This window comes from Brevibacterium pigmentatum (assembly GCF_011617465.1).
Lineage (GTDB): Bacteria > Actinomycetota > Actinomycetes > Actinomycetales > Brevibacteriaceae > Brevibacterium > Brevibacterium pigmentatum.
In genome coordinates, this window is the sequence record NZ_CP050153.1 from 2,304,472 (window position 1) to 2,419,814 (window position 115,343).

Below are 115,343 nucleotides of genomic sequence, written 5' to 3' on the forward strand. Positions count from 1 at the left end.
AGCACGGTGTCGTCGCCGGCGAGCGTGCCGAAGATGCCGACCATCGACGACCGGTCGATCGCTGAGGCCAGGTACTGTGCGGCCCCGGGCGGGGTGCGCAGCACGACAGTATTGTCCTGGGAGACTGCGGAGACGAGCAGCTCTTCAAGAATGCGCGGCAGCTTCGCGTCGAGGCTCTCCCCCGTCGACTGCTGCAGGGAACGGTCCCCACCTTCACCGGGAACGGCGTACACGGATCCCGCTGTGGATCGAATCTTCACGGCCCCCACCTCGGCGAGGTCGCGCGACAGGGTTGCCTGGGTGACGGTGATGCCCTGCGTCGCGAGCGCCTCGGCGAGTTCGATCTGGGACCGCACGGACTGGCGGGTGATGAGATCGATGATCTTCTGCTGTCGGGCGGTCTTCGTCAGCGGTGCACTGTTATTCGCCTCGGCCATCATCGCTCCAGGAGGAAGGTCATGAGTGCCTTCTGCGCGTGGAGGCGGTTCTCGGCCTCGTCGAAGACCACCGAGGCGGGGCCGTCGATGACCTCGGCCGTGACCTCTTTGCCGCGGTAGGCGGGCAGGCAGTGGAGGAAGATCGCGTCGTTGCTCAAGCTCATGAGTTCCTGGTTGACCTGGAACTTCGTGAACGGAGAGGCCTCGTCATCGCGTCCGGCAGAGTCCTGACCCATGGACACCCAGGTGTCGGTGACGAGGACGTCGGCGCCGGTCGCGGCGGCAACGGGGTCGTCGGTGACGGTGAGCGACCCCCCGGTCTGGGCCGCGAGGGCTTCGGCTTCGGCGACGATCGCTGCGGCGGGCTGGTAGTCAGCGGGGGCGGCGATGCGCACGTGCATTCCGGCGGTGACTCCGCCGAGGGCGTAGGAGTTCGCCATGTTGTTCGCCCCGTCGCCGTAGTACGTCATGGTCTGGCCCTTCACGTCGCCGCGGTGTTCGCGGATGGTGAGCAGATCAGCCAGGATCTGGCAGGGGTGGAAGTCATCGGACAGGGAGTTGATGACGGGCACAGAGGAGTGCTCGGCCATCTCTTCGAGGCCAGCCTGGGCGTAGGTGCGCCAGATGATCGTCGAGACCATCCGGGACATCACCTGGGCGGTGTCGGCGATGGATTCCTTGTGCCCGAGCTGCGCTTCACCGGGGTTGATGATGAGCGGCTGTCCGCTGAGCGCGGCGATGCCGGCGGCGAACGAGACGCGGGTCCGAGTCGAGGTCTTGTCGAAGATGACCGCGGCGGTCTGCGGGCCGGCCAGCGGGGTCCGCGAGTAGGGGGCGGCCTTGAGTTCGACGGCGAGGTCGAGGACCTCGGCCTGCTCGGCCGGACTGAGGTCCGTGTCCTTGAGGAAGTGGCGTGTCATAGCGTGTCCTTCGAAAGTCTGGTTAGGTGATGCCGGCGCCGAGGCGGTCCCCCGTTCCGTGCGAACCCTGGCTTGTCATCGGCGCTGGGCTCGTCAGCGCTGAGTTTGCGGCTCAGCCGGCGATGAGGCCGGGTAGGGCCTCGATGAACGGGGTGAGCTCGTCGGTGGTGATGGTCAGCGGCGGGGCGAGGCGCAGGCGTCCCGGGGCGACAGGGTTGATGATGAACCCGGCCTCAAGTGCGCGGGCGGCCACGGCCTTCGAGTCCGGGACCTGGCCGTCAGCGGCTCCATCCGCACCGTCAGCTGCGGCGCCAGCACCGGCTGTCAGTTCGAGCCCGAGCAGCAGTCCCTTGCCGGTGATCTCTCCGATGCCGTCGACCTTTGCCAGCTGCCCCTTGAGCCAGTCGCTGGTCTCGGACACGTGGTCGAGGAGGTTGTCCTTCTCGATGGTCTCGAGCACGGCGAGTCCGGCAGCACACGACAGAGGGTTGCCGCCGAAGGTCGTGCCGTGCTGACCGGCTTCGAGCAGCTTCGTGTTCGCATCCCCGACGGTGATGGTCGCACCGATCGGCATTCCGCCGCCGAGTCCCTTCGCCGAGGTGATGATGTCTGGAGTGACGCCCTCACCGATCTCGGGATCCTGGTGAGCGAACCACGAGCCGGTGCGGCCGATGCCCGACTGCACCTCGTCGAGGACCATGAGCGCCCCGACCTTCTGCGTCAGTTCTCGCACCGCGGTGAGGTAGCCGGCCGGATGCGTTCGCACGCCGACCTCTCCTTGGACGGGTTCGATGAACACAGCCGCGGTGTTCTCATTGATGGCTGCTTCGAGCGCTTCGACATCCCCGTAGGGGACGTGGACGACTCCGGGAACGCCGGGAGCGAAGGGCTCACGGTAGGCGGCCTTCGCCGTCAGTGCGAGGGCGCCCATGGTGCGGCCGTGGAAGGCCCCTTCGACGGCGATGATGAAGGGCCGTCCCCCGCCGGCGGCGCGGCGGGCCATCTTGAAGGCCGCCTCGTTGGCTTCGGTTCCCGAGTTCGAGAAGAACACGGCGGACCCGGCGGGCAGGTCGAGGATCTCGTGGAGTTTCTCTGCCAGGCCGATCTGGGCCGGAGATGTGAAGAAGTTCGAGATGTGGCCGAGTGTCGAGGCCTGCTCGGTGATGGCGCTGACCCATGCGGGGTGACAGTGGCCGAGGGCGTTGACGGCGATGCCGGCGAGCAGGTCGAGGTACTTCTTGCCCGCCGAATCCCACACATAGGAGCCTTCACCGCGGACGATGTCGAGCTGCGGGGACCCGAACACCGGGGACAGGACACGGGAGAAATCGTCGCGCCACGTCTGGGCCTGGTCACAAGCCTGCGCAGCCGAATCCTGCGTACCCGTCTGATCACTCATGAACGTCCTCCGTTGCTGTCGTTGCTAGCGTTCAAACCATCCGTCGGGGCCGCCTCGGCGGGGTTCGCCTGGTGCCCGTCGCCCAGCGGTGCGGGTTCGACGATGGTGTCTTCGACCATGGTGCCGATACCCTCCGAGGTGAAGACCTCGAGGAGGAGGGAATGCGCCATCCGGCCGTCGATGATGTGGGCCTGCTTGACCCCATGCTCGATCGCCTCGAGTGCGGCGGTCATCTTAGGGATCATCCCCGAATCGAGCGACGGCAGGAGTTCGCGCAGCTTGTCCGGGTCGATGCGGGAGATGAGCGAGGACGTGTCCGGCCAGTTCGCGTAGAGGCCGGGCACATCGGTGAGCATGATGAGTTTGTGGGCCTTGAGTGCCTTCGCCACCGCCGAGGCGGCCAAGTCCGCATTGATGTTGAGCGGCTTTCCGGCTTCTCCCCCGATCTCCGAGGCGATGGAGCAGATGACGGGCACCCGTCCGGCGTCGAGGAGTTCGGTCAGCACGGTGGTGTTGACCTGGGCGATTTCGCCCACCCGGCCGAGGTCGATGACTTCGCCGTCCACCTCGGCGGTGGTTTTGTTGGCGAGAAGAAGGTCCGCGTCTTCACCGGACAGTCCGATCGCGGCGTCACCGTTCTGGTTGATCCGGGACACGATGTCGCGGTTGACCTGGCCGGACAGGACCATGCGGATGACTTCGGCGGCTTCCTCGGTGGTCACGCGCTGCCCGGCCTTGAACTCGGACTCGATGCCCAAGCGTTTCAGCATGGCCGAGATCTGGGGGCCGCCGCCGTGGACGACGACGGGGCGGATGCCGGCGAAGCGGAGGAACGCGATGTCATCGGCGAACGACTGCTGCAGCTCCGGGGAGACCATGGCGTTGCCACCGTATTTGATGACGATCGTGGCACCGGCGAAGGTCTTGATCCAGGGCAGCGCCTCGGTGAGCGCTTCGGCCTTGACCTGGGCGGCGGCGAGCCGTGCGGCCGTGGATTTCGTGGACATGTCGACGGGGCTGTTCATGAGGAGTAGGCGCTGTTCTCTTCGACGTAGTCGTGGGTGAGGTCCGAGGTCCACACGGTGGCGGTGTCGTCGCCTGCGTGGAGGTCGATGGTGACGTCGACGGTGCGGTCGAACGTCACGTTCGCGGGGTCTTCGTCGGGGCCGGAGGCCGTGCACACCTGGACGCCGTTGATGATGACGTCGATCTGGGTGGGATCGAATTCCGCCGAGGTGGTTCCCACCTGAGCGACGACGCGCCCCCAGTTCGGGTCCTCCCCGAAGATCGCGGCCTTGAACAGGGCCGACCTGGCCACGGAGCGGGAGACGTCGACGGCGTCTTGCTCGCTGGCGGCACCTTTGGTGGTGATGGCGATGTCGTGGTGGGCGCCTTCGGCGTCGACGTGGAGTTGGTGCATGAGGTCGAGGCAGAGTTCGCGCAGCAGGGCGGTGAACTCGTCGGCGTCGACGTCTGCATCGTGGGCGCCGGACGACATGAGGATGACGGTGTCATTCGTCGACATGCACCCGTCGGTGTCAAGGCGGTCGAAGGACTGGCTCGTCGAAGCACGCAAGGCCTGGTCGAGAGTCGCTTGGTCGAGTTTCGCGTCGGTGGTGATGACGACGAGCATCGTGGCCAGCCCCGGTGCGAGCATGCCGGCGCCTTTGCCCATGCCTCCGATCGTGTAGCCGCTGGCCCCGGTGCGGCTGGCGGTCTTCGCGACGGTGTCGGTGGTCATGATCGCTTCGGCGGCGGACTGTCCGGCTTCGACGCTGGTATCGGCGGCGGCGACGAGTGGTGCGAGGTTGTTCACGATGGAGTCGCGGAAGTCCTGGCCGCCGACGCCGATGAGTCCGGTCGAGCATACGAGCACGTCCTCGGCCACGGTGGAGGTGCCGGCGTCGGTGAGGAGTTCGGCAGTGGTCTGCGCGGTCAGGGTGGTGGTCTCGTAGCCGAAGTCGCCGGTGTAGCAGTTCGCTCCCCCGGAGTTGAGGACGACGGCGCGTGCCTGCCCGTTGGCCGAGGCCTTCTGAGACCACAGGACGGGGTTGGCCTTACAGCGGTTGGAGGTGTAGACGGCGGCGACGGCAGTGTCGGGTCCGTTGTTGACCACGAGTGAGAGGTCTTTGGTGCCGGAGGGTTTGAGCCCGGCGGTGAGTCCGGAGGCGGTGAAGCCGAGTGGGGCGGTGACGCTCATGGGGCGACTCCTTCGAGGGGAAGGGCGGTGGTCTCGTCGAGACCGAGGGCCAAGTGGATGGATTGGATGGCTTGTCCGGCCGTGCCGCGGACCAGGTTGTCGAGTGCCACGACAACGAGGATCTTCTCCGCGCGTTCGTCGACGGTGAACTGGATCTGCGCGATGTTCGACCCGGGCGTGGCTGCGGTCTGCGGCCACTGGCCGTCGGGAAGGACACGGACGAAGGGTTCGGCGGCGTAGGCCTGGTCGAAGGCAGAAGCGAGCTGCTCCTTGAGCACCGCTGTGTCGAGAAGTCCCTCGGCGGTGCGCGGTGCGGCTTCACCTGCGTCGGCAGTAATAGTCGCGAGGATCCCGCGGGCCATGGGCACGAGGGTCGGGGTGAAGGAGATGCGGGTGGGGCCGTCGGCGGCGTCGGCGCCGAGGACTCCGTTGAGGTTCTGTTCGATCTCGGGCACGTGCCGGTGGGTGCCGCCGGTTCCGTACGGCGAGGCGTTGCCGAGGATTTCGGCGGCGGTGAGGTGCGGTTTGAGCGCCTTGCCTGCTCCGGAGACGCCGTTAGCAAGAACAGCATTGAGCCCGGCGGGAGCGGCGAGGCCAGCCTGGATGAGTGGCGCGAGGCCAAGCGTCACGGCGGTCACATTGCAGCCGGGAACGGCAATACGAGTCGCGGCCTTGAGAGCTTCACGCTGCTTGGCGCCGTTGGCGGTGAGGAGTTCGGGCAACCCGTACGTCCAGGTGCCCTGGTGTGCGGAGCCGTAGAACTTCTCCCACGCCGCCGCGCTGATGAGGCGGTGGTCTGCGGCGAGGTCGACGATGAGGGTGTCCGGGCTCGTGGATTCGAGTTCGGCGGCGATCTGTCCGGACTGGCCGTGCGGGAGCGCGAGGATGACGACATCGTGGCCGGCGAGCACCTCGGCGGTGGACTCCTGGACCACGAGGTCAGAGAATCGGGGAAGATGGGGTTGATGTCGGCCGAGCTTCTCGCCCGCGGTGGAATGTCCGCACACCGTGGTGACGTTCAAGTGGGGGTGAGTGCTCAGCAGCCGGAGGACCTCTCCCCCGGCGTATCCGGTGGCACCGGAGACGGCAACCGTAAGATCGTTCATATGTATAACCATACCAGGCAATTAATTTATATGCAGGAGGCGTCATGACCCAGGCAGTTCGTGCAATGCAGGCCGGTGGACCCGAGGTCCTTGAGTTCGGCGAGATCGAAACTCCGAAGCCGGGCCCTGGTGAGGTGCTCGTCAACGTCGAGGCCGCAGGCGTGAATTTCATCGACACGTACCGCCGTTCGGGCGTCTACCCGATGGAGTACCCGCACGTCGTCGGCGTCGAGGGCACCGGATATATCGCCGAGGTGGGCGAAGGCATTGAGAGCTGGCAAGTCGGTGACCGTGTGGCCTGGCACGAGGGCCCGGGTTCGTATGCGACGCAGGTCGTCGTGAAGGGCGATTTCCTTCTGCGTGTGCCGGAGGGCGTGTCCGCCGAGGTGGCTGCGGCGATGCCGCTGCAGGGACTGACGGCGCAGTACCTGGCGACGAGCTCGCACGAGATCAAGCCGGGACAGACGGCACTTGTGCATGCTGGTGCCGGCGGCGTCGGTCTGCTGCTCACGCAGATCATCAAGCACCTGGGCGGCAATGTCATTTCAACGGTGAGCACCGAGGAGAAGGCGGAGCTGGCGCGAAAGGCCGGCGCCGATGACGTGTTCCTCTACGGTGAGGGCGTCGACATCACGGCGAAGGTCAAGGAGCTCACCGACGGCGAAGGTGTCGATGTCGCCTATGACGGTGTCGGAAAGACGACGTTTGATGCATCGCTGGCGTCGATCAAGCCGTTGGGATCGATGGTGCTCTTCGGCGGGGCCTCGGGTCAGGTGCCGCCGTTCGACATCCAGCGATTGAACTCTTCGGGGGGAATCTTCCTGTCCCGTCCGTCTCTGGCGTGGTTCGTGCGCAGCTCGGAGGAGCTGGCGAAACGTTCGGCGATGCTCTTCAACGGCATCGAACACGGCTGGCTCAACTTCCGCGTCGGCGCCACGTTTGCTCTGGCTGATGCCGCGGATGCACATCGGGCACTTGAGGGCCGCAAGACGACCGGCAAAGTTGTGCTGACGGCCTGAGTAACGAACCGGAAACAACAGTCTCAACACGCTTCAAACTACGGTAATCCCTTCAAAACTGGTTGTAATCTACTTACCGTGACAGATGAAATTTTGGAGTAGCGCTTCAGGCGCGAAGGAGTTCAGTCTGATGCACTACGAGATTGCGCATGCGCTTCCGGAGGAGAGCAAGCTAGATCAATTCGTCGACCGCAAGAGCCACGAGGAAGACCCTAAGTACCCGGCGCTAACCGACTATCAGTCGAAGTACTTTGCACATGAGTTGCAACGTAGCCATGCGAGCGACCATGTCGGCAAGCTTGCCGGTCTTCTGTTCGACGCACAGGTTGAGCCGAAGCCTCACCAGATCGACGCGGCGCTGTTCGCTTTGCAAACCCCGTTCCTACCAGGCGTGATCCTGGCAGATGAGGTCGGCCTCGGAAAGACAATCGAGGCCGGCATCGTCATCTCGCAATACTGGGCCGAGCGTAAGCGCCGCATCTTGATCATTGCGCCGTCGAGCCTGCGTCAGCAGTGGAAGCAGGAATTATACGAGAAGTTCCTTATCCCATCCACGATCCTAGACGCCAAGTCGAAGGGCTCGTTGCTCGCGAAGGCGGGCTCCCGTACCCCTGAAGCACTCATCTGCTCTTACGAGTTCGTCCTCCGCCACGAGACCTCACTGCTGAAGTCATGGGATCTGGTGGTGGCGGACGAGGCTCACCGCCTTCGCAGCTACTGGAACGGTAAGGCGAAAGTGGCCGAGTCTGTCTCACACGTGGCCCGGAGCGCTCACAAGACGGTGTTGCTCACAGCGACGCCACTGCAGAACAAACTCGAGGAACTATACGGGCTCGTCTCGATCTTCGACCCCGACTACTTCTACTCACTTGATGCGTTTCGTGAGCGATATATCAAGAATCGCGACCTGACGGGCGACGACGACCTGGTCGAGCGTGTGGCAGTGATCTCCAAGCGCACGCTCCGCAAGGACGCCAACAAGTACATCCAATTCACAAAGCGCATGCCTTTGACGGTGGAGTTCACACCGTCGCCCGCTGAAGCACGCCTGTACGACCTAGTCAACGACTATCTACAGCGCGACGAGCTGTTCGCGTTCGCAGGTTCACAGCGCCACCTCTCGGCGCTCATCATTCGCAAGCGGCTAGGTTCGTCGACGTATGCGGTTGCGAGCACGTTGGAGAATATTGCCAATCGCTTAGCGGACGAGGTGGCCGCCGGCAAGCTCCGTGATAACCGCGGCGGATTGTTCTTGGCCGACTTCGAAGCTGGCGATGAACTCGAGGCTGAGATTGCAGAGGAAGCCGAGGAGGTCTCGAACCAGACCTCAAGCGCGCAGCTCGATAGCGAAACGCTAAAACGCATGCGCGCCGAGGTAGATGAGCTCCGCGAATACGCGGAACTTGCTCGTTCGATCATCGTCAACCAGAAGGCGGTCAAGCTGAACGAGGCCCTCGATTTGGGCTTCGAGCGCCTCCGTGAGCTAGGTGCCGCCGAGAAGGCTATTATCTTCACCGACTCGACCAAGACGCAGGAGTACATCGCCCGCACCCTGGCCGACGCCGGCCGTGACGAGGGCGTCGTCTTGTTCAACGGTTCGAATACCTCTCCCGAGCAAACGGCAATCTATCAATCCTGGTTGGCGGCCAATAAGGACGGCGACCTAATTACCGGCATCCCCGCAGTCGACCGCCGCAAGGCCCTCGTTGAATACTTCCGCGACCAGGGCACGATCATGATCGCGACCGAGGCAGCGGCTGAGGGCATCAACCTTCAGTTCTGTTCGATGCTCGTCAACTACGATCTGCCGTGGAACCCGCAGCGTGTCGAGCAACGCATCGGCCGCGTCCACCGGTTCGGCCAAAAGCACAACGTTGTCGTTGTGAACTTCAGCAACAAGGGCAACGTTGCCGAGCAGCGCATCCTGGAGCTGTTGACGAACAAGTTCCAACTGTTTTCGAGCGTGTTCGGCGCCTCTGACGAGGTGCTCGGAGCGGTGGAGGACGGCCTAGACTTCGAGAAGCGAATCAGCGATATTCTCACCCACTGCAAGACAGCAGGCGAGATCGAAGCAGCGTTCAAACACCTCGAGGATCAGTTCGCGGGCGAGATCTCAAAGGAAATGGCCAGCGCTAAGGCCAAGGTCTTCGACCACCTCGATCCGCACGTGCAGGATCGTCTCAAGGCGTACGACGAACAGTCGGGCGAGGTTCTCAACAAGTTTGAGCGTCTCCTGCTTGCGATCACACAACACGAACTGCGAGATGTCGCAACGTTCGAGGGTGACGGTCGCACGTTCGTGCTAAACCAGACTCCGACCAAGGACGCGCCAATAGGCCACTACTTCTTCAAGTCAAAGCCGCTCCCGAACGCACACCAGTATCGCTACGCGAGTCCGCTAGCACAGCACGTAACAAAAACCGCAAAGGCACACGGGACGCCCGAGCGCGAGCTGACGTTCTCGCTCGCCCAGTCGAAGCGCGCAAGTAATGCGGTCAAGGCACTCGAAGGCATGAGCGGTGACCTCACGGTCAACCTGCTGACCTTTACGATGCAGGCCCGCGACGAAGACATTTCCGAATCATACATGCTCGCCGGTGGCATGACGGACGACGGCCAGTATCTGGATGAGGAATACGTCGCAGACATCCTTGACCTCGCCTGCCTCAAAATTAGTGAACAACCGGCCACGGTCGACGTCACCAAGATCGAACCGCGGCTCGAAGCGCGGCTCGATGAGCTGGAGAAAGAGGTCCAGGGACGCAACTCTCGCCACTACGACCAGCAGGAGGAGTTGCTGTACCGCCACCAGCAGGATCGCAAGGCTGAACACGAAGGCAAAATCCGCGAGTACCGCACCAAGGAGAAAGCAGCTCGCAAAGCAGCGAAACAGGCGGATGACCCGATGGAGCAGCTCAAACTCAAGCGCGAGGCACGCAAGTGGGAGCGCAGGGCAGACGAAGCCGACGACGGTTTCCGCGATGCACGCCGCAAATTGCGGGCCGAGATCGACGAGAAACTCGACATGATCGAACAGTCCCTAAAAGGTACGCAGAACCGCGAGCACCTGTTCGCGATCCGTTGGCGCATCGTCGCATAGCCTCCTACATTCACACAACGTTTTCGAATTGTTAAGCAAGGGAAGAGTGAAACTTATGAGCGAAGAAGTCCACCAAACACCATCTTCAACCCCGAACTTCCAGACTGAGCTCGCGGCCCAGCTCGCCGAGCTAATGCCCGAGGTCATTGCCGACGGCAAGGTGGACGTGGAAAAGCTCAAGGAGCTGCTGGACAGTAACGCAGCCGATACCAGTGAGCGGTTCGGGCTGTTCTGGCCCGGCAAGAAGCGCGCCCTGCGTGCGGCTCAAGAGCCGACGACAGCAACGTTGCGACCGGATTTCGAGAACTCGAAAGATTGGGATTTCACAAAGAACGTGTTCATCGAGGGGGATAACCTCGAGGTGCTAAAAATCCTGCAGAAACACTACCACGCCAAGATCAAGATGATCTACATCGATCCGCCATATAACACCGGCAAGGACTTCGTCTACCCGGACAATTACAAAGAGGGGCTTGATACTTATCTCGAGTGGACGCGTCAGGTCAACAAAGAGGGAAAAAGGCTCTCGACCAATGCTGACACCGAAGGACGCTACCATTCCAATTGGCTCAACATGATGTATCCACGGCTGAAGCTCGCACGCAACCTCCTGAGCCAAGACGGCGTAATATTCCTCTCCATTGATGACCACGAATATGACAACCTCAAGAAACTTTGTGATGAGATTTTTGGCGAATCCAATTTTCTGAACACTTTCGTCTGGGTTAGCAACCTGAAGGGCCGTCAGATCGCTGCCAGCGGTGCGGCGGGCACCAAGGAGTACGTCCTTTGTTATGCTCGCCGAGCTGATGACGCGGGCGAATTCATTGGCTCAGGCGCAAAACTCAAGACGCTGATGCCTTCCATATATAAAGGCTTTAAATACAAAGTTGAGCACGACGAGCATGGAGCCTATGTCCTCAAGAACGAACTCCACAACACCAACTCTGTATTTAATGAAGTGACTCGCCCTAACCTAGTTTTCGACATTTACTACAATTCATCAACGGGCGATGTCAAAACTGCCGATGTATCCAATGAACACGTTTACGACGGATACATCAAGATCGCCCCAAAAAAGAACAATAACGGCACGAACAAATTTCATGCCTTTCGCTGGAGTCGGCGCAAAGTCGAATCAGAATCACATGACCTCTCATTCACACAGGGGGCCTCAGGCTGGAAAGTCCATACGAAAGTCCGAGATGTCGATGGAGCGACGGTCAAAGACCTCATCATGGACATCACTACCAACGAGGGATCGGCAGATATAAAGGCAATAGGTCTCGATCCCAAGTGGTTCGAATACCCAAAGCCGGTGAACCTTGTGAAGCTTCTCATCGACATGGCTTCAGATGAAGAGTCAATCATTCTCGACTTTTTTGCCGGGTCAGGTACGACTGCACACGCTGTGATGTCACTCAACGCGGAGGACGGCGGCAATCGGACTTTCGTTCAAGTCCAGCTTCCGGAACCGCTTCTTGAAGGTCAGCCGGCTCGACGAGCGGGTCATCATTCGATTGCCGACATTTCGGTGTCTCGAATTCGGGCCGCTAGCGCCCATATCCAGAAAGCGTCAAGCAATCGCTTGCCCGATGACAACGACCCCGACTTTGGAGTACGCGCCTACCGACTCGCGAAAACCAACTTTGCGGCGTCGAAGCATTCTAGCGAGATTGATCCGAATCAACTGGAGCAACATCTTCTCAACTTGCGCGATAGCAGTATTGCGGACGATGCAACGGCGGACGATCTCCTTGTTGAGATTCTCCTCAAACAAGGCTACTCGCTGACTGAACGGATAGTTCCAATCAACGTGGCCGGCCTCAACCTTCGTTCGGTGGGTGACGGCATCGTGTTGGCCTATCTGAACAAGCAAGTCAAGCCAACGCTCGAACAGTTGCGCGCCCTCGTGCACGAAGACCCTGCTCGTCTGATCGTCCTTGAGGATACATTTCAGGGCGACGACCAGCTCAAGACCAACTTGGCTCAGCTCTGCAAGAGCTACGGCATCGAACTATGGACGGCCTGATCATGAGATCCAGCACAACGAAAAGCGAGTTCAAGTTCGACGCCAGCCAGCCCTACCAACTGGACGCGATCAACTCCGTCGTCGACCTGTTTGACGGTCAGCCAAAGGACGCCGAGAAACTTGAAACGACGCTTCGCGGCCAGGTAGCCGCTGTCGACTCAAACGACATCACGACGTTTGACCTCGATCTCACGCAGGAGGTCGGCGCAGTTGGCAACCGCCTTGTGCTCGACCGCGAAACGATACTCGCGAACCTGCGGCGGGTGCAGGACAAGAACGGCCTCGAGGTTGCTGCGAAGCTCTTTGATCAATCCGCGCTCAACTTCGACATCGAGATGGAAACGGGCACGGGCAAGACGTACGTATATCTCCGCACAATCTTCGAGCTGGCCACGCGGTATAGTTTCACCAAATTTGTCATTCTCGTCCCGAGTGTGGCGATCCGTGAGGGAGTGAACACTAGTATCCGGCTAATGCGTTCGCATTTTGAAGAGCTGTACAAGAAACGTGGCATTACGTTCGATTCGTCAGTTTACAGCGGTAAGGCTGCGGACGAGGTCCGCGGTTTCGCGACATCGACCAACGTACAGATCATGGTCATGACCATAGATTCCATCCGCGGCAACGCCAATACTCGAATCATGCACCAGGCACGTAACCAGCTAGGTGGTCTGCGGCCAGTGGACTATTTGAAAGCAACGCATCCCGTCGTCATCATGGACGAGCCGCAGAATATGGAGTCCCTCCTCTCTCAGTCCGCATTGAGTGAACTCGATCCGGTGTTCACGTTGCGTTACAGCGCGACGCACAAGAAGCTCCGCAACGTCGTCTATCGACTCGATCCCGTCGACGCGCACGACCTCGGGCTGGTGAAACAGATCGTGGTGGCCGATGTGCAGCAACAGGGTGCGGACGCGACACCGTACATCAAGCTGGTTGAGGTCAAAAATGACAAGGGGTGGGTTGCCCGGCTGGAACTATCCTGCCGCAAGGCGGACGGTACGCTTGAGCGCCGCGTGGTAAACGTCAAGCAGAACCAGGAGCTGTCAGATCCCCGTCTGTCCGACAACGCGAGTTACGACGGCTGGCGCGTCAACGAGATGAGCATAGAACCCGCTTACGTCGACCTCACACTCCATGGCTACATGTACCAGGGCGAGAGCATCGGCGGCTCCTCGGGGGCGGTCTACAAGGAGATGATCCGAGAGACAATCAAGGAGCACCTCCGAAAGGCGACGCAGCTACGCGCCAGGGGTATAAAGGTGCTCAGTCTGTTCTTCATCGATAAAGTCGAGAGCTTCCTCGGTGATGGCTCGAATAACAACGATGCGAATGGTCAGTTCGTGAAGTGGTTCGACGAGCTGTATTTAGAGGAGCGCTCCAAGTCGTCGCAGTGGCAGGAACTGCTGCCACAGGATCCGGCCGCGCTGCGCCGCGGCTATTTCTCTGTCCTCAAAGGCAAAAAAGGAGCAGCCGACAAGTTCCACGACACGTCCGGCACCACCAAGGCTGACGATGACGCCTATGAGCTGATTATGCAGGACAAGGAGCGTCTACTTGACGCGAACGAACCGACACAGTTCGTCTTCAGCCACTCTGCCTTACGAGAGGGCTGGGACAACCCGAACGTCTTCCAGATCTGTACCCTGCGCGAAATGGGCGCCGAGACAGAACGCCGCCAGACACTCGGTCGTGGCTTGCGCCTGCCAGTCGCGAGGAGCGAAGGCGGCTACGAGCGTGTAGCGGATCGTGGCATAGCTACGCTGACTGTGGTCGCGAACGAGTCGTACACGCAGTTCGCCGACGCGCTCCAGAAAGAGTACAAGGACGCAGGCGTCGAGATCGGCCGCGTACGCAAGGCGGAGTTCTCAAAGATCCCACTACAAAACCCCGATGGGTCGCTCACCGATGAGAGGCTCGGTTACACAACATCTGTGTCAATCTGGGAGCATCTGCTCGCTCAAAGATTCATCGACAAGGACGGCGTTGTGCAACCGAAGTTCCAACCGAACACGGTTGGCTTCAGCCTCAATATGCCCGCCGATTTCGTTTGGACAGAGCCCTTTGTAATCGAATTGATAAGTCGCGCCAACATCGGCAAGTACATCAAAAACAAAAGAAAACGCTACCCTAGGACGCTTAACAAGGAACTGTTCGCTAATCCGGAATTCGAGATTTTCTGGGAGACTATCAGCCGACGCACTACGTACCGCGTCGAGTTGGAACGCGACAAGATCATTGAGAACTCGGTTAAGGCGATCAAGGAAGCACCGAATATCGATCCACTGCGAATCCAGGTCACACGCGCGGGAGTGAAGGTGCTTCGCGGTGGCACGAAGGGCCAGGAGCTTGGCTCGCGCCAGCAGGAGCTTCGCGGTAGCTACGATCTTCCGGACATTATCCAAGAGCTGCAGGAAGCCACTTCCCTGACCCGAAAGACAATCGTCGACATCCTCGTCGGCAGTGGCCGACTGGACGAGTTCATTGCAAATCCCAACGACTTCATCAGCATGGCAAAGCGCCTCGTTCAGACCGAGCTCGCCAAACGCGTCGTTGACGGTGTGCAGTATGAGAGGATCGCAGGCTCTGTCTATGAGCTGCGTGAACTCCAAAAGGATGGTGCGGAAGAAAAGGAACGTTTTCTTGACCAGATGTACAAACTCGAAAACGCAGAGAAGTCGAACTTCGACTACATCGTGTACGACTCCGATCCCGAACGGCAGTTTGCCGAACTACTCGACGGCCGCGAGGACATCAAGTTCTTTATGAAGCTGCCTGACAAGTTTAAGATCGACACTCCGGTCGGGCCATATAACCCAGACTGGGCAATCGTAAAACACGAGAGCGGCGAAGAGCATGTCTACATGATCCGAGAGACAAAAAGTACCCTTGATGTTTCAAAACTCAGACCTACAGAACTAGCAAAGACGATCGCAGCCAAACGACACTTCAAAGCCATTGGAATCGACAACTATCAGTTATCTGCCCCTGACGATTGGAACCTGCAGTGAGAATACATAATGTCCAAATTCGAAACTTTCGCACCCTTGCCGATGTCTCAATAAATTTTGATTCGGTAACCACTTTCATAGGTCCTAACGGCAGCGGAAAGTCGACAGTCCTTCACGCTCTCGACTGGTTTTTCAATGGAAAGCCTGGCGACATGAGTGAAGAAGACTGTTCTTTCGGAGCGACAGACAGGGATATCGAGGTCCAAGTTACATTCTCTGACCTAACACAACTAGACCGCGCCGAACTCGGAAAGTACGCACCAGATTCAGTTGAGACCTTCACTGCATGGAAGAGACGAACGCCAACGGGAGACGAAACACTTTCGGCTAACGCAAAAGGATTCCCAGAATTCAATGAAATAAAGAAGGCCACTACGGCAAAATTAAAAAAGGAGCTTTACTCCCACCTCAGGAACGAGCGGAAAGACTTGGACTTGCCGCTAGCCAACACTGCCACCTCAATCGACCAGGCTATAACAACTTGGGAATCCGAACATAATGATCAACTTTCCAACTTGCCCGAAGAACTTCAGACAAACTTTTTTGGCTTCAACAGTGGCGGAAAAATGAGTGGGCTTTTCGACTTTGTCCTTGTCACCGCCGATCTTCGGGCTAGCGAAGAATCACTCGACGCGAAAGCCAGCATACTCGGACGCATTCTGGAACGTACAATCGATCGTTCTGCTGCCGATGATGAGATTGCACAAATCATAGATGAGAGCCGCAAAAAGCAACAAGCAGTTTATAACGCTAAGTTCAATTCAGAACTTCTGGAATTAACGCAGCATTTGAATGACACCGTCGCGAAATACTCGCCGGGCAGGGAGATAAACGTCAACCCTTCCGAAATCGAACTCAAATCACCCAAGACTACTTTTGACGTGACGGTGAAGGACGGCGATACGTCTACGGCTGTCGAACGTCAGGGACATGGGTTCCAACGAACAATGCTGATATCGGCCCTTCAAGTTCTTGCAGAATCTGGAACCGCATCAGAACAAGGTGTCATTTGCCTAGCAATTGAAGAGCCCGAATTGTACCAGCACCCCATTCAGGCGCAAGGATTTGCAAAAGTATTGCGTGCATTGGCTGAAGATTCTGAGAACAATATCCAGGTTACCTACGCGACTCACAGCCCTTACTTTGTTGAGGCTCGACACTTCGATCAGGTTCGCCGGCTAACGCGAACTGCAGAAGAACACCCACGCGTAACCATTCACCATTCTACCGTCGCGAATATCAGAAACACACTGGATGGTTTCATGAAGCCCGAGGCAGTGGATCGACAAATAGATTCCATCCTAGCCAACCAATTGTCCCTAGCGCTCTTTTCGCAACGCGTACTTCTCGTAGAAGGCACTACCGAACTTGCCGTCTTTTACGGCATCGGAGATCGTGAAGCCGTAGCTTTTCTCGAAGCAGCCGGAGTATCCATTGTGGCGACTGGCGGGAAGACGAACATTCCAGTCCTCCACTCGATACTCAGCGCACTGGGCATCCCAACCTACACGCTATTCGATGGCGACGGAGGCTTCGAAACACGCGCTCGCGCCAAAGGCAAGAGTGATGAGAAAATTGCCAGTGAACGAAATAACCACGTAGCCGCAAATAAAACGCTACTGAAATATTTCGATCTTCAAGTCACCGATTTTCCACCTGCTCAGATCCATGACCGCGTAGCAGTATTTGACGATCATCTAGAATCGTATATGGCCGCCTATTGGCCCGATTGGGTCACTTCTTGCGAAGCAGTCGAGGCCGAAATGGGTATATCACTCTCAAAAAATCAATCCGCTTACCGACTGGCCACGTTAAATGCCAAAGGCCCTATACCCGAGATGTTAAAAGCCATTATCGAGCACGCTAAATCGATCGAATTCATTAGATGAATAATTTCACCCGCGATCGCCATAGCAGACATTCGGCTTACGGATATTATACCGTGGCGCGCCCACCGAAGCCGTTATCATAGTATTACCTGAGTTGCTTCACTTTAGTGTCCCGGTCCTGGCCCGAAAGTCTCGACGTTTTCGATCAACTTCGCGGCCGATGGCGGAAGCTCGGGTGGGAACACGAGCTCGTGACCATCGATCTCGCCCACGAACTCACGCAGCGGCCGCAGCGTGGTCACGATCTTCTTCAAGGACATCCCCGTGGCTTCCTGCATGAACCTCGATACGGCCAACGCCGTGAACACAACCGTCAGGTGCGCCTCGATCGCGTCACGAGTGCGATGGAAGATCGGGCGGGCTCGAAGGTCGGTCTTCGACATCCGAAATGACTGCTCGACATGCCACAGGTCATGATAAGAACCAACGACGTCGTTGGCCGACATCACGTTCGCGGCGATGTTCGTGACGTAGCCTTTCCAGCCGGCCAACCCGACGGCCTTGTCATAACCAGCCTCATCGAAGACCTTAGTCGACCCCTTGGCTTTGACGAACCGTGCTGCTTTCGGTTTCGATTCCCCATCGATGATGCGCATCGCGCGGTTGCGTTGCAGATTCAGCGTCTCCCGGTCCCTCACGGCTCGTTTCCGCCTGTATTGCCACACTGCCCGCCAAGCGTGCGGATGATCGACAGGTGACCATACAGGTTCGGCACGAGTCAGCGTCCGGTTCTTGTTCAACGCCACATCGGCTCGTGGGGTCAGGGTATCGATGAGCTGCCCGTCGTCGGTGTTCGTGCCGTTCCAGGTGAAGAAGGTCGCCAGATCATTCGGTGCCTTCGTCTGCCGTGAGCCCACGATGAATCTCAGCCCTGCGTCATCGATGGCCTTCAGGTTCGCAGCTGAGAGCATTCCAGCATCAGCCACGATGACCATATCGGTAACCCCGTGACGGTCCTGGAATCCCTTGACGATCGGGATCATCGTGAACGTCTCTGCCAGGGGGCACCTCCCACTTGTGGGGGATTGCCTTCGAAACAGCCGATCTCTAACGGAAACCCGGTCCGATCGACGAGGAGGCCGACAACGATCTGCAGGTCGACTCGACGTTCTTTGGAATAGCCGACGTTGCGCAGTTCGTCTTCTTTCTCTGCCTCAAAATAGAGAGTCGTCACGTCGTAGAGAATCAAAGAGATCCCTGTCGTCGCGACCGAATAGTCGAAGCACTTCTGCGCGATGGTTTCTCGGTACGCATCAGCATTGACTCGCTGCAGGCACCGGGTGAACGTGCTGCGATGTTTGGTATCGGCCCCGAGCTCGTCAAGGACTCGAATGCTGTCGGACTTCGATGTGGGTTCGACGATGCGAGCGAGGACGAGCTGGAAGAAGGCTTCGTCATCAACGACGTGGAAGCCGAGCCTGTCGTAGGCAGTGCGGATCGTATCGATAAGCAGACGCGATGCCGATCCCTTCACACGTCGACGCGAACCAGCAGAGACCTTATTTCCGGTGTCGAGGTCCAAAGACAGTTGTCCGGTGGACTCGTTGATTTTCTCGCGGCCGGCTTCTTCGAGAGCTGCTAACTGTGCCGGGGTGTGCGCGGAGCCGAGGTGTTCAATAACGGTGAGTTTGCCGTGGCGTTTCGTCACGATTTGGACCGCGGTTGCCCCGGATGCGGTCGCGACTTTCCTCAGTCGCAGGCTCATACACTCATTCTACGGACCGTTTAGTGTCCCGATTTCGCGCATATCAGCACTCTCACCAGCACCGACGCCGAATCAAACCCCAAAATCAGGCCAAGTGAAGCAAGTCAGGTGGCGCGCCCACCTCAGCCGTTATCATAGTATTACCTCAAGGCACTTTTGCTTAATTAAGATTCATCTGAAAATTTACCTTGATCAATCGCGGAAAACGTTTATCTTGACCGGTTTATGAAAATATCATTAGCAATTTGTGTACGCGGAAGATTTTTAGGTGTACCACACGGCAATGCGCTAATTTTATCATACTATTCCTCATTATGTTGAATACTATTTGTGCCGCATTGTCACTTATATCGAGCACTGACTGGCTCGAGAATGGATGGAGAATCTATTCTATATGTTGGTGACTCAACGGAGAGTGCGGAGGTCACGGCACTGGTCCGCTGTCCGCCCACTTGATGCAGTCACTTTCTAATTCACGTTTAGACTCGGCATCTTGCAAGTTCGACCGACGGCATGCATCTCTTCACATCTTCGTCGTCTGCACCGCCAGAAATTGAACTTCGGCGATAGCGCCCAAGAGTGGGAGGTGGAGGAGTACCTGTGCTGGGGCGTTTCCACCGGTCGTCTGCAATGCCTTACGGTAGACGGCCATCTGGCCGAGGTACTTCTCCCGGATATGACCAACTGGGTCGGTTCCCGGATACGACTTATGGTCGACAAGGATATGGTCCCGATTCGGTAGAAGAATGCGGGAGTCGATCCAGCCTTCCATCACCTGTGCGTCATCGTTGCGCCAGGCTATTGGGGACTCTGTGACCACCTCGGCGCCGGGGTACCTCGTCTCCACCCATTCGGTCCACCGTTTACCGACTTCGATGAGCACGTCCGCATTCAGCACACCGTCGGCATCCCAGCGCGAGAGGATCCGCTCGGCCGCTGTCCGCTTCAGTTCATCGGTCAGTGTGGAAAGAGGCAACCCCAGGTAGGCGTGGACAGCGTCGCCGACGCGATCCCAGTCTTTTCCGCCCTTGTCCACCAACGGCTCCCCCAACTTGGCAAGGATCCCCACTTCGGCCTCGACACCGATTGAAGGCACGCTGCTCGCGGTGAACCGTGCCGGCAGGTGAGGCTCAACCGAAATCGAACCTCGGATAGGAATGTCCGTGTGGGCGAAGAACGACCGCGGCAAACCAGTCGAATCAGCCGTGGGGCAGTCTTCGATGTCGATCGGCAGGGCACTGATACGAATCGGCATCTCCGTCAAAGCATCGCGTCCGTTGCTTCGCCGGTCGGCGACGCGCAGGACTCCGTGCTCGTCGACGGCAATCGCTGATTGGTCGGCGCCCGTCGGCTTCTCCCATTCGAGCAGGCCTTCCGCCACAGAACTGGTGAGGACATTATCCGTGCCCGTGGGGTCTCCGAACGCCACGATGCTGTGAGTCTCGGCCCGGGTGAGCGCGACATAGAGCAACCGTGCGGTCTCTTCCTTCTCTGCTTGCCCTGCGCGACTGACCGCATCCAGACGGCTCAATCGGACCTTTAATGGGTCATAGTCCTTGAGCACACGAGGCAGGAACCGCAGAGCACGATTCGCCAAGGGATGACGCGCGTCGAAAACCGGAGCCTTCTCCACGGTGATCTCCCGGTGCCCATAGTCTTTGGCCACGGGAACACCGACGATGACGACCGGCCACTGCAGACCTTTCGACTGGTGCATGGTCGTCACGAGCACGGCATCGTGAGCTGTCGTCTGTTCATAGGATCCGGCCGCCTCGGTGAGGTAATCGAGCAGGCCTGCTGGAGTGACCGGCGAACGCGTCTGTTCCGAAGCGTCCGCATATTCACCGGCGATCTGGCACAGGGAATCAAGCGTTGCCAGACGGTTCTCCGGTGTTGTCCACGCTTTGATCCGCTGCGGCAGGTCGAGGGCATCGATGATGCTCAGCAGCAGGTCAACCGGTGAGTGATGAGCGGCATTGAGCGCCAGTTCCGACAGGGCGGCCAGCGCGGGATCATCCCACCACGTCCGAGGCTGGTCACGCCGTTCTTTCTTGTCGACGATCCGTGCCGCATCTTCGAACCATGTGTCGTGGCTGCCATGGTCGGGCATGAGAGTGACGAGTTCGGCGAGCGCCACCGCGTCGTCCCGGTCGACGACCGCGGCCAAACCGGCGGCAACGAACTGTCCTTCCCTGGTTGAAAGCAGATCGCTGGTCGACCCTACTGCGCGGATGCCGCGTTCGCGAAGTTCAGAGACGACCCGGGAGACCTGAGAGTTCGTGCGAACGAGGACAGCGATATCGCCCTGTTTGACGTCGCCGTCGGGCAACTGAGGCGAGCGCTGCAAGAAATCTTCGACTCCCGCGGCAATGGCTTTACCCATCCGCGTGTCCGCGGATCGAGTTCCGCCAGCTGTCGTGGTCGGTACCCAGAGTTCGCGGCTGCCAATGTGGCGCAGGTGTTCACGCTGCGGCGGGATGCTCAGCACCACCTCGCTTTCCTTCTGGTCGGCGAAGACCGAGCTGAAGAGAGTATTCGACAGATCGAGAGCCGGTTCGGTCGAGCGCCAGGACGCGCCGAGGTTCTCCGAAGTGGCCTTGCCCAGTTCTGTCTTTCCATCGATGAGTGCCGAAAAGACATCGTTCATCAGCTCAGGGTCGGCTCCGCGGAATCCGTAGATGGCCTGTTTGCGATCGCCCACCCAGATGACTTCGTCGACGAGGTCGGCGAGTTCCATGAAGATCGCCAACTGGATGGGAGACGAGTCTTGGAACTCATCGACGGCGAGCAGGCGGTAACGAGAAGCGATCGATGTCCTCACTCGTTCGTTCGTGCGCAGCAGGTCAAGGGCGCGAACCTCCTGGTCGACGAAATCCATGACCCCGAGGGTGTTCTTGTGTTCCTCATACGCCGACAGTGACGCGATCGCTGTGTCAATGACGAGGGTGATCAGTGCCTCGATGTCAGAGTGGAAGGCACTGTTGGCGAGGAGTTCCTCAGACACGAGGCGAGCGCTCGACTCATCGAGAACCTGTTTGGGCACTGCTCCGGGCGCCTTCCCACCTGGCACGGCCGTGTACTTCCGCTCTGCCACCTTCGCCCATGTCGACCACGGGACTCGCGCGAACGGAGCAGCCTCCTCGGCGCCGTTCTCGAGTCCACGGAGGAAGCGGTCAAGGGTGACGATGCTGCCTTCTACGTTGCCTTCGTTGGTCTTCGTCACCTTCGGCCCCTCAGACGGAGGTTCCTCGCCGTTCTGGAAGACTCGCAGTGCGTCGCGCAGCTGCTCGATGTCGCCGGCCAACCTGTCACACCACTTCTGCCGTCCGTCTCCCCCAGCGGCAGGAAGAGCTGAGAGGAAGAGCTCCGCCGAAGCGCGTGCCGATGCTCGCAGTGCGGCCTCGCCGAGGTGGTTCGCCCGGGCCGCCTCGGCGACGGATCTGACAAGGTCGGACCAGACGACGGGTCCGTGGCCGAACGCGTTCGTATCACCGGGGCTGCCGTTATGACCGGTGCGGACGAGCAGATCGCGGTGAGTGGCTTCAGCTTCGGCAACAACCGCGTCGACGGCTGTGGTGAAGACGATCGCCTGTTCCTGTTCGTCGAGTACACGCAGTTCTGGTGAGAATCCAGCGTCGATGGCGTATTCAGTGACGAGGCGGCCGGACATCGAGTTGATGGTGCCGATGAGTGCGGTGCTGATCTCCTCGGCGGCGGTGATGTTCCCGTCATCGAGGAGTCGCTTCTGCGTCTTTTCGACGAGGTCGGCCGCGGCGCGGACGGTGAACGTGGTGGCGATGACTTCGCTGGCGCGCAGGACGGGTTGGCCGTCGTCTGTTGTCTGCGACAGTCGTTCGGAGAGCACTTCCGTCAGTCGGTACGTTTTGCCTGATCCTGCCGAGGCGGTGATGACGTGAACGCTCATGAGTGGTCCCCCGCGATGCCGTAGATGAGGTTGAAGTTGCTGTAGGACTGGTTCTTGGCCACAAAGAGACGGCCTTCTTCCAGCTCATCCGCTTTGATGGTCTTGAGCGCTTTGTCCACCTGTGTGCTCTTGGTGTGGGGGTTGACGCCGAATTCGGCGTGGACGTCTGCGCTCAGTGAGTTGAAGCGGCCGGTGGCGATGGCGGACAGTGTGTGTTCGATTGAGGCTTGGATCATCGGCCATAGTCCTGCGGGATCGCCACCGAGTCCGTTGCCGTCATCATCGAAGCTGTCGGCTGTTCCGGCATTAAAGTTCTCGTCGAGGCCGGAGTCGGTCGAGATGAATCGTCCTTGTTTGAGCATGAAGTACGCGGTGAGTGGGTTGGCACCCGTCGGCGAGTCGCTGGTGTGTGAGTAGATGCTCAGCTGGACGGCTTCACCGTCATCGATCATCGTTCGATAGCGCTTCTCGTAGTTCGCCCATTTGAGGTCGATGATTGCCGGTCGGCCGTCGCTGAACGCGCCTTCAAGATCGCGCTGTCCTCTCAGCTGAACGGTCATTGCTTCGCCGGCGACGGTCAGTACCCAGTCGTGGTCGAAGCCGGTTTCGGCGCCGACGATCGTGATGCCGCGGTTTCTGAGCGTGGTGAACAGATGAACCAACGATGCGGTTGCGGTGGACCTGATCGTGTTTTTACGTGCCAGCTGCCCCGGCAGGAGCAGCTCGGAAGCGAACCGTGGGACGAGCCGGTCGAAGGCCTTCGCGATGTCGGCGGGTGTGGTCGCCGAGGTGTCGCTGTCGTTCCTGGCCTGCACAAGGTCTTCGACCACGGCGTGAGCCAAATTGCCGATCATGCGGTTGTCTGTGGGGATGTCGAAAGTGAACCCGCGACGCAGGCCGAGGCCGCGTTCGAGCGTCCAGCCCAACGGGTCGGAGAGCAACTGGTCGATCTGGCTGAAGGACAGCGTCTCCGGCAAGAGGTGGCGGAAGTCGCCTTCGAGGACGCGCGAGACTCTGTTCGGGGCAGTGAACTGTTCGAGGCTGACGATCGACGTCGGAATGGCCACGTCATCCAGTTGCCATGTCTCGTCTGTGATGAGATCCGCGACGGTCCGAGCGACCGTCGGGTCGGAAAGCACTGCGTCGACGGATGCGTTTGGAAAGTGCTCGCGGTCTGCAGCTGAGATGTCTTCTGCCAGTCGTGAAAGTACGGGGTGGAGGGCCACGGGTTCGCCTCGGCTGGTCTCGGGGCAGAAGCAGATGAGGTTCACAGCGGCGCGGAGACCGTCGAGTTCGGCGGCTTGTCTCAGTCGTTCTTTCTCTGTCGAGGTGGAGATCCGGACTCCTGATTGCGCCAGTGCGTCGATTTCGGCTGGGTCCCAGGTCTCGTTCGCCGAGGTGGCTGAGCGCTGTGAACACCACCAGATGACGGTGTCGGTGCCTTCCGGGACTTCTGCGGGGCTGGTGACGACCGTCCAGTCGGCGGCTTGGGCGTGGGCGTCGACTCGGGTTGCAGTCGGTGCACTGGATTCTGCGATGTCGAAGAGCTCGCGGACTCGGATGGTGTTCGTACCGAGCCGGGAGATGGCGGCGCGGAAGGACGCGAGGTGGGTGGCCGCCTCGGCGATCAATGCGGTGGTGTCGTCCTGTGCTGTGTCAGCGATGCGGTTGCCGTTCAGTCTGCGCAGGCGTGTAGCCAACCAGTCCAATGCGGGGTTGAGGGAGGCGAGGTCGAGCTCGTCTGAATCGGCCGCGGGCGGCCTGGTGCGCAGGAAACCGTCTAGTGCTTGCTCGGTCTCCCAGGCTCGGGTGGCGGTGTCGGCGTTCTCGGCTGTTCGGGATTTCAATTGGTCGAGAGCGTGCATCCACGCGGACTCAGGGTCGCTGGAGATACCCGGTTCTTGGGTGAGGGCTTGCAGGAGCACCGACGACACTCCCTGCGGAACGAGCGACGTGGCGGGGGAAGTTGCGTCGTTTGTGCCGAAGGAGAGATGCAGGAACTCGGCGACTCGACGGATATCGGTCGGGGGCAAGACAGCGCCGAGGAAGACAGGGAGTATCTGGGCGGACGGATTTGCTGGGTTGGAGTCGGCGATTCCGAGCGTCGGCGCCTGTCGTCGTGCCAGCTGTTGGTCGAGGACAGCGGTGGCATCGCCGGCGATGATGCAGGTGCGCTCTCGGTCGTTCACATTTGCGAGGTACCGGGCGGCCGCCTCGGCGGTGGACCAGGTATCGGGGCCGCGCACGATGGTGAGTTGCGGCGTTTCCGTTGGTGCTGCGGACTCCGTGACGGTCACGCCTGCAGCTTCTACCGCGCCGAGGATGTCCTGCCACACCTGCGGGAGAGTATCCCTCTTGTCACGCAGTTCGATCGAATCGATTCCGAGCGGCCAACTAGCTCCGTATAGCCGGAGCAACTCGAGAGATTCGCGCACGTCGTCTGCACGACCGGGCGCAAGCGTTGCGGCGGTGTCATGTGGCGGACCGATCACGACGAGACTTTCGACTGTAGCCAAGGCGTCGAGTCGAGGGTGTGCGGAGTAATCCTGGCCGTCATTGGCCGGTTTCCAACCAGCCTCGATCGCGTCGTCGCGCAGCTCGAGCAGATGGTGGGCGGTGTTCCAGGGGTCGTTAGCGAACGACCGGCGATACCAAGGATGGTCAGCTTGTGCCAGCAACGACCGGTATTGAGCGATGCGAATGGGGCGGTCGATGGTGGGTCGGGTCGTGCCCAATCGAGTCTGGAGGATGCCGAGCAGACCTAGCGGGCCGGTGACAACGATCGTTCCCGTTGTGTCAGTCGACCACGGTGCCCGATCGAGGTTCCATCCGAAGACGATGCGCATGCTTGGTCCTTTCCAGAGCAACTATCTCGACAGTATTCGGACTGGGCAAATTCGCCAAACGCTTTACCGAAAGTGGTCTCATGCGAAAGACTCGCCCACAGCGACGATGGCCCCGCAGTGTCAGATGCCGACTGTAGTGTTGGAGCAACCCAAATGAACTGCGCCCGGACTGGAAATGTGACTGCCAGCCAAATCAATATCAGTGCCTTTCAGACGAGAGCCTCGGAGACACGGTTCAATGAATACGTCCGCACGACCACGTAAAGCTCTGGCCACTAGCCACGAAGGCACGCAACATGGTTCAGTGGCTAAGAAGTAAAATGTACCGGTTCCCCAGCGGTCGAAAGGAATACACGCGTGAAAACTGACGTCGTCAAACCTAAGGATATTTTCTACAATCCGACGCGATTTGTTGTTCCCCTGTTCCAGCGGCCGTACGTCTGGTCTAAGGAGGACCAGTGGGAACCCCTCTGGACCGACATAACTCGCCTGATCGAGATCATCAAAAATCACAATGCCTCAGCGACACACTTCCTCGGAGCGATCGTCATTCAATCGGTTCCGACTGGCTTGGGCGACCTACCAACCTGGAGCGTCATCGATGGCCAACAGCGGCTTACAACTTTACAGCTGCTATTGGATGCTCTGCACAGTCAGTTAGTGAACCGTTCTTGGGTCCAATTGGCAGGGCAGGTACAAGCACTGATTGAAAATCCCAGCGACTATCGCTTTGCTGACAACGATCAGTTCAAGCTCTGGCCGACTAATCGCGACAGACACGCTTTCGCATCTGTCATGTCTGCACCAGAGCCCGTTGACTATGCAACTTTCGGCCAATCTCGTCTCGGCGAAGCCCACAAATTCTTCTCTGATTCTATCGACCAATGGCTGGGCGATGACGGCGAAAGTGAGCGCAAGGGCAGGATGCTTGTAGCCTGCATTATGGATCGGCTCGAAATTGCCAGTATCCGCCTAGACGAAGACGAAGACGCGCAAGCTATATTTGAGACCTTAAACGCTCGAGGGACTCCACTGTCGGCAGCGGATCTCATCAAGAATTTTGTCTTTCAAAAATTCTCGGGACCCAGCGAAAAAGCCGAGCAGGCATACAATGACTATTGGGCCGACTTTGAGACGCCATGGTGGGAGCGGTCGATCACTTCCGGACGCATCAAGAACACTCGCTCTTCCCTATTTCTGTGGCAATGGCTGGTCGCACGAACTCTCAACGACTTTCCCATCCGTGAGGTGTTCGCCCAGTTCAAGCACTACGTGGTGACATCCGCAAACGACGTGCAATCCATCTTGCGGCAAATCCGAACTGCAGCTGACAAGTATCGCTCAGTGATCGAGGCCTCGGAGAATGCCAATGGAGTATTATCTCGCGTGGAGCTTTTCAGCTATCGTGTTGGCCTACTAGACTCCGAGGTCGCTCGCCCACTTCTGATCTGGCTGGACGAACCAGAACAGTCTGCTATTTCCCCGTCTGAACGCGATCAGATACTTGCAATTCTTGAAAGCTGGTTCGTCCGAAGGTCCTTAGTCAAAGCCAGCACAAAAGGATCGAACAGGTTCATCATCGACCTGTTACGACGTTTGAGTCATACGTCGGTAGGCCAGCTGGTCCAATCAACTCAAGATTATCTGTCCACGAATCACACAGGCTCCGGCTACTGGCCGGACGACGCTGAAGTTCGTGAAGCTCTTATTGATGCTCCTGCCTACACCAAATATCGACGCGATCGACTCCGAATGGTGTTCGAAGCACTGGAGGATCACCGCCGCGGGTACCCGGATGGAAAGCAGCTCACGATGGGCCCGATAGTTCGCGGAAAGGGCACAATTGAGCATCTCATGCCACAAAAATGGCGTAAACACTGGTCCGCTGAGCTTACTGAAGATGAAGAGCTTGTTCGCGACCAGAGCCTCCAGCAACTTGGAAACCTCACCTTGGTTACTCAAATACTGAACTCCAGATTTAGCAACGGCTCTTGGGAGACTAAACGCGAGCATTTCCTTACCTACGATGATGTCCTCATCACCAAAGACGCTCTAAAATTGAGCTTCGACATATGGAATGAGTCAACAATCAGGCAACGGACCTCTATGTTGATCGACCAAATCCTGGAGATCTGGCCCGTACCAGCGGCTCATGTAGGGTTGCCGGCAGAACCTGAGGCCCCGCCTACGACGAGCAACGTAGACGTCGCTCAGTTAGTCAATTCGGGCTGGATTGATGCAGGAACCGAGCTCGTGCCACGTAGTCAGAAATATGAGAACCGCTCGGCATTCGTCTCGCAAGATGGACGACTCTTCGTCGACGACACCTCTTTCCAGACCCCATCAGCAGCGGCGTATTTCATCCGAGGGTCTAACTCGAACGGGTGGACCTTTTGGATGATTAAAGATACCGAAGAATCGCTACATGACCGGCGTACTGATTATGTCGTGAGCCTTGGAGAAGAGGACACTTCCACAGACGATGGCTCTAAGTTCGAAACGTTCGACGTTTCTGAAGAAGACGAGCGCAGTGAATAACGACGCATGATTCCTCCAGAACAGTGACTCAGTTGCTTGCGCTACAACGGGGGAGCTTCTTATTTCGGAAGCTGATGGCAGACTGCAACAAAGAGAAAGAGCTGATTTGCGGTCTTTTTCGCTATAGCGTTCACCTTGTAGCCACGAACTGTATTGCGCGATCGAATTTCTGTTCGAAGACTATGCGCATGTGTGGCCCTTCCGGAGCAATTGTGTCGACAGTCTTCGGACACGGAAGAACCACGAAATTATTTGGGCCGCCAGGGTTGGATCTGGTCGGATTTCACGAATCAATGGTGCCCGTGTCAGTGGCTCCCCATAGGCTCATCTCTAGGCTTAAGAGTACAAAGGAGCAACACCGTGGCCGTCACAGACGAAGAGATCAAGACTTTGGTCGAGTATTGCGAAACCAACCTTGGGGATCCGCATCTTTGGAAGACACCGGATGGCTACCCCAACAGCCTCGCGTTGTGCATAATCGATTCGATCTACTCAACCGGATCACACTATTCGTCGGTTGTGAATGTCATCGAACGGTACAAGAGCATTCCAAGCGGCGAACGTCACGGAGCCAAGGACTTAGCAGCCTCCATCCAGAAGGTAGGCGGTGCTCGAAACTGGGCAACTACCATTGCAGAGAACCTCAAACCCGCCCATACGAGGTCTGGCGCTCCGTTGAAAGCCGACATCATTGAGCAAGCTGCCGACCTCTTGGTTCATGAAGACATCGACACAGTCCCTGATCTTGTCGCTGCCGTCGACGGTAAGCTCACGAACAATTACGTTTACCACGGCTGGAAACGCCTGCCCAGTCAAAGCTCTGGGGTGACCTACAACTACCTGCTCATCCTGGCCGGCATGCAGTCAATCAAACCTGATCGGATGGTCCTTCGTTTTCTCGCGGAAGCCCTGGGAGAAGAAGCTGACGTTGAAGGCGAGCGAGCAGTGGATCTGCTCACCGAGACTGCAAAAGCGCTCGATGTCGAACCACGCGCGCTAGATCACATTGCATGGAGAGCAGCGTCGGGCCGTGAACTCGTCGACTAGTACCCGGCCAACTAGTCAGATTTCGACCCCGTCGTTGGCAACAGAATCTTTGTTGTTGGATGCCCGAGCGCTAACAGCACGAAGAGGCTTTCCGCGGTCAGTGTTGGAATCCAACTGCAGAAAGCCTCTCCTACATGGGGCGAAGCAGTTCGCGCTACTCCTCCACGCGCTCAACCTTGCCGACGAGGAACACGTACGACAGCACACCGACGATGGTGACCGCCGCCATGTAGACGAAGGCCGGGGCGAAGTCGACGTCGGTGACGAGGAATCCGATGACGATCGGGGTGGCAATCGATGAAAGGTTGCCGATGAAGTTGAACATGCCTCCGGTCAGGCCCAACAGTCGTTCCGGTGCCAGCGCAGATACCAGTGACCAGGTGATCGAGGCGAATCCGTTACCGAAGAACGCGATCGACATGAACACGATGACCAAAGCCGACGAGTCCGTGTAGTTCGCGCCGAGCATGAACACCGTCATCGCCAGACCAATGATGATCGGCAGCTTCCGTGCCATCCCCAGCGACAGCCCCTTCTTGACCATGAGGTCGGGACTGATGCAGGGTTTGGGGACATCTGATCTGGCTTGTTCACAGGCAAGCCTGGAAGGATTGACACCATGCCACAGCCCTATCCGAAAGAGTTCCGCGACGACGTCGTCCGCGTCGCCTTGAACCGCGACGAGAAGACCACGATCGCCCAGATCGCCAAGGACTTCGGCGTCCACGAAGGCACCATCGCGAAATGGCTCCGCCAAGCAGACATCGATGCCGGCAACAAGCCCGGAAACACCACGGACGAGTCCGCCGAGCTGCGCGAGCTGCGACGTCGAACCCGTCTGCTCGAACAGGAGAACGAGGTCCTGCGCAGGGCTGCCGCCTACCTGTCGCAGGCGAATCTGCCGTCAAAAGGCTCTACCCGCTCGTGAGAGAGCTCGCCGCCGACGGGATCCCCGTGGCGGTGTCGTGCCGGGTTCTCAAGCTCTCCCGCCAGCCCTACTACCGATGGCTGGCGGCCCCTGTCCCCGAAGCCGAGGTGAATGAGGCGTATCGGGCCAACGCCCTCTTCGACGCCCACCGAGACGACCCCGAGTTCGGGTACCGGTATCTTGCCGACGAAGCTGAGATCGCCGGCGAGCCCATGGCGGTACGCACCGCATGGCGGCTGTGCTCGGATAACGCCTGGTTCTCGGTCTTCGGCAAGGCCCGGGCCAAGAATGGGAAGAAGCCCGGCCCACCTGTTCACGACGACTTGTGTGTCGTTACCGACGCCGATGGGCGCACCCGCCACGAGTTCCGGGCCGATGGACCGAATCAGCTGTGGCTAACCGATATCACTGAGCATCGCACCGATGAGGGCAAGCTGTACATGTGCGCGATCAAGGATATCTACTCCTCGCGGATCGTCGGCTACTCCATCGGGGCCCGAATGAAGGCGCGCTTGGCCGTTGATGCCCTCGAGATGGCTGTGGCCCGTCGCGGTGGTGACGTGGCCGGATGCGTGGTCCATAGCGATCGCGGCAGCCAATTCCGGTCGAAGAAATTCACCCGCGCATTGGCCCGCCACGGCATCGTCGGGTCAATGGGCCGCGTCGGCGCGGCTGGCGATAATGCGGCTATGGAGAGCTTCTTCGCTCTGTTGCAGAGGAATGTCCTCGACCGTCGCCGGTGGGCGAGCCGAGAGCAGTTGAGGCTCGCGATCGTGACGTGGATTGAGCGGACGTATCACCGACGTCGGCGGCAAGCTCGGTTGGGTCGTTTGACACCTGTTGAGTACGAAACAATTATTGAGTCACCTGCAGTCGCAGCGTGACACCCCGATTGTCACCTCTCTCTGCACCAGTCCCGGTCCGAGACCGTACCGGAGAGCAACACTCCGACAAGCGCCGCGATGAACGGCAGCGATGCCATGAAGCCCGACTCGATGTAGTCCATTCCTCGGTAGTCGACGAGGTAGGTCGGGAACCAGGTGAGGAAGAACCACAGGGTCGAGGTGAGGCAGAACTGTCCGAGGTAGATGCCCCACAGCTTCCGCCGCGTCAGCACGACCTTGACGTCGGACCACTTGAGCTTCGGCTTGGCCTCCTTCTTCACTCCGCTCTCGACATCGACGAGTCCCCCGCCTGAAGCGATGAGATCGATCTCAGCTTGGTTGACGCCGGCCTTGTCGCGCGGCTCCCGGTAGACGAACCACCAGATCCCGGCCCAGATGATGCCGACAACACCGGTAAGGATGAACACCCAGTGCCAGGTCAGAACGGTCTGCAGCCACGACAGCACCGGTGTGAGCAGCGCCAGTCCAATGAACTGACCGGAGGTGTAGAAAGCGATGACTCGACCGCGTTCGCGCTCCGGGAACCATGCGGTCGCGACCTTGTTGTTGATGGGGTAGGCGGGTGCTTCGAACCCGCCGACCATGAGTCGCAGGATGATGAGCGCGATGAAGCCGCCAGACATGCCCATGAACAGAGTGGCCAGCGACCACAGCACGAGGCACGACGCATAGAGCACCCGCGGTCGGACCCGGTCGACGAGCCATCCGCCAGGAAGCTGCATCGCAGCGTATGTCCATCCGAATGCCGAGAGCAGCAGACCCTGCTGCCCCGTGGTGAGATCGAATTCCTGAGACAGTGCCGGCATCGCAATGGACAGGTTTGCCCGGTCCATGTAGTTGATGACGACGGTGATGAAGAGCAGAACCGCGATGATGTAGCGGGTCCGAGTGGGGCGAGTGGTGACTGCGGTGTCGAGTTTCGTCATGATGTGGGTTCTCCGTTTTTTGGTGAGCTGCTGGTCACCCGGATCGGGGCACGCAGCAGGAGCAGGTAGGTGATTCCCGCAATCACTGCGACAACGGCGCCCAGGAGGAAAGGAACGAGGTACGAGTCCGTGGTTGTCACCAAGACTCCGGTGAGCCAAGGCGAGAGTGAACCGGCGAAGTAGCCGCCGAAGTTCTGGATTGATCCCAGTGAGGCGACGCGACTACCAGTGACCACATCAGCAGGGATTGACCACCCCACGGCGCTCAGTGCACCGCAGAAGAACAGCGCAAGACTCATTGCCGACAGTTGGAGAACAAAGTGGCCGGTAGTGACTCCGACAAGGATCGAGCATACGGCGAGCGCGCCGCCATAGATTGCAGCGATCTGTCGTTTGCAGACCAGAGGAGCTAATTGGTCTCGCACCCGCGAATACTTCGTGGTGAACCAGCCACCGAGGATACCGCCGATGCCTCCGACCGCGAATGGAATCGCCGTGTACCACCCAAGTGCGGCATCGGCCACAGAGTAGATGTCGTTGAGCATCAGGGGCAGAAAGGTCACGAAGATGTTCAGTGTCCACACGACGGCGACGAATCCCAGCACCATTGCCCAGGTTTGGGGCTTGGTGAAGAGCTTCAACCACGGGATATGGCCGGTTGGGGCGTTGTCGTCTTCCTCTCGGGCGCGGATGTGCTCGAGTTCAGCCTCCGAGACTCTGCGATCGTGTTCCGGAGAACGGTAGAAGGCCCAGAATCCTATTGCCACGATGACACCAAGCACGCCGAGGATGACGAACATTGCTCGCCAACCGAAGCCCATAATGAGGAAGGTGAGGATCGGCGGAGCGACGGCGGGTCCCCATTTGCTTCCCGAGTCGTAGACGCCGACTGCAGCTCCGCGCTCTCGGGGTGGGAACCACTCGGCGACTATCTTCGCTGAAGTAGGCGATACCGGGGCTTCGAAGACTCCGAGCAGGACTCGCGACACCATAAAATGCCACATGTGGTGGCCAAAAGCCATCAGCGCAGTGGCGATCGACCAGAACCCCAACGCCATGACGTATACCGGCTTCGCACCGAGACGATCGGTCAGCCATCCACCTGGCAGCTGAAAGAACGCGTATGTCAGTGAGAACGCAGTACCCAACAGCCCGATGTCCGCGGCGGTCAGACCGAGTTCGTCGATCATGTGCGGGGCTGCGATCGACAGTGACGATCGATCCATGTAGTTGATCATCATCGCTGCGAGCAGCCATCCGAGAATCCACCACCGGGCTCGTCCCGGCGAGGCTACGCGTCGCGACACTGTAGTTTCAATCTTTGAGCTCATCGTTGAACACCCCTCTCTCCTACCGATACCGTCGTGTCACCACTCCGCGAAGGAGCCGTCGGTGTGCCGCCAGATCGGGTTGCGCCACCGGTGCCCCTCGGCGGATCGTTCGATGACGTACTCTTCGTTGACCTCGATGCCGAGACCTGGTCCAGAGGGGATGTCGATCATGCCCTCGTCGTAGTTGAACACCGATGGGTCGGTGACGTAGTCGAGCAGGTCGTTGCTCGTGTTGTAGTGGATTCCCAGGCTCTGTTCTTGAATGAAGGCGTTGTAGCTGCCGGCATCGACCTGCAGGCAGGAGGCGAGTGCGATCGGCCCCAGCGGGCAGTGCAGTGCGAGTGCCACATCGTAGGCTTCGGCCATCATCGAAATCTTCCGCGTCTCTGTGATGCCACCGGCGTGGGAGACATCCGGCTGGATGATGTCGACGGCACCGGAGGCGATCACCTCACGGAAGTCCCACCGAGAGAAGAGCCTCTCCCCCAGCGCGATCGGCGTTGGTGTGTTCGCCATGACGTCGCGGAGTGAACCGAAGTGTTCGGAGAGCACCGGTTCTTCGATGAAGAGCAGCCGGTAGGGTTCGAGTTCCTTGATAAGGACCTTCGCCATCGGCTTGTGCACTCGACCGTGGAAGTCGACACCGATGCCGAAGTCCTCACCGGTGGCTTCCCGGATCGCCTGGACGTTCTCGATGACCTGGTCGACCTTGGTGTACGAGTCGATGAACTGCAGCTCCTCGGTCGCGTTCATCTTCACGGCGGTGAATCCGCGGTTCTTCGTCTCGAGTGCGGCTGCGGCGGTGTCGCCTGGACGGTCTCCGCCGATCCACGAATACGTGCGGATCCGATCCCGGACCTTCCCGCCGAGCAGCTGATGAACCGGCTCGCCAAGCGCCTTGCCCTTGATGTCCCACAGTGCCTGATCGATTCCGGAGATCGCACTCATGAGGATGGGGCCACCGCGGTAGAAGCCACCGCGGTACATGATCGTCCACAGGTCCTCGATGTTCGCCGGATCCTTGCCGATGAGCAGGTCGGAGAGCTCATCGACGGCGGCGGCCACAGTCGCGGTCTTACCCTCGATGATGGGTTCGCCCCATCCCACGATCCCTTCATCGGTTTCGATTTTGAGGAACAGCCACCGAGGCGGCACTGTGTACGTCGTCATCGACGTGATCTTCATTGGTCTGGCCTTTCGTTCGGATGTTGTCGTTGATGGAGCGGTGTTCAGTTGGTGTGCACCCACGCCGAGGCGATCGCCTGGGCCCGGGTGCGGACGTCGTCGGGGCGGTCGCCTCGGCGATAGAGCGAGGACCCCAGGCCCAGGCCCGCGGCTCCGGCGCCCCGCCATTCGGCGGCGTTGTCGACTCCTACTCCCCCGACGGGAAAGAGTTCGGTGCCGGTAGGCAACACCTCGCTCCAGGCTTTCATTCCGCCGATACCCACCGCCGAAGATGGGAAGAGCTTGACGTTGGTGGCGCCGGCTTTGACTGCGGCGAACGCTTCGGTCGGGGTCGCCGCACCTGGGTATGGGGTGAGCCCAAGCTCGAGTGCGGTCGTGATGACGTCGCAGTCGGTGTCGGGAGCGACGATGATGCGGGCGCCTGCCTGTTGGCACTTGTGGACCTGGTCGGCGGTGAGCACCGTGCCGGCCCCGACCTCCAGTGTGTCTCCGAACTTCTCGACCAACGCCGTAATCGAGGCAAGTGGGTCGGGCGAGTTGAGTGGCACCTCGATGGCGGAGAAACCTGCGTCGACGATGCCTTCGGCGATGTCGAGGACTTCGTCGGAACGGACGCCGCGGAGGATGGCGATGAGGCCGGCGGGAACTGAGTCAGGCATGGGAGTTCTCCTTAATCGGCACGAGGCCGGAGTGTTCAGCGATGCGGAAGAGTCCGGTGGCGGCCGCGCGTGGATCCGCGCTGATCGTCTCTCGGCCCGCTCGGTGCAGTGCGCGGGTGTAGCGCTTTGTCAGATCTGTGGTCCCGCAGACGACGACGGGGGCGCTCGACTCAGCGACCACGGTGAGCTGGTGAGCCACCTCGGCGCCGATGAGCATTCCCGAGAGGTAGTCGTTGATCTCTTCGGCGCGCAGGCGTCCGTTCAGGGCCCAGGTTCGGGCCGAGAAGATTGAGGACGTCAATGCGGCGGGGTTGTCGCCTCCGACGTTCAGTCCCCAATCGAAGGCCTTGGAGTGGAAGCCCGCGGTGGGTTCAGCGAGGCGGCTGAGGATTGATGACGTGCTGAGCAGGCCGAAGAGCTCTCCGCTCATCGAGGTGGTGAAGTCGGTGACTCGTTGTCGGTGGCAGCTCACCCATTTGGTATGGGTACCAGGGAGGATCACCGTGCTGGGTTCGTCCTCTTCTTCGCCGAGGAGGCCGAGCAGTTGGGTCTCTTCCCCGCGGATGACGTCGGGAGCGGTCGCCTCGGTCGGGGTTTTCTGCAGGCCGGGAACGATGTGGAGGTCACCCGTCGTCAGGTTGACCGTCGTCAGTTCCCCGCCCATGTCGCTGAGGTCGGTGGGCAATTCGAGGTAGCCCGCCTCGGCGACACCCTGTGTTGAGCCGATCATTCCGCAGGCGAACATCGGCAGGGGGCCGTAGCTGGTGAGCCAATCACCGGCCGCGGTTTCAGCGATTCGGGAGAAGTCGCCTCGGAGGTCCGCGGTGTCGGAGCTGACGGCCATGATGCCGTCGGAACCATTGCGTTCTGCGAGGACCTGTCCGTCGCTGCCGATGAGGAAAGCTCTCAGCGAGCTCGTTCCCCAGTCGAGGCCGATCATCTGTGGGGCCTCGGGTGGTGCCAGATTTGCCATAAGAGCCACTATGGGCACGTGTTCCACTATGCGCCACCGGTGTCCCTATATGTGGGATGGGTGACATACTGGGGTGATGATCGAGGATTCTGGAACTGTTATCGGCGAAGCCATCCCGCAGGGCACTCAGACCCTGGCCAGAGGGCTGCAGATCGTCAGCGCCGTGGCTCATGGCTCGACGACGCTGAAGTCGATCGTTGATTCGACGGGTATCGGTCGGTCAAGTGCACACAGGATGATCCAGCTGTTGGTGCAGATGGGGTATCTGCGGCATGGGTCGCCAGGAGAGTTTCGGCTCGGGCCGACGCTGATCGAGTATGGTTTCACCGCACTCAATCAGGATCCGCTGCCGGTCGTAGCCAGGGAAAGCCTAGAGGCGTTGGCTGAACGGACTCAGGACACGATCCATCTCTCGGTCGAGGATGGTGAGTCGGTGCTCTATCTCCACAAAATTCCGGGCACACGTGGAGCGGAGATGCGATCACGTATTGGCCACCGGATGCCGATGACTCGCACTGGTGTCGGCAAGGCGCTGTTGCTTGGGCAGTATGACCGGTGGGAGCGTTTGTTCGTTGCAGAGAACCTTGGTGCGGACTCCGCTGCGGTGGATGCATTCGTCAAGCGGATGCAGGGCTACACCCGAGACGGAGCCTCACTCGATCTCGAGGAGAATGAGCCGGGGATCCGGTGTGTGGCTGCTCCGGTTCGGGACGGCAGCGGAGACATCGTCGCCGGAATTTCACTGTCGGCGACGCGTCCCTTCATGCCGAAGGATCGGATGCAGGCGTTGGTGCCGGTGATGAAGGCTGCGGCGAAAGAGATCTCGGTGAAGTTGGGGTATGGCGCCGATCGCGACCGGCTAGGCGGTCGCAACTAATGCGGGCCCCGCAATTCTTGTAGGTCGGTCGATGACGACGCTGAACGCTGGTCGATGACCGCCACGATGCCCGCGGTACCTCCGGGTTGCTCTTCTTTGGAATCACCATCTTGAACCGCCGAGCCCGCAGATACTCACGGGGCGCTCTGACCCCATCAGCGCGGTCGGCCAGCACAGATTCCAAAATCAGTGAAGAACAACCCCGGGGCCAAGCGGAATGCCCAGCAAATACCACACGCAGAAGAAGAGACCCCAGCCAATGAGGATCGCGAGCGAAAGCGGAACCGTGAAGGCCATGAGTGTGCCGATCCCCGCGTCCTTACGATATCGCTGAACGAATCCGAGCGCGAGGACGAAATAGGCGCTCATCGGTGTCACGGCATTCGTCACTGAGTCTCCGATCATGAACGACACCATAGCGGCCTCAGGGCGAACACCGTAGTACATCATCATCGGTACGAGGATGGGCGCAAAAATCGCCCACATCGCCGAACCACTCGTCACGATCATATTGACAAACGCCACTCCGACGATGATGACAATGAGCACGACCAGGTGTGGGGCCTCGAGCCTCTGGAGCAGATCTGCGCCGTTGACTGTAAGTACCGAGCCGATTCCTGTCCAGCTGAAGTATGCAAGAAATTGGGCCACGGCGAAGAAGAGGACAATGACGGGCGCTAGATTGATCACACCCGCGATCATCGCGTCAGGAACAGCTCTGAGAGTGGTGAATGCTTTGGTGCTGTATCCGTAGACGATCCCCGCCAGAGTGAAGAAGAGAGAGATGAAGATCGCGATGTTATCGAGGACCATCGATTCGACCAGCGGCTGGCCGGATTCGATGAATGGTGAGTCCGGCAGCAGCAGGATGACGACCACTGCGCCGATGAAGACCACTCCGGCTGCCGTTGCCCGCAACAGGCCGTGAGTCTGGCTGTTGTCGAGAGAAATCGACTCGGTGCGCTCCTCCACGGGTCGACCGTGTCCGGTGGCTTCACTGGCGGTGGCTTCGCTGTCGGCATTTCCACCGTCGTTCGCGGCTTCTTCTGCCGGGGCCTTGAAGTCCTCTCGGCGTGCGAGCACGAGTTCCACGACCAGGGTGATGATCACGGCGAGAAGCAGCGACGAGGTGGCCGAGAAGAAATAGGTTGCTACCGGTGTGATCGAAGCGCTCGAGTCGACTGTCCGGGCCGCAGCCGACGCCAGCGAAGAGCGGATCGCATCGGAGGGAGTGACAAGTGGACTCGCATTGAAACCGGCGGATACAGATGCGTAAGCCACCATCACGCCGAGAACTGGGCTCCGTCCCGCAGCCTTGAAGGCCATCGCTCCCAACGGGATCATCACCAAGTAGGCCGCATCGCCCATGATGTGGGCGATCATTCCGCTGAAGGCGATCGCGAAAGTCACCCACCGTTTGGGCAACCTGATGATCGTCAGCCGGATGAGGGCTTCGAGCACGCCACTCTTCTCAGCGACGCTCACACCGAGTAGGACCACGAGCACGACCGCCAGGGGCGGGAAGGATGCGAAATTGTCCAGCGCCGATTCGATGGCGTACTTGAGACCATCGGTCGACAGCAGGTTTTTGACCTCGACGACCTCATTGGACTCGGGCAGCGTCACTGAGACACCGGCCGCCGAGAGCACCCAGCTGACGATGCCGAGCAGCAGAGCCATGATCCAGAACAGCCAGAACGGGTGCGGAAGCAGATTTCCGATCCGCTCGATGAAGCCGATCGCTCGATACAGCAGTGGGAGTCGCTCCGGCGCAATGGGTTCGGCGGTGATTCGTGAAGTCATCGGTCTCCTTTGATCGACATGAAAGTGGTGTTATTGATCGCCGAGCTGCAGTGGCGGGCCCAGGTGGCCGACGGTCGCCGTGGCATATTTGAACCGGGTCGGGCGGAAATTCTCAAGCAAGTCCTGTTGGCTGTCGGCGACGAGCTCCTCGGCAGCCAGACGGCCGAGCAGCGGGCCAAGCGTGATCCCGCTGTGAGTGACGAGGCAGTAGGTACGAGATAGCCCCGCCGCGAATCCGGCGATCGTGAAACCGTCGGCAGGCAGGGACCGATAGCTCACGCGAAGGTCGATCAGGCTGGGCGTTGAATCGTTGGTCACCGCAGTGAATCTCTCTGCCATTTCCTTGGCAAATGGTCCTTCGTTAGTTGGTGGGGCGGCAGGGTCGACTTGCGGGTTGAGGTCGAGAGCCTGGACGACGATCGTTCCGTCCTCCCCCGGTCGCAGATTCAGCTCGGGCGTGTGCACGACTGCCTTCACCCGCGTCGAGTTCGTCTTCACATAGCCGAGGAGACCCGTCACCGCAGATCCCCGACCAATCTCATCGTTCATCGGAGTCTCGAATCCTGAGGCTTGAGCCAGCGCCTGCGTCCAGCGTCCTGTGGCGAGCACGACTCGATCTGCTGAGAGCACACGTCCGTCGCCGAGGTGGACCTCGACTTGAGCGCCACCTTCGTCCACCTCGGTGACTGTTCCTCTGACCAGCTTCGCGCCATGTTCGACAGCGTGTGCACGAAGGTTGTGCAGCAGCTGTTCGGTGACCACATATCCTTCTGATGGAAAATGCGCGATCAGTTCGATGTTCTCAGGAACTGAGATGTCTCCGGCGATCTCGCTTACGCGATCGGCTGAGAGCAGCTCTGATGGATATCCGAGCTCGCTGAGGCGAGCGATCTTTTCCTCCAGTTTCGGTGCCTGGCGCGCATCGGCCATCTGCAGTCCGCTCGATCGATGGTACGTGCGCGGCCCCGGCAGAGTGTCGGCGAGTCGGGAGTGCTCTTTCATTCCGGCGATATTGAGTTCGTGATAAGCGGGGTCGAGTTTTCCATTGGCGTTCGTCCAGGCGAAGCTCGTGCCGGAGGTGCCGGCACCCAGGTCTCGAGCATCGACGAGCGTGACGTCGGCACCTGACATGACCAGATTGTCGGCGGTGCTGAGCCCGAGCATCCCCGAGCCGATGACGATGATGTGCATATGAGGTCCTCTGTATTCGTTCGTTGTCAGTTGGCGGGCAGTTCGATGAAGAATTCGGAGGTCCCCGGTCGGACCAAGGTTGCTGTCGTCTCCAGCACTTGGTCGTCTGGTGCACGCAGCTCACGGCGACGCCTCAGAGCCGGTGTTCCCGACTCGCACGTGAGCAGTTGGGCTTCACGGTCACTGACTAGTGTCGGCTCCAGATAGACGCGAATAGTATCCACTTCGACTTCACGAGACTGCAGGTGGTCGAGGATGACGAGGTCTTCGAGCTTCTGGCGAAGGATCGTCGGGGCAGCGGAGAACAGGATGACGTGTGTCTCCAACGCATGCGGACGATCGAGAGCATCGAACTTCAGACGGACGATTTCGGTGACTGCGGTGTCGGCCTCAACTCCGGGAAGCGGCAGCACCGCGTCGGAAGCGACGGTCACCTGGGCCGAGAGCACCTCGTGCCGTCCGGGCCCTCCGTGACGGGCCACGGCCGGGTTGGTGAACGACAGCAGATTGATCTGCTTCCGCGAGGTCGCGACAAATGTCCCGCGTCCCTTCTGGCGTACGACGACCCCATCGGCGGCAAGCTCGTTGAGAGCTCGTTGCGCCGTCGGCCGACTCACCGAGTACCGCGTGCAGAGTTCATTCTCGCTGGGGAGTTTCGCTCCTTCAGGAAGTTCTCCTGAGCGGATCTGCCGTTGGAGGTCTCGCTGAATGCTCCGAAACAAATCGTCCATAGGTTGACAATACATCTATACACTTGTCCTAACAAGCTGAGATTCAAAAGAGACGGAACATCGTTACCCAATGTCTGGCAGCACCGTCTTTGCAACGACGAGAGCTTTAGCGCAGCCTCACGGCTGACCACCGATTTGGCCGCGTACGAGTTCGGAATGAGAACGAGTTCTGTCTGGCGAGCTCATAGTGCTGACCAGCGAATACTCGGATAGTGTGAATTGAATCGAACATCTCAAAGACGAGTGCGCCGATCAATTCCGAGATCCTTAGGAGACCACCGATGACGTTTGGATCCCCAGCTCAAACCCCTGCCACCGACAGAGCATCAGGCACCGGACCATTCGACACACTCATCCTCCGAGACGTCATGATCGTCGACGGCACTGGAGCCGCACCGTACGGTCCCGCAGACATCGTGGTAAACGGAGACCGGATCACCGGAATCTGGGAACCGAACGGTGCGAGCGGCCTCACCGAACGTCCCTCGATCGACGGCGCCGAAGTCATGAACCTCGACTGCGCCTACGTCATGCCAGGATTCATCGACTCCCACGCCCACATCGGCAAACCCGAGCAGGCACCGAGCGCCGACTACGTCTACAAGCTCTGGCTCGGCCACGGCGTGACCAGCATCCGCGAACTCGGCGCCTTCAACGGCCTCGATTGGACCCTGAACGAAGCCCGCCGCGCCGAAGCCAACGAGATCGCGGCCCCGCGCCTGCACGTCTACCCCGCCCTGCGCGCCGGAACCCTCACCGGGCCCACCCCGGTCACCGCCGACGCAGCAACGGCATGGGTCGGCGAGGTCGCCGACCGCGGTGCAAAAGGCGTGAAGTTCTTCGGCACCTCCCCCCACCGTGTTCGGAGCCGCCGTCGAAGCGGCACAGGCACGTGGTCTGCGAACCGCCTGCCACCACGACCAACGTCGGGCCGCGCAGGTCAACGCGCTGACCTCTGCTAGATGGGGACTGAACAGCATCGAACACTGGTACGGCATCCCCGAGGCGATGTTCCGCGACCGTACCCTCCAGCACGTGCCCACCGACTACAACCACAACAGCGAACCCCAGCGCTTCAGCCAAGGTGCACACCTGTGGCTGCAGACCGCCGAACGTGGCAGCGCCGCCTGGCAGGAGACGCTCGACGAACTCCTCGAACTCGGCACCGCACTGAGTCCGACCTTCAACATCTACATCGGGTCCCGCGATGCAGCCCGCGTGCGCACCTCTGAATGGCACTCCGAGTTCACTTCCCCCACCCTGTGGGAGTTTTTCCAACCTTCGGCCGACAAGCACGGCTCTTATATGGGCGACTGGACGAGCGAGGACGAGATCGCCTGGCGCCACGCCTACGTCAAATGGATGTCCTTCGTCAACGATTTTAAGAACCTCGGCGGCCTGGTCACGGCCGGCTCGGATTCGGGCTTCATCTACAAGGTCTTCGGCTTCGGACTCATCGAAGAACTCGAACTCCTCCTCGAAGCAGGCTTCCACCCCCTCGAAGTCGTCCGCGCCGCCACACTGAACAGCGCCGTGCTTCTCGGCATCGACGACGAACTCGGTTCCGTCGAACCCGGCAAGATCGCCGACCTGCTCATCGTCAAGGACAACCCGCTGAGTAACTTCAAGGTCCTCTACGGCCACGGCCACCTACGCGCCGAGGAATCCGGCCTCAACCGCGTCGGCGGTGTCGACTTCACCCTGCGCTCCGGCATCGTCTACGACGCCCGGGAACTGCGCAACGACGTGAAGGCCATGGTCGCCGAGGAGAAGTCCGCCCAGAACTGACCGCCATAGCTCGGCCCCGGCCGGACTCATGTCCGGCCGGGGTCGACGTCTTCAGAGGCGAGGTCCTCAGTGACCGGCAGCCGCCTGAGTCTGTCGCTTAGCTGCTGCCGCCCGGATGTAAGCACGCACATGCGCCTGCAGCACGGTGAGCGGAACGCTGCCCATCCCGAGGACCGTGTCGTGGAAGTCCCTGATCGAGAAGTCTTCGCCCAGCGTCTCCTCGGCTTCCTGACGCAGCTGCTGAATCGTCAGCTGCCCGAGGTAGTAGGCCGTGGCCTGACCCGGCCAAGAGATGTACCGATCGATCTCCGTGACGATCTCATGTTCGGCGATCGCTGTGTTCTCCCGCAGGAAGTCCTGCGCCTGCTCCCGGCTCCATCCAAGCGCATGCATGCCCGGATCAACGACGAGGCGCACGGCTCGCCACATCTGGAACGACAGCATTCCCATGCGTTCGAACGGTGTCTCATACATCCCCATCTCATCACCGAGCCGCTCGGTGTAGAGGCCCCAGCCCTCACCGAAGGCTGAGATATAGAGTCGCCGGAAGTCCTTCAGCTCGAGCTCCTCGGCCAGCGAGATCTGGAACGAATGGCCCGGCGCGGATTCGTGCAAGGTCAGTGACGGCAGCGAAAACAGCGGTCGGGCCGGCAGGTTGTACGTATTGAGCAGGTACCGGTCGGGAGCGCCGCGGCCGAACGTATCGAATTTCGCGATCTCCGCCGGTGTCTCCATGATCGCGAATCGCTGCTGTGGCAGCTGTCCGAAGTATTGGTGGACGACCCGGTCGAAGGCCTTGCACGTGTACGCGGCCTCGGCGAGCAGCTGACGCTTCGTCGTTGCATAGAAATGCGGGCTCGTGCGCATGAACTCGAACAGGCCCGGCAGGTCACCGGGATAGCCGAGCTCGGCAGCGACGTCGTCCATCTCCTCCCGGATCTTCTTCACTTCGACTTGTCCGATGTCGAAGATCTGCTGCGGGCTGAGCTCCGTCGTCGAATACTCCCTGATCTGCGACCGATAGAACTCGAGGCCGCCCGGCTGGTCCACCGCGGCGATCGACTCCGGCAGGTTCGGCAGATACTCCGTGGTCAGGAAATCGAGCAGCTTCCGGTAGGCGGAAACGACTTCGGTCGAAAGGACATGCGCGGCCGCCTCGTGGAGCTCGGTGCGAACCTGCCCGGGTACGACCGGCGGGATCCGTCGAAACGGTCCGAAGAACGAGAGCTCGGTGACGTCCTCGGCTTCGGCGATGACCCGCACCGGTTCCTCCCGCCCACTCATACACACGCGTGCCGGACCGAAACCGCGCGCCACCCCGGCCCGCATATTCTCGATCTGTTGGTCGAAGTACCGAGGGATGTCGGCGAGCATGCGCAGATACGCTCTTGCCGACTCTGCATCCTCGAGCACCAGGCGATAGGCGTCGAAGGCCATCGAACGCCAGAACGCGGAATCCGCCGTCGCCGGACGCTCCCACATGCGGTTGCGCTGCGCCTCGACGAGAGTGGTCAGCTGCTGGTGGTAGACGTCGAAGTCGACTTTCTCGTCAGCACTGAGGTCAGCGGTTCTGAGCGCGTCGAGTTCGCCGAGGGTCTTCTCCCACATCTGCCGGCGACGCAGCTGCGCCTTCTCCGAAACATCGGGCAGGAAGTCGACGACGGACGCTCGGTGCGACAGCGTCCCGAATTCGGCCTCCCTCCACGTCCATTCGGCGTCGATGATCTCGGCAAGCAGTCGGCTCGTCGCTGAGACCTCGGCACGGCCGTCGTGACGATCATGTTGTCTGGACACTTGAGCACTCCTGTTCTCGATGGGGATCGGTTCGGTATCGTACGGCCCGACGACGGGCCGCACAGCTGACTCAGAGGGGATTGTTCGACGCAGGCTTGTCCCCGGCTCCGGATGCCCACGCGATGAAGTCGTCGATGTCGCGCAGCTGATCGACCCGGACCTGCTGGTCGACGTACATCATGTGCCCGGCCGGATAGTAGCGGCGGACGATCTGGTCATGGGACTCATCGGAGATCCGCAGGTGCGCCAGAACGTGCTCCGAGGCGGCGAACGGTGTCGCCGAATCGTGATATCCGAAGCCTACGTAAACCTTGAGATGCGGGTTCATCCGCATCGCGAAGGCGAGGTCCTCGGCGGTGTTGACCGTGGAGTTCTCGAACTCCTTGTACGACCAGGGGTGAACCCGGGCAGTGAGCACCTCGTAGGTGAGATCCGATTCGTAGCCGAGCTCGGCTCGCAGCAGATGATTGATCCCCACGGTGTACGGGTATTGGATCGCCGGATACGAGGGGTCGTCGCCGAGTACTTCGGAGGCGACCTTGCCCGGGTGCGCCGTGAACCGGGAGTCCAAACGACCGATCCGCAGCCGCTGGTCGCGCAGCAGCTCGGTGAAGAAAGTGAACTCATCGATGCGCAGGTCGGCCAGCGCCACGAACTCCTCATCGACGCCGATGAGCTCGGCCAGTCGCGTACCGACCCGAGCGCGCTCGGACTCGGCGAGCCGGTGTCCGCGCTCAAGCGCCCGGCTGAAGTCCCCATAGGCGAAGTCCGTTGCCTCGGCGACGACGTCCTCTAGCTCGCGTCCGGGGTGTTTGCCGTGGTAGTGCGCGATGGCGGCGAAGGTCGGCAGGTAGTGGATGTAGGGTGCCTCGTTGCCCTCCGTGAAGTCGATCGTGGCGAAGTCGAGGACGGCCGAGATGAGCAGGATTCCGTTGAACGCGATGCCGTGCCGTTTGGCCAGGTGTCCTGCAAGGGCCGCGGCCCGAGTGGTTCCGTAAGACTCCCCGGCGAGGAACTTCGGCGAGATCCATCGGTTGTTCCGAGTCAGCCACAGCCTGATCGCCTCGCCGACGACGTCTCGGTCACCGGTGAACCCGTGGAAGTCCTCGGGCTTCTCCCCCTCCGCGGTGCGGGAGTATCCCGTGGTCACCGGGTCGATGAAGACGAGATCGGCATGAGCCAGCGTGGTTTCAATGTTGTCGACGAGGCCGTAGGGCGGCGGGGTGCTGCGTCTGGGCGGCCAGATCGAAAAGATCAGCGAAGAGCTCGAGTGGACCTACAACACCGGTGACTGGATGGCCCCATGGACAATCAAGGGCGAACGAGTCAACCTCACCTTCATCCCCGAATACCACCGGCGCTCCGAATTCGACAAGAAGATCGTCAGCAGTCGCGAGGAACAGGTATTCGGCCATTTCTCCGGCGCAGTCTGGTCCCTAGCGGGGCGGGAGTATCGTGTGGAGAACATCTTCGGATGGGCGGAAGAAGTCCACCGACGGTGGTGATGGTCGGCCCCCTACGCTGTGGTCTGCACCCCGAGGAACTCTCGGATGGCCGGCATCTCTCGCCTCGCCTGCGACAGCCCCATCCGGTGGGCCGCAGCCAGGCGAGAGAGGTCGCGGGTGCTGTTGTCGACGGGCATGCGGTCGGGAGCAAAGACATGAGCTTTCCCCTCCGCTTCCAGCTCGAAGATACGTTCGCGGGTTTCGTTGTACCGCTTCCAGCGAGTCAACAAGGCGTCGGCCAAAGCCGGATACCTGCGGAATATTCCACGGTAGACTGCCGGGAATCTTTGGGACTCTTTCCGATACCCGCGCTCTTGCGTCAGGACGATGACGAATTTCTCGAAGCCCTCGCGCTGAGCCTGACTCAACGCGATTCCGCCGTCCTCCCCCATCGCACCGTCGACGTACACGTGCCCATCAAGGTGCACAGGCGGCATGACAATCGGCATCGTCGATGACGCCTGGACACGGATCATCAGATCGTCGATATTCGGAGTGTCCTTCTTCGACCACACCGCCTCGTCGCCGGTCTCGGCGTCGAACGCAATGATGCGCATGTCGCCGGCGCTTGCCTCGTAGGTGTCCCAGTCGAACGGCAACGCCTCGTCGGGTGCACCAGCACGTTGGTAGATGTACTCGCCATGGAACATACCTTTCCCACGAGCGAAGTACCGCCATCCGCCGAACTCTTCTTCCTTGGCGAATTCGACGAACGATCGACGCACTCTCCACCTATCTCCGGACAGATAGTTCACTGCAGTGGAAGCTCCCGCACTGATGCCAGCGACCCAGTCGAATGACAGGCCTTCGTTGAGCAAGGTGACAGCCATGGCACTGGTGAGTGAGGCCCGCATCCCACCGCCTTCGAAGATGAGTGCGGTATCGCTGATTCGCGTCGTCTCCACTGGCTCCGTCACTTGGTCTACCCGAGCCCTTCCCACGTCATCCTCTGCCTGAGCGCTGGTGCAAGAACCAACGCTGCAATCACACTACCAGCAAGTAACATCCAGGCGCCGAAGTAGGTGAAGAGTTTGAGCTCTGGTGCCAATGCCGGCCCGAAATCTGCAGCCATAAGGATCACTCCGCCGAGGATGAGTGCAGTCGACACGATCACCTGGATGAACTGTTCGACGGTGGAGACAAGGAGGTTCTTGATCGTCGCGATATTCAGTCCGCTCGTACCGACGTCGAGCGTGCCGTCCTGCAAGTGACCGGCAATTCGCGAGATCTGCCCAGGCAACTCAGCGATCTGTGGTGCCGTCGCTGCCGCGTAGAGCGCCATCTCGTGTCGGTCGACTCCCAGTCCCCCGACCTCACGCAGCAGCATCTTCCCGTTCTGCGTGACCAGCGCCAGCAGGTTGAGCTCCGGCACCAAACGAGTGATCGATCCTTCGAGGGTGCTGATAGCACGGAAAGCTGTCGCCACTGAGGCCGGCATCGGGAAACCGAAGTCGACAACGAAGTCGATGAGCTCACCGAACAGTGCCGCCGACGTCGAGCCCGGCGCACCGTCGCCGTATTTGAGCATGATTTGCCCGATCTCACGCTGCAGCTCTCGCAAATTCACCTCACTCGGAGTGCCAAGCAGCTCAAGAATCGCAGCTGTCGCTGCTTGCGAGTTCTGAGAGTCGAAGGCCATCAGCAGCAGGGCGATCGCTCTGCGGTCGCGTTTGTCGATGCGCCCAACGGCGCCGAAGTCGACGAGGCCGGCGCGGCCTGCGCTCGAGACGACGATGTTTCCGGGGTGGAGGTCGGCGTGGAAGATTCCCTTCCCTAGCACTTGGCGCACGACCATGAGGAAGAGGTCCTGGGCGATCTCTCTGCGCGCGATCTCGGAGAGGTCGTCGACCACCTCGGCGCCGTGGGACAGAGGGGAGCCCTCAACGAGATCCATGACGATGACGAACTCGCCGGAGAGCTCCTTATACACGTGCGGGATATGGACAACAGAATCGGTCTGCGTCGTCGACCGGCCGGTCTCGTCGGCGAGGCGGAGGGCTTCGATGTGGGCGAGCTCGCCGCGGTAGTCGAGCTCGCCCTGCAGAGAATCGACGAAGCTGCGGGCGAGCTTCGCGATGCCGATCTTCTTCGCCCAGTCGGTGGTGCGATCGAGACGGTCGGCCAGGGTGAGGACGATATCGCAGTCGGCTCGGACCTGTTTGCGGATCTTCGGCCGTTGCACCTTGACCGCGACCACGCGACCTTCCCAGGTCACGGCGCGGTGGACCTGACCGACGGAGGCACCGGCGAAGGGTTTCTCATCGAACTCGGCGAACACCTCGGCGACGGGGCGGCCCCATCGGGCTTCAAGCTGGTCCTTCACTTCGGCGAAGGGAACGGGCTTGACCCCGGCTTGGAGGGTTGAGAACTCCTCGACGAATTCGTGCGGGATCATGTCACCGCGCGTGGCGATGAACTGGCCGAGTTTGATGAACGTGACCCCCGAGGCGGCCAGGGCGTCACGGGTAGTGGCTGCGATCTCTCGGAGAGAAACGCGCAGGGTGGGAATTCGCGGTCGGAGGTAGCGGGAGAGGCCGAATTTGATGAGGATCGACTGGATCTGGGCCAGGCGGTTGACGCGGCGGTACCAGGTGGGGATCTTCGGTGCGTTGCGGATCAGTGAGCTCAGGGTGCCCGAGGGCATGATGAGTTCGATCGCCAGCAGGACGAACATCTGGATGACGATGAACCAGGCGAAGAGCAGCAGGAAGACCATGATGGCGGGGAAGCTCATCGACAGGTTCGGGTATTGGTCGGATTCGGAGATGCCGAGGAGTTTGTAGGCCTGGAGGGTGATGGGCCAGATGGAGAGGCCCATGATGAGGGAGACGATGGTGTTGCGGGCGGCTCCGGTGCCGGTGAGCATCATCCGCCGAACGAGGAATCCGACGATGAGCGCGCTGAGGACGCCCAGTCCGCTGGTGTAGAGGATCGTCACCCGTCAGCCCTTCCGTCGACTTTGTCCTACGCGATCACCAGCCTAGTTGATTAGGGAGTAGGTTCGATTGAGAGTTTGCGGTGGATCGGAATAGCTCTCTTCCGATCACGCACCGACAGCGATATCATTGTAGTGATATCAAAGGAGGGGCCGTGGAACAGATTCTCATTCGCAATCTGCCCGAGGGCACCAAAGCCATATTGCGCAGACGAGCAGCTGCTCATAACTCAAGCATCGAGGCAGAAGCCAGGGAAGCTCTTGCCGTAGGCATTGCGGCCGAGGAGCCGACTTTTGTCGGCCTCATCTCGATGAGCACCGATACTCAGGTCGAGTTCGAGCCTAAGCGCCTTGGCCTGAAGGCACGTAGCGCAGAGCTATGAACTTCCTTCTTGACACGAACGTCGTTTCAGCTCTGCGAGTACGAGGACGAAATCCGGAGGTCGAAGCCTGGTCGAGTTCGGTGCCCGCTCAAGCCCAGTTTGTATCAGCCTTGAGTATTTCCGAGATCGAGCGTGGTGTAGCGGCGAAGGAACGCACGGACTCACAGCAAGGCAAGATTTTGCGAATGTGGTTCGAGGACATGTTGCTCCCCGGTTTTGCGGGACGCGTTCTCCCCTTCGACCTGACCGCCGCCCGTGCGCTGGGCTCGTTCCGCGTACCTGATCGTGCACCGCTCGACGACGCCCTCATTGCTTCGATCGCGGTTGCTCACCACATGACTGTCGCTACCCGCAACACTAAGCATTTCGAAGCGCTGGACGGAGTGCAATTAGTAAATCCGTGGTCGGGCTATTCCAGCTGATCCCAGCCTTGTTCGCACAACACAAAAGCCCTGTTGAACGGTGGACTATTCGCCATCCGTTCAACAGGGCCTTTTTAAGTTCGGGCCTAGCCCGCTACGGTACTACTCCGGCCGGTGCTCGGCCATGACCTTTTCGAAGAGCTCGTCGCCGAGCTTGTCGTAGTTAGCGTCCTCCGGGTACCACTCGTCGAGTGAGGCGAAGTCGCCCTTGTCATCGTAGGCGAGGTCGGACACGGACTTCGCCCACTCGGTTCCAGCATCGCCCAGAGTCTTGGGTGCATCCGGAACCGAAGCCTTCTCAGCGGTCTTGTCCGACAGTTCCTTCGCGTACTTCGCCATCTGCTTCTGCACGTCATCGTCGAAGGGCTTGACCGAACCGTCGTTGTCCTTCGCCTGCTCGACGGCCTGTGCCTTCGCTCCGATGACGACCTCCATCATCGTGGCGAACGTCGTCGACATCGAGTCGAAGATAACCTGCTGGTAGGCCACGGGCAGTTCCGAGTACTTCTTGCCGGCCGTGATCGCGCCAGCCGACCGGGCAATCCCCGCGTCCGAGGCGACACCGATGTTCGGAGCCACCTCGAAGGTGCCGGCCTCGACGTTCGGTGCCAGCTGTCCGAGATCGCAGTCAACGGTTCCGCGCTGCAGTGCCTCATAGGTCTCCGGGAACGACAGCGACACCGGGGTTGCACCCAGATCGGTCACTTGCTTGCCCGCCGCGGCTGAACCGACGCGCACCTGCTTGCCTTTCCAATCATCAAGCGAGGTCATCGGCTTCGAGCACATCGTCGAGTACCCGCCCGCGGCGAGCATCGGAATGAGCGGAACGAGGTTCTTCTTCTCGAACTCCTCAAGCACCTCGGGCGTCTCCCATGCTGCCTGCACACCGGCCGCGTTCGCCGCCAGATCACTGGCCACCGGCGAGGACGGCAACGTCGACATGGCCGTGCCGATCGCGTCGAAGGCCGGGTACTCGGCCGGGGTGTACGACGGCAGAGTGAAAGCAAGGTCGACGCGGCCATCGGCCAGTGCGTCATCGACGTCGGCGTAGCTGGCGATCGCCTGACCCCACACGATGTCGGCGGTGATCTTTCCACCCGAGCGCTTCTCGATGGCCTTCTTCACGTCGAGTCCATTCGGCGCGAGGATCGATTTCTCCGACATCGCCGACGGCTGGAACTTGATCGTCACCGGATCAAGGTCGGCCAGAGCCTCATCGATCTCGTCCTGCGAGGCGTCATAAGCGAAGCCCTCCCCCGCGGAGTCACCCGAACCGGAGCCGTCGCCGCCGACGGATCCGGCGCATCCGGCCAACAGTGCCAGCGATGCGACCGCCGCGATGGCCTTGGCGGGGCGTGCTGCCGTGCGGATGCGCTTCATGGGACTCCTTTGAACGAGAGCTGAGAATTCCCTCCAATCATATGCCTGGATGAGGTCACCCTAACCATGAGTCCACTCACACCCTGCGGCAGCCACACAGACGACACATGGCACTGATGGGCACGGCCACCTCGGCGAGGTTCACCCAGACATTCCACCGCTGGTGCGGCTGATAAGGGCGGGCAGCCATTCGGTCATTCCGGGCACGGCAACCATGAGGATGAGGAAGACCACGACGACGGGCAGGAACCACAGCAGGGAGACGAAGATATCGCGGAGCGTGACCGTGACACCGAGGTTGACCTCGGAGTTCTTCGCGATCGAGTGGACGATGTAGGGGATGATGCCGACCGGCGGGGTGACCATGGCGAACTCGCCGAGGAGGACGACGAAGACCCCGAACCACAGCGGGCTCACGCCCATCGCCTCGAGGGTGGGCAGGAGGATCGGGATGGTCAGCAGCATCATCGACAGGGTGTCGAAGAACATGCCCATGACGATGTAGAGGACGATGAGGACGAGCAGGAATCCGATCCGCGAGAGCCCGAGGTCAGTGATGAGGCCGGTGAGGATGGGGGCGAGTCCGGTTATGGCGAGCAGGCTGGTGAGCATGGTCGCGCCGATCATGATGAAAAAGATCGCCGAGGTGGCCGCCACCGTATCCATGGCCGAATCCGCGATCTTCCGCCACGGTTGTTCCCCTCGCTTCTCCCAGAGGCAGAGGAGGAGTGAGCAGAGTGCGGCGGCGGCTCCTGCCTCGGTGGGGGTGAAGAGGCCGGAGAACATGCCGCCGAAGAGCACGACGAGGATGATCGCGAAGCCCCAGACGCCGGTCAGGGAGGTGAGGCGGTCGCGCCAGGTGGTCGTGGGGCGGGTGGTGTTGCCTGGGCTGTCCGTGGTGTTCGCTGGGTTCTGGGCGTTGTGGCCGCGGCCGACGAGCTTCGGTGCGATGACGCCGATGGCGAAGATGAAGGCGGCGAAGCACACGGCGAGCAGGATTCCGGGGACGGCTCCTGCCATGAGCGCGGGGCCGACGGGGACGGAGGCGATGCCGGCGTAGACGACCATGAGGATCGAGGGTGGGATGAGGTTGCCGGTCATGCCAGAGACCATGATCGTGCCGACGGCCATGCGGCGGTCGTAGCCGGCTTTGAGCATTTCGGGGATGCCTGCCCGGCCGAGAGCGTAAGTCATGCCGATGGTCGAGCCGGTGACCGCAGACAGTCCTGCCCCGGCAAAGGTGGTGCCGATGCCGATGCCGCCGGGCAGCCAGGAGAACCAGTGGTCGGCGACGCGGTAGACCTTGCCGGAGAGTCCAGATTGGGTGAGCAGCATGCCCATGAAGATGAACATGGGGAGCACGCTCATCGACCAGTCAGAGACGGCGCTGAATGGGGCGGTGGACAGGATGTTCATCGTCGCCGGGATGCCGGACACAGCGTAGACGCCGATGATCGACGGCACCGACAGCGAGATGGCCACCGGGACGGAGAGGAAGAGGAGGACGAGCATCATCCCGATGCACCAGGCTCCTCCGATGGCAGCGGAGGGGCTGGTGAAGAGGCCGATGAGGCAGACGGCGACGAGGCCGAACCCGATGGTCACGGCGAGTGTGCCGGGCCGTTCGCGGCGGGAGCCGTTCGGGAAGAGTGCCGTGGTGGGTTTCTGGGTGGTGGCGCCGGTGATGCTCGCTGTGTTGGAGTCTTCTGGCGGCAGGGGTGCGCCCTTGAGGTCGGTGTTCGCGTTCACTGCCCCTCCTCTGCCTCGGCGCGGCGGCGGAACATCGCGACGACGTCGAGGATGTAGAGGACGGCAAGGAGGACGAACACGACCGGGACGAGGTAGTACACGGGCCACGTGATGACGGCGGAGACGTCGGCGGTTGATCCGATCGCTGTGTTCTCCAGGGCTTTCATCAGTCCGAACCAGGCGAAGGCGATCGAGACAAGCGCACCGAGGATGCAGGCGAACACCGTGAACACTACGGCGGTGGCAGGCTTGGCCCGCTCGATGGCCATGGTCACGGTGATGTGTTCCTTCTGCAGCTGCGCGGCGGGAATGCCGAGCAGCGCAACGATCGGCAGGTACCAGTATTCGACGATCTCGTTGGTGCCGTAGAGCGGGGCGTGGAAGAGCGACCTGGCCAAGGCGTGGGTGACGATGTGGGACATCATCACGATGATCGCCGTAGCCGTGGTGACCGTCAGCCACCTGTCGAGGACCTTCGTGAACATCAGAAGCGCATCACCGTCTTTCCCTATGCAGCACGACGAAATACTCCTCGATAGTCGAGCCATCCATGATGATTATGGATTGTGCAGCAAGAAACTTTTGGGGTTTGAATATCACGATCACTCAATTAGTCCTCGCTGAAAAAGATTCATCCTGGACATACAATTACTCAACAATGTCCGCATTCGGACTGCAATTGGAGCTCTTCTCAGCGTCACCAGAGAAGGCAACGGCAGCGTCGAGCAATTCAACGTCAGTCACCGGTTGGAGATCCTTGGGCGAAAACGCACCGCTTAAGAACAGATACCCCCAAAGGTACAAGAACAGCGACAACACAATCCATGCGACGAAGATGCGAGACTGGTCTTCCGGAACGAAGGCCATTGCGGAGGCAAGCACCGCGATGCCTCCTCCGACTGCAATATTTCGTGCCCCCTTCAGCCAAAGCGTGATGTTTCGTCGGTCATGATGAGTCAGTCGAAAGACTTTCGTGCAGCTGAGGATGATCACCGATACAACAATGTAAGTCGACGCAATCATGAATCCGGCTTGCATGTACCTCAAGGTTCCAATAATTGCGAAATCAGCTGGATCAGGAACAAAAGGGAGCAATGCCGCGAACAAGAGGAGCAAACTAAGCGTCAATCCTTGCCCAAGTGCCTTTACGAACCGCGCCTTTCGATACTGCCAAATAGTCTGCACCCCTGCCCACAGATCTATCCTCCACCATTCACGCAAGCTCGCCCGAGACTGAACACTGCTTCTTCTTCTATCGGTACGGTGACACGATTCAACCGAATGTCTTTTGTAGCTGCGTGACTCGGGTCTCGGCAAGACGGTGGTCCTAATCAATCAAACGGAGGAAAGCGCTATCAGTCGCACTAGATATCCTCACCATCAGCGGGAACGGGTACTTTCTTCACCCAGGCTACTCTCACACAGGTCGCTAGGCAGCGCGCGCATCTTGACTGACCTCACCGGCCCGGAGTGCGTCGAGGAGGTCAACCACCTCGGCGGCGGTGGTGAGTCCGTCGGGGATCATCGCGGTGACGCGACGGGCGCCGGCTTCTTCTAGGGCGATCGGGTCGATTCCGGTGACCTGGGAGTATCGGCGGGCGCTGCGGGGCAGCAGGGCGACGCCGAGCCCGTTGGAGACCAGGGATTGGATGGCGCCGGGGTTGTCGGTGATGTGCCGGGTTCGGGGTTCGAAGCCGGCGGTGCGGCAGAGGCGTTCGGCGGTGGATCGGCACCGCACGCATCCCATGATCCACGGCAGTTCGGCAACATCGTTGAGGTGTTGGATCTGTCCGGCTCGGTTCCAGCGTTCGGGTACGAGCAGGTCGAGGTGGTCTGCGCTGAGGTCGACAGTCATATGTCCGGCCAGCTCAGGCGGGGCTTCGTCTTCGTGATGAAAGAGGAAAGCGATATCGATGGCACCGTCGTCGAGCATCCGCAGTGCTTCGGGCGGTTCGGCCTCGGAGACTTCGTAGGAGTGGTGAAGCGGTGAGTCAGCCTGTGTGCCCGCGTTTGCTTCCAGCCTGCCGAGTGCTGCGGCCAATGGGCCGATGACGAAGCTGGGGAATCCGGCGAGCCGGACATTGCGTCCGCCGAGGCCGAAGGCTTTCGCAAGGTCACTGCGCAATCCCGTCACCGAGGCGGCCACCTCGTTGGCGCGGATGCGAGCGAGTTGGCCGGCAGTGGTAAGCCGAATGCCGCGTGGGGTGCGATCGAAGAGGGTGACGTCGAGGTCTTTCTCGAGCGCATTCATGTGTTGGGACAGTGCTGGTTGGGACCAGCCGAGTTCGCGGGCTGCGGCACCGATGCTGCCGGATTCGGCGATGGCGCCGAAGATCAGGAGGCGTTTGGGCTCGCCGAGGTCGAGAGCCTGTTCGAAGACAGTAGACATAAGTCCAGCTTATGTCAGCGCAGAGGGAACTGGGTCTACCGGAGGTGGATGATGCGCACCACACTGGAAGTAATCGTCGTGACTTAAGTGCTGATTTGAGGAGTGGGAGTATGCGCAGGATCGGTCTGCTGGGTGGAATGAGCTGGCATTCGAGCATCGAGTACTACACGAAGATCAACGATGCCGTGGCCAAAAAGCTCGGCGGTCATCATTCCGCGCAGATCCTCCTCGACTCGTGCGACTTCGCGGACATCCGGGAGCTGCAGGAGGCCAACGATTGGGCAGGTAATGATGCATCCCTGACGGCGACGGCGCAGCGTTTAGTCGATGGCGGCGCCGAAGCTGTCGCGATTGCCACCAATCTCATGCATAAGTGCGCCCCGGCGATCGAGGCCTCAGTCGATGTGCCTCTCATTCACATGGTCGATTCGATCGCGACTAGGGCGAAGCGCCAGGGCTTTTCGACGCTGGCGGTTCTGGGCACCCGATGGACGATGCTCGAAGACTTCTACACAGGCCGGCTCGAAGCACAGGGCATCAAGACTCTGGTACCGGATGAGGCAACGTGCCTCGAGGTCGATCAGATCATCTGGGATGAACTCACCCAAGGGAAGTTCACCGATGCCTCCCGATCCCGCTACGTCGAAATCATGAACGACCTCAAGGCTCGTGGCGCTGACGCTGTGGCCCTGTCGTGCACGGAGATCGGCCTGCTAGTCCCACCGGAGACCGCTCCCCCTACCGGCCCTCGACTCGGTCGATGCTCATGTTGCCGCAATCGTCGAGTGGATAATGGCGGACGAGCCTGTAACCATTCGGCATTGAACATCGGAGACTGCGACGATCGGAACGGTAATCGCCACGAGCCAAAACGCATCCGGTCAAGTACGGTGCGCCTTCAAATGGAGTGTCCGACGCTACCCCGCCGGCCGGCTTCGGCCGCCCTGACCTGACCGCCTTCGCGTCTTATCCCAATCGACTCTGATCGGGCCTGCTGATCCTCTCGACGAGAACGCAGCGACATCAAAGCCACCCAACCCCGACCGTCCGGGAAGCCGGGACACGTCACATGGCCTGTGCTGCGGGCGTGTCGAGTGGGTCGTCCAGGGGCGACGCAGGAGCGGCTACGCGACGTGCTGAGAGGTGGTTCCAGTCGAGCACTAGCACACCGGCTACAGGCATGGCGCAGGTCAGGAACGGCGTCGCTCCCTACGCAGGAGGGAGCGCAGAGTCTCGGCGTTCGCGTAGCCGACCCGTAGCGCGATCTCGGCGGAGGTGAGGTCCGTGGTTGCTGAGAGGTGCCGAGCTCGTTCGATGCGAAGCCGTTGGACGAAGCCGAGCGGAGTGAGGTTGAGCGCCGCACGGACTCGTCGTTCGAGGGTGCGCCGGCTGGTGCCGAGCGACTGCGCGACGAAGGCGACGTTGAACGGTTCGTCCAGGCGGGCGCGCACGAAGCGTTCGAACTCGACGACGATCGGGTCCTCGTGCCGGAGATGTTCGTAGGCGACGAAGGCCGCCTGCGACGGGCGCTCGTCGATGATGAGGAGCTTGGCGACGTGTTGGGCCAGGTCGGGGCTGATCGATCGCACGAGTGAGAGCGCGAGGTCGATGTGGGCGAACGCGGCGCCGGCGGTGACGAGGTTCCCGTCGACCACGACCATGGTGTCGAGATCGAGGGCGACGGTCGGATAGCGCTTCAGGAACTCCGGCCCCAGGAACCAGCTGGTCGTCGCCCGCCGATGATGCATCCGTCCGGTCTCGGCGACAGCGAACACGCCGGTGCACGCCGCGGCGATCCGGGTGGTCGCCTCGTCGAGGCGCCCGAGCGAGGCGATGACCGAACGAGCATCTCGGCTCTGGAGGGCGTCGTTGGTAGCGGCGGCCGTAAGGGTTCCAAGCGCAGGGACGACGACCACGTCGAACTCTGCGGACTCCGACAGCGGGTGGTCCACCGACAGGGTCATCGATGCCGTCGTGGTCACTCGCCGTTTCGGTCCGAGGATGGCGAGTTCGATCGGGTCGATCCGCGGGTCGACATCGCCGCGGGCTCCGTCGGCCACCCGCACGATGTCGATGATCGACGCGATAGCCGAACCGAAGCAGCCGTCGATCGCGATCAGTCCGATACGCATGACGTAAACAATAGCAATACTGCCGTATACGCCACTACCCACCGGCCCTCGCTCGTCATACGCTGAACTCGTCACACGAAGAATCACAACTTCAAGGAGAGTCCCTCATGTCAACACCCGCATCACTTCCGTATGCCTTCGTCGCCAAGATCGTCGCGGCCGATGGACAGCACGACGCGGTCGCCGATCTGCTCGCCGGCGCTGTCGCACTCGCCAACGAAGAAGTAGGAACGATTGTCTGGTTCGCGGTCAGGACCCACGCCGACACCTTCTGGATCTTCGATGCATTCCCCGACGAGGCCGCTCGCGACGCCCACGCCAACGGCCCCATCGTCGCAGCCCTGATGGCCAACCAGCACCTCCTCAGCGCAGCACCCGAGATCCTGGCGGCCGACGTCCTCGCGTCCAAGCTCCCGTAGTCCGCCAACGCACGAGACGATCGCGCCCCGCCGAGCCGTCGCCAGGTCGCGACCCAACGCCATGCTGCGTTGCCGAGCGGTGCGAGGCCTATCGGCACACGGACAGGATGGCGACCGCGAGCGCTCAGCCGGCGAGGGGTCCGTCGCAGAGGAGAGCGACGTCGGTGTCGGGCAGAGCCGTGAGGCCAGCGCATCGCTCGACCACCAGAACCGAACAGCCCCTGCCCTGCGTTTCCGCAGGGCAGGGGCTGTTCGCCGGAGCCGCCTGTCGGAATCACCCCGGTCCGCGATGGCGCCGGCCCAGCAAGGCTGCTGGACATGGTCGAGGGCCGGTCGAAGGCGGCGTTCAAGACCTAGCTCGCCGACCGCGACGACGCTTTCCGTGACGCGGTCGAGGTGGTCGCGATGGACGGCTTCACCGGGTTCAAGACCGCCGCTGCAGAGGAGATCCCGGACGCGGTCACGGTGATGGATCCCTTCCACGTCGTGCGCCAGGCCGGTGACGCCCTCGACAGGTGCCGTCGCCGGGTCCAACTCGCGATCCACGGGCACCGTGGGATCAGGGACGACACGCTCTACAAGTCGCGGCGCACGCTGCACACCGGCACGGACCTGCTCACCGACAAGCAGAGCGACAGGCTACGCGCGCTGTTCGTTGATGACGCTTACGTCGAGGTCGAGGCGACCTGGGGTGTCTACCAGCGCATGATCGCCGCCTATCGCCACGAGGACCGGCAACGTGGCCGCGAGCTCATGGAGAAGCTGATCACCGACCTCAGCGCCGGCGTCCCCAAGGTGCTCACCGACCTCAACACCCTGGACCGGCCCCTGAAGAAGCGAGCCGCTGACGTGCTCGCCTACTTCGAACGACCCGGCACCAGCAACGGGCCGACCGAGGCGGTCAACGGACGGCTCGAACACCTGCGCGGCTCCGCACTCGGGTTCCGCAACCTGACCAACTACATCGCCCGGAGCCTTCACAAGCCCGGAGCGACCCTAATCGTTTCCAACCATTCACGCCAACGGCCGAGCCGGACCGCATCCGCATGGGGCCCGCCTCTATGCCTAGCCCAAATCTGATTCGGCTCTTCGCCGCGCTGCACGCTGTCGTGAAGGTCACGCCCATCAACGAGTTCGCTCACTCGCCGAATCCCGTGGAGCGCGTTGACGAGCCATGCTTCGTGCTCGATAAGCTCCTCGGGCCGCACTCGCCGCAACTCGATCGGAACCGACCGAGCGCGAGCCTCCTCGAGGATCACCGCCGAGGTGACTCCCGGCAGTGCGCCTAACTCCGGGTCCTGTGCACAGAGCGTCTCTTCATCCCACCACAGCAGGCTCGTCGTCGCTCCCTCGATGACGTACCCGTCCCCATTGATAAGCAATACCTCGTCACAGCTGTACTGCTCACCGGAGTCCTCCCGCACACGCTCAAGCAATGCGATGTCCGGGCCTTTCCGATTCGGAGTGATTCGCGGGTCGGAATATGGCGGGATGAGAACCTTCAACTCCTGCGTCCGAGTCGGTGCTGGTCGCAACCGGAATGCCAACTCACGTTTGGCGTCAGGAGAAACGTCGAGGACATCTGCGCGCGGGAACCACTCCCCCTTCGCCGGGATCTTCTCGACCACTGCCGCCCAAAAATCGTCGGTGATCGCATCACCCATCCCCACCTGCGCAGCAGCATCACCGAACCGTGTCCGATGGAGGTCGAACGCTCGTACCCGCCCGTCTTCAACAAGCCACGAATCGGCGGCCATCAGCTTCGATGAGCTGATGTCCGTCGTAGGCTCCTCGAAACGGTGATCCTGTTGATTCCACAGCCACACGTTCATCGCTCAACTCCACCCGAGTATTCGGCCACAGCGGTATCGGTCGGTCCGGCCTCCTCGGCGGGGATCATGGTGTGGACGTCAACATCGCCTATCTGCTCAGTCGAATGGATATGTGTCCTCAGTTCGGACGGGTCGTTCGCATGAACGACAACCTCGCCGGGGAACTCCACTCCACCGAGCAACCTCAGCACCGGAGCCGCCTTCGCCACTGTCTCCTCGTACTCCTCCTCGGAATCCGAGAGCGCAACGATCGCTCCGCCGACCCCGTAACTCAGAGTCTCACCCTGAACGACGAGCGTGCGGATGACGACGCTGAGATCGACGGCACCGCCGAGCGAGAAATACCCGACTGCTCCGCTGTACACCCCGCGCGGGCCGGCCTCGAGCTCTTCGATGGTCGTCATCGTCCGAAGCTTCGGCGCCCCAGTCATCGACCCTGGTGGGAACGCCGCCCGCACACACGCCACCGGGCTAGCATCCTCGGCCAAGCGTGAACTGACCGTCGAGACCATCTGATGCACCGTCGCATACGACTCGATCCCGAACAACGTGTCCACCTGCACCGATCCCAGCTCGGCCGTGCGCCCGAGGTCGTGCCGGACGAGATCGACGATCATGAGATTTTCCGACCGATCCTTCACCGAGGCGGCCAGCTCAGCCTTGATCGCCTCGTCCTCTGCCTGGTTCGCTCCCCTGGGCCGAGTACCCTTGATCGGCTTCGACTCCACCCGGCCGTCTGCGCCAATCCGCAGAAACCGCTCAGGTGAGGTGCTGAGAATCACCGCCTCTCGCGTGCGGATGAACGCCCCAAACGGCGTCGGATTGTCCTCACGCAGCCGCAGGTACATCTCCAGTGGTGACGCATGCGGATCGACGGCGCATTCGAGCATGTTCGTCAGGCAGACTTCGTAGGTCTCGCCATCGGTGATCTTCTCTTGCACTTGATCGATGAGGTCGAGGTATTCTTGCTGGCTGTGGCGTGCCTCGAGGATTGGATTGCGACGTTCCGCTGGGGTTGAGGTGTCTGCCTTCGACGAGGTGGCCCGCCTTTGGCCATCGTCGCTGACTTTGTCAGTTGAGATCGACGCGATCCGTGTGCGTGTGTAGTCGAGCCAGTCCTGATTAGCTGCGTGGCCAGTCGGGTCGTCGTCATGACGCAGTGCCAGAAGGTGAATGCTCTTGGTGACGTGGTCGATGACCAGTGCGCGATCGAGGAACATCATGACGGCGTCAGGCAGGTCGGATTCGCGCTGGTTCGGCGAGCCGACCTCGGCCTTGAGCTCGTAGCCGAGATAACCGACCCACCCAAGGCGGAAATCGAATGGCAGATCGTGGCTTAAGGCGCTCAAGCCGGGAAAAGTGGATTTGATGCCTTGCGCTTCTGTTCTTTCGCCGGTCACCGCAACGGTCGCGCTTGCGAGTTCGGCTTCGAGCCAGTCAAAGAATCCGGACGACTCAGTCACATTCTCTGACTCGTCACCGGCCGAACGCACTTCGACTACCCCTTCCGGCACAGAGCCAGTCGCTACTCTGCTCAGCGGACCGGACGGCGCACCCATGATCGAGAACCGGGACGAGTCATTGCCAGGTAAATTCCCGTCGAGCCAAACGGCCTCAGATTCGTCACCGAAGAGCTCGGCGAAGAGACGTTCGTCAGTGAATGTCTGAGGGAGAACATCGGTGTCGAGAATGTAGTGGTGCCGATCGTCAGCAGGGTGGGGAGTCGCTTCGGACCGATTGAGCGCTGCGCACGTCCCTGCAAGGAGGTCAGATTTCGAGACAATCTCCTCGCCATCCCACGCCTCATTGACCGAACCGTCATCCTGATGCTCAGTCCCCCGGTTCCATGCCACAGAAAGCTCGGCGAATTTCCGCAGCAGGGTCCGAGCCTGATCGGACGCGATCGATTCCGGATGGAACTGGACTCCCCATTGTGGCCTGGACCGATGCCGGAGCGCTTGGATGACTCCGTCTTCGGACCACGCTGTTGCCTCCAAACAATCGGGCAAGTCGGTCACTGCGAGGGAGTGGTACCGCACCGCCGAAAACGGCGAGGGGATCCCGGCGAACAGCTCGGTCTCGGTATGCCGGATCGCCGAGACCCGACCGTGTCTAGGCTCCGGAGAGTGCACCACGGCTCCCCCGTGCACATGAGCGATCCCCTGATGACCGAGACACACGCCGAGCACCGGGATCGGGGAATGTTCGATCACCTCGGCGCAGATGCCAAAGTCTGCCGATCTTTCTGGTGTTCCTGGCCCAGGCGAGATGACAACATTGTCGAATTCGTCGAGCACGCTCATCTCGAACTCAGCCCAGTCATTGGGCACAAGCGTCGGACCGCACTCGTTCACCTCGGCGAGGAGGTGGAAGAGATTGAGCGTGAACGAATCCGCATTGTCGATGAGCAACGTACGAACCACAAGGGCCTCCTCGACAGAAACTGATCGCCATTGCGACAACTCAAAATTGGACTCAGGCTCGAACAATCGATGCGAATATTGACCTCAGTCTGGTTAATCGATTTCGACCAGCGTTCTGGTTCCCAGCCCCGAGGCGCAAATCGCTTAAGTCATTCTCTGAGTACGGACGATAACGGGTCAATTCGAGCGTTGCATGCTCGACCAGGCACCGAGCCTGCCGAACAACATGCCCATCTGATTTTTCGTAATACTGCTAAACATTCAATAGGGATCGGTGCCGCACTTGTGCGGCACCGATCCCTATTGGATTGCGCGTCGGGCAAAATGTGGTCTAGTCGACGCGTGTTGAACTACTTGACTTTGACGAATACCTTGTCGGCAAACATGTCAGGGCTCACTGCGAGCACGCCTGACTCAGCGTCCTCGCTCGGTATCTTGATAGCGATGGACCCCTCCGTGGACGCGCCTTTGTAAAGCGTCTCGGCCTCGTCTAGCGCATTCGGCGCTATCACCAGGTCGTCGAGACCGTCGAAGGTGTTTCCACCTGCCGATACGTATTCAACGGTCGACATCGGCATTGACCCGCCCGGCTCGTCGCCCTGATAAGTCAACTTGACGTCGATCACCATGTACTGGTTCCCCGACTCCGGCTTCTCATTGAACTCGTCAGCAGCGAGAACCTCGTCAGTGGCGTCCAGCGTCACATCGGTGATCGTCATATCCCACTCATCGGAGCTGATCTTGGTGCCGATTGCATAGGGGTTTTCCCTAGTGCCTTCTTCGGCCGAGTCATCTCCTTCTTCGACTACCGCGTTGTCAGCTTCCTGCGCAGGCGCTTCGGCGGAGACATCATCGCTGAATGCTTCGTCGAACGATGATGCCACTACAAAAAAGAACACGAGGATTCCGACAATAGTTCCAACCACCGAAATGATCAGAGCAGCAATAGAGAATCCCTTCTTGCCTTTCAAAAAGAAGGAAATGATCGAAAGCAAGAAAGCAATCGGAAGGAGGATCCATCCGACAATGAGCGCGCCTGGAATACAGGCAAAGATGAAACCGATCAACGCAAGAACAAAAGCGATGATGCCCATCACATTCTTGCCGCGCTTTCGCCTGGTCTGGTCGGTCGCGGGACCCTGACCACTACCATTGCCATAGGCGTAGGTTCCACCCTGATGTGGGTAGGCAGGCTCAAATGCAGCGCCCGACGGCTGGGCGTACTGGGGTGGCTGCTGCGCAGGAACGCTGTGCTGCTCCGGCCGGTTTTCTGGGGATGGGTTCTGGCTCATGTCACCTCGACACTAGAAGGTTGAAACTAGAACTAGAATAGGCGACGCCCGCGGCGGTAAATACCAAATCGCATACCACTACTCCGATGGTTATGCAAACGTTACAAACGCACTACAGGCAAGACAGCAAAACTTCCATAATTTTGCACGCGGTGCATGTACTCGTGATTTAAGCTAACGCGAAGGCGTGAGTTTCTACTGTGGTGGCTTTTCTGCCGCAACCGATCCTTACCGGTTTGGAACGGCAATTCCTCAGCCAAGCACCAATCGTCGGGTCTTGTCTGCGAGCTCGGCCGCCTCGGCGAGCAGCGATTCCTCCGTATCCGCACCGGCGCGGACATACCGCCCGGTGAACGCATCCAGCGTTCCCGACGCCAGAGCCAAGGCGAGATCCGTGACCTGCTCGGGTGAGGTCCAGTCGTCGCCCTGACGGAAATCGTGGACAGGCATCGACTTCGTCATGGTCGTCTCGACGACGCCGGGGGCCATCTCGAAGATGCGTAGCCCCTTGTCATGTCCGAAGTGAACGACGGAATCAGCAATACGGAACAGTGCTGCCTTCGACGCCGAGTACACGGCATACGCGGGAGTCCCGTGCGCTCCCGACCCCGAGTTGAGGTCAATGATCCGGCTGGGACGTCCGGTCGCCTCAGCGCCCGCCATCAGCACCGGTGCAAAGACGTTGACCATGAGCGCGACGCCGAGCACATTCGCGTCGACGACGCCCTTGAGGCTCTCCGGATCCGCGTCCCACAGTGACCCCTCGGTCGACTCGATGCGCCCGGCATTATTGATGAGCACCTGCAGACGCTTCCCCGTCGATTTCTCGAGTTCAGCGACAGAGTCACGCAGCTGTTTCACCGCGGTGACGTCATCGGTGCGCAGACCGACACCGGTCACCGTTCCCCCGGTCGCCTCAGCGATCTCATCAGCAGCAGACTCTGCCTTTTCCGCCGAGGTGGCCGTCACGATCACGTCGTAGCCGGCCTTTGCGAACGCCTCCGAGAGGTGGCGTCCGATTCCGCGGGCACCGCCGGTGATGAGGGCGATCGTCTCTGATGGGACCGCAGTCGCTTCTGTTGCAGAATCGCCGGCAGGCAGGTTCGTTCCGTAAGGCAGCTTCTCGGTCATGTCAGATCTCCTCGTGAGCGATGGGGGTACAGGTGGTCGGTGGTGCTTACTGTCTGGGTGCGCTCTGCCGCGATGCTCGGAGCGAATACAACAGAACCCGGTCGAACCACTGTAACGGTCGACCGGGCTCTGTGACGCACTGTTCTCAGCTGCGGACTTCAGCGCCGTGACGCTCGGCAGCCAACTTCGTCGCCGCCTCGCGCATCGCCGAGGCCTCATCGGCCTTGAGCGTGCGATCCGGGGCACGGAACGTCAGGCGGAACGCCAGCGACTTCTTGCCCTCGGGCAACTGGTCGCCGGTGTAGAGGTCGAAAGTCTCGAGCAGTTCGAGCTCCTCCCCCGCACCTTCGCGCAACGTCGCCGCCAGAGTCTGCGTCGGCAGTTCGGCATCGACGATGAGGGCGACATCCTGACGCGACACCGGGTAGGTCGACAGCGCACCGTCCCAGGCACGCAGATCCTCTTGAGCCAGTAATGCGTCAAGATCGATCTCGAATCCGACGGTCCGTGCCGGCAGGCCAAGGTTCTCGCACACCTTCGGGTGCAGCTCACCGGCGTGGCCAAGAGTCTGCCCATCGGCGAGGACAAACTTCGCCGCACGGCCCGGATGCCACGGGGCGATCTGGTCGGCCTCGACGGTGATCTCGAGGCCGTTGACCGCAGCGATACGGCGGACGGTGTCGATGACGTCGGCGGCCTCGGCCTTGCGCCCCTTGCCCCAGACGCCGGGCAGCTCCACATTGCCGGCGATGATGCCCGCATAGTGGTAGGGCTGGGCCGGCACCGAGGCGTAGATCGCCTCGAGCTCGTCATCGCTCGGGTGGTATCCCGGCAGGTGACGCGGTCCGGGACCCTCAGGCAGACCCGCCGAGGTGGACACCAGTCCCGCCTCGAAGAGCGCAACGTCCTTCGCTCCACGGCCCTGGTTGCGAACCACGAGGTCGACGAGAGTCGAGAGCAGGTTGGTGCGCATGAGCGGCAGGTCTTCGGACATCGGGTTGGCCAGGCGCACGTGCTTGCGACGCACATCATCGGCCTCGAGCCGCAGCTGATCGTCCCGTTTGTCGTTCGTGAACGGGTAGGACAGCACCTCGGTAAACCCGTCGGCAGCCAACAGGTTAGAGATCCGGCGACGCGTCTTCTGCGCCACCGTCAGTCCGTTGCCGGCCCGAGCGGCGGGCTGGACGGACGGGATGCGGTCGTAGCCGCCGGTGCGAGCGACTTCCTCGATGAGGTCGACGTCGTCGGTGATGTCCGTGCGCCAGCTGGGCACGGTCACCGACACCGTCTCATCGTCCTTGGCCGACACGGTCGCGCCGATGCCCTCGAGCAGGGCAGTCACCTCGGCGACGGTGTAATCGACACCGACCAGCGAGGCGACACGAGCGACCTTGAAGTCGAGCACCGTCGGCTCAGGAGCCTGCCCTACCTGTGTGGTGGCGGGGCTGAGCGTTCCGCCGCCGAGTTCGACGAGCAGATCCGCGCACCGACGCGCGGCCACAGGCCCGAGCCTCGGGTCGACTCCACGTTCGAAGCGACGCGAGGCCTCCGAGGACAGCTTGTGGCGACGCGAGGTGCGAGCAATCGAGATCGGGTCGAAGTGAGCGGCCTCGATGACGATGTCGGTGGTCCCAGCATGAACCTCGACATCGGCTCCGCCCATGACTCCGGCCAGGCCGATGACCTTCCCACCCTGGCTGTCTGCACCGCGGTCGGTGATGAGCAGATCCTCGGGGTCAAGCTTGCGCTCGACATCATCGAGGGTCGTGAACTTCTCACCGGCGGTGGCGCGGCGGACGACGATCTCGTCGCCGAGCAGCGCGGTGTCGTAGGCGTGCAGCGGCTGTCCGAGTTCGAGCATGACGTAGTTCGTCACGTCGACGGTCAGGCTGATCGGACGCATCCCCGCCTGCTGCAGGCGACGCTGCATCCAGAACGGGGTCTTGGCGGCAGGGTTCAGGCCGGTGACCTGAAGGGCGGTGAACTGGTCACAGCCGGCCACCTCGTTGATGGGGTTGTTGTCCTCGACCGATACCGGGAATCCGTCGTCGGTGGCCGCATTGGTGGGAGCCACCTCGGCGGATCCGATGTCGGTGAAAGTCTGACCCTTCATCTGCGCATATTCGCGTCCGATGCCGCGCATCGACAGCTGGTAGCCGCGGTCGGGGGTGACGTTGACGTCGAGGGTGACCTGGTCGAGGCCGAGCAGCGCGATCGCGTCATCGCCGGGCTCACCGGTCAGCCCAAGATCCGACAAAACGATGATGCCGGAGTGATCCTCGCCGAGTCCGAGCTCCTTGGCCGAGCAGATCATGCCATCGGACTTGTGACCGTAGGTCTTCCGGGCGGCGATCTTGAAGTCACCGGGCAGGACGGCTCCGGGCAGGCAGGCGACGATGAGGTCGCCAGGCACGAAGTTGTGCGCACCGCAGATGATGCCGCGGCTCGGGCGCTCCTCGCCGGGCTGCGGGTCCTTCGGATCGTCGAGATCCTCGTTGTGTTCGGGGCCGACGTCGACGCGGCACCAGTTGACGGTCTTGCCGTTCGAGTGCTCTTCTTTGACGAGTTCGAGCACGCGGCCGACGACGAGGGGCCCGGTGATCTCGGGACCGAAGAAGTCCTCTTCCTCGAGTCCGATGGACGCGAATCCGGCGGCGAGGGCATGGGGATCGGTCTCGGCTGGGAGATCGACATAGTCGGCCAGCCAGTTCAGTGGGACGCGCATATCAAGCCTTCATTCCGAAACGGGCCGAGAAGCGCACATCGCCTTCGACCATGTCGTGCATATCGTTGATTCCCTCGCGCAGCATCAGGGTGCGTTCGATGCCCATGCCGAACGCGAAGCCCTGGTAGACCTCGGGGTCGATGCCGGCGGCGCGCAGCACATTGGGGTGGACCATGCCGCAGCCGCCCCACTCGATCCAGCCGGGTCCGCCGACCTTGTTGGGGAACCAGAAGTCCATCTCCGCGCTGGGTTCGGTGAACGGAAAGAAGCTCGGGCGCAGACGGGTCTTCGACTCAGGCCCGAACATCTCGCGGGCGAAGCCGTCGAGGGTGCCCTGCAGGTTGGCCATGGTCAGGCCCTTGTCGATGGCGATGCCTTCGATCTGGTGGAACACCGGGGTGTGCGTGGCATCGAGCTCATCGGTGCGGAAGGTCTTGCCGGGGCACACGACGTACAGCGGCACACCTCGTTGCAGCAGGGAACGCGACTGCACCGGTGAGGTGTGGGTGCGCAGGACGAGGCCGGCCTCGGGTGGGTCGACGAAGAACGTGTCCTGCATCTGGCGGGCCGGATGGTCGGGTCCGAAGTTGAGCGCATCGAAGTTCAGCCACTCGGATTCGATCTCGGGGCCTTCGGCGACCTCCCAGCCGAGGCCGACGAAGTAGTCCGCTGCCTGTTCCTGGATGAGGCTCAGCGGGTGGCGAGCGCCGAGGCGGCGACGATCGGTGGGCAGGGTGACGTCGATGGCCTCTTCGATGAGCACGGCCGCATCGCGTTCGGCTTCGAGTTCGTTAAGGCGTGCGTCGTGGGCCTGCTTGACCTGTCCCCTGGACTTGCCGACGATCTTGCCGGCGGCGGCCTTATCGGCCTTGTCGAGTGAGCCGATGGCTCGGTTGGCGAGCGCCAGCGGGGCTTTGTCGCCGGTGTGGTCGATCTTCGCCTGCTTGAGCTCGTCGAGAGTCGTCGCATCCGCGAAAGCCTTGAGTGCCGCGTCGACGGCCTGCTTCACGGCCGACTCGTCCAAGGGGTCGAGTTGGTCTGTCATCAATGTCCTTTTGTCCGTACTTGCCCGCAGCTGAGGGGACGTCGTTTTTCTTCGTCAGCCAGTCTATCGTCTCCCCCGGCAGGGCCCTGGTCTGGTCCGCTGGGTGGGTGGTCCACCTCGGTGATGGAGGTGTGGGACCGGTCATAGGGACTGAGCGGAGAAAAGCGTAGGGTCGGGCACATGACGACACAACGTGCATCAGATGTCATGGTCAAAGCGCTGGAAAACGAGGGCGTCGAGCGGATCTTCGGCATTCCCGGTGAGGAGAACCTCGACTTCGTCGACTCGCTGCGGAATTCATCGATCGAACTCATCCTCACCCGCCACGAGCAGGCGGCCGCGTTCATGGCCGCGACCTACGGGCGGTTGACGGGTAAGCCCGGGGTGGTGCTCACAACTCTGGGGCCGGGCGCGCTCAACCTGGCGACCGGGGCTGCGTACGCCCACCTCGGCGGGATGCCGGTCATCATGATCACCGGGCAGAAGGGCATTCGCACGGCCGAGCAGGCAGCGTTCCAGATGGTCAATACGGTGGCGACGATGGACCCGCTGACGAAGGTGAGCAAGCAGATCACCTCGGCGGCGATGATTCCGACGATAATCCGTGAGGCGTTCCGCGCCGCTCAGGCCGAGCGTCCGGGACCAGTGCACCTCGAACTGCCCGAGGACATCGCGGGGATGCCGGTCGCCGGGTTCGAGCTCGTCGAACCGCATACGAATGGTCGGCCCGTCGCCGGGGATACGGCGATCGCGAACGCCGCGAACGTCATCAAGGAGGCGAAGAACCCGCTGCTCATGCTCGGTGCGGATGCTTCCCGGGCCTCGTGCAGTGAGGCGCTGTCGCGTTTCGTCGCCCAGATGCGCATCCCCTACGTCACCACGCAGATGGGCAAGGGGTCGGTGACGGGCGCGTCGGATCTGTACATGGGCACGGCGGCGCTGACGTCCGGTGACTACGTCCACGACGCGATCGATGCGGTCGATGTCATCGTCACCATCGGTCACGATACGACGGAGAAGCCACCATTCACGATGGATGAGACCGGGCCGACCGTCGTGCACATCGGGTACCGTCCCGCCATCGTCGAGCAGGTGTATTTCCCGCAGTTCGAGGTCATCGGTGACCTGGGTCCGTCCCTGGACAAGCTCGCCGAGGTACTCGGCGGTCCCGTGCCCACCGCCGAGGCGCTCCTGCCGATGCGCGATGAGATCCTCATCAAGATCCACGAGGGAGCCGATGAGAATCGGTTCATCCCGCAGCGGATCGTCCAGGAGGTCCGTGACGTGGTCCCGGCCGATGGGATCGTGGCCCTGGACAACGGAATGTACAAGATCTGGTTCGCCCGCAACTACCGCACGACCCGGGCGAACACTCTGCTGCTCGACAATGCTCTCGCGACGATGGGCGCCGGGCTGCCCTCGGCCATCGGGGCGAAGCTGACCTACCCGGAGCGTCGGGTCATGGCCGTGGTCGGCGACGGTGGGTTCATGATGAACAGCCAGGAGCTGGAGACCGCTGTGCGTTTGGGTCTCGATCTTGTTGTCGTCATCCTCGAGGACAACGCCTACGGCATGATCCGGTGGAAGCAGGCTGCGGACGGATTCCCCGACTACGGTCTGACCTACGGCAACCCTGATTTCGTGAAGTACGCGGAGTCGTATGGGGCCACCGGCACCCAGGTTAAGACTGTCGACGGCATCAGCGACGCCTTGGAATCGGCGTTCTCGGATGGCGGCGTGCACGTCGTGGTCGTGCCCATCGACTACTCGGAGAACAAGCGCGTGCTCATCGACGAGTTGGGGAAGCGGTGAGGTACCGCCGGTGAACCGATCGGGGCTTGCCGACCGGAGATCGCTGAATCATCGAGAGCCCCAGCCGAGATCGTCGCGGATGGGGCTCTCGTCGTGAGTCTGGACGGTCTCGTAACGAGGCTCAGTACGCCAGCGGACGTTCAGGCGACTCAAACGGGTACCGAGCGCGGAAGTCATCAGCGATCTCGCCCATGGTCACGATCTTCACACCGTCGTGCCCGCCGATGTAGTCCAGCAGACGTTCGAGCATGAGCAGCACCTGCGGACGGCCGGACACGTCCGGGTGGATCGTGATCGGGAAGATCCCATAGTCGAGTTCGCGGTAGACCCAATCAAACTGGTCTCGCCACAAGGTCTCGATATCGCGGGGATTGACGAAGCCGTGGCTGTTCGGGCTGCTCTTCACGAACAGCATCGGCGGCAAGTCGTCGACGTACCAGTTCGCGGCGATCTCGACGAGGTCGATCTCCTTGCCGTGTTTGAGCGGCTTCATCCACGTTTCCGGCGACTGCGAATAGTCGATCGGCGTCCATTCGTCGCCGGCGATGGAGTAGTACGGCACGAAATCCTTGTGGCTCTGGCTGTGGTCGTATTCGAAACCGAACTTCTTGAGCAGCTCTGGAGTGTATGCGCTCAGCTCCCACCACGGGGCGACGTAGCCACGCGGCTGGCTGCCGGTGAGGTTCGTGATGAGCTCGACGGACTTCTCCATGACGATGTCTTCCTGACGGTTCGTCATTGCGACGGGGTTCTCGTGGCTATAGCCGTGGGCGCCGATCTCATGTCCGTCGTCGTGCACCATCTTGCATTGGTCAGGGAAGGTCTCGAGCGAATGACCGGGGATGAACCAGCTTGCCTTGAGATCGCGGCGTTTGAGCATCTTCAGGAGCCGGGGAACTCCGATTTCGCCGGCGAAGATGCCCCGCTGAATGTCCGAGGGAGAGTCTTCCCCGCCGTAGGAACCGAGCCAACCTGACACTGCATCGATGTCGATGCCGAGCGATACGAAAATCTCTTTGGCCATCTTGCGAATCCTCCGTCGAGTCGAAAGTGAGAACGCGGATTCGCTACGGGCGAATGCCGCGATGCTGTGAGTCTTTCACCGAAGTGTGATCTGCGCAATGGGTCTCTCACCAGGTCAGAGAGCCTGCACCTCCGCTAGGCGTCGCCCACTCTCACTCCACGGTGATGCCGAGTTCTGAGGCGAAGAGTTCGGCAAAGAGCATGAGCTGGGTGTCGTCGATGGTCGCTCCGCGCAGAGAGTGCACGCCGGAGATCTTGTGCGGTTCCAGCCCCCGGATATCGACGTTGCCGAGAGTGGCGCCTTCGCATTGGAAGACGCCGACACTGCTTCCTGGAAATGCGACCCGGCTGACTTTCGCTCGGTCGAGGTCGATCTCGTCGATCTTGCAATCACGGAACTCGACATCGGTGAGTTTCGACCCGCGTAAGTTGAGATACGAGATGCGGCAGTTGGTGAATCGCACCTTCTCCCACACGCTGTCATAGAAAACGCCGGCACCGATTCTGGTGCCGCTGATCTCCGTGTGCAATAGGTTTCCACGGGACATGTTCCAAGTGTCGGCGCGGCAGTCCGTGATCTCCGTACCGGAGATCCTCGCCCCGGTGAGGTCGATCGGGGCGTCGGCGTCGCCGAAATTGACGTTCGCCAATCGGCAGTCGAGGAATGTTGCTTGCGTGGCGTCCACCTCGGCGAGGTCGAGGTCGCTGAACTCCATTCCTTCGAGGAATTCCTCGGGACCGATATCGCCGAGGTAGCCGGTCGCCAGTCGGCCGAGTGAGGTCTTCGGAGTGTGCGGAGCTTTGGTCGTCATGTCCTCACCGTATCGGGTGCCGGTGACGCTACGTCGTTCAACAAGTAGTCGGTTTTTCGATGCGAGACAGCGTCGAAAAGCGAACTGGTCCTCGATCTACCTCGCCAACACGGCAGTTGTCACCGACCGTGGTCACACGAACTTTCGACAACACACATACGAAGAGAAGATACTGAGCTCGTGACCCTCATCTGAAATCAGCCAGTCGACTGTTCATGCTCTCCCTGATGCGGAGAAACACGTCTGCTGTAAACAGATCCTGCCAGCGAATGCGGAAGACGGCATAGCCGAGGTTCCGCAGCTTGTACTCACGGCGCCGCTCTTTCTCCATCTCCGCCCGCGGGTTGTTCCCCATCAGGTGGTACTTTCCTTCGCCGTCGAACTCGACAATGACCTTCGCCTTCTTGTTCGCGAAATCCGTGCGCGCGATGAACTGTCCCTTCTCGTCAAAGAACTCGACCTGCGGCTCGAACCCTGGCAGCGCGTACTCATCAAAACGCACCGCGCATATCGATTCGGCCACAGACTCCCGCCTTCCATCCATCAGGGTCAGCGTTGTTTCGACTCTCTTCCGCAGTGTCCTCGGCCGATGAGCTTCACAGTATTCGGTGAACGCCCGCTCTGACACTCTGCCTTGACGAAGAGCAGCATCGAGAACTGCGACCGAGAATGCCAGCGGATAGTCACGGGCAACATCAGCAAGTGTTCTCAGCATCGACGTCACTGGAGTTCCATCGAGGACGACGATGTCGTCATCGGCCAACTCGCGTCGGCGCACCAGCATAGGAGTATGCCGCACGCCGTTCCGGGGATGGATCGCCTCTGCGAACGGGTGACTTCCCTGATCGAAGTATGGGACAGGCAAACAACAATGATGGCACTTCTGTGTGACAGCACAGTTTCCGGCGGCATTCGCCCCGTGTAGGACCGAACCAGGATCCTCAGATCTTCGTCCTGCTTTCGCATCCCGGATTCTTCAACGGGCAGGTGAACATGCTTCGCTGTGGCAAATGCCTTTATGAACTCGTGGTTGGGGTGAGAGCAGCGCTTGGCAACGGCATAGATGCCGGTTCTGACTCGCCGCAAGCAACAACCCAACGCGGTGGTGATCTGGTGGGAAGTCCACCCTACGTCGTGAAGATCGGAGGTGCTCAGGCAGATGAACATGCATACCAGCATGTGCGCTGCAGCAGCCTCAGCACAATGACTGGGTTTTCGGCTGTGGATAACTGTCTACTTGAGCACACAGACCACGAACTTCCGCTGTTTTCGACCAGGGGCGAACCCGCAACCAGGACCCAGCGAGCCCCGTTCAACCGTCAGAAGACTTTTCGATGTGAAGTAGCGTAGAAAATCGAACTGATGGTTGAACGACAGGAAAGAGACCGACTGGCCCTCATAGAAATTTCGGGCGCCGTCAGTGGTCAGAGACTCGCAACGAATGCGAAACCAACCACGAACGCATCACATCCGCTGGTTGCGCGCACTCTCGTAGATGCAGACCCCGGCAGCGGTCCCGAGGTTGAGACTTTCGGCCGAGCCGTAGATCGGGACGGCAACCGACGCCTCACACAGCGACAGATCATCGGCGCTCATCCCCCACGCCTCGTTGCCGAAGACCCACGCGGTCCGTGCGGTGAGATCCAGCCCAGTGTCCCAAAGGTGGTGGAGGTCGTGCGCCTCGTCGTTGGCATCGGCGGCCAGCACTTGCAGGCCGCGGGCACGGGCGAGTTCGGTCACCTCGGAGAGTCCGACTCCGGTGACGACGGGGATATGGAAGAGAGAGCCGGCGGTCGAGCGCACCACCTTGTCGTTGTAGACATCGACCGACGAAGAGGTCAGCACCACGGCATCGGCGCCCGCTGCATCGGCGAGGCGGATGATCGTACCGGCGTTGCCCGGATCGCGCACCTGCGATAGGACGACCACGAGCTGCGCTTCCTTGTCGAGCACGGAGGTCAGCTCCACGTCGAGCGCCCTGCACACGGCCACGACGCCTTGTGAGTTCACGGTCGATGCGAGCTCGGTGAGCACCTCGGGGGCGACGATGCTGCACTGCATACGCCCATGCTTGGCCGTGGAGACGAACGACGGATGTTCCTCGGCGGCCTCCTCGGTGATGAAGAGCTCAACGATGGAGCCCTTGCGCGCCAGAGCCTCACGGACGGCCTGCGGGCCCTCGACGAGGAACTGCCCCGTGGCCTTGCGATCACGGCGCTTGAGCAGCTTCGCGGCGTTCTTGATCCGCTTCGACTGAGGTGAGGAGATGACGTCAGGGAGTTTCATGAAACCGTGTTCTCGATCCGTTGAATGCTGAAGTGGAAGAGGTGCGAACTGAAGAGACAGAAGCTGAAATGGCGACCACGCTGCTCCTGGCAGAAAGACCGACGGCCCCGAACCTGGAGTTCGGGGCCGTCGTCGATCGCCGAGGCGATCGGTCAGTCACTTATGTGACCGGAGTCTTTTGATGACGCTGCTCAGGCGGCGTCGGTCTTCGCTGCGTTGACGTCAGCAGGAAGAGCGTCCTTGGCGACCTTGACCAGGTGCGCGAAGGTGGCCGAGTCGTTCACGGCGAGCTCGGCGAGCATGCGACGGTCGACCTCGACTCCAGCGGCCTTGAGGCCCTGGATGAAACGGTTGTAGGTCATACCGTTGGCGCGGGCTCCGGCGTTGATACGCTGGATCCAGAGACGACGGAAGTCGCCCTTGCGCTTGCGACGGTCACGGTAGCTGTAGACCAGCGAGTGGATGACCTGTTCCTTGGCCTTGCGGTACAGGCGCGAGCGCTGTCCGCGGTAGCCGCTTGCCCGGTCGAGGATGACCCGGCGCTTCTTGTGAGCGTTGACCGCTCTCTTCACACGTGCCACGTGTTACTCCTTTAGAAAGTTCGTATCAGCCGGCGGTGCCGGACTCTGGTTCAAGCTGTGGGAGCCGATGTCGACTGCCCGTGGGAGATCCCGGAGACTGCCCGGGAAAGAAAGACCCGAAAGGGGTCTCACCTGCCCTTGAGCTTGCCCAGAAGCTTGCGGGCCATGGCGCGGTCGCCGCCGGTGATTTCCTGGTCAGTGGACACGCGGCGCTTACGAGCCGAGGACTTGCCCTCGAACTTGTGCTGGTTGTTCACGCCTTCACGCATGATCTTGCCACTGCCAGTCACGCGCATGCGCTTCTTGGCGCTGCTGTTCGTCTTCTGCTTCGGCATAGTGCCGTTCTCCTTTGCAATTCGTTGCCGGCGTCAACCGCCTGCAACTACTTCACACGCACAGACCAGGACGGGCCTGGAACGCGACGTTACTTAATTTCTCACGCGTCCGGGCGAGCTGAGTTCTTCTCAGCAGCAACCCGATCGCGACGGGACTTCACCTCAGCGGACTTGCCCTTGGCACCAGCCGATGCCTTCCGGGCCTCCGCCTTGGCGTCAGACTTTGACTTATGCGGGGCGATGACCATCACCATGTTGCGTCCGTCGACTCGCGGTGAGGATTCGACGGAGCCAAGGTCGGACACATCTTCGGCCAAGCGGTTGAGCAGCTTGATGCCCATCTCGGGGCGGGACTGCTCACGACCGCGGAACATGATCATGACCTTGACCTTGTCGCCGCCTTCGAGGAAGCGAGTGACGTGGCCCTTCTTCGTCTCGTAATCGTGTTCATCGATCTTGAGACGAAAGCGGATCTCCTTCAGCGCAGTGTTCGCCTGGTTCTTCCGGGCTTCTCTGGCCTTCTGGGCAGATTCGTATTTGAATTTTCCGTAGTCCATGAGCTTGGCTACGGGTGGCTTCGCCTGCGGGGCTACCTCGACGAGGTCGAGGCCAGCTTCGCCGGCGAGATCGAGTGCCTTGCGAATGGCAACGATACCGACCTGTTCACCGTTGGGTCCGACCAACCGGACCTCGGGAACCCGAATCCGGTCATTGATGCGCGTCTCGCTGATGTGTTCACTCCTTTTGCTCAAATGTGGTCGTGACAACGAAAAAGGCTCCCGTTGACACATGCCAAGGGAGCCTGCACACACGAGCAGTACGGTAGACGTACGTTCGGTGAATACACCTCGATCTGCACCCATTCGGACAACGCCCGAAGGACAGATCTTTGGACCCGATCGCTCTTCGCGATCAAGGTGGGAGACAGACTCCGCTTCGCACCAGCTACCAGTGTACTACGCTTCATGACTCTTCGCACATCGAGGCCCTGGTGTGATCGCCGCATTGATTTATATGTCAAGCTTATGGCATGAGTTCTGAAGAATCTGTTCCCGCCGAGGCGATCGCCGACGTTACGCGCGACATCGCCGAGGTCCCCGCTGTCGAGGTCATCACCTCCAGCGCCGTCCACCTCATGTCCGCCGCAGCCGTCAAGTGCGGCTTGGCCGAGGACACCGCCGAAGGTCGCGGCGCCGACCTCCAGGACCTCGATGAGGCCCGCAAGCTCATCACCGCACTGGCCGGCTTCGTCACCGGTGCCGCCACCGTGATCGGCGACCACCATGCCCGCCCGCTGCGCGATGGACTGCGCAGCCTGCAGCTGGCCTTCCGCGAGGCTTCGGAATACCCCGACGCCCCCGGAGAAGGTCCCGGAGAGGAGTTCACCGGCCCCGTCCGCTGACACTGCCCCGCTGACCGTTCACACTGCGGCCCCCGATCATCGATCGGGGGCCGTTGTCATGTCCTCATCCGCCGAGGCGGCCCGGTCCTTCACCGAGGCGCCCGGCACCTCCGCACGAATGCCCACGGAGTCACTCGCCGAGGCGGGCAACCACTCCGGACATGAGATCGCCTTCGACGCCGTCGAACCCCGGCCCGAACTGACCGAACCGCAGTCCGTTGATGAGCCCGATGATCGCGACCCAGATCGTCACGGTCTCCATAATCACATGATCGCCGTACTCGAGACCGAGTTCCGCGAGCCCGTTCCGCAAGGGCTGCAGCGCAGCTTCCACACCTCGCCGCCCTCCCTTGGCCTGCGAACCCTTCGCCGCCGATCTCTTCGACTTCGCACCACTCTCCGGCGCCCCCTCGGCGTCGCCCTGAGTTTCCGCTACCAGCTCCGCGAGCGCCACCATGATCCGCGTGCCCGGCACCACGGTCTGCTCACGCGGTGCCTCATAGTCGGCGATCGGGGTGCCGTAGATCAGCGCCCATCGATTCGGGTAGGCACGCGACCATTCGAGCATCCTCAGGGCAAGAGTCTTCACGCTTCGCTCCCCTTCCAAGGCTTCGTCGACCGCGTCGGCGATCTGTGTGAAGGCATCGCGGATGAGGATTGTCAGCAGTTCATCGCGGCTCTTCACGTAGCGGTAGACCGCGCTGGAGACGACTCCGAGCTCGCGAGCGATCGCCCGCAGTGACAGCCCGTCGACGCCGTCGTCGTCGATCATTCGGTTGCCGATTGCAGCGATCTGGGCTTCCGTCTCGATCCGTGCGCGCTGTCGTGGGGTCGTCTCCGTCATGGCTTCACCCTATGTTCCGAGAGCAAAGATAACAATAGTGAGCATTGCTCTTGAATTGTTCCCCGACGACGCCTACGCTGAAATCCGAGAGCACCGCTCTCTCAATGTTTGGCGCACCCTTGGAAGGACTCGTCATGAAAACTGCACTCATCATCGGAAACGGACAGATCGGCTCGGAGATCGCCGCCCAACTCACTGAAGCCGGAGTCGCCGTCCGCATCGCCACGCGTTCGGGCGGCGGCTCAGCCAACAACCCCGCCCACGTCAAGGCCGATGCCAGCGACCGCACACAGTTGGCCGAGGCTGCTGCCGGGGTCGATGTGATCTTTGCCTGCGCCCATGCACCCTATGACAGTCGGAAGTGGGAGCTGATCCTCCCCCGGCTCGATGCGGCGATTCTCGACGCTGCAGCCGAACTCGGCGTTTCCGTGGTCTTCCCGGAATCGGTCTATGCCTTCGCCGGGCTCGACTCCCCGATCACCGAGTCTTCGCCTTTCGCCCCGGTCGAGGACAAGGGACGCATCAGGCAGCGGCTCCTCGAGGCACGCTCTGCTCATTCGGCGACGGCAGCCAGCGTCATCGCCGGGGATCTGCTCGGCCGGACCGCGGAGAAGTGGTCGTCCGTCGTGCGGATGTGCATCACCGAACCAGTGTCCGCGGGACGTCGGGCCATGGTGCCGGCACGCACGGACGTCCCTCACGGAATCACCGTCATCGCCGACCACGCGGCCGCAATGATTCAGGCGGCAGAGAATCTGACGTCTGTCCCCGCGGGCACGCATCAGCTGCGGATCGCACCGGCGTCGAATCCGACTCTGGCCGAGATCGCCGACTTCACCGCTGACGCCCTCGGGCAGAAGCACAAGCGTCCGATCTCGGTGCCGCGCTGGGCGACTCGGGCCATCGGAGCGTTCGAACGCTCCTTCTATGAGCTCAATCAGTTGGCGCCGATCTGGTACGAACCCTGCGTCATCTCCCCCAGCGACTTGGCCGAGACTGTCGGAACGACCGACTGGCGCGAGGGCGTACGGCAGATGCTCGGCGCGGAAGCATCCGAGATTCCTGCGCAGCAGCCTCGGTGAACCGGATCAGCCTCCGAGGTGGATCCCGTTGCCCGGCCCCAGAGGCAGGTCGAAGAGGAACCAGATGCCCAGCAGCACAGCCCAGGCCAGCCAGAACGGGATGACGAACGGGAACATCCGCGAGATCACCGTACCCAGCCCGGCGTTCGGTTCATAGCGGCGAACGAGGCCGAGGAGGACGATCATGTACGGGTTGAGCGGGGTGATGACCTGAGTGGCCGAGTCACCGACGCGGAACCCGGCCTGGATGAACGCCGGTTCGTAGCCGAGCAGGGAGAACAGCGGGACGAACACGGCGGCCATGAGCGTCCACATCGACGAGCCGGAGATGATGAACAGGTTGAGCACACTGGCCAGGAGCATGAAGCCGATGACCGCGGCGAACCCGGTCAGACCGATCGCTTCGAGCCCCGACGCTCCCGCGACGGCGATCCACGAACCGATGCCGGTCCAGTTGAACAGGGCGATGAACTGGCCGAGGATGAACGCGAGGATGAGGAAGGACATCATGTCGATGATCGACTGGCTCATCATCCTCACCACGTCATTCATCGACCGCACGGTGCGTACGACGAAGCCGTAGACGACGCCCATGAGCATGAAGTAGGCGAAGACGATGAACACGATCGACGACAGCAGCGGGGACTCCGGGAGGAAGCCGCCGTCCTCGTTCCGCCATGGTGAGTTCGGGATGAGTACTGAGAACAGGATCACCGCGGTCAGCAGCAGTGCCGCCACGAGCGACCAGATCAGTCCGCGCTTCTCCTCCGGCTCGAGTTCGGCCTTGATCTCGGTGGCATCGTCCTCGCCGGAATCATCTGACGTCGCCGAGGCGTCCCCGTAGGGGCTGTCGGGTGCTTGGTATTCGCGGGCCAGGCCGCTCCCTGAGGCGTTCGCGTATTCGCGGGGCACACCCTTGCGCACCATATTCGGTTCGATGAGCCGGTCGATGATGAAGCCGGCGATGACGGCCAGCACGATCGACGAGGCGATGTTGAAATAGTAGTTCGAGACCGGGTTGACCGCGGTGTAGTCGGTGTTCGGCAGGGTCTCCATCACCGAGGTGGTGATCCCGGCGAACAGTGCGTCGAGGCTCGTGGGGACGATCGACGTCGAATAGCCGGCGCCGGTGGCGGCGAACCCGCCGATGAGGCCGGCCATCGGATGCCGTCCGGCCGCTTTGAACACAAGCGCGGCCAGAGGCGGAATGATGACGAAAGCCGAGTCGGCCATGATCGACCCGACCACTCCGACGAAGCCGACTGCGTAGGGCAGCAGCCATTTCGGACTCTTGCCGAAGGCGATCCGCACGGCCGCGGCGAGCATCCCCGACTTCTCGGCCACACCGACGGCCAGCAGAATCGGCAGCACCGTGGCCAGGGGCGGGAATCCGATGTAGTTGTCGCCCATCGTCGTGGTCAGCCACGACAGCCCCTCCCCCGTGAACAGTCCCTTGATCGCGATGGTCTCATCGCCGCCGGGGATGGCCACGGTGACATCGGCCATGGCCATGGCGGTGGACACGAGGCCGGTGATGATGAAGAGCCCGAGGAACAGCGTGAACGGTTCGGGCAGCTTGTTTCCGATGCGTTCGATCCAGTCCAGCGTGCGCTGGCCGAAACCGACCTTCCCATCTGTCGTCGTTGACATGAGCAGTCCTTCTTCTCGGAGGCGAGGGGCTGGGTGTGGAGGTGGCGATCTCAGTCGAAGAAGTGCTCGACGTCGATCGCTCCCCCATCGCGGGCGAATTCGTCGGTCACCGCAGCGGCGAGGGCATCGTCGGCGAGGAAGTCCAAAGCCGTGCACGCGAGACCGTAGGCGCCGTCGAGTGCCGCGGATTCGGCGGCAGGGGTCTTCGCGGCTGCGGCGAATTCACGGGTGTGCAGGGCCACCTCGGCGTCGGCGGTCTTGATGAGCGGATGGATGCCGGGAATCCGGTAGGAGACGTTGCCGAAGTCCGTGGACGCGGCAATCGATTCGTCGAGCACACCGGCGGGAAGCGGTTGGCGCCCGCGCGTCTGTTCGTGTTCGGCCCAACGAGCGGTCAACGTCGAATTCGTTCGCACGGGCAACGACGGCGGATGTTCGTCCCAGTCGACGGTGACGCCGGTGCCGGTCATGAGCGCGGCGCCCTTCGCCGCGTCCTCGACCCGGTCGGAGAGCTCTTTGAGCGTCTCGGGGAACTTCGAACGGACGTAGCACTGCACGGTGGCGGATTCGGTGATGATCGACGGCCTCGTCCCGCCGTCGGTGATGACCGCGTGCAGACGGGAGATCGGCGGCATCTGCTGCCGCATCAGGCCGAGTCCCTGATAGAAGAGGCTCGCCGCGTCGAGGGCATTGCGCCCCATGAAAGGCTGCGCCGAGGCGTGGGCGGCGACCCCTGAATATGTGACCTTGAGCAGGCGGCGTCCCAACCACACCTGGTCGGCGCAGTCGTATCCGTAACCGTGGACCATGATGGCTGCGTCGACGCCGTCGAAGGCACCGGCCCGGGCCATGACCTCTTTGCCGGAGTGTCCCTCTTCCGCCGGGGTGCCCAGCAGCACGACGGTGCCCGGCACCGCTGCGGGGTCTTTCTCGTACAAGGCGTGAAGGGCGAGGAAGGCACCGACTCCGGCGGTGGCGATGATGTTGTGCCCGCACGCATGCCCGATCTCGGGCAGGGCATCGTATTCGGCGAGGATCGCGATCGTGCGTCCGTCTCCGGATCCCGTCGTCGCCCGCAACGTCGTCTTCACACCGTAGAGGCCGGTCTCGACGTCGACTCCGTGATTCTCCAGCACCGAGGCGATCGCGGCGACCGAATCGAACTCTTCGAACGCCGTCTCGGCGAGGTCATGGATGGTGTGGAGCAGGCCCGTAAGGTCGCCCTCCGCAGCGTCGAGGCCTGCGGCGATTCCGGACCGACTCGTCTCCGGGGCACCGGTGAAGTCAGAGACCCACTCGGCGGCCTGCTCGGCCCGAGCCCGGGTCTGTCTGGCCATCTCGTCGAGGTAGCTGTCGTCCGGTGCGGTCGAGTGGCCGAGGTCACGGATTTCGCTCATGGGTCACAAGCATAGGTGCCCCGCCGATCTGACACGCCCGGAACGGTCAGACTTCGACGAGGCGGATGGCCAGAGAGTCGATCTTCGCGACGAGTTCCTCATCACCGGCCACGGCTTCCTGGAACCGGCGCACTTCAGCTGGGGCGACCTCGGACTCGACGCCGAGGGTGATGCCGAGCTCCGGCCCACCGAGGTGGACGCTGTTGCTGCCGGGGCTCACACCGATCCGAGCCAACCAGGGGAAGGACTCGGCGATGGCACGCAGACGTTGAGCCACCTCGGCGTCGGCCCAGGACGGAGTCCAGGGCTGGGACTGCACGAAAGCGAACATGGCCGGGCGGCGCAGCAGGAACGAGGGTTCGGCACCTGGATCGAGGACGACGAGCTGCGACTCGGCTTCGATCGCCCCGAGGACGAGCCGTTCGGATTCGATCGGCACTGGCCGGGCATCGGAATGCCATGCGGTCAGCGGTGGGATTCCGGAGAATCCCGGGGTGCACTCGCGCCCGTCCTCGGCCTGCAGGCGCACCATCGCCATCTCCGAGGAGTTGTCGGCCATCAGCCCGTTCTCCCCGACCTCCTGGTCGACGACCATGGGCACGATCGGAGCATACAGCCTGGCCCCGGACAGAGCCTTCACCACCTGCTGGTGTGCGGCCGGATCCAGAGGCGACCCAGCGACCTGGGTCATGGCCTCGAGCAGTGCCGCATCCGCAAGCCCAGTGTCGCCGGAGAACGGGTTGGGTTTGAGATCCCGGCCCTCCCACGCCTGTCCGGCGGAATCCGTCGGAGCGTCGGCATCGCCTGCCTGGACGGCAGGCGAAGTGGATCGGGCTTCGTCCAGCTCGTCCGGCTGGTGCGGTTCGTGCGAGTGCGTGTTCACAAGCTCACCGTCCTGCGACGTCGAGGGCTTCTTCCAGAGTGAACTTGCCGGCGTAGAGGGCCTTGCCCACGATCGCGGAGTCGACGCCGAAGGGCACGAGCTCGCGGAGGGCACGCAGGTCGTCGAGGCTCGAGACTCCGCCGGAGGCGACGATCGGTGAGTCGGTCTTCTGCGCGAGGTCCTTGAGCAGTTCGACGTTGGGTCCCTGCAGGGTGCCGTCCTTGCGCACGTCGGTGACGACGTAGCGGGAGCAGCCGGCTGCTTCGAGGGTGGCGAGGACTTCGTAGAGGTCGCCGCCGTCCTTCGTCCAGCCGCGGGCGGCCAGGGTGGTTCCGCGCACGTCGAGTCCGATGGCGACCTGGTCGCCGAAGCGCGAGATCATCTCTCCGGTCCATTCGGGGTTCTCGAGTGCCGCGGTGCCGATGTTGACGCGCTCGGCTCCGGTGTCGAGTGCGCGTTCGAGGCTTTCGGTGTCACGGATTCCGCCGGAGAGTTCGACCTTGATCCCCACGGCCTTGACGACCTGGTTGAGCAGGTCGGAGTTCGATCCGCGTCCGAAGGCGGCGTCGAGGTCGACGAGGTGGATCCATTCGGCGCCGCGGTTCTCGAAGTCCTGGGCGGCATCGATGGGTGAGCCGTAGTCGGTTTCGGTTCCGGCTTCGCCCTGGACGAGGCGGACGGCCTTGCCGTCGGCGACGTCGACGGCGGGGAGGAGGACCAGCTTGTTCGAACTGTCTGTCATTGTGACCTTTCTGCCTGGGTGCCACGGGGTTTGCGGGCAACCATAGTCGGTGTGCTCGGTCAGGAGCTGAGTGCGTCGGTGGGGTTGGTTCCGGAGCTGCCGGAACCGCTGCCCGGGCTGCTGTCGGCGGCGAACGAGGCGAGCCAGTTGCGCAGCAGCCTCGCACCCGCCTCGGCGGACTTCTCGGGGTGGAACTGTGCGGCCCAGGTGGTGCCGTCTTCGACGGCGGCGATGAAATCGCTGCCGTGGCGGGCGGTCGTCACCACCGTGTTCGGCGGCGGTTCGGCAGCGGCATAGGAGTGGACGAAGTAGAAACGTTCGTCCCCGATGCCGTCGAACATGGCCGAGTCTGCAGGTGCATCGACCTTCGACCAACCCATGTGCGGGATGACCGGGGCGTCGAGTCCGATGACGGTGCCGGGCCACAGGCCGATGCCGTCGGTCTTGACTCCGTGCTCCTCGCCGCGGGCGAAGAACACCTGCAGGCCGACGCATATGCCGAGCAGCGGTCGGCCCTGTTCGTGTCGGGCACGGATGAGTTCGACTCCCCCGACGTTCTCCAGTCCGGCCATCACGGCCGAGAACGCACCGACGCCGGGGACCAGCAGTCCGTCGGAGTCGTTGATGACATCGTGGTCGGCCGTGAGCGTGACTTCGGCACCGGCTGCGGCGACAGCACGCACGGCGGAGCGTACATTGCCGGCACCGTAGTCGAGGACGGCGACCGTCGTCATTTTTTCGCTCCCTTGCTCAGCACCGACCAGATCCTCCACAGAGAGAATCCGAGGACGATGACGCCGAGCGCGGCGACGACCCAGGCGACGGTGTTCCCGCCCAGGGCCAGGGCAATGCCGAATGCGGTGACGAGTCCGGCGAGGACGGCGGCGATGATCCACAGCAGTGCCGTCCGCGCCATGGCGGCGCGGCCCGGGCTCATCGTGGCGGCGCTGGCCTGCAGCTTCGTCATCGAGTCGGTTCTGATGCTGCCTTCGACGTCGTCCGCGGAAACGGTTTCCAGCAGCAGTCCTTCGAGCACATCCGGCAGGTTCTTCAACGCCAGTCCGGCCGGCACATCGGCTTCGCGACTGCCGTGGCGGTAATGGCCGGCGTCGATCTGCTCTTCGCTGCGCACGAGGAGGAGGACCTCGTGTTTGCCGGCGAGCTTCGAGATCGCTGCGGCCGCCTCGTTGCCGGCTTTGACATCGGTGTCGGCGAGGACGATTCCGCTGAATTCGCCGATCGGCACGATGGTGCCGGAGATGTTCGACAGCACGCAGGCGGCGGCCAACTGCTGGGCGACCCCGAACGGGGTCACGATGACGGTCGTGCTCACAGGACTCCCTTGGTGCTGGGAACGGAGTTGCTTCGCGGATCGGTCTCGACGGCCTCGCGCAGGGCGCGGGCGAAGGCCTTGAACTCGGCTTCGACGATGTGGTGCGGGTCGCGGCCGCGCACCAGGTCGAGGTGGACGGTCAGTCCTGCGTTGAAGGCGATGGATTCCAGCGAGTGGGAAGTCATCGACCCCGTGAAGTGGCCGCCGATGAGGTGGTACTGCTGGCCTTCGGGTTCGCCTTCGTGGACGAAGTAGGGACGGCCGGAGACGTCGACGACGCACTGTGCCAGTGCTTCGTCCAGCGGCACGGCGGCGAAGCCGTAGCGGCGGATGCCGACCTTGTCGCCGAGTGCTTCGCGCAGGGTCTGGCCGAGCACGATGGAGGTGTCTTCGACGGTGTGGTGGACGTCGATGTGGGTGTCGCCGGTGGCGGTGATGTCGAGGTCGATCATCGAGTGCTTCGACAGGGCGGTGAGCATATGGTCGAAGAACGGCACGCTCGTCGAGATGTTCGAGGTGCCGGTGCCGTCAAGGTTGACGGACACGGACACCGTGGACTCGGACGTGGTGCGCGAGTTCTGGGCCTGCCTCATGGAGTGCCTTTCGTCGGGGCGGCTGATGACGGGGTCTGCGGGCGGTCCGCGAGGATGTCCGGGGATTCGGCGAGGATCTCGTCGATGGCGTTGAGGAACGCTTCGGTCTCCTCCTCGGTGCCGGCGTTGACACGAGCGTGGCCGGTGATGCCGATATCGCGGATGAGGACTCCGCGGTCGAGCAGCTTCTGCCACAGGTCGGCCGGTGAGGAGATGTTGCCGAAGAGGACGAAGTTCGAATCGCTGTCGTGGACGGTGAAGCCCGCCTCGGCGAGGTGGCTCGCCATCCGGTTGCGCGAGTCGATGAGTCGGTCGACGTTGCCCAGCAGCAGCTCCGCGTGTTCGAGTGCCGTGCAGGCCAGCACCTGAGTGATCTCGGACAGGTGGTACGGCAGGCGGACGAGCCGGAGCACGTCGATGAGTTCGGGGGCGGCGATGGCGTAGCCCAGACGCAGTCCGGCACAGGCGAAAGCCTTGCTCATAGTGCGGGAGACGACGAGGCGGGGTCGGCCTTCCAGCAGGGTCATGGCCGAGGACTTGGCGGGGCGGGCGAATTCCGCGTACGCCTCGTCGACGATGACTATCCCTGCGCAGTTGTCGTAGGCGGCTTCGATGACGTCGAGGTCGATCGAGGTGCCGGTCGGGTTGTTCGGGGTGCAGAGGAAGACGATGTCCGGATTCGCTTGGGCCACCTCGGCGGCGACAGTGTCCGCGTCGAGGGTGAAGTCGTCCTTGCGTTCGACGTGCTGCCATTCGGCACCGGTGCCCGTGGTGATGAGCGGGTGCATCGAATAGGAGGGGGTGAAGCCTAAGACGGTACGACCCGGTCCTCCGAAGGCCTGGACGATGTGGCTGAGCACTTCGTTCGAACCGTTGGCGGCCCAGATCATGGAAGGATCGAGGTCGACTGTGTCTCCGGCGCGTTCGTTCACACCGTTCAAATAGGTGACGAGGTGTTCGCGCAGTGCGGTGAATTCGCGATCGGGATATCGGTTGAGTCCGGCGAAGTGATCGTCGACGGCTGCGCGCATGCTGTCGACGACAACGTCCGGAAGCGGATAGGCGTTCTCGTTGACGTTGAGCTGGACCGGCACATTGAGGTGCGGAGCCCCGTACGGCTTGAGGCCGACGAGGTCAGAACGCACTGGCAGAGATTCGATGTTTCCCACGGCAGTCATTCTACCGAGAGGCCCCCGCCGCCCGGGCGGCGGGTCGGGCCACGGGATTCACCGAGGCGGCCGGATCCGACCGTGTCTCAGTGGACCGGAACGTCGAGGGTCTGGCCGGGGTGGACCGTCGGGGTGTCCAGGTGGTTGATCTCGACGATATCGGCGACGACATCGCGGGTGTCGCGGTCGATGCCGAGATTCGAAGCCACGGTCCACAGCGATTCGCCTTCGCCGACGACGACTGCCTCGGCGTCGATGCCGATGCTCTCCGTCTCCGGTTCGGCGACAGCAGCGGCCGAGAACGACTGGGTGGCGAGGAGGACTGCTCCGCCGATGACGACGAGAGCGACGAGCAGGGTCCGGAGAAGGCGCACAGCCTGGCGTCCACGAGGGGTCAGGTGCAGCTCGGTGTTCTGTGCAGACATCGCATTACCTCTTTCATTCGTACGATTCCACCAGTAATCGGTAGAACGTCTGTTCTATTCAACATGCCAATCGAACAAATGTCCAGTCCAACTCGAACATCTATGCGACAATGAGAGGGAACCAGCGTTGTTGATTGATCTGTCAGAACCATCTCAGTCGGCACTGACACGAGAATTTCCGAAGCGGAGATCACGGCGTTCAGCGGCAGGGAATAGAACGAAGGGGAACGAGCAATGGTTCAGAACAAGCGAGGCAGAGGCAGGCCTCGCAACGAAGATGTTGCCAGTGAGATCGCTGCCGCTCGCAGCGATGACGATGTGGTCCAGATCCCTGAGGGATCGTCCGGTGAGGGCGATTTCCGCCTCACTCCCCGTCAGCGCCTCGTGCTCGAGACCATCGAACGTGCCGTCGTTGCCAACGGCTACCCGCCGAGCATGCGCGAGATCGGCAAGGCCGCAGGACTGGCTTCCCTCTCGAGCGTCGCCCATCAGCTCTCCCAGCTCGAACGCCTCGGCTATGTCCGTCGCGATCCGAAGCGTCCGCGTGCCATCGAAGTGGTCAATCCGTTCGAAGAGGAAGAGGCGGAGCGCGCGAAGTACGAGGAGCTGGCCAACAACACCGTTCAGGTGCCGGTCGTCGGACGCATCGCCGCCGGTGGCCCGATACTTGCCGAACAGGAAGTCGACGATGTCTTCTCCCTGCCGACGCAGGTCGTCGGCTCTGGTGAGATGTTCCTGCTCAAGGTCGTCGGCGATTCGATGATCGAAGCCGCCATCTGCCACGACGACTGGGTGGTCGTGCGCAAGCAGCACACCGCTGACAACGGTCAGATCGTCGCCGCCCTCCTCGACGGCGAGGCCACGGTGAAGACGCTCAAGCGCAAGGCGGGTCAGCAGTGGCTGATGCCGCAGAACGAGAACTACGAGCCCATCGACGGCACCTACGCGCAGATCATGGGTCTCGTCGTCGCCGTCATCCGCCGCCTCTGATCAGAATCCCGCGTACGACGAAGGTCTGAGCCGTGAGAAGTGGCGAAAGGTCTGAAATCTCGAAGGATTCCAGACCTTTCGCCACATTCAATGGCAGGAATGCCGGCTACAGCGGCACGGCGCGGCCTAACTTTGGTCAGTCTCGGCCAGTCGGGCCAGACTCTTGCGGACAAGGCCGGAGTTCGTCGTCGGCCACATCCGCGGCATCGAGTTGACGAGGAATCCGGCATACCGGGCCGAGCGCAGCCGCGAGTCGAGCACGGCCACCACTCCCCTGTCCTTCGTCGACCGGATGAGACGACCGGCTCCTTGAGCCAGCCGCAGAGCGGCATGCGTGGCCGACACTGCCATGAATCCATTGACTCCCCGCTGATCGGCGTCACGCGCTCGCGCCTGCATGAGCGGATCGTCGGGGCGAGGGAAGGGCAGACGGTCGATGATGACCAGACGGTTCGTCCGTCCCGGAACGTCGACTCCCTGCCATAGCGACATCGTCCCGAACAGGCACGTCTGATCATCGGCCGTGAACTGAGAGACGAGGGCGGGAAGTCCGTCATCGCCTTGGAGCAGGATCGGGAAATCGAACTTGTTCCGCAGGTGTTCGGCCGCCGCGTTCGCGCCCGCCCGCGAGGAGAACAGTCCCAGTGCACCGCCGTTCGAGGCTTCGACGAGTTCTTCGAGTTCGGTCAGCGCTTCCTCGCTCAGCCCGCTGCGTCCGGGTTTGGGCAGGTGGGAGGCGACGTAGAGGATCCCCTGCGTCCCGTAGTCGAACGGGGATCCGACATCGAGGCTGTCCCATTTCGGGGCATCCGGTCCGAAGAGTCCCAATGAGGCTGCGACCGCGTCGAAGTTTCCGCCCAGGGACAGAGTCGCCGAGGTGGCCACGACCGTGGATTCCTCGAAGATCCCGTTGCGCATGGTGCCGGCCACGCTCAGGGGTGCGACGACGAGGTTCGTCGTCTCCTTCTCTCTGAATGTCGAACGCGAGAGCCAGATGACGTCGTTCTTGCCCGGGTCGCAGAAGCGTTCGGCGAGTTCGAAGATCTCTTGGCACCGGGCCTTGGCCATCTGCCGGCCGGCATCGGCGTCCTCGGTCTTGCCCCCGATGTCGTTGATGATCTGGCGGGCGGAGTCGCGGATCTGTGCCAGAGCCAGCCCGAGAGCCTCGCTCATATGCAGGATGAGGCCCTCGGGCACCGATTTCTGGGCGCGTTCGAGTGCAGCCGCCGCGGAGTCGAGCAGGGAGACGACACCGTCCTGGACCGTCGTGTGCTTGCGCACGGAACTCGTCGCAGCCGAGAGCATGCTCGTGTTGATCTGCCCGGACAGGGCGCTGGTCACGCGGTCCTTGAGCTCGTGGGCCTCGTCGATGATGATGACATCGTGCTCGGGCAGGACGTTCGATTCCCCGAAGGCGTCGATGGCCAGCAGGGCATGGTTCGTCACGACGATATCGGCGTCAGCGGCCTTGTTCCGTGCGATTTCGGCGAAACATTCGGTGAACAGCGGGCAGTTCGAACCGAGGCAGTCGAAGGCGTTGACGGAGACCTGCGACCAGGCACGATCGCTGACGCCGGGCAGGAGGTCGTCGCGGTCGCCGGTGTCGGTGGTCTTCTCCCAGGTGCGGATCCGTTGGATCTCCTCCCCCAGGCCCGAACGTTCGGTGGGTTTGCGTCCCGCCTCGGCGTCGGCACCGAGGTCGAAGAGCATGCCCTCCCCTTCATCGGGGTACCCGCCGGCGAGCTTGTGCTTGCACACATAGTTCCGCCGCCCCTTGAGCAGTGCCGCTCTGGGCAGTGGATCGAGGTCCTTCTTCACGGCTTTGAACAGCCTGGGCAGGTCGCGGTGGATGATCTGCGTCTGCAAGGCCAGAGTCGCCGTGGACACGACGACCTTTCCGCCGGTGCGGGTGGCGTATTCGGCTGCCGGCACAAGATAGGCCAGGGATTTGCCGGTGCCGGTTCCCGCCTGCACGAGCAGGTGGATCCCCTTGTCCAGCGACGAGGCGACCGCCTGCGCCATCTCCTGCTGCCCCTCTCGTGGCGATCCGCCGATGGCGCCGACAGCGGATTGGAGGAGGTTCTCGACAGCTTTCACTCGTCGATGACCAGGTCCGGACGTTGGAATTCGCGCAGTTCGTCGACGAGTTCGGTCGGCACCTTGACCTGCAGGCTGGTGCCCTCCGTGCCATGCGATTCGTGTTCGACCGTGCCGAGGGCGTAGATCTTCGACACGAGGTCACCGCGTTCATAGGGAATGAGCACGGTCATGTCGATGTCCGGAACGGGAAGGCGGTTCTCGATGGCCTCGATGAGGTCGTCGATTCCTTCCTTCGAAACGGCGGAGACGAACTGCGCATCGGGATACTCAGCGCGCAGCCCGGTGATCACGGCCTCCTCGGCGAGATCGGACTTGTTGAACACGAGGAGTTCCGGGATATCCCCGGTATCGACGTCGCCCAGGACATCTCGCACGGCCTGGATCTGCCCGTGCGGATCCGGGTGGGAGGCGTCGACGACGTGGAGGAGCAGATCCGAGCCGGCGGCCTCCTCCAGGGTCGAGCGGAAGGCTTCGACGAGCTGGTGGGGCAGGTTGCGGACGAATCCGACGGTGTCGGTGTAGGTGAAGACGATGCCGTCGGCGGTCTTGGCTTGACGAACGGTCGGGTCGAGGGTGGCGAACAGGGCGTTCTGCACCATCACCTCGGCGTTGGTGAGCAGGTTGAGCAGGGAGGACTTGCCCGCGTTCGTGTACCCGACGATCGCGGCGGAGGGCACATGGTGCCGGGCGCGGTTCTTCCGCTTCGTCTCACGGGAGGGCGCCATGGCGTTGATCTCACGGCGCAGCTTGGACATGCGGGCACGGATGCGGCGACGGTCGAGTTCGATCTTCGTCTCACCGGGCCCGCGAGAGCCGATTCCGGCACCGCCTGCGACACGTCCGCCGGCCTGCCGCGACAGCGACTCGCCCCAACCGCGCAGACGCGGCAGGAGGTATTCGAGCTGGGCAAGTTCGACCTGGGCCTTGCCTTCGCGGGATTTCGCGTGCTGGGCGAAGATGTCGAGGATGAGCGCGACGCGGTCGACGACCTTGACCTTGATGACGTCCTCGAGTCCGCGCCTCTGGCTGGGGGCGAGTTCGGAGTCGATGATCACGGTGTCGGCGCCGACGCTGGCGACGATGTCCGCGAGCTCGGCGGCTTTGCCCTTGCCGAGGTAGGTGCCCGGGTCCGGCTTGTCGCGGCGCTGGATGAGCGCGTCGAGGACTTCGGAACCGGCGGTTTCGGCGAGTGCGGCGAGTTCGCGGATCGAGTTCTCGGCTTCGGCCTGGGTGCCGTTCCATATGCCGGCGAGGACGACGCGTTCGAGGCGAACCTGACGATATTCGACCTCGGTGATGTCTTCGAGCTCGGTGGAGAGGCCGGCGACACGGGTGAGCGCGGCGCGCTCGGCGAGGTCGAACTGGTCGTCCTCGGGGGTGGTGTCGTGATCATCGAGGGCTTGGGCGCCTCGGGAGAGCACACGGTCGAGCATCGCGTTGCGACGCTCTTTGTCTTCAGACGTCATTCATTCCTTTGTTCTCTGCCGTCGGTGACGATTCGCACCGACAGTGGTGTCCATCAATTCTCCCACAGCCGTCTAGACTGAAATGGTGTCAGAGCACTATTTCACCGAATCGCCGAGCAGCGAGGCCAAGTCGCGGGAGTTGAACCTCGATCTGGCCGGCCGCGCCGTCACCGTCGAAACCGTATCAGGCACGTTTTCGCCCACTCGCATCGACCTCGGGACGGCTGTGCTGCTGCGGCATCTGCCTCAGCCGCCGGCCGGGGATATCCTCGACCTCGGCTGCGGGTGGGGGCCGATCGCCCTGCACACGGCCTTGGATGCCCAGGACGCCGAGGTGGCTGTGCGAGTGTGGGCACTCGACGTCAACTCCCGGTCCCTGGAGACCACCGCGGCGAATGCGCGCAGGCTGGGTCTCAAGATGATCAACACCGTCACGGCCGCAGATGTTCCCGAGGACCTGCAGTTCGCCGCGATCCGATCGAATCCGCCGATCCGCATCGGCAAGGAAGCGCTGCACGAACTTCTGGAGACGTGGCTGCCGCGCCTGGCGCCGGGCGGTCGCGCCGATCTCGTCGTGTCGAAGAACCTCGGTGCCGATTCCCTGCAGAAGTGGATCGCCGGGATGCTCGGCGACGGCTATGCAGTCACCCGGACGGGGTCGTCGAAGGGCTTCCGCGTGCTCACGATCGAACGCGACTGAGTGGGGCTTCTCAGCTGATCGTGCCGCTAGCAACGAGGACCGCGGGCCCAGCCAAGCTGACGCGTCCGCTCGTGCCTTCGGCGTTGGGGTCGATCTCGATGCGCAGCTGACCTCCGGGGACGTCGACTCGCCACTGCAGAGGCGACTTCTCGCCTGCCCAGTGGTGGGCGGCGATTGCAGCCGCGCAGGCACCGGTTCCGCAGGAGCGGGTCTCACCGACACCGCGTTCGAACACGCGCATGCGCAGGGCGCCTTCTCCCCCTGCCACATCGGATCGGGCGGGCTCCATGACGATGTATTCGACGTTGGATCCCTGGGCCGGGACGGGGTCGAGGACGGGTGCGTCGCGCAGGTCGGCGGCTGCGAGTTCAGCGTTCTCTGCCAAGGCGACGACGGTGTGCGGGTTGCCGGTGGCCACGCTCAGTCCGGGACGGGCGACCTCGATGCCGCCGGTGGTCACGAGCACGCTGTTCGAAGGGTCGAGTGACCATTCGCCCATGTCGATCGTGTACCAAGCGTCGCTGGCGGATCCAGGGCCGGGCGTGCCGGTGCCGACGACGTCGTCTCCGGTCTGGACGCCGAGAGCAGGGTTGAGGGTGGTGCGCACGGTTTTGATGCCGTCACGCGTACCCACGAGGATGTCGCGGGCATCGGCGGAGACACGGCCGCTGGTCACGAGCGCGTGGGCGAAGACGCGAACGCCGTTGCCGCACATCTCGGAGAGGCTGCCGTCGTTGTTGTAGTAGTCCATGAACCATTCGGCACCGGCCTCGGCCTGTTCGGCCGCTCCCGGGATGCCGCTGGCTGCGGAGCGGACGATACGGATGATGCCGTCGGCCCCGAGTCCGGCCCGTCGATCGGCGAGTGTGGCGACAGCTTCGGGATGCATCTCCAGTTGGCTGTCGTCGTCGGAAAGCAGAACGAAATCGTTCTGGGTGCCGTGCCCCTTGACGAAAGTGACATCGGTCCAGGCGGCGAACGGGGTATCCGGAGTGCTCATGGCTCCATCTTATCGGTGACGGTCGTGTCAGGTCTTCAGCGCTCGTTCATGACATCGAGCACAGGCGTCATTACGTCGGCGCTCGTCGAGCACGTGCAACGCAGCCGGTCACTACGTCAGCACCCGCCCAGCACCTCGAGTGCTGCCGCCAGGTTCTGCTCGGGGTCGGCGGAACTGCCGTCGATCCAGTGGATTCGCGGATCGCGACGGAACCAGGTGTCCTGTCGGCGTGCGAACTGCCGGGTGCGGATCGTCGTCTCTTCCTTCGCCTCGGCGGCGGTGAGCTCTCCGGCCAGGTGCCGCTGGATCTGGGCGTATCCGATGGCGCGCGACGCTGTCTTGCCTTCGGCCAACCCGGCGTCGAGCAGTCGAATCACCTCATCGACCCATCCGTGCTCCCACATGAGGTGGACGCGTGTGGCGATCCGCTCATGCAGAAGGGCCCGGTCCATATTCAGGCCCAGGTGAACGGTCGGTTCGATCTCCTGATAGTCCGGCAGTTGGGCGCTGAAGGGACGCCCCGTGAGTTCGATGACCTCGAGGGCTCGAGCGATCCGTCGCTGGTCGTTGACGGTGATCTTCTCGGCCGCTGTCGGGTCGAGTTCGCGCAGCTTCTGATGGAGCGCCCAGCGGTCGGTTGTGACCTCGGCTTCGAGGCGGGAACGCACTTGTGGGTCCGTGCCCGGGAACTCCATATGATCGACCGCGGCACGCACGTAGAGCCCGGACCCGCCCACGAGGATGGGCCGCAGTCCGCGCTCTCGGATGTCCGTGATCGTTGCCCGAGCACGTGCCTGGAAATCTTGGACGTTCGCTTCCTCGGTGACGTCGAGGATGTCGATGAGGTGGTGCGGAATCCCCCGCCTCTCATCGACCGGCAGCTTCGCCGTCCCGATGTCCATCCCCCGGTAGAACTGCATCGAATCCGTGTTGATGATCTCCCCGCCGAGGCGGTCGGCCAGATCCAGCGCCAGATCCGATTTCCCGGTGGCAGTGGCGCCGACGACGGTGATGATCGGCGAAACGTGCTCAGCCACCGGCGATCACTCCCAGGTCCCGGTGCCACAGAGAGTGCGCACTTCGTGAACGGATTCGTCGACGGCTGGCACAAGCGTCGAAACACGAGCGCCCCGGTCGACGGTGTAGCGGATCCCGGCGGTAAGGCCACTGAGATTCGCGGCCACGGTCTCCGCACGCTCACAGTGTTCGAGCAATCTTTCAGTGTCCATGGTGGTGCCGGAGGTGAGTGTCTCTACGACGGCGGCATCGAATTCCGCGGCGCCGTCGATCGGGGCCAAGGGGGCGTCCTCGGTTGCGGCTCCCGACAGGTCGATGGGCAGCAGAAGATTCTCGCTCGATCCGAGCGGGCCGATGTCGACGCCGGCGGCGTGAGCGTGAAGGATCGCGACGATGATCGCGGGGTCGGCCGCCTCGGCGAGTCTGCGTGCTTCCACCGTCAGGGCCCCGACGGTCTCGACCCAGTCCGGGCCGCACAAGAGCCGGCCGGTGCGAGTATCGACTCCGCGGTCGATCCCCCACCCGCCGAGTCCAGCCACGGGCGGCAGGGTCTCGATCGGCAGCGCCCAACGGGTCTGTGTCCTCAAGGTGTCGCGAATGGCAGTCCGCAGTTCGACCATTCGGGTGGCCTCACTGCGGTCGATCTTCTCGAGCAGCACTGGGGCTGCCGGGATGATGGCGAAGGCGCCCATCTCAGCCGCGGGGGCGGATGGTCGGCATACCGAGGTTCGTCGAGCCTGCCGAGCCCTGGCCGGGGCTCGGTGCACCGCAGCTCTCGGCCTGTGCCCGGTCGTAGGCGTCACCAGCGCGGGACGGGCGTACCGAATATCCGGAGTCGGCGAGGAGGAAGTAGGGCTTCGCCTCAGTGACGGTGGCGGTGACGAAATCGCCGGGTCGCGGCATCTGGGCGCCTTCGGGGATTCCGACGTGGACGAGGCGGTTGTCTTCGGCACGGCCGCTCAGCCGTGGGGAATCGTCGTGGGGCAGCTTGGTCACGAGCACCTCGACCTCACGGCCGATCTGGGCTTTGTTCTCGTCCCAGGCAATCTCGTCCTGGAGCGCAGTGAGGCGTTCGAATCGTTCCTGAACGACGTCCTTCGGCACCTGGTTGTCCATCGTGGCCGCCGGGGTGCCGGGGCGGATGGAGTACTGGAAGGTGAAGGCCTGGGAGAACCGGGCGCGGCGGACGATGTCCATGGTGCCTTGGAAGTCCTCTTCGGTCTCACCGGGGAAGCCCACGATGATGTCGGTGGTGATGGCGGCGTGCGGGATGCGTTCGCGCACGGTGTCGAGGATGTTCATGAACCGCTTGGTCCGGTATGAGCGGCGCATGGATTTGAGGATCGTGTCCGACCCGGACTGCAGCGGCATGTGCAGCTGCGGCATGACTGTCGGAGTCTCGGCCATCGCGTCGATGACATCGTCGGAGAAGGCGGCCGGGTGCGGGCTGGTGAAGCGAACCCGCTCGATGCCCTCCACATTGCCCACGGCACGCAGCAGCTTCGCGAATGCGCCCTTGTCACGGAACTCGGCACCGTAGGAGTTGACGTTCTGGCCGAGCAGGGTGACTTCGACGACTCCGTCTGCGACGAGTGCTTCGACCTCGGCGAGGATGTCGCCGGGACGGCGGTCCTTCTCCTTGCCGCGCAGACTGGGCACGATGCAGAAGGTGCAGGTGTTGTTGCAGCCGACCGAGATCGACACCCAGCCGGAGTGCTGGGATTCGCGGCGGCTGGGCAACGTGGAGGGGAAGACGTCGAGGCTTTCGAGGATCTCGACCTGGGCTTCCTCGTTGTGGCGGGCGCGTTCGAGCAGCGCCGGCAGGGATCCCATGTTGTGGGTGCCGAAGACGACGTCTACCCAGGGGGCCTTCTTCACGATGGTGTCGCGGTCCTTCTGTGCCATGCATCCGCCGACGGCGATCTGGAGACCAGGGTGGTTCTCTTTGACCTTCGCGAGCTGGCCGAGGTTGCCGTAGAGGCGGTTGTCCGCGTTCTCGCGGACGGCGCAGGTGTTGAAGACGACGACGTCGGCCTGGTCGTCGGTGTTCGCCTGAACGTAGCCGGCGTCGTCGAGCAGTCCGGACAGACGCTCGGAGTCGTGCACGTTCATCTGACATCCGTAGGTCTTGACCTCGTAGCTGCGAGGGGTGGTGCCGGATGTCGTCGGGGATTCAATCAGTTCAGTCATGGCGCACCCATTCTAGCCGTTCGGCTCGCGCCGTTTCAGTCTTCGGCGAGCACTTCCCGTGTGACCTTGATGCAGATCGCTGAGGGGAAGCCGCGGCGGGCGAGCATACCGAGGATCCGGCGCTCCCGCACCGCATAGTCGAGGCGCCGAGTGGAGTTGGCTTTCTTCTGGGCGACTTCGCGAGCGAGGTCTTCTTCACCGTCGATGTCGGCCACTGCATCGGAGGCCAGTTCGGGGCTGATGCCCTTCTTGCTCAGTTCGCATTTGAGCACGGATCGGGAGAGTTTCCGGTTCTCTCGCTGTGCACGTGCGAAGCGGTGGGCGAATTCTTCGTCGTTGAGCAGACGCGAATTCTGCAGCTTCTCGATGAGGACATCGATCGCTTCGGGCATGAGATCGCGCTTGAGAAGCTTCTTGCGCAGTTCGTCACTGGAATGGTCTCGCATGGCGAGCATGTTCATCGCCGTCTTCTTCGCCTGGGCGTAGTCTTCGTCGAAGTCGGGGCCGTCGTCTTCGTCCTCGTCGAAGCTCAGCCCGGGTCCGGCGACGAAATCCGTTCCGCTGTCATCCCCACTGTCGAGGAAGTCCGGGGCACTATCGTCCCCGGCGAGGAAATCTGGTCCAGTGCTGTCGTCCGCGGCCAGTAAGTCCGGGACGTCGATGAAGTCAGGAGTCGATTCGGTGCCGCCTTCGACCCATCCGTTGTCCGGTTCTTTCGACGGTCGTTTCCAGTCGCCGGACTTCTTCTTCCGCTTGGAACCGGTTTTCGAACCGACTCGTGCAGACTTGCCCGACCGCGTTCCCGAGCCTGCGCCTGAACGCGAACCTGAGCTTTTGCGTTTGCCGGTTCCGCCGCCGGTGACATCATCGTCGTTGAGTCCGGAGAGACCGGCGAAGAAACCGGCCTCTCCTTCGGCATGGCGTTGGTCGATCTCCGAGATCGCGCAGCGCAGCTGCGAGAGCGTCTCGGTCTGAGACGAGCCACCCTGGCCGGAGCCCCCCGCACCGACTTTGTCGGTCCACGCGGCGGACTCGTTGCCGGTGAACTCGTCGTCAGTCGACGAGGCGTCAGGAGACTTCGACGTCATCCGTCTGTGCTTCTCCGGCCGCCTCGGCGTCTTCTTCGGGTTCGTCGACCTTAATCAGACCGAGCTTGTGTTTGATCTTCAGTTCGATCTCTTCGGCCAGGCCGGGGTTGTCGCGGAGGAAGTTGCGGACGTTCTCCTTACCCTGACCCAGCTGATCGCCGTCGTAGGTGAACCAGGATCCGGACTTCCGCACAATGCCGTTGTCGACACCCATATCGATGAGGCTGCCCTCGCGGGAGATGCCCTGACCGTAGAGGATGTCGAACTCGGCCTGCTTGAACGGCGGGGCGACCTTGTTCTTGACGATCTTCGCCCGGGTCCGGTTGCCGACCGCGTCCTGACCTTCCTTGAGGGTCTCGATGCGGCGGACGTCGATGCGCACGGAAGCGTAGAACTTCAGCGCCTTACCACCCGAAGTGGTCTCCGGGGAACCGAAGAAGACGCCGACCTTCTCACGCAGCTGGTTGATGAAGATGGCGGTGGTCTTCGACTGGGCCAGGGCACCGGTGATCTTACGCAGAGCCTGCGACATCAGTCGAGCCTGCAGACCGACGTGGCTGTCGCCCATCTCGCCTTCGATTTCGGCCTTGGGCACGAGTGCCGCGACGGAGTCGATGACGATGACGTCGAGGGCTCCGGAGCGGATGAGCATATCGGCGATCTCAAGCGCCTGCTCACCGGTGTCCGGCTGGGACACGAGGAGCTGATCGGTGTCGACACCGAGCTTCTTCGCGTACTCGGGGTCGAGCGCGTGCTCAGCATCGATGAACCCGGCGATTCCGCCGGCCTTCTGAGCGTTCGCCACGGCGTGGAGGGCCACGGTCGTCTTACCTGAGGATTCCGGACCGTAGATCTCGACGACGCGGCCGCGCGGCAGACCGCCGATGCCCAATGCGATGTCGAGAGCGACCGAACCGGTCGGGATGGAGGCGATGGGCTCACGCACACCGTCGCCGAGGCGCATGATCGCGCCCTTGCCGTAGTTGCGATCGATCTGGCCCATTGCGGCTTCAAGTGCCTTCGACTTGTCCCCGCCGGTGGGAACCTGAAGGTTCTTGGGTGTACGTGCCATGACGTCTCCTCTTCGTTGCTTTTCCTTTGAGACCAAGGCTAGAAGATGGCACTGACATAACGACAGAGGATGCGATTCCCCCGTGGATAACCAGCCACTCATGGTCACAGGTCCCGTGATTCCTCACCAGGATAACTCACATGGGAACAGGTGTTCTATATATTCGGGTGTGTCGCGTGTTTCATTCGATCGCGCAGTTCACCAGACCGGTCGCTCCGGCTGCCAGAATGGTCACTCCGACTGTTTGCACGGTAGCACCGGCAGGGAAAGGTGCGCGCAGCTTCGATCAATCAGGAACGGTCGCGCAGCCAATCAGAACGGCGTCGAGCGCGGCTTCTCTTTGCCGAGGCGACGGGATTCGGGAACGCCCATGGAGTCGCACACGGCGATCCAGATGTCGCGGGGTTCGACGCCGGCTTCGAATGCCTGCGCAGCGGTCCGCGAACCGAGGGAGCTCAGAGTGAGGTCGGTGTGCAGGGAGGCGGCACGAGCCTCACCGAACTCCTCGTTCATGAGGATCCAGTAGAGCGTGTGCCGCATCAGGGCTTAGCGGCCAGGCGCGGAGAAGAGTATCCCTCGGGGTGACCGAGGATCTTGTCCGAGAGCTCCTGCGGAATGGTGTCGGGGATTTGCACGCCTTCTTCGAGCGCGAAGCGATCCGACACGGACGACAGCAGTGCTGACAGCGGCAGGTCGAGTGCTTCACAGATCGCGGACAGCAGCTCCGATGAGGCTTCCTTCTGTCCACGTTCGATCTCGCTGAGGTAGCCGAGCGAAACGCTGGCTCCGGTCGAGACATCGCGAAGGGTGCGTCCTTGACGACGGCGGGCAGAACGAAGTGCGTCGCCGATTTCGACTCTCAGTAGCATAACGCGGCCCTCCCTTTGTCAGCGCGTCCCGTCAATGTAGTTCCAACAACTTTACAACCTGGCCGTGACACAGCACCAACCTGGTGCCCCGAGCGGATGGTATTGCCAGTCCATTCGAAGACTTTGGAGAATTTTCGTCCGATGGTCATCACTCGGTCAACCCCGCGGTGGACGATCTTATTCCGCGTCCGTCTCGCTACCTGTCTCGCGACCCGTTCCGGGCCCTGCCTCGGGCCCGAAGGCGAGTTCGCCGACGAATTCGTCGAGGTTGACCGCCATCGTCTGCACCGTCCGGCTGCGGATGCCGTCGCGGTCACCGGTGAACTCGTGCTCGAAGACCTTCGCCTTCCCGCCGAAGGCGATCGCGGTGTAGACGAGCCCGACGGGCTTGTCGTCCTGCGGATCGGGACCGGCGACTCCCGTGCACGAGATCCCGATATCGGCGACGCACTGCACAGCTGCACCGACGGCCATCTGCGCTGCGACGACCGGGTCGATCGGTCCGGTCTCCTCGAGGTGGTCGGCGTCGACTCCGGCCAGGCTGGCCTTGAGGTCGGTGGCGTAGGTGACCAGTCCCCCGCGCACCACGGCCGAGGCACCCGGCACATCGACGAGTGAGGCGACGAATCGTCCTCCCGTCAGCGACTCCGCCGACGCCAGGGAGATCCCCAACTGAGAACAGGTGGAGATGATGCGACGAGCAGTCGCCATCAGCTCGGATTCAGCCACGCTGCGTGTTCCCGCCGTTCTTCGCGTCCTTGTACAGCTTCGCCGCCTGCACGCAGTAGTCGACGCCGGTGACGATGGTGACGACGATAGCTGCGGTCATGATGATCCAGGCGAAGACGAGCAGGATGACGTAGACGACGGAGGGCACCACGGCGGAGAGCGGGAAGATCAGCAGGAACAGTCCGATCGCCGCGGTCTGCAGAACGGTCTTGATCTTGCCTCCGCGCGATGCGGGCATGACGGCGATGCGGATCATGAAGAACCGCAGCACGGTGATGCCGAATTCGCGGACGAGGATGATCACCGGCACCCACCACGGCAGTTCGACGATGATCGCCAGACCGATGAGTGCGGCTGCCATGAGTGATTTGTCGGCAATGGGATCGGCGATCTTGCCGAAGTTCGTGACGAGGTTGTTCCGCCTGGCCAGATAGCCGTCGACGAAATCGGTGAACATGGCCAGCAGGAACACGATGAGCGCCCACCAGCGCAAGGTCACATCATTGCCGCCGTCCGCCAGCAGGAGCACGAGGAACAGGGGCACCATGAGGATGCGCAGCACCGTGAGTGCGTTCGGAATGTTCCACGGACTCGGTTCTGCAGAGGGCTGCTGGGAGGCTCCGGCCTCGACTCGATCGTTCACACGTCCAGCCTATCGGAGTGAGCTGAGCAGATCATTCCAGCCGGGCCTTCTCAACCACAATCGCCGAGGCGGCGCACCGTCGGTACGGTGCACCGCCTCGGCGAGGGGTGGGGTTGGAATCGGTTCAGCGGCCGGTGAGCTGCCAGGCGTCCTCTCCGCTGGCTTCGACGACCTCAAGTCCGGTCTCCGGGTCGACATCGCCGACAGTGAGGTCGCCGGCATGGCCGACGCCGTTGGCATACCGGTCGGACGAAGCTGAGCTGGACGACGCCGACCCGTGCGAGGACTCCCCGTAGTCGTCGTCGAACTCCTCCTCATAGTCCCCGGCCGCCGATGCGTGTCCGGATCCGGACTGCCCGGACTGGCCGTGGTTCTGACCCCCGTCGGCCGGGACGTCGGCAGAGGCGCCGCCGGAATCCTCGGGCGGGGTCTCGCCCTTGATGATGGCCAGGGTGCCCGGCAGATCATCGGGGCGCACGAGCACGTCGCGGGCCTTCGATCCCTCGGAGGGTCCGACGATTCCGCGGGACTCCATGAGATCCATGAGGCGACCGGCCTTGGCGAAGCCGACGCGGAGCTTGCGCTGCAGCATCGAGGTCGAGCCGAACTGCGTGGTGACGACCTGCTCGATCGCCTGCAGCAGCAGTTCGAGGTCGTCTCCGATGTCCTCGTCGATCTGCTTCTTCGGCGCTTCGACGGCCACGTCTTCGCGGTAGTTCGGGGTGAGCTGACCCTTGACGTGTTCGACGACCTTCTCGATCTCGGACTCGTTGACCCAGGCGCCCTGGACACGCATCGGCTTGGCCGCGCCCATCGGCAGGAACAGGGCGTCACCCTGACCGATGAGCTTCTCTGCGCCGGGCTGGTCGAGCACGACTCGGGAATCGGCCAGCGACGAGGTCGCGAATGCAAGGCGGGAGGGCACGTTGGCCTTGATGAGGCCGGTGACGACGTCGACGCTGGGTCGCTGGGTGGCGAGCACCAGGTGGATGCCGGCGGCACGGGCCAGCTGTGTGATGCGCTGGATCGAGGCTTCGACGTCGCGTGGGGCGACCATCATGAGGTCGGCGAGCTCGTCGACGACGACCAGCAGGTACGGGTAGGGCTGGAGGACGCGTTCGGATCCTGCGGGCGCCTGGATGCGACCCTCGCGGACGGCCTTGTTGAACTCCTTGACGTGCTTGAACCCGTAGTTCGCGAGGTCGTCGTAGCGGGCGTCCATTTCACGCACCACCCATTCGAGCGCCTCGGCGGCCTTCTTCGGGTTCGTGATGATCGGGGTGATCAGGTGCGGGATGCCTTCGTAGATCGTCAGCTCGACGCGCTTGGGGTCGACGAGGATCATGCGGACCTCATCGGGGGTCGCGCGCATCATGATCGAGGTGATCATGGAGTTCACGAAGCTCGACTTACCGGCGCCGGTGGCACCGGCGACCAGGAGGTGGGGCATCTTCGAGAGGTCGGCGACGACGAATCCGCCTTCGACGTCCTTACCCACACCCATGACCATCGGGTGGTCGGTTTTGCGGGCGGCCTTCGAACGGAGCACATCGCCGAGGGCGACGTTCTCACGGTCGGTGTTCGGGATCTCGATGCCGATGGCCTTCTTGCCGGGGATCGGCGAGAGGATGCGCACGTCGGCGCTGGCCACGGCGTAGGCGATGTTCTTCGACAGCGCCGTGACCTTCTCGACCTTCGTTCCGGCCCCGAGTTCCACCTCGTAGCGGGTGACTGTGGGGCCACGGGAGAATCCGGTGACCTCGGCGTCGATCTTGAACTGCTCGAGCACATCGCGCAGGGCCTCGACGACGCGGTCGTTGGCCTCCGACCGTTCCTTCGCGGGAGGTCCGGGCTGGAGGTTGTCCGAGGCGGGCAGAGTGTAGGTGACGTCGCCGGCCAGGGTGAGCTGCTCGACGCGTTCGGGCAGCTGTTCCGTGGGCGGAGGTGCGGGTGCGTTCGTGATCGGCACCGGCGCCGAGGCGGCAGCAGGGTCGGACTTCTTCGCCTGGTTCGCGGCGTCGTCGTCCATCCCGATGGTCTTCTTCAGCTCGGCCATCTCGCGCTCGGCCTTGGTCGGGCGGCGCTGACCGGGCTTGAGCTTCGGCTCCGGGTCGGTCTCGATGCGGGTGGTGTCGGCTTCCTCGTCGCTGACGTCGTTCTCGTGGATGTAGGCCTTGTCGTAGGCCTTCGTCACGGCATCTTCGTCGGTGGACTCGGCGTCGGGGTTCTCGGTCTTCTTCTTCCGGCTCCGGCGCTTGGCACCGGTCACGGATTTGAGGTCGGAGGTGCGGCCGTTCTCGGCAACGAGGTCGGACTGCTTGGTGTCACCCGCCTCGGTGCCGGATTCGGGTCGGACACCGCCGGTGAGGCGGTAGTACAGGTCGGTGAGGCGACGGGGAATCGCCCGCACCGGTGTCGCGGTGACCACGAGCAGGGAGAACAGTCCGAGGAGGACGAGCAGCGGCACGGCCACGTAGACGGTGGTCGCGATGACCAGCGGTGAGGACACGACGAATCCGAGCGCGCCTCCCCCGTTGGCCATGGCCTCGCGGGAGTTCGTGAAGGTCGGGTTGCCGGCGGCGATATGGGCCAGGCCCGAGGCGGCGAGCAGGCCGAAGATCATCCCGATGAAGATGCGGTTGTTGCCGCGGTTGTCGTCGCCGCGCAGGAACAGTCGGATCGCATAGCAGGTGAAGACCACCGGCAGGACGAGTGCCACCCGTCCGAAGGTGCCTTCGACGATGCCGCGGACGCCGTCGCTGATCGCGCCGGGGAAGTTCCACCATTCGAAGGCGGCGATGATAACCGAGAGTCCGATGAGGAAGAAGGCAGTGCCGTCCCGCTTCGTCGGTGACTGATCGGTCGGTTCGTTGCTGAGAGTCTTTCGCGCACGGTTTCCGGCCATGTGGGCCACTCCCCTCCATGCACCGGTGACAACGTTTGTCCCGGGTTCTTCAGTCCCCGCTTTGCCGGACCGACCAGCGTTCTTGCGCGCTGTGCGTTTCCCGGAACCAGAAGCGGGGGAAGTCGTTCTGGTCGCCATGTCTCTCATCTTAGGACGCTATTGCACTCCTGCCCAGCAAATCCGCAGGTTTCGGCGTGTGGCGCGGCGGGCGGCTGCGGGTTCGGCAGGCGGGTGGCGCAGCGGGCCGTTTGGCGTTCGCGGACGGCTGTTTAGGGTGAAATCCGACGTCAGGCCACACGTTTCACCGAGAAACGGGCAAAGCGTCGAGACACGTGTGTACACATACGTTTCTCGACGCTTTGCCCGTTTCTCGGTGAAGTGGTGGTGCCGCGATCCGTTTCTCCACACGTCTAGTTTTCTCCACGAGCCTCGCCATCAGCGTTGAGTGGGCGAAATGGTCACGCTTCCCCTTGTCCTCTGCGACCAGATCGCCCACCTAAGCGGGCAGGTGCAGCTCGATCAGGTCGACATCGCGCCGATGAGGGGGTGCCGGCTCTCGCACGTGTCCTCGGCGACCGACTCGGAGTGACGCCGACGATGTGGATCCTGGCCGTCTGTGCGCTGCTCGGCTCACTGCCGGTGCTCGCCTCCCGGCCGCCGCAGATGCGCGAGCTCCCCCGCGAACTCGATCTGCTCGACACCAGTGCAACGGCTGATCGAGAGTGATGACGAAGGAGCGTTGCGAATCGCCAGCTTGGTGAACCTGCATCAGCTCGGTGCAGGGACCGAGCTGATGCAGGTTCACCAAGCTAACAGCGAGATGCTCCCCGGCTCAGCGGGTCGCGTAGAGGTGCTCGGGGCGGCCGGTGTTTCCGTACTGCAGGGAGACCGTGATCGTGCGGGCTTCGGCGAGCTTCGCCAGATGACGCTGCGCGGTCGCGCGGGAGGCTCCGACCTCCTCGGCGACCTCGAGGGCCGTCATCGGACCGCTCGCCTCCTCCAGTGCGGCGAGGATCCGGGTGGTCGTCGACGATCCCGCCGGACTCGCTCCGGTCCCGCCGACGGCCGCGGCATCATGAAGGTTGCGCAGCTGCCGCTCGAGGTCGGCCTGGCCAACCTTCTCCCGCTCCCAATAGCGGAGGAACCTCGCGTACCGGCGAAGGAAGTTCTGCAGCACCTCGGCGGCGAAGGGCTTGACGATGTACGTCATCGCCCCCGCACGCAGCGACGAGCGAACCACCTGCGGATCCGTGACCGCCGAGAGCACGATCGCGTCGATATCGGTCTCGCGGATGAGTTCGACCCCGGTGTCTTCGGGCAGCACATAGTCCACGAGGAGCAGGTCGACGTCGTTCTCGGCGATGACCTCGCGTGCCGTCTTGAGATCACGGACGGGTTCGAGTGCCGTGAAGCCGGGCACCTCGTCGACGTAGCGGGCGTGGATCTGCCCGACGAAGAAGTCGTCATCGAGCACGAGAACGTTGACCATCATCTCTCCTCATCTTGCTGAAATTCCTCGAGCGCATCGGGCAGGCGCATGCCGAAGCTCGCCCCGCCGAGTTCCGGGTCGTGCCCGTCGATGAGCCACACCGCTCCACCGCCCTTCTCCGCAACCCGGCGGCTGAGCGCGAGGCCGATGCCGAGTCCGTGACCGTCCCCGGTGCCGGTGCCCGTGGTCAGTCCGATCCCGAAATCCGGCGCCGAGGCGGCCGTCGAGGTCGAGAATCCCTCGTCGAAGATCTTCCCAGCCACGTCGTCGTCGATTCCGTCACCGGTGTCCGTGACTACCGCGTGGAGTTCCGTACCGGAGCTGAGCACCTGCACTTCGACCCGTCCCCCGTCCTCGGCATACCGATGCCCGGCGACGGCCGCGCGCACTGCGTTGTCGATGAGATTGCCGAGGATGAGCGTGACCGCCTCCGGGTCGCGGACTGCCCCGACGGCCAAGGAGTCGGGAGTGACGGCCAGGCTCACTCCCGCCTCGGCGGCGGTCGTGCCCTTCGCCTCCAGCACGGCGCGCAGGTACGGGTCGGAGATGAGGTCGATGTCCTCGACCGGGGTCGTGATCGGACCGGTGCCCAACAGGGAGGACAGATAGGTGTGGGCTTCGTCCGTCGCGCCCGTGTCGACGAGGCCGAGCACGGTGTGCAGCCGGTTGGCGAACTCGTGACGTTGAGTGCGCAATGCCCTGGCCATCGCGGTAACGGATTCGAGCTGGCGGGCCATCGTGAGCATCTGCGTCTCGTCTCGCAGGGTCACGACGCCGCCGACGGAGACCCCATCGCGCTGCACCCGCACGGCCGTGGCCAACAGGATCCGGTCGTTGATCGTGATCCTCCGCCGCAGCGCCCCGTCCGCGGGCGCATCGGCCATGAGCGCGGTGACCTCGTCGGGCACGTCGATCGGTGCGTCGTCGATCTCCCTCGCCGAAGCGGCTTCGTCGTTCGCGTCGGCCGTGCCCTTCGCACGGTCGACGTCGTTCGCCGAGGCGGCCGCGCCCTTCCCGACAGGAACGGCCGCAGCCGCGTTGTCGGTCGCAGACCCGAGCAGCTCCTTCGCGTTCGAGTTGCTCAGCGTGAGCTTCCCGTTCGTGTCGAAGCCGAGCACTCCGTCGTCGAGGCCGTGGAGCACGGCGCCTTGATCACGAGCCATCTCGGCGAGCTCTTCAGGACCGACGCCGAGCGTCTCCCTCCGCAGCCGGCGCCCGAGCATGACCGATATGACCCCGCCGAGTGCCAGGGCGAGCACCGCAACGGTGCCGAGCAGAATGAGTTCGCGGCGGACGTCGGCATCGAGCACGGAGGCGAAGATGCCGACAGAGACCTCACCGACGACGGTCTTTCCGTCCTCGCTCGAATAGATCGGGACCTTCGCCCGCACCGTCTCGCCCAGGGTTCCGGATTCGTGGGAGACGTTCTCGCGTCCGGCCAGCGCCTCGTCCGGAGACGTCGAGACCTTGTGCCCGATCTTCGACCGGTCGGGGTGCGTGAGTCGGATGCCGCGGTCGTCGGTGATGACGGCGAAGGTGATGCCCGACCGGTCGCGCAGATCATCGGTGATCTTAAGCATGGAGGTCACGAGCTGTTCATCGGGTTCGTCGGCGTGTTCGGCCGAAGCCTGCGTGGCGGCGGCTCGGACGTCCGGATCGATCGCCAGCGTGCGGGCGGTGGCCAGCGCTTTCGTCTCGGTCACCTCGGTGACGGTGCGCGCCCCCATCCACGCGAACACGCCGGTGACCAGGGCGAGGATCACGATGACGAGCGCGAGCTGAGAGATCAGCACACGACGGGAGAACGAACGATGGGGCCGGGGCACGCGCTCAGCGTAGCCGCGTATGAGCGCAATGCGCAAAAGGCACTCAACGATCTAATCGCCATCAGTGCACACAAACGCGCGGAGCACGTGACCTGGGCCCTACGGTGTTTCGAGCCTCACATTCGCCTTCGAAGGAGAAGCTCGTGCTTGTCATTCTCGGTTTCGCCATGATCGTCGTCTTCATGACGCTGATCATGACCAAACGCCTCTCGCCGATCCTCGCGCTCATCCTCGTGCCCACGATCTTCGGCCTCTTCGCCGGAGCAGGACTGGGCATCGGGGAGATGGTCATGGACGCGATCGCCTCGATGTCGTCAACGGCAGCGCTGCTGCTCTTCGCCATCATCTACTTCGGCATCATGATCGACGTCGGCCTCTTCGACAAGCTCGTCGAGTTCATCCTCAAGGTCGCCGGCAACGACCCCGTCAAAGTCGTCCTCGGCACCGCGCTGCTCACTGGTGCGGTGTCCCTCGACGGTGACGGATCGACGACGTTCATCGTCGTCACCGCGGCCATGCTGCCGATCTACCAGCGCCTCGAGATGTCGCCGGTGGTGCTCACCTGCGTGGCCGGTCTCATCAACGGCACCCTCAACATCGTCCCATGGGGCGGACCGACGGCACGTGCCTCCTCGGCGCTGCAGATCGACGCGAACGAGATCTTCGTTCCCATGGTGCCCTCCCTGGTAGCGGGCCTGCTCGTGTGCTTCGTCTTCGCCTATGTGCTCGGCATCTCCGAACGCCGCCGCCTGGCCAAGAACGGCGTCGCCTGGGTCGAGGACCGCGGATCGAACCGCCGCAAGGACCTCGTCGGCGCCGTGGCCGGTGCCGGCACGACCGCGGGATCGTCCGCGGGGACCGGGAACGGTGCGACCACGGGTGGTCACGGGCACGGATCCGACTCGGCCGCCTCGGCGAACGATGACACCGCCACCGAGGCGGGACCCGGCTCCGTGGACGACGCAACCACTGCGTCCGGCTCGGGTACGGGCCTGTCGAACACCGCGCTCGATCCCAACCGCGCGACCCTGCGGCCGAAGCTGTTCTGGTTCAACCTGGCTCTGACCGTGGCCGTGATGGTCCTGCTCATCATCGACATCCTGCCGCTGCCGTACCTGTTCATGATCGGCACCGTCATCGCGCTCATGGTCAACTTCCCGAAGATGAAGGACCAGCAGGAGGAGATCGCTTCCCACGCGACCGCGATCATCTCCGTCGTCGCCATGGTCATGGCCGCGGGCGTGCTCACTGGAATCATGTCCGGCACCGGAATGGTCGACGCGATGGCCGAATGGCTCGTCCAGGTCATCCCGAACTCCATGGGACCCTACATGGCCGTCATCACCGGCCTGCTGTCGATCCCGATGACGTTCTTCATGAGCAACGACGCCTTCTACTTCGGCATCCTGCCCGTCCTCGCCGAGACCGCCTCCCACTTCGGCATCTCCGCCGCCGATATGGCCCGCGCCTCGATCACCGGCCAGCCCGTGCACATGCAGTCACCGCTGGTGCCCGCGATCCTGCTGCTCGTGTCCCTGTCCGGCGTGGAGCTCGGCGATCACCATAAGAAGGTGCTGTGGCGCGCGCTCATCGTCGCCCTCGTCATGCTCGCCGTGGGTGTCGCCGTCGGCGTCATCGGAATCGGCTGAACGGAGACCTGAGATGACTGATCTCTATTCGGCTCCACACCGCCGCTTCCCCGCCCCGTCCCTGCAGGTCACCGCCTCGCCGAACATCGATTCCGCGTCCGCGACCGTGGTCCTGGCACTGCGTTCGGATTCCTCCGATGAGGTGTTCGAGCAGGCGACCGCCGCGGCCCGTCGTGAGAACGCGGCGGTGCAGGCGGTCGTGTTCGGCACGGACACGACGACGGCACCGTCGACGTCTCCCCTGGCCGAGTGCACCAAGTTGGGTGCCGCCCTCGCCGAGGCGGGGCTCGAGTATGCCGTCCACCGCTCCGGTCCCGATCCGGCCGAGCAGATCCTCGGTCTAGCCGAGGACCACGATGCTGCGCTCATCGTCATGAGCACGAAGCGCCGCTCGCCCGTGGTGAAGCTGCTGCTCGGCTCGAGTGCACAGCAGGTCATCCTCGAAGCCGAGTGCCCCGTGCTGCTGGTGAAGCAGGGCTAGATTCCGGCGATTCCGCGGCCCGGGGCCAGGATTCCGCGCGGATCGACGAGCGCCTTCAGCTCTTCCCAACCCTGACGTCCCGGCTGCGGACCCCACGCGTCGACCTCATCCCAGACCGGTGCAGGCGCATGGACGAGCCGGGCCGCGAGGAAACGCAGGCCGAAGCTGCGCAGGTGTTCGAGGACCACGCGCATGGCCATTCCCGGTTCGGATTCCGGGGTGCCGATGCCCAGTTCGAACGACCCCGTCGCGCTTCCGCGCAGCTGCAGCGGATAGCCGATCGTCGTCTCCAGCCGGTCGACGGCATCGATGAGAGTCGGGATGAAGCTCGGTGCCACGAACACCCCGATGGTCGCGGCCAACCGGGCTCTGTTCCCCCACCATTCCGGTTCCCCGCACGGAGTCGCGCCGGGAACCCAATCAACGAGGTGGCCTACCTCGGCTTCGACCTCGCCGGCCTCCCCCTCGATGAGAACCACTGTCGCCGCCGGTGACCCGGGAGGACGTTCGATGTTGACCGCATCGGGGACGCGGCGGGCGACGAGGAGGTCGGCGGCCGCCTCGGTGCCGGGGATCCATATGAACCTCTGCGTTGCGGGTCGCTCGGTCAGACGGATCTCGGCCTCGGCGATGATCGCCCGGGTCCCCCAGGATCCGGTGACGAGGCTGCGCAGATCGCGGCCGTCCAGATCCGGGTGGAGTCCGTGAGCGGTGCGGGCGATGGTTCCATCGGCGGCGACGGTCGACACGGACAGCACTGTGTCGGCCAGCCGGGGTCGGCGCAGGTGGCGCGGTCCGGTGGCCGCGGTGGCGATCATTCCGCCGAGGGTCGCACCGGCATCGATGCGGTCGCGGGGAAGGTCCGCGAGGATCTCCCGTCCCGATTCGGCGACGGACCTGTTCAGCGCGCTGATCCGGGTTCCGGCTCCGGCACGGATGGTGTCGCCGGAAGAGTCGGCCGCCTCGGCGATCGACGTCAGGTCGATGAGCAGGCCCGGAGTGGACGCGGGCGGATGATCGTCGAAGGCGGTGCCACCGCCGAACACGGCGACGGTACGGTTCTCGGCGTGGGCGCGGGCCATGAGCTCGGAGAGTTCGGCGATGCTGCTGGGACTGGCCAGTCGGGGCAGTTCGTCTGTGGTCAGGCTCATCCGCATCTTCCGTTCCTGCTGTCTCGGGCGCTGCGCTGCGTGCATGTGTATGTGTATGTCGAGCTTAACGAAGAACGCCTCCGAAATCGGTGCGCGAGGCACAGATTTCGGAGGCGTTCGGCGTCGTCACCGACCGCGTACCTGCATGCCCTGGTCAGGGCGCGCGGTGCGGCCGGAGTCGCTCACGACGCGCAGATCGCGACGTACGGATCACGGCATGCGGGCGTAAGCCGGCAGGGTGAGGAAGTCGACGTACTCGGGGTCGAGGGCGACCGAGACGAAGGTGTCGGTGGCGTCCTTCCAGCCTGCGTCGTCACCGGGCAGCTTGGCGACCTCCTCGGCGACGATGCGCTCGACGAGCTCCTTCGTCACCTTCTCACCGGAGTCCAGGGTGATTCCGGCATCGAGCCACTGCCACACCTGGGAGCGCGAGATCTCGGCCGTCGCGGCGTCTTCCATGAGTCCGTTGATGGCGACTGCGCCGTTGCCTTCGAGCCAGGCGCGCAGGTACTGGATGCCGACGGACACGTTGGTGCGCAGGCCCGCCTCGGTCATCGCACCCGGGGTCGACTTCACGTCGAGCAGATCGGCAGCGGAGACATTGACGTCTTCGCGCTTGTTGTCGATCTGGTTCAGCTTCTCGCCGAGGGTCTCGGTGAAGACCTCCTTGCAGAGTGCGACCATTCCGGGGTGAGCGACCCAGGAGCCGTCGAAGCCGTTGGAGGCCTCACGCGACTTGTCCTCGCGGACCTTGTCGAAGGCGGCCTTGTTCGCGGCTTCGTCCTTCGAGGGAACGAATGCGGACATTCCGCCGATGGCGTGCGCCCCGCGCTTGTGGCAGGTGCGCACGAGCAGTTCGGTGTAGGCGCGCATGAACGGCACCGTCATCGTCACGTCCGAACGGTCCGGCAGCAGGAAATCGGAGCCGCGGGAGCGGAAGTTCTTGATCACGGAGAAGATGTAGTCCCAGCGGCCGGCGTTGAGTCCGGCGGAGTGTTCGCGCAGCTCGTAGAGGATCTCCTCCATCTCGAAGGCCGCGGTGTAGGTCTCGATGAGCACGGTGGCGCGGATGGTGCCGCGGGCCAGGGCGAAGGCATCCTCGGCGTGTTCGAAGACCTGGTTCCACAGGCGGGCCTCGAGGTGGGACTCCATCTTCGCGAGGTAGAAGTAGGGGCCGCGGCCCTTCTCGATCTGGATCTGGCCGGCGGTCGCGAAGTAGAGCGCGAAGTCGACGAGCGAACCGGAGGTCTCCTCACCGTCGATGAGGATGTGCTTCTCGGGCATGTGCCAGCCGCGGGGGCGCACGACGATGGTCGGCAGCTCCTCGTCGGGGGCGAGCTTGTATTCCTTGCCCTCGGGCGAAGTGAAGTCGATGTCGCGAGTGAGCGAATCGAGCAGGTTGATCTGGCCCTGGATGACTGAATCCCACTGCGGGGTGTTCGCGTCTTCCTGGTCGGCCAGCCACACCTTCGCGCCGGAGTTGAGCGCGTTGATCGTCATCTTCTTGTAGGTCGGGCCGGTGACCTCGACGCGGCGGTCTTCGAGGCCGGGTGCCGGAGGGGCGACCTGCCAGGAGGGATCGTTGCGGATCTCGGCGGTCTCGGGGAGGAAGTCGAGATCCTTGCCTGCGGCGATCTCGGCTTGGCGCTTCTTGCGCGCCTCGAGGCGCTCGAGACGGTCGCCGTTGAACTTCCGGTGCAGGTCGACGATGAGCTCAAGCGCCTTGGGCGTCAGGACCTTCTCAGCCCCGTCCGGCAGCTCACCGGTGATCTCCATCCCGGCGGGGATGTCCAGGTTTTCGATATGAGCGGTCATCGATGGTTCTCCTTAGTCAGCACATCGGTGCTGCATCCTTATCCACATCTGGTGATGCGATATGTTCGCTGGTCAACGGGGTTTTGACTGCGACATTTTCACATCGTGAAAATGTTTGTTCACACAACGAAAGAATATGAGGTGATGCACGTCTCGTCAAACCCTATCCTGCATTCGAGACGGTGTGTTCATTGACTCTGCCCGTGGGGCTGGAGAGGATAAGGAGAACATCTCTCATGGACTCGCCGATGCGGCCCATCGTCACCGACCACCTCTGGTTCCCGGTCGGTTGAGGACAATCGTCGCTCCAGGTCAGGTCCTTGGCACTTGCGGCAACGACGCCGCGGATCGGACTCACGGTGGACAACCTCGCTGTTGCAGCTCTCTTGGCCCTCTCCCCCATTCTCTTGGCCGGAATCCTTCTCATCGGTTTCCGCTGGCCTGCGAAATACGCCATGCCGATCGGACTGATCGCTGCCGCGCTCGTGGCGAACTTCGCCTGGCAGATCGAGTGGGTGACGATCGGCGCATCGGTCGTCCAGGGCCTCCTCGTCGCGATCGGACTGCTGTGGATCGTCTTCGGCGCGCTTCTGCTTCTGGCCACGGTCACCCGGTCCGGGGCGATCGAGACGATCCGCTCCGGTTTCATCGCGATCTCCCCAGATCGGCGGGTGCAGGTCATCATCGTCGCGTGGCTCTTCGGCTCCTTCATCGAGGGTGCCGCCGGCTTCGGCACTCCGGCGGCCGTCGTCGCCCCGCTCTTGCTGGCCCTCGGCTTCCCTGCGATCGCCGCGGTCCTCGCCGGTCTCATCATCCAGTCGACTCCGGTCAGCTTCGGTGCCGTGGGCACTCCGATGGTCGTGGGCATCGGCACCGGACTGTCTCAGGAGGACGGCTCGATGTCGGCCGATGTCGCCGAACGCGCCGGTCAGCTCGGCCTCGGCCAGGCCGAGTTCGTCGCTCACACCGCCACCCAGGTCGCGCTCATCCACGGCATCTGCGGCATCCTCATCCCGCTGCTTCTCTCCTGTCTGATGACCGGGTTCTTCGGTGCCAATCGGCGCTTCGCCGACGGTCTGGCCATCGCCCCGTTCGCGATCTATGCGGCCGTGGCGATGATCGTCCCCTATCTCATCGTGGCCAATGTGCTCGGCCCCGAGTTCCCGTCGCTGCTCGGCGGGCTCATCGGTTTGGCCATCGTCGTGACGACCTCGCGGATGGGCTTCCTCATACCGAAGAAGACCTGGGACTTCGCTCCGCGTGAGACGTGGCCGGCGATCTGGATGGGCACCGTCGACCCGAACAAGGAGAAGGCGCAGCTGACGAAGAAGATGTCACTGGCCCGCGCCTGGTCGCCCTATCTCATCGTCGTCGCTCTGTTGCTCATCACGCGCAATGTGCCCGCGATCAAGGAGTTCCTCAACGGTCCGGCCGTCATCCAGATCAACAACATCTTCGGCACTCCGATCAGCCAGAACATGGATCTGCTGTGGTCGCCCGGCGCGATCTTCGTCCTCGCCTGCGGGCTGACGTACTTCATCCACCGGATGACGAAGAAGCAGATCGCAGGCTCGTGGCAGATCGCCGGTTCGCAGATCGCCGGCGCGGCCGTTGCCCTGCTGTGTTCCCTGCCGCTGGTGCGCGTGTTCATCAACTCCGGTGCCGACTACAATGGCGCCGGCCTGGAATCGATGCCGGTCACCCTCGCCGAGGCGGCCGCCAGTTCCGTGGGTGACGCCTGGCCGCTGTTCGCCCCGTTCGTCGGTGCTCTGGGTGCGTTCGTCGCGGGCTCGAACACCGTCTCGAACGTCATGTTCTCCCAGTTCCAGTTCTCCACCGGCACCGCGATCGGCGCGGCCAGCCCCGAAACGGTGGTCGCTGCTCAAGCGGTCGGCGGGGCCGCTGGAAATATGGTGGCCGTGCACAACGTCGTGGCCGCCTCGGCGACGGTGGGTCTCATCGGTCGCGAGGGCGAGCTCATCCGTCGGACCTCGATCCCGATGCTCGTCTATTCGCTGGCCGCGGGTGCTCTGGCGTTCGTCGGCCTCAACGGGCTGGGCTTCAATGCGGGCACCGTCGTCCTCACCGCGCTCGTCGTCGGCCTCGCCGTCGTCGTGGTGATGATCCGCCGCTCCCCGGGCAAGCCGCTGCCGGGGCTCGAGGAAGGTGTTGGAGGCGGCGCGACCAGCGCGGCCGTTGCGGACGGAGTCAGCGGCGGAGCGGCTGGCGGAGGCTCTGACATCGACGACGAGCAGGAGCCCACCGCCCGCGCCTGAGCGCTGCGCTCAGCAGTTGCTTCCTGCGGGTGGATCCTCCGCGATTTCCATCGGGATTTCGAGGCGGATCTGCCCCAGGCGACACCGCCCGGAGCGGACTGCCGCCGGAGTCATCGCCTTTTGATCCACGCATCGGGTTCAAACGCGATGTGCCGATCAAAAGGCGATTCGCCCAGAACACGACAACGCCCGCAGAGCCTCACGAGGAGGCATCTGCGGGCGTTCGCGGTTTCGTCTGCGCAGCAGACCGACAGTCGAGCCGACCGCCGACGGAGCCGCTCGAAGACTGGGTCTCAGACGATGACGACCATGGGGACGATCATCGGCTTGCGGCGCAGCTTCGAGGACACCCAGCGGCCGACGGTGCGGCGCACCACCTGCTGCAGCTGGTACTGATCGGTGGTGCCGTCGCGCAGAGCATCCTCGACGGCCTTCTGGACCTTCGGGACGATCGAGTCGAAGACATCATCGGATTCGGCCACACCGCGGGCGTGGATCTCAGGACCGGCGATGAGCGACTTCGTCTGCGAGTTCACGGCCATGAAGATCGTCACGAAGCCCTCACCGGACAGGACGAGTCGGTCCTTGAGGTCCGCCTCGGTGATCTCACCGACCGACGAACCGTCGACGAAGACGTAGTTGCAGTCGACGGCTCCGACGACCTCGGCGTGGCCGTCCTTGAGGTCGACGACCCAGCCGTCATCTGCCAGGACGATGTTGTTCGGGTCGACTCCGGTCGCCTCGGCGTGGCGGGCGTTGGCCAGCAGGTGGCGCCATTCGCCGTGGACGGGCATGACGCCGCGGGGCTTGACGATGTTGTAGCAGTAGAGCAGCTCACCGCCGGAGGCGTGGCCGGACACGTGGATCTTCGCGTCGGCCTTCGAGATGACACGGGCGCCGAGCTTCATCAGGCCGTTGATGACCTTGAACACGGAGTTCTCGTTGCCGGGGATGAGCGAGGAGGCGAGGATGACGGTGTCGCCGTCGCCGACGTCGACGCGGTGGCTGCGGTTGGCCATGCGCGACAGGGCGGCCATCGGCTCACCCTGGGAGCCGGTGCACATGAGGACGATCTGGTCCTCGGGGTAGTCGTCGACCTTCTTGATATCGATGAGCGTTCCGGCCGGCACGTTGAGGTAGCCGAGGTCTTCGGCGATCTTCATGTTGCGCACCATGGAGCGGCCGACGAGGGCGACCTTGCGGCCGTGGGCCGTCGCGGCGTTGAGCACCTGCTGCACGCGGTGGACGTGGGAGGAGAAGGAAGCGACGATGATGCGGCGCTCGGCGGTGCCGAAGAGGTTCTCGAGCACGGGCCCGATGTCCTTCTCCAGCGCGGTGAAGCCGGGGACCTCGGCGTTCGTCGAGTCCGTCATGAACAGATCGACACCTTCTTCGCCGAGGCGGGCGAAGGCGCGGAGGTCGGTGATGCGGCCGTCGAGCGGCAGCTGGTCCATCTTGAAGTCACCGGTGTGCAGGATGTTTCCGGCGCCG

The 115,343-nt window shown here is 62.4% G+C and carries 93 protein-coding genes and 2 pseudogenes (2 of these 95 only partly in view); 26 read left to right on the forward strand and 69 right to left on the reverse strand.

Annotation, left to right across the window (positions count from 1 at the left end):
- The 6 genes from GUY30_RS10420 to argC form a co-directional block, all read right to left on the reverse strand.
- A protein-coding gene (locus GUY30_RS10420) for an arginine repressor (RefSeq protein ID WP_167197083.1) crosses the window boundary here: on the reverse strand, window positions 1-437 show its 5' portion. Its footprint begins 85 nt before the window's first position; only the first 437 of its 522 coding nucleotides appear in the window; its start codon is at window positions 435-437; the stop codon falls past the left edge of the window.
- On the reverse strand, window positions 437-1,357 hold the full coding sequence (gene argF, locus GUY30_RS10425; protein ID WP_167197086.1) for an ornithine carbamoyltransferase: 921 nt from the start codon (window positions 1,355-1,357) through the stop codon (window positions 437-439). The genes GUY30_RS10420 and argF overlap by 1 nt, the downstream gene beginning before the upstream one ends.
- A gap of 112 nt (window positions 1,358-1,469) precedes the next feature.
- Entirely contained in the window at window positions 1,470-2,756 is a 1,287-nt protein-coding gene (locus tag GUY30_RS10430; protein WP_167197089.1) for an acetylornithine transaminase, read from the reverse strand.
- Entirely contained in the window at window positions 2,753-3,781 is a 1,029-nt protein-coding gene (argB, locus tag GUY30_RS10435) for an acetylglutamate kinase (protein ID WP_228281236.1), read from the reverse strand. Before argB ends, GUY30_RS10430 begins: the two co-directional genes overlap by 4 nt.
- Window positions 3,778-4,956, reverse strand: coding sequence for a bifunctional glutamate N-acetyltransferase/amino-acid acetyltransferase ArgJ (gene argJ / locus GUY30_RS10440; RefSeq protein WP_167197092.1), 1,179 nt, complete (start codon window positions 4,954-4,956; stop codon window positions 3,778-3,780). The genes argB and argJ overlap by 4 nt, the downstream gene beginning before the upstream one ends.
- Entirely contained in the window at window positions 4,953-6,062 is a 1,110-nt protein-coding gene (gene argC / locus GUY30_RS10445) for an N-acetyl-gamma-glutamyl-phosphate reductase (RefSeq protein WP_228281237.1), read from the reverse strand. Before argC ends, argJ begins: the two co-directional genes overlap by 4 nt.
- Before the next feature lie 44 nt (window positions 6,063-6,106).
- Here argC and GUY30_RS10450 point away from each other — a divergent pair, with 44 nt between their 5' ends.
- From GUY30_RS10450 to GUY30_RS10470, 5 genes are all read left to right on the forward strand, one after another.
- Complete coding sequence (locus tag GUY30_RS10450) at window positions 6,107-7,081, forward strand: quinone oxidoreductase family protein (RefSeq protein ID WP_167197098.1); 975 nt, start codon at window positions 6,107-6,109, stop codon at window positions 7,079-7,081.
- Between the two features lie 130 nt (window positions 7,082-7,211).
- Window positions 7,212-10,181 carry an SNF2-related protein gene (locus GUY30_RS10455; protein ID WP_228281240.1) on the forward strand — a complete coding sequence of 990 codons (2,970 nt, stop codon included), beginning with the start codon at window positions 7,212-7,214 and terminating at the stop codon, window positions 10,179-10,181.
- Window positions 10,182-10,236: 55 nt separating this feature from the next.
- Window positions 10,237-12,213 (forward strand): site-specific DNA-methyltransferase, encoded by a 1,977-nt coding sequence (locus GUY30_RS10460; protein WP_167197101.1) that lies wholly within the window; start codon window positions 10,237-10,239, stop codon window positions 12,211-12,213.
- Window positions 12,214-12,215: 2 nt separating this feature from the next.
- On the forward strand, window positions 12,216-15,224 hold the full coding sequence (locus tag GUY30_RS10465) for a restriction endonuclease (RefSeq protein WP_167200908.1): 3,009 nt from the start codon (window positions 12,216-12,218) through the stop codon (window positions 15,222-15,224).
- Window positions 15,221-17,113, forward strand: a complete 1,893-nt coding sequence (locus GUY30_RS10470) for an ATP-dependent nuclease (RefSeq protein WP_167197104.1) — start codon at window positions 15,221-15,223, stop codon at window positions 17,111-17,113. The genes GUY30_RS10465 and GUY30_RS10470 overlap by 4 nt, the downstream gene beginning before the upstream one ends.
- Window positions 17,114-17,217: 104 nt before the next feature.
- On the opposite strand, the pseudogene GUY30_RS10475 reads toward GUY30_RS10470, so the two are convergent.
- The 3 genes and pseudogenes from GUY30_RS10475 to GUY30_RS10485 form a co-directional block, all read right to left on the reverse strand.
- A pseudogene (locus GUY30_RS10475) lies at window positions 17,218-18,818 on the reverse strand (IS1634 family transposase).
- Window positions 18,819-19,341: 523 nt separating this feature from the next.
- Complete coding sequence (locus GUY30_RS10480; RefSeq protein WP_167197107.1) at window positions 19,342-22,743, reverse strand: UvrD-helicase domain-containing protein; 3,402 nt, start codon at window positions 22,741-22,743, stop codon at window positions 19,342-19,344.
- The gene (locus tag GUY30_RS10485; protein WP_167197110.1) at window positions 22,740-25,589 is read right to left on the reverse strand and encodes a PD-(D/E)XK nuclease family protein; all 2,850 of its coding nucleotides are present in this window, start codon (window positions 25,587-25,589) and stop codon (window positions 22,740-22,742) included. The genes GUY30_RS10480 and GUY30_RS10485 overlap by 4 nt, the downstream gene beginning before the upstream one ends.
- 357 nt (window positions 25,590-25,946) lie before the next feature.
- Here GUY30_RS10485 and GUY30_RS10490 point away from each other — a divergent pair, with 357 nt between their 5' ends.
- Together GUY30_RS10490 and GUY30_RS10495 are read left to right on the forward strand one after the other, a co-directional pair.
- Complete coding sequence (locus tag GUY30_RS10490; RefSeq protein WP_167197115.1) at window positions 25,947-28,127, forward strand: DUF4357 domain-containing protein; 2,181 nt, start codon at window positions 25,947-25,949, stop codon at window positions 28,125-28,127.
- A 360-nt stretch (window positions 28,128-28,487) separates the two neighbouring features.
- A complete protein-coding gene (locus tag GUY30_RS10495) occupies window positions 28,488-29,174 on the forward strand; it encodes a DUF8548 family protein (RefSeq protein WP_167197118.1) in 687 nt (228 codons plus the stop codon).
- Window positions 29,175-29,328: 154 nt separating this feature from the next.
- Here the strand turns inward: GUY30_RS10495 and GUY30_RS10500 are convergent, their stop codons facing one another.
- On the reverse strand, window positions 29,329-29,718 hold the full coding sequence (locus GUY30_RS10500; RefSeq protein ID WP_208091401.1) for an MFS transporter: 390 nt from the start codon (window positions 29,716-29,718) through the stop codon (window positions 29,329-29,331).
- Between the two features lie 75 nt (window positions 29,719-29,793).
- On the opposite strand from GUY30_RS10500, the gene GUY30_RS10505 reads away from it, so the two are divergent.
- Window positions 29,794-30,986, forward strand: a protein-coding gene (locus tag GUY30_RS10505) for an IS3 family transposase (protein WP_228281248.1) whose coding sequence is annotated in 2 segments (ribosomal slippage) — window positions 29,794-30,078 and window positions 30,081-30,986 — 1,191 coding nt in all. Because the reading frame shifts where the segments join, the coding sequence is not laid out codon by codon here.
- 11 nt (window positions 30,987-30,997) lie between these two features.
- On the opposite strand, the gene GUY30_RS10510 is transcribed toward GUY30_RS10505, so the two are convergent.
- The 5 genes from GUY30_RS10510 to GUY30_RS10530 are packed head-to-tail and all read right to left on the reverse strand — an operon-like array spanning window position 30,998 to window position 36,081.
- On the reverse strand, window positions 30,998-31,933 hold the full coding sequence (locus tag GUY30_RS10510) for an MFS transporter (RefSeq protein ID WP_167197121.1): 936 nt from the start codon (window positions 31,931-31,933) through the stop codon (window positions 30,998-31,000).
- Complete coding sequence (locus tag GUY30_RS10515; protein WP_167197124.1) at window positions 31,930-33,240, reverse strand: MFS transporter; 1,311 nt, start codon at window positions 33,238-33,240, stop codon at window positions 31,930-31,932. The genes GUY30_RS10510 and GUY30_RS10515 overlap by 4 nt, the downstream gene beginning before the upstream one ends.
- A gap of 60 nt (window positions 33,241-33,300) precedes the next feature.
- On the reverse strand, window positions 33,301-34,512 hold the full coding sequence (gene dgoD, locus GUY30_RS10520) for a galactonate dehydratase (protein ID WP_228281250.1): 1,212 nt from the start codon (window positions 34,510-34,512) through the stop codon (window positions 33,301-33,303).
- A complete protein-coding gene (locus GUY30_RS10525) occupies window positions 34,494-35,108 on the reverse strand; it encodes a 2-dehydro-3-deoxy-6-phosphogalactonate aldolase (RefSeq protein ID WP_167197127.1) in 615 nt (204 codons plus the stop codon). The genes dgoD and GUY30_RS10525 overlap by 19 nt, the downstream gene beginning before the upstream one ends.
- Window positions 35,101-36,081, reverse strand: coding sequence for a 2-dehydro-3-deoxygalactonokinase (locus tag GUY30_RS10530; RefSeq protein WP_167197129.1), 981 nt, complete (start codon window positions 36,079-36,081; stop codon window positions 35,101-35,103). The genes GUY30_RS10525 and GUY30_RS10530 overlap by 8 nt, the downstream gene beginning before the upstream one ends.
- A gap of 76 nt (window positions 36,082-36,157) precedes the next feature.
- On the opposite strand from GUY30_RS10530, the gene GUY30_RS10535 reads away from it, so the two are divergent.
- A complete protein-coding gene (locus tag GUY30_RS10535; RefSeq protein WP_167197132.1) occupies window positions 36,158-36,958 on the forward strand; it encodes an IclR family transcriptional regulator in 801 nt (266 codons plus the stop codon).
- A 186-nt stretch (window positions 36,959-37,144) separates the two neighbouring features.
- On the opposite strand, the gene GUY30_RS10540 is transcribed toward GUY30_RS10535, so the two are convergent.
- From GUY30_RS10540 to GUY30_RS10550, 3 genes are read right to left on the reverse strand one after another with little or no spacing between them, the layout of a single operon-like run.
- The gene (locus GUY30_RS10540; protein ID WP_167197135.1) at window positions 37,145-38,761 is read right to left on the reverse strand and encodes an AbgT family transporter; all 1,617 of its coding nucleotides are present in this window, start codon (window positions 38,759-38,761) and stop codon (window positions 37,145-37,147) included.
- Between the two features lie 30 nt (window positions 38,762-38,791).
- Window positions 38,792-39,952, reverse strand: coding sequence for an NAD(P)/FAD-dependent oxidoreductase (locus GUY30_RS10545; protein WP_167197139.1), 1,161 nt, complete (start codon window positions 39,950-39,952; stop codon window positions 38,792-38,794).
- 26 nt (window positions 39,953-39,978) lie between these two features.
- Entirely contained in the window at window positions 39,979-40,698 is a 720-nt protein-coding gene (locus GUY30_RS10550; RefSeq protein WP_323127745.1) for a GntR family transcriptional regulator, read from the reverse strand.
- A gap of 266 nt (window positions 40,699-40,964) precedes the next feature.
- Between GUY30_RS10550 and GUY30_RS17775 the strand changes: the two genes are divergently transcribed.
- The gene (locus tag GUY30_RS17775; protein ID WP_208091402.1) at window positions 40,965-41,645 is read left to right on the forward strand and encodes an amidohydrolase family protein; all 681 of its coding nucleotides are present in this window, start codon (window positions 40,965-40,967) and stop codon (window positions 41,643-41,645) included.
- Window positions 41,542-42,471, forward strand: a complete 930-nt coding sequence (locus GUY30_RS17780) for an amidohydrolase family protein (protein WP_208091403.1) — start codon at window positions 41,542-41,544, stop codon at window positions 42,469-42,471. Before GUY30_RS17775 ends, GUY30_RS17780 begins: the two co-directional genes overlap by 104 nt.
- Window positions 42,472-42,537: 66 nt before the next feature.
- On the opposite strand, the gene GUY30_RS10560 is transcribed toward GUY30_RS17780, so the two are convergent.
- On the reverse strand, window positions 42,538-44,265 hold the full coding sequence (locus tag GUY30_RS10560; RefSeq protein WP_208091404.1) for a DUF885 domain-containing protein: 1,728 nt from the start codon (window positions 44,263-44,265) through the stop codon (window positions 42,538-42,540).
- Window positions 44,266-44,335: 70 nt separating this feature from the next.
- The gene (locus GUY30_RS10565) at window positions 44,336-45,415 is read right to left on the reverse strand and encodes a S10 family peptidase (RefSeq protein WP_167197144.1); all 1,080 of its coding nucleotides are present in this window, start codon (window positions 45,413-45,415) and stop codon (window positions 44,336-44,338) included.
- 73 nt (window positions 45,416-45,488) lie between these two features.
- Between GUY30_RS10565 and GUY30_RS10570 the strand changes: the two genes are divergently transcribed.
- A complete protein-coding gene (locus GUY30_RS10570; protein WP_167197147.1) occupies window positions 45,489-45,770 on the forward strand; it encodes a DUF2804 family protein in 282 nt (93 codons plus the stop codon).
- Between the two features lie 11 nt (window positions 45,771-45,781).
- Here GUY30_RS10570 and GUY30_RS10575 read toward each other — a convergent pair whose 3' ends face one another.
- The gene (locus GUY30_RS10575) at window positions 45,782-46,675 is read right to left on the reverse strand and encodes a patatin-like phospholipase family protein (RefSeq protein ID WP_266096024.1); all 894 of its coding nucleotides are present in this window, start codon (window positions 46,673-46,675) and stop codon (window positions 45,782-45,784) included.
- Between the two features lie 17 nt (window positions 46,676-46,692).
- Window positions 46,693-48,708, reverse strand: coding sequence for an ABC1 kinase family protein (locus GUY30_RS10580; RefSeq protein ID WP_167197153.1), 2,016 nt, complete (start codon window positions 48,706-48,708; stop codon window positions 46,693-46,695).
- Between the two features lie 152 nt (window positions 48,709-48,860).
- Here GUY30_RS10580 and GUY30_RS10585 point away from each other — a divergent pair, with 152 nt between their 5' ends.
- A complete protein-coding gene (locus tag GUY30_RS10585) occupies window positions 48,861-49,088 on the forward strand; it encodes a FitA-like ribbon-helix-helix domain-containing protein (RefSeq protein WP_167197156.1) in 228 nt (75 codons plus the stop codon).
- Window positions 49,085-49,510 (forward strand): type II toxin-antitoxin system VapC family toxin, encoded by a 426-nt coding sequence (locus tag GUY30_RS10590; RefSeq protein ID WP_167197159.1) that lies wholly within the window; start codon window positions 49,085-49,087, stop codon window positions 49,508-49,510. Before GUY30_RS10585 ends, GUY30_RS10590 begins: the two co-directional genes overlap by 4 nt.
- A 102-nt stretch (window positions 49,511-49,612) precedes the next feature.
- On the opposite strand, the gene dctP is transcribed toward GUY30_RS10590, so the two are convergent.
- The 5 genes from dctP to GUY30_RS10615 all read right to left on the reverse strand — a co-directional run bounded on the left by dctP (window position 49,613) and on the right by GUY30_RS10615 (window position 55,028).
- Complete coding sequence (gene dctP, locus GUY30_RS10595) at window positions 49,613-50,890, reverse strand: TRAP transporter substrate-binding protein DctP (protein WP_167197162.1); 1,278 nt, start codon at window positions 50,888-50,890, stop codon at window positions 49,613-49,615.
- A gap of 141 nt (window positions 50,891-51,031) precedes the next feature.
- Window positions 51,032-52,639: a TRAP transporter large permease gene (locus tag GUY30_RS10600; RefSeq protein ID WP_167197165.1), complete on the reverse strand. Its 1,608-nt coding sequence runs from the start codon at window positions 52,637-52,639 to the stop codon at window positions 51,032-51,034.
- Window positions 52,636-53,124 (reverse strand): TRAP transporter small permease, encoded by a 489-nt coding sequence (locus GUY30_RS10605; protein WP_228281251.1) that lies wholly within the window; start codon window positions 53,122-53,124, stop codon window positions 52,636-52,638. The genes GUY30_RS10600 and GUY30_RS10605 overlap by 4 nt, the downstream gene beginning before the upstream one ends.
- Window positions 53,125-53,287: 163 nt before the next feature.
- Window positions 53,288-53,755 carry a hypothetical protein gene (locus GUY30_RS10610; protein ID WP_167197171.1) on the reverse strand — a complete coding sequence of 156 codons (468 nt, stop codon included), beginning with the start codon at window positions 53,753-53,755 and terminating at the stop codon, window positions 53,288-53,290.
- 313 nt (window positions 53,756-54,068) lie between these two features.
- On the reverse strand, window positions 54,069-55,028 hold the full coding sequence (locus GUY30_RS10615) for a LysR family transcriptional regulator (RefSeq protein ID WP_167197174.1): 960 nt from the start codon (window positions 55,026-55,028) through the stop codon (window positions 54,069-54,071).
- Window positions 55,029-55,165: 137 nt separating this feature from the next.
- On the opposite strand from GUY30_RS10615, the gene GUY30_RS10620 reads away from it, so the two are divergent.
- Entirely contained in the window at window positions 55,166-55,981 is an 816-nt protein-coding gene (locus tag GUY30_RS10620) for an aspartate/glutamate racemase family protein (protein ID WP_266096025.1), read from the forward strand.
- 237 nt (window positions 55,982-56,218) lie between these two features.
- Here GUY30_RS10620 and GUY30_RS10625 read toward each other — a convergent pair whose 3' ends face one another.
- Window positions 56,219-57,160, reverse strand: coding sequence for a GlxA family transcriptional regulator (locus tag GUY30_RS10625; RefSeq protein ID WP_062244175.1), 942 nt, complete (start codon window positions 57,158-57,160; stop codon window positions 56,219-56,221).
- A gap of 107 nt (window positions 57,161-57,267) precedes the next feature.
- Between GUY30_RS10625 and GUY30_RS10630 the strand changes: the two genes are divergently transcribed.
- Window positions 57,268-57,579, forward strand: coding sequence for a putative quinol monooxygenase (locus GUY30_RS10630; RefSeq protein ID WP_167197177.1), 312 nt, complete (start codon window positions 57,268-57,270; stop codon window positions 57,577-57,579).
- Window positions 57,580-57,846: 267 nt separating this feature from the next.
- Window positions 57,847-58,659 (forward strand): annotated as a pseudogene (locus GUY30_RS10635) (ISL3 family transposase); the annotation flags it as partial.
- Here GUY30_RS10635 and GUY30_RS10640 read toward each other — a convergent pair.
- The 6 genes from GUY30_RS10640 to pheS form a co-directional block, all read right to left on the reverse strand.
- Window positions 58,557-59,411 carry an aminotransferase class IV gene (locus GUY30_RS10640; RefSeq protein ID WP_167197180.1) on the reverse strand — a complete coding sequence of 285 codons (855 nt, stop codon included), beginning with the start codon at window positions 59,409-59,411 and terminating at the stop codon, window positions 58,557-58,559. The pseudogene GUY30_RS10635 and the gene GUY30_RS10640 overlap by 103 nt on opposite strands.
- The gene (gene pabB / locus GUY30_RS10645) at window positions 59,408-61,834 is read right to left on the reverse strand and encodes an aminodeoxychorismate synthase component I (RefSeq protein WP_167197183.1); all 2,427 of its coding nucleotides are present in this window, start codon (window positions 61,832-61,834) and stop codon (window positions 59,408-59,410) included. Before pabB ends, GUY30_RS10640 begins: the two co-directional genes overlap by 4 nt.
- A gap of 350 nt (window positions 61,835-62,184) precedes the next feature.
- Window positions 62,185-63,126 carry a YybS family protein gene (locus GUY30_RS10650; protein ID WP_228281252.1) on the reverse strand — a complete coding sequence of 314 codons (942 nt, stop codon included), beginning with the start codon at window positions 63,124-63,126 and terminating at the stop codon, window positions 62,185-62,187.
- Between the two features lie 252 nt (window positions 63,127-63,378).
- The gene (locus GUY30_RS10655) at window positions 63,379-64,257 is read right to left on the reverse strand and encodes an SDR family NAD(P)-dependent oxidoreductase (RefSeq protein ID WP_167197186.1); all 879 of its coding nucleotides are present in this window, start codon (window positions 64,255-64,257) and stop codon (window positions 63,379-63,381) included.
- 145 nt (window positions 64,258-64,402) lie between these two features.
- Window positions 64,403-66,982 (reverse strand): phenylalanine--tRNA ligase subunit beta, encoded by a 2,580-nt coding sequence (pheT, locus tag GUY30_RS10660; RefSeq protein ID WP_167197189.1) that lies wholly within the window; start codon window positions 66,980-66,982, stop codon window positions 64,403-64,405.
- A 1-nt stretch (window position 66,983) separates the two neighbouring features.
- A complete protein-coding gene (pheS, locus tag GUY30_RS10665; protein WP_167197192.1) occupies window positions 66,984-68,027 on the reverse strand; it encodes a phenylalanine--tRNA ligase subunit alpha in 1,044 nt (347 codons plus the stop codon).
- Between the two features lie 180 nt (window positions 68,028-68,207).
- On the opposite strand from pheS, the gene GUY30_RS10670 reads away from it, so the two are divergent.
- Window positions 68,208-69,839 (forward strand): acetolactate synthase large subunit, encoded by a 1,632-nt coding sequence (locus GUY30_RS10670; protein WP_167197195.1) that lies wholly within the window; start codon window positions 68,208-68,210, stop codon window positions 69,837-69,839.
- Window positions 69,840-69,960: 121 nt separating this feature from the next.
- Here GUY30_RS10670 and GUY30_RS10675 read toward each other — a convergent pair whose 3' ends face one another.
- The 7 genes from GUY30_RS10675 to infC all read right to left on the reverse strand — a co-directional run bounded on the left by GUY30_RS10675 (window position 69,961) and on the right by infC (window position 75,628).
- Complete coding sequence (locus GUY30_RS10675) at window positions 69,961-70,863, reverse strand: polysaccharide deacetylase family protein (RefSeq protein WP_167197198.1); 903 nt, start codon at window positions 70,861-70,863, stop codon at window positions 69,961-69,963.
- Window positions 70,864-71,014: 151 nt separating this feature from the next.
- Window positions 71,015-71,674 (reverse strand): pentapeptide repeat-containing protein, encoded by a 660-nt coding sequence (locus tag GUY30_RS10680; protein ID WP_167197201.1) that lies wholly within the window; start codon window positions 71,672-71,674, stop codon window positions 71,015-71,017.
- 187 nt (window positions 71,675-71,861) lie between these two features.
- Window positions 71,862-72,452 carry a DUF559 domain-containing protein gene (locus GUY30_RS10685; RefSeq protein ID WP_167197204.1) on the reverse strand — a complete coding sequence of 197 codons (591 nt, stop codon included), beginning with the start codon at window positions 72,450-72,452 and terminating at the stop codon, window positions 71,862-71,864.
- 686 nt (window positions 72,453-73,138) lie between these two features.
- Entirely contained in the window at window positions 73,139-73,960 is an 822-nt protein-coding gene (locus GUY30_RS10690; protein WP_167197206.1) for a TrmH family RNA methyltransferase, read from the reverse strand.
- Between the two features lie 191 nt (window positions 73,961-74,151).
- A complete protein-coding gene (rplT, locus tag GUY30_RS10695) occupies window positions 74,152-74,541 on the reverse strand; it encodes a 50S ribosomal protein L20 (protein WP_025779787.1) in 390 nt (129 codons plus the stop codon).
- Window positions 74,542-74,669: 128 nt separating this feature from the next.
- A complete protein-coding gene (gene rpmI / locus GUY30_RS10700; RefSeq protein ID WP_062244103.1) occupies window positions 74,670-74,876 on the reverse strand; it encodes a 50S ribosomal protein L35 in 207 nt (68 codons plus the stop codon).
- A 101-nt stretch (window positions 74,877-74,977) separates the two neighbouring features.
- A complete protein-coding gene (infC, locus tag GUY30_RS10705; RefSeq protein WP_228281253.1) occupies window positions 74,978-75,628 on the reverse strand; it encodes a translation initiation factor IF-3 in 651 nt (216 codons plus the stop codon).
- Window positions 75,629-75,906: 278 nt separating this feature from the next.
- Between infC and GUY30_RS10710 the strand changes: the two genes are divergently transcribed.
- Entirely contained in the window at window positions 75,907-76,278 is a 372-nt protein-coding gene (locus tag GUY30_RS10710; RefSeq protein ID WP_167197209.1) for a DUF1844 domain-containing protein, read from the forward strand.
- Window positions 76,279-76,408: 130 nt separating this feature from the next.
- Here the strand turns inward: GUY30_RS10710 and GUY30_RS10715 are convergent, their stop codons facing one another.
- Window positions 76,409-77,122 (reverse strand): TetR/AcrR family transcriptional regulator, encoded by a 714-nt coding sequence (locus tag GUY30_RS10715; protein ID WP_167197212.1) that lies wholly within the window; start codon window positions 77,120-77,122, stop codon window positions 76,409-76,411.
- A 134-nt stretch (window positions 77,123-77,256) separates the two neighbouring features.
- Between GUY30_RS10715 and GUY30_RS10720 the strand changes: the two genes are divergently transcribed.
- Window positions 77,257-78,204: an NAD-dependent epimerase/dehydratase family protein gene (locus tag GUY30_RS10720; protein ID WP_167197215.1), complete on the forward strand. Its 948-nt coding sequence runs from the start codon at window positions 77,257-77,259 to the stop codon at window positions 78,202-78,204.
- Window positions 78,205-78,210: 6 nt separating this feature from the next.
- On the opposite strand, the gene GUY30_RS10725 is transcribed toward GUY30_RS10720, so the two are convergent.
- The 9 genes from GUY30_RS10725 to GUY30_RS10765 form a co-directional block, all read right to left on the reverse strand.
- Window positions 78,211-79,854 (reverse strand): AbgT family transporter, encoded by a 1,644-nt coding sequence (locus GUY30_RS10725; protein ID WP_167197218.1) that lies wholly within the window; start codon window positions 79,852-79,854, stop codon window positions 78,211-78,213.
- A 50-nt stretch (window positions 79,855-79,904) separates the two neighbouring features.
- Window positions 79,905-81,251 (reverse strand): M20 family metallopeptidase, encoded by a 1,347-nt coding sequence (locus GUY30_RS10730; protein ID WP_167197221.1) that lies wholly within the window; start codon window positions 81,249-81,251, stop codon window positions 79,905-79,907.
- A 46-nt stretch (window positions 81,252-81,297) separates the two neighbouring features.
- Complete coding sequence (locus GUY30_RS10735; RefSeq protein ID WP_228281254.1) at window positions 81,298-82,134, reverse strand: SseB family protein; 837 nt, start codon at window positions 82,132-82,134, stop codon at window positions 81,298-81,300.
- Window positions 82,135-82,138: 4 nt separating this feature from the next.
- Entirely contained in the window at window positions 82,139-82,876 is a 738-nt protein-coding gene (gene priA, locus GUY30_RS10740; protein WP_167197224.1) for a bifunctional 1-(5-phosphoribosyl)-5-((5-phosphoribosylamino)methylideneamino)imidazole-4-carboxamide isomerase/phosphoribosylanthranilate isomerase PriA, read from the reverse strand.
- Window positions 82,877-82,935: 59 nt separating this feature from the next.
- Complete coding sequence (hisH, locus tag GUY30_RS10745) at window positions 82,936-83,610, reverse strand: imidazole glycerol phosphate synthase subunit HisH (RefSeq protein WP_167197227.1); 675 nt, start codon at window positions 83,608-83,610, stop codon at window positions 82,936-82,938.
- Window positions 83,607-84,209 (reverse strand): hypothetical protein, encoded by a 603-nt coding sequence (locus GUY30_RS10750; protein ID WP_167197230.1) that lies wholly within the window; start codon window positions 84,207-84,209, stop codon window positions 83,607-83,609. The genes hisH and GUY30_RS10750 overlap by 4 nt, the downstream gene beginning before the upstream one ends.
- Window positions 84,206-84,802 (reverse strand): imidazoleglycerol-phosphate dehydratase HisB, encoded by a 597-nt coding sequence (gene hisB / locus GUY30_RS10755; RefSeq protein ID WP_167197233.1) that lies wholly within the window; start codon window positions 84,800-84,802, stop codon window positions 84,206-84,208. The genes GUY30_RS10750 and hisB overlap by 4 nt, the downstream gene beginning before the upstream one ends.
- Window positions 84,799-85,980, reverse strand: coding sequence for a histidinol-phosphate transaminase (locus tag GUY30_RS10760; RefSeq protein ID WP_167197236.1), 1,182 nt, complete (start codon window positions 85,978-85,980; stop codon window positions 84,799-84,801). Before GUY30_RS10760 ends, hisB begins: the two co-directional genes overlap by 4 nt.
- Window positions 85,981-86,057: 77 nt before the next feature.
- Window positions 86,058-86,396, reverse strand: a complete 339-nt coding sequence (locus GUY30_RS10765; RefSeq protein ID WP_167197239.1) for a LysM peptidoglycan-binding domain-containing protein — start codon at window positions 86,394-86,396, stop codon at window positions 86,058-86,060.
- Window positions 86,397-86,630: 234 nt separating this feature from the next.
- Between GUY30_RS10765 and lexA the strand changes: the two genes are divergently transcribed.
- Window positions 86,631-87,386, forward strand: coding sequence for a transcriptional repressor LexA (gene lexA / locus GUY30_RS10770; protein WP_101595238.1), 756 nt, complete (start codon window positions 86,631-86,633; stop codon window positions 87,384-87,386).
- 126 nt (window positions 87,387-87,512) lie between these two features.
- On the opposite strand, the gene GUY30_RS10775 is transcribed toward lexA, so the two are convergent.
- Both GUY30_RS10775 and hflX read right to left on the reverse strand, forming a co-directional pair.
- Window positions 87,513-89,483, reverse strand: a complete 1,971-nt coding sequence (locus tag GUY30_RS10775; RefSeq protein ID WP_167197241.1) for an ATP-dependent DNA helicase — start codon at window positions 89,481-89,483, stop codon at window positions 87,513-87,515.
- Window positions 89,480-90,952, reverse strand: coding sequence for a GTPase HflX (gene hflX / locus GUY30_RS10780; protein ID WP_167197244.1), 1,473 nt, complete (start codon window positions 90,950-90,952; stop codon window positions 89,480-89,482). The genes GUY30_RS10775 and hflX overlap by 4 nt, the downstream gene beginning before the upstream one ends.
- 82 nt (window positions 90,953-91,034) lie before the next feature.
- Here hflX and GUY30_RS10785 point away from each other — a divergent pair, with 82 nt between their 5' ends.
- Window positions 91,035-91,652 carry a class I SAM-dependent methyltransferase gene (locus GUY30_RS10785; protein WP_167197247.1) on the forward strand — a complete coding sequence of 206 codons (618 nt, stop codon included), beginning with the start codon at window positions 91,035-91,037 and terminating at the stop codon, window positions 91,650-91,652.
- 10 nt (window positions 91,653-91,662) lie between these two features.
- Here GUY30_RS10785 and dapF read toward each other — a convergent pair whose 3' ends face one another.
- From dapF to GUY30_RS10840, 11 genes are all read right to left on the reverse strand, one after another.
- A complete protein-coding gene (dapF, locus tag GUY30_RS10790) occupies window positions 91,663-92,652 on the reverse strand; it encodes a diaminopimelate epimerase (protein WP_167197250.1) in 990 nt (329 codons plus the stop codon).
- A gap of 116 nt (window positions 92,653-92,768) precedes the next feature.
- Window positions 92,769-93,689, reverse strand: a complete 921-nt coding sequence (gene miaA, locus GUY30_RS10795; RefSeq protein WP_167197252.1) for a tRNA (adenosine(37)-N6)-dimethylallyltransferase MiaA — start codon at window positions 93,687-93,689, stop codon at window positions 92,769-92,771.
- Between the two features lie 6 nt (window positions 93,690-93,695).
- The gene (locus tag GUY30_RS10800) at window positions 93,696-94,361 is read right to left on the reverse strand and encodes a hypothetical protein (RefSeq protein WP_167197255.1); all 666 of its coding nucleotides are present in this window, start codon (window positions 94,359-94,361) and stop codon (window positions 93,696-93,698) included.
- A gap of 1 nt (window position 94,362) precedes the next feature.
- Window positions 94,363-95,859, reverse strand: a complete 1,497-nt coding sequence (gene miaB / locus GUY30_RS10805; protein ID WP_167197258.1) for a tRNA (N6-isopentenyl adenosine(37)-C2)-methylthiotransferase MiaB — start codon at window positions 95,857-95,859, stop codon at window positions 94,363-94,365.
- A 35-nt stretch (window positions 95,860-95,894) separates the two neighbouring features.
- Window positions 95,895-96,947, reverse strand: a complete 1,053-nt coding sequence (locus tag GUY30_RS17930; RefSeq protein ID WP_228281255.1) for a regulatory protein RecX — start codon at window positions 96,945-96,947, stop codon at window positions 95,895-95,897.
- Window positions 96,928-98,019: a recombinase RecA gene (gene recA / locus GUY30_RS10815; RefSeq protein WP_062244064.1), complete on the reverse strand. Its 1,092-nt coding sequence runs from the start codon at window positions 98,017-98,019 to the stop codon at window positions 96,928-96,930. The genes GUY30_RS17930 and recA overlap by 20 nt, the downstream gene beginning before the upstream one ends.
- A gap of 312 nt (window positions 98,020-98,331) precedes the next feature.
- On the reverse strand, window positions 98,332-98,559 hold the full coding sequence (locus tag GUY30_RS10820) for a DUF3046 domain-containing protein (RefSeq protein WP_025779743.1): 228 nt from the start codon (window positions 98,557-98,559) through the stop codon (window positions 98,332-98,334).
- Window positions 98,559-98,888 carry a helix-turn-helix domain-containing protein gene (locus GUY30_RS10825; RefSeq protein ID WP_062244061.1) on the reverse strand — a complete coding sequence of 110 codons (330 nt, stop codon included), beginning with the start codon at window positions 98,886-98,888 and terminating at the stop codon, window positions 98,559-98,561. The genes GUY30_RS10820 and GUY30_RS10825 overlap by 1 nt, the downstream gene beginning before the upstream one ends.
- 177 nt (window positions 98,889-99,065) lie before the next feature.
- Entirely contained in the window at window positions 99,066-99,617 is a 552-nt protein-coding gene (locus tag GUY30_RS10830; protein ID WP_323127746.1) for a CinA family protein, read from the reverse strand.
- Window positions 99,610-100,260 (reverse strand): CDP-diacylglycerol--glycerol-3-phosphate 3-phosphatidyltransferase, encoded by a 651-nt coding sequence (pgsA, locus tag GUY30_RS10835; protein ID WP_167197261.1) that lies wholly within the window; start codon window positions 100,258-100,260, stop codon window positions 99,610-99,612. The genes GUY30_RS10830 and pgsA overlap by 8 nt, the downstream gene beginning before the upstream one ends.
- Window positions 100,261-100,384: 124 nt before the next feature.
- A complete protein-coding gene (locus GUY30_RS10840) occupies window positions 100,385-103,165 on the reverse strand; it encodes an FtsK/SpoIIIE family DNA translocase (RefSeq protein WP_167197264.1) in 2,781 nt (926 codons plus the stop codon).
- Between the two features lie 546 nt (window positions 103,166-103,711).
- Between GUY30_RS10840 and GUY30_RS10845 the strand changes: the two genes are divergently transcribed.
- Window positions 103,712-103,891: a hypothetical protein gene (locus GUY30_RS10845; RefSeq protein WP_167197266.1), complete on the forward strand. Its 180-nt coding sequence runs from the start codon at window positions 103,712-103,714 to the stop codon at window positions 103,889-103,891.
- A 106-nt stretch (window positions 103,892-103,997) separates the two neighbouring features.
- Here GUY30_RS10845 and GUY30_RS10850 read toward each other — a convergent pair whose 3' ends face one another.
- Window positions 103,998-104,654 (reverse strand): response regulator, encoded by a 657-nt coding sequence (locus GUY30_RS10850; protein WP_167197269.1) that lies wholly within the window; start codon window positions 104,652-104,654, stop codon window positions 103,998-104,000.
- Window positions 104,654-106,480, reverse strand: coding sequence for an ATP-binding protein (locus tag GUY30_RS10855; protein ID WP_167197272.1), 1,827 nt, complete (start codon window positions 106,478-106,480; stop codon window positions 104,654-104,656). The genes GUY30_RS10850 and GUY30_RS10855 overlap by 1 nt, the downstream gene beginning before the upstream one ends.
- A 143-nt stretch (window positions 106,481-106,623) precedes the next feature.
- Between GUY30_RS10855 and GUY30_RS10860 the strand changes: the two genes are divergently transcribed.
- Both GUY30_RS10860 and GUY30_RS10865 read left to right on the forward strand, forming a co-directional pair.
- Window positions 106,624-108,129, forward strand: coding sequence for a CitMHS family transporter (locus GUY30_RS10860; RefSeq protein ID WP_167197275.1), 1,506 nt, complete (start codon window positions 106,624-106,626; stop codon window positions 108,127-108,129).
- A 13-nt stretch (window positions 108,130-108,142) separates the two neighbouring features.
- Window positions 108,143-108,610, forward strand: a complete 468-nt coding sequence (locus GUY30_RS10865) for a universal stress protein (RefSeq protein ID WP_167197278.1) — start codon at window positions 108,143-108,145, stop codon at window positions 108,608-108,610.
- Here GUY30_RS10865 and GUY30_RS10870 read toward each other — a convergent pair.
- Together GUY30_RS10870 and aceB are read right to left on the reverse strand one after the other, a co-directional pair.
- Window positions 108,607-109,761 (reverse strand): FAD-binding oxidoreductase, encoded by a 1,155-nt coding sequence (locus GUY30_RS10870; RefSeq protein WP_167197281.1) that lies wholly within the window; start codon window positions 109,759-109,761, stop codon window positions 108,607-108,609. The two genes, GUY30_RS10865 and GUY30_RS10870, sit on opposite strands and share 4 nt — an antisense overlap.
- A 210-nt stretch (window positions 109,762-109,971) precedes the next feature.
- On the reverse strand, window positions 109,972-111,576 hold the full coding sequence (aceB, locus tag GUY30_RS10875) for a malate synthase A (protein WP_167197283.1): 1,605 nt from the start codon (window positions 111,574-111,576) through the stop codon (window positions 109,972-109,974).
- Between the two features lie 320 nt (window positions 111,577-111,896).
- Between aceB and GUY30_RS10880 the strand changes: the two genes are divergently transcribed.
- A complete protein-coding gene (locus GUY30_RS10880; protein WP_323127747.1) occupies window positions 111,897-113,852 on the forward strand; it encodes an L-lactate permease in 1,956 nt (651 codons plus the stop codon).
- A 293-nt stretch (window positions 113,853-114,145) separates the two neighbouring features.
- Here the strand turns inward: GUY30_RS10880 and GUY30_RS10885 are convergent, their stop codons facing one another.
- On the reverse strand, window positions 114,146-115,343 hold the 3' portion of the coding sequence (locus GUY30_RS10885; protein ID WP_167197286.1) for a ribonuclease J. The gene runs 449 nt beyond the window's last position; 1,198 of the gene's 1,647 nt are visible here — the last part of the coding sequence; its start codon lies beyond the right edge, outside the window; its stop codon occupies window positions 114,146-114,148.

Coding starts and splice junctions, on each gene's coding strand:
- GUY30_RS10545 (WP_167197139.1), bottom strand. CDS start 39,952: ATGCACATCATCGTCATCGGCTCGGGGATGCTCGGGCTCAGCACCGCC.
- GUY30_RS10625 (WP_062244175.1), bottom strand. CDS start 57,160: ATGCGTATCGGACTGATCGCGATCGACGGCTGCTTCGGTTCGGCTATC.
- GUY30_RS10820 (WP_025779743.1), bottom strand. CDS start 98,559: ATGCGGCACACGCTCTACTGGATCCTCATGAACGAGGAGTTCGGTGAG.
- GUY30_RS10525 (WP_167197127.1), bottom strand. CDS start 35,108: ATGCCTGACTCAGTTCCCGCCGGCCTCATCGCCATCCTCCGCGGCGTC.
- GUY30_RS10825 (WP_062244061.1), bottom strand. CDS start 98,888: ATGCTACTGAGAGTCGAAATCGGCGACGCACTTCGTTCTGCCCGCCGT.
- GUY30_RS10650 (WP_228281252.1), bottom strand. CDS start 63,126: ATGAGCCAGAACCCATCCCCAGAAAACCGGCCGGAGCAGCACAGCGTT.
- GUY30_RS10590 (WP_167197159.1), top strand. CDS start 49,085: ATGAACTTCCTTCTTGACACGAACGTCGTTTCAGCTCTGCGAGTACGA.
- GUY30_RS10465 (WP_167200908.1), top strand. CDS start 12,216: ATGAGATCCAGCACAACGAAAAGCGAGTTCAAGTTCGACGCCAGCCAG.
- argJ (WP_167197092.1), bottom strand. CDS start 4,956: ATGAGCGTCACCGCCCCACTCGGCTTCACCGCCTCCGGACTCACCGCC.
- GUY30_RS10840 (WP_167197264.1), bottom strand. CDS start 103,165: ATGGCCGGAAACCGTGCGCGAAAGACTCTCAGCAACGAACCGACCGAT.
- GUY30_RS10615 (WP_167197174.1), bottom strand. CDS start 55,028: ATGTCTACTGTCTTCGAACAGGCTCTCGACCTCGGCGAGCCCAAACGC.
- argC (WP_228281237.1), bottom strand. CDS start 6,062: ATGAACGATCTTACGGTTGCCGTCTCCGGTGCCACCGGATACGCCGGG.
- GUY30_RS10500 (WP_208091401.1), bottom strand. CDS start 29,718: ATGGTCAAGAAGGGGCTGTCGCTGGGGATGGCACGGAAGCTGCCGATC.
- aceB (WP_167197283.1), bottom strand. CDS start 111,576: ATGACCGCTCATATCGAAAACCTGGACATCCCCGCCGGGATGGAGATC.
- recA (WP_062244064.1), bottom strand. CDS start 98,019: ATGGCACGTACACCCAAGAACCTTCAGGTTCCCACCGGCGGGGACAAG.
- GUY30_RS10730 (WP_167197221.1), bottom strand. CDS start 81,251: ATGAGCGAAATCCGTGACCTCGGCCACTCGACCGCACCGGACGACAGC.
- GUY30_RS10670 (WP_167197195.1), top strand. CDS start 68,208: ATGACGACACAACGTGCATCAGATGTCATGGTCAAAGCGCTGGAAAAC.
- GUY30_RS10430 (WP_167197089.1), bottom strand. CDS start 2,756: ATGAGTGATCAGACGGGTACGCAGGATTCGGCTGCGCAGGCTTGTGAC.
- GUY30_RS10785 (WP_167197247.1), top strand. CDS start 91,035: ATGGTGTCAGAGCACTATTTCACCGAATCGCCGAGCAGCGAGGCCAAG.
- GUY30_RS10715 (WP_167197212.1), bottom strand. CDS start 77,122: ATGACGGAGACGACCCCACGACAGCGCGCACGGATCGAGACGGAAGCC.
- GUY30_RS10630 (WP_167197177.1), top strand. CDS start 57,268: ATGTCAACACCCGCATCACTTCCGTATGCCTTCGTCGCCAAGATCGTC.
- GUY30_RS10870 (WP_167197281.1), bottom strand. CDS start 109,761: ATGAGCCTGACCACAGACGAACTGCCCCGACTGGCCAGTCCCAGCAGC.
- lexA (WP_101595238.1), top strand. CDS start 86,631: ATGGTTCAGAACAAGCGAGGCAGAGGCAGGCCTCGCAACGAAGATGTT.
- GUY30_RS17930 (WP_228281255.1), bottom strand. CDS start 96,947: ATGACGTCGAAGTCTCCTGACGCCTCGTCGACTGACGACGAGTTCACC.
- GUY30_RS10865 (WP_167197278.1), top strand. CDS start 108,143: ATGACTGATCTCTATTCGGCTCCACACCGCCGCTTCCCCGCCCCGTCC.
- GUY30_RS10605 (WP_228281251.1), bottom strand. CDS start 53,124: ATGTTCACGAAGGTCCTCGACAGGTGGCTGACGGTCACCACGGCTACG.
- GUY30_RS10710 (WP_167197209.1), top strand. CDS start 75,907: ATGAGTTCTGAAGAATCTGTTCCCGCCGAGGCGATCGCCGACGTTACG.
- GUY30_RS10540 (WP_167197135.1), bottom strand. CDS start 38,761: ATGACTTCACGAATCACCGCCGAACCCATTGCGCCGGAGCGACTCCCA.
- GUY30_RS10680 (WP_167197201.1), bottom strand. CDS start 71,674: ATGACGACCAAAGCTCCGCACACTCCGAAGACCTCACTCGGCCGACTG.
- GUY30_RS10455 (WP_228281240.1), top strand. CDS start 7,212: ATGCACTACGAGATTGCGCATGCGCTTCCGGAGGAGAGCAAGCTAGAT.
- GUY30_RS10690 (WP_167197206.1), bottom strand. CDS start 73,960: ATGAAACTCCCTGACGTCATCTCCTCACCTCAGTCGAAGCGGATCAAG.
- GUY30_RS10530 (WP_167197129.1), bottom strand. CDS start 36,081: ATGGCAAATCTGGCACCACCCGAGGCCCCACAGATGATCGGCCTCGAC.
- hisB (WP_167197233.1), bottom strand. CDS start 84,802: ATGAGGCAGGCCCAGAACTCGCGCACCACGTCCGAGTCCACGGTGTCC.
- GUY30_RS10450 (WP_167197098.1), top strand. CDS start 6,107: ATGACCCAGGCAGTTCGTGCAATGCAGGCCGGTGGACCCGAGGTCCTT.
- argB (WP_228281236.1), bottom strand. CDS start 3,781: ATGAACAGCCCCGTCGACATGTCCACGAAATCCACGGCCGCACGGCTC.
- GUY30_RS10760 (WP_167197236.1), bottom strand. CDS start 85,980: ATGACTGCCGTGGGAAACATCGAATCTCTGCCAGTGCGTTCTGACCTC.
- GUY30_RS10480 (WP_167197107.1), bottom strand. CDS start 22,743: ATGAGCGTTCACGTCATCACCGCCTCGGCAGGATCAGGCAAAACGTAC.
- GUY30_RS10620 (WP_266096025.1), top strand. CDS start 55,166: ATGAGCTGGCATTCGAGCATCGAGTACTACACGAAGATCAACGATGCC.
- GUY30_RS10850 (WP_167197269.1), bottom strand. CDS start 104,654: ATGGTCAACGTTCTCGTGCTCGATGACGACTTCTTCGTCGGGCAGATC.
- GUY30_RS10485 (WP_167197110.1), bottom strand. CDS start 25,589: ATGCGCATCGTCTTCGGATGGAACCTCGATCGGGCACCGTGGTCGACT.
- GUY30_RS10535 (WP_167197132.1), top strand. CDS start 36,158: ATGATCGAGGATTCTGGAACTGTTATCGGCGAAGCCATCCCGCAGGGC.
- pheT (WP_167197189.1), bottom strand. CDS start 66,982: ATGCGCGTCCCACTGAACTGGCTGGCCGACTATGTCGATCTCCCAGCC.
- GUY30_RS10800 (WP_167197255.1), bottom strand. CDS start 94,361: ATGGGCGCCTTCGCCATCATCCCGGCAGCCCCAGTGCTGCTCGAGAAG.
- rpmI (WP_062244103.1), bottom strand. CDS start 74,876: ATGCCGAAGCAGAAGACGAACAGCAGCGCCAAGAAGCGCATGCGCGTG.
- GUY30_RS10765 (WP_167197239.1), bottom strand. CDS start 86,396: ATGTCTGCACAGAACACCGAGCTGCACCTGACCCCTCGTGGACGCCAG.
- GUY30_RS10640 (WP_167197180.1), bottom strand. CDS start 59,411: ATGAACGTGTGGCTGTGGAATCAACAGGATCACCGTTTCGAGGAGCCT.
- GUY30_RS10510 (WP_167197121.1), bottom strand. CDS start 31,933: ATGACGAAACTCGACACCGCAGTCACCACTCGCCCCACTCGGACCCGC.
- GUY30_RS10725 (WP_167197218.1), bottom strand. CDS start 79,854: ATGTCAACGACGACAGATGGGAAGGTCGGTTTCGGCCAGCGCACGCTG.
- argF (WP_167197086.1), bottom strand. CDS start 1,357: ATGACACGCCACTTCCTCAAGGACACGGACCTCAGTCCGGCCGAGCAG.
- GUY30_RS10675 (WP_167197198.1), bottom strand. CDS start 70,863: ATGGCCAAAGAGATTTTCGTATCGCTCGGCATCGACATCGATGCAGTG.
- priA (WP_167197224.1), bottom strand. CDS start 82,876: ATGACAGACAGTTCGAACAAGCTGGTCCTCCTCCCCGCCGTCGACGTC.
- GUY30_RS10655 (WP_167197186.1), bottom strand. CDS start 64,257: ATGACCGAGAAGCTGCCTTACGGAACGAACCTGCCTGCCGGCGATTCT.
- dctP (WP_167197162.1), bottom strand. CDS start 50,890: ATGAAGCGCATCCGCACGGCAGCACGCCCCGCCAAGGCCATCGCGGCG.
- dapF (WP_167197250.1), bottom strand. CDS start 92,652: ATGAGCACTCCGGATACCCCGTTCGCCGCCTGGACCGATGTCACTTTC.
- GUY30_RS17775 (WP_208091402.1), top strand. CDS start 40,965: ATGACGTTTGGATCCCCAGCTCAAACCCCTGCCACCGACAGAGCATCA.
- GUY30_RS10720 (WP_167197215.1), top strand. CDS start 77,257: ATGAAAACTGCACTCATCATCGGAAACGGACAGATCGGCTCGGAGATC.
- pheS (WP_167197192.1), bottom strand. CDS start 68,027: ATGACAGACCAACTCGACCCCTTGGACGAGTCGGCCGTGAAGCAGGCC.
- hisH (WP_167197227.1), bottom strand. CDS start 83,610: ATGACGACGGTCGCCGTCCTCGACTACGGTGCCGGCAATGTACGCTCC.
- hflX (WP_167197244.1), bottom strand. CDS start 90,952: ATGACGTCTGAAGACAAAGAGCGTCGCAACGCGATGCTCGACCGTGTG.
- miaB (WP_167197258.1), bottom strand. CDS start 95,859: ATGACTGAACTGATTGAATCCCCGACGACATCCGGCACCACCCCTCGC.
- GUY30_RS10460 (WP_167197101.1), top strand. CDS start 10,237: ATGAGCGAAGAAGTCCACCAAACACCATCTTCAACCCCGAACTTCCAG.
- GUY30_RS10550 (WP_323127745.1), bottom strand. CDS start 40,698: ATGTATTGTCAACCTATGGACGATTTGTTTCGGAGCATTCAGCGAGAC.